Annotated in this window: 93 protein-coding genes, 3 tRNA genes and 4 pseudogenes (1 of these 100 running past the window's edge); 58 read left to right on the top strand and 42 right to left on the bottom strand. The window is 67.5% G+C overall.

All coding sequences use genetic code 11. From position 1 onward, the window contains the following. Positions 1 to 674: the start of an L-piperidine-6-carboxylate dehydrogenase gene (gene amaB, locus NM961_RS03950; RefSeq protein ID WP_255911496.1), read on the bottom strand. Its footprint begins 862 nt before the window's first position; the window shows 674 of its 1,536 coding nt (coding positions 1–674); its start codon is at positions 672 to 674; its stop codon lies beyond the left edge, outside the window. 366 nt (positions 675 to 1,040) lie between these two features. On the opposite strand from amaB, the gene NM961_RS03945 reads away from it, so the two are divergent. From NM961_RS03945 to gmtX, 3 genes are all read left to right on the top strand, one after another. Then, positions 1,041 to 1,117: transfer RNA gene (locus tag NM961_RS03945), tRNA-Arg, on the top strand. 165 nt (positions 1,118 to 1,282) lie between these two features. Beyond that, a complete protein-coding gene (locus NM961_RS03940; RefSeq protein WP_255911494.1) occupies positions 1,283 to 1,714 on the top strand; it encodes a hypothetical protein in 432 nt (143 codons plus the stop codon). A 642-nt stretch (positions 1,715 to 2,356) separates the two neighbouring features. Further along, positions 2,357 to 2,626: a gamma-mobile-trio protein GmtX gene (gene gmtX / locus NM961_RS03935; RefSeq protein WP_255911492.1), complete on the top strand. Its 270-nt coding sequence runs from the start codon at positions 2,357 to 2,359 to the stop codon at positions 2,624 to 2,626. Between the two features lie 153 nt (positions 2,627 to 2,779). Here gmtX and NM961_RS03930 read toward each other — a convergent pair whose 3' ends face one another. From NM961_RS03930 to NM961_RS03890, 9 genes are all read right to left on the bottom strand, one after another. Continuing rightward, positions 2,780 to 4,672, bottom strand: a complete 1,893-nt coding sequence (locus tag NM961_RS03930) for a hypothetical protein (RefSeq protein ID WP_255911490.1) — start codon at positions 4,670 to 4,672, stop codon at positions 2,780 to 2,782. Then, entirely contained in the window at positions 4,663 to 5,178 is a 516-nt protein-coding gene (locus tag NM961_RS03925; RefSeq protein WP_343231901.1) for an ABC-three component system middle component 2, read from the bottom strand. The genes NM961_RS03930 and NM961_RS03925 overlap by 10 nt, the downstream gene beginning before the upstream one ends. Continuing rightward, positions 5,166 to 6,206: an ABC-three component system protein gene (locus tag NM961_RS03920; protein WP_255911486.1), complete on the bottom strand. Its 1,041-nt coding sequence runs from the start codon at positions 6,204 to 6,206 to the stop codon at positions 5,166 to 5,168. The genes NM961_RS03925 and NM961_RS03920 overlap by 13 nt, the downstream gene beginning before the upstream one ends. Positions 6,207 to 6,394: 188 nt before the next feature. Beyond that, on the bottom strand, positions 6,395 to 8,491 hold the full coding sequence (locus NM961_RS03915; RefSeq protein ID WP_255911484.1) for a hypothetical protein: 2,097 nt from the start codon (positions 8,489 to 8,491) through the stop codon (positions 6,395 to 6,397). A 67-nt stretch (positions 8,492 to 8,558) separates the two neighbouring features. Next, the gene (locus NM961_RS03910; protein WP_255911482.1) at positions 8,559 to 8,933 is read right to left on the bottom strand and encodes a hypothetical protein; all 375 of its coding nucleotides are present in this window, start codon (positions 8,931 to 8,933) and stop codon (positions 8,559 to 8,561) included. Positions 8,934 to 8,998: 65 nt separating this feature from the next. Further along, positions 8,999 to 9,673 (bottom strand): His-Xaa-Ser repeat protein HxsA, encoded by a 675-nt coding sequence (gene hxsA / locus NM961_RS03905; RefSeq protein WP_255911480.1) that lies wholly within the window; start codon positions 9,671 to 9,673, stop codon positions 8,999 to 9,001. Then, positions 9,670 to 10,902, bottom strand: coding sequence for a His-Xaa-Ser system radical SAM maturase HxsC (gene hxsC / locus NM961_RS03900; protein ID WP_255911478.1), 1,233 nt, complete (start codon positions 10,900 to 10,902; stop codon positions 9,670 to 9,672). The genes hxsA and hxsC overlap by 4 nt, the downstream gene beginning before the upstream one ends. Continuing rightward, the gene (hxsB, locus tag NM961_RS03895) at positions 10,889 to 12,406 is read right to left on the bottom strand and encodes a His-Xaa-Ser system radical SAM maturase HxsB (protein ID WP_255911476.1); all 1,518 of its coding nucleotides are present in this window, start codon (positions 12,404 to 12,406) and stop codon (positions 10,889 to 10,891) included. The genes hxsC and hxsB overlap by 14 nt, the downstream gene beginning before the upstream one ends. Continuing rightward, positions 12,403 to 12,705: an HxsD-related protein gene (locus NM961_RS03890; protein ID WP_255911474.1), complete on the bottom strand. Its 303-nt coding sequence runs from the start codon at positions 12,703 to 12,705 to the stop codon at positions 12,403 to 12,405. The genes hxsB and NM961_RS03890 overlap by 4 nt, the downstream gene beginning before the upstream one ends. 659 nt (positions 12,706 to 13,364) lie before the next feature. On the opposite strand from NM961_RS03890, the gene NM961_RS03885 reads away from it, so the two are divergent. The 4 genes from NM961_RS03885 to NM961_RS03870 all read left to right on the top strand — a co-directional run bounded on the left by NM961_RS03885 (position 13,365) and on the right by NM961_RS03870 (position 17,007). Continuing rightward, the gene (locus NM961_RS03885; protein ID WP_255911472.1) at positions 13,365 to 15,116 is read left to right on the top strand and encodes a trypsin-like peptidase domain-containing protein; all 1,752 of its coding nucleotides are present in this window, start codon (positions 13,365 to 13,367) and stop codon (positions 15,114 to 15,116) included. A gap of 118 nt (positions 15,117 to 15,234) precedes the next feature. Continuing rightward, positions 15,235 to 15,750 carry a DUF1993 domain-containing protein gene (locus NM961_RS03880; RefSeq protein WP_255911470.1) on the top strand — a complete coding sequence of 172 codons (516 nt, stop codon included), beginning with the start codon at positions 15,235 to 15,237 and terminating at the stop codon, positions 15,748 to 15,750. Positions 15,751 to 15,992: 242 nt separating this feature from the next. Then, positions 15,993 to 16,310, top strand: a complete 318-nt coding sequence (sugE, locus tag NM961_RS03875; protein ID WP_255911468.1) for a quaternary ammonium compound efflux SMR transporter SugE — start codon at positions 15,993 to 15,995, stop codon at positions 16,308 to 16,310. A gap of 223 nt (positions 16,311 to 16,533) precedes the next feature. Beyond that, positions 16,534 to 17,007: an aminoacyl-tRNA deacylase gene (locus NM961_RS03870; protein ID WP_255911466.1), complete on the top strand. Its 474-nt coding sequence runs from the start codon at positions 16,534 to 16,536 to the stop codon at positions 17,005 to 17,007. A gap of 76 nt (positions 17,008 to 17,083) precedes the next feature. On the opposite strand, the gene NM961_RS03865 is transcribed toward NM961_RS03870, so the two are convergent. Genes NM961_RS03865 through NM961_RS03855 form a run of 3 tightly spaced genes read right to left on the bottom strand, consistent with a single transcriptional unit; the run spans position 17,084 to position 19,466 of the window. Next, the gene (locus NM961_RS03865; protein WP_255911465.1) at positions 17,084 to 17,842 is read right to left on the bottom strand and encodes a LytR/AlgR family response regulator transcription factor; all 759 of its coding nucleotides are present in this window, start codon (positions 17,840 to 17,842) and stop codon (positions 17,084 to 17,086) included. Continuing rightward, positions 17,842 to 18,945 (bottom strand): sensor histidine kinase, encoded by a 1,104-nt coding sequence (locus NM961_RS03860; RefSeq protein WP_255911464.1) that lies wholly within the window; start codon positions 18,943 to 18,945, stop codon positions 17,842 to 17,844. The genes NM961_RS03865 and NM961_RS03860 overlap by 1 nt, the downstream gene beginning before the upstream one ends. A 35-nt stretch (positions 18,946 to 18,980) precedes the next feature. Beyond that, positions 18,981 to 19,466 carry a nuclear transport factor 2 family protein gene (locus NM961_RS03855; protein WP_255911462.1) on the bottom strand — a complete coding sequence of 162 codons (486 nt, stop codon included), beginning with the start codon at positions 19,464 to 19,466 and terminating at the stop codon, positions 18,981 to 18,983. Positions 19,467 to 19,728: 262 nt separating this feature from the next. On the opposite strand from NM961_RS03855, the gene NM961_RS03850 reads away from it, so the two are divergent. The 3 genes from NM961_RS03850 to NM961_RS03840 all read left to right on the top strand — a co-directional run bounded on the left by NM961_RS03850 (position 19,729) and on the right by NM961_RS03840 (position 20,795). Continuing rightward, entirely contained in the window at positions 19,729 to 20,007 is a 279-nt protein-coding gene (locus tag NM961_RS03850) for a hypothetical protein (protein ID WP_255911460.1), read from the top strand. After that, positions 20,004 to 20,204: a hypothetical protein gene (locus NM961_RS03845; RefSeq protein ID WP_255911458.1), complete on the top strand. Its 201-nt coding sequence runs from the start codon at positions 20,004 to 20,006 to the stop codon at positions 20,202 to 20,204. The genes NM961_RS03850 and NM961_RS03845 overlap by 4 nt, the downstream gene beginning before the upstream one ends. Before the next feature lie 231 nt (positions 20,205 to 20,435). Next, entirely contained in the window at positions 20,436 to 20,795 is a 360-nt protein-coding gene (locus NM961_RS03840) for a hypothetical protein (RefSeq protein WP_255911456.1), read from the top strand. A gap of 56 nt (positions 20,796 to 20,851) precedes the next feature. On the opposite strand, the gene NM961_RS24360 is transcribed toward NM961_RS03840, so the two are convergent. Then, positions 20,852 to 22,219 (bottom strand): PhzF family phenazine biosynthesis isomerase, encoded by a 1,368-nt coding sequence (locus NM961_RS24360; RefSeq protein ID WP_439334191.1) that lies wholly within the window; start codon positions 22,217 to 22,219, stop codon positions 20,852 to 20,854. A gap of 96 nt (positions 22,220 to 22,315) precedes the next feature. On the opposite strand from NM961_RS24360, the gene NM961_RS03825 reads away from it, so the two are divergent. Continuing rightward, positions 22,316 to 23,809, top strand: a complete 1,494-nt coding sequence (locus NM961_RS03825; protein WP_255911454.1) for an aminotransferase-like domain-containing protein — start codon at positions 22,316 to 22,318, stop codon at positions 23,807 to 23,809. 200 nt (positions 23,810 to 24,009) lie between these two features. Here NM961_RS03825 and NM961_RS03820 read toward each other — a convergent pair whose 3' ends face one another. From NM961_RS03820 to NM961_RS03800, 5 genes are all read right to left on the bottom strand, one after another. Continuing rightward, positions 24,010 to 24,288 (bottom strand): HU family DNA-binding protein, encoded by a 279-nt coding sequence (locus NM961_RS03820; RefSeq protein ID WP_255911452.1) that lies wholly within the window; start codon positions 24,286 to 24,288, stop codon positions 24,010 to 24,012. Between the two features lie 518 nt (positions 24,289 to 24,806). Next, a complete protein-coding gene (locus NM961_RS03815; RefSeq protein WP_255911450.1) occupies positions 24,807 to 25,775 on the bottom strand; it encodes a polysaccharide deacetylase family protein in 969 nt (322 codons plus the stop codon). Between the two features lie 222 nt (positions 25,776 to 25,997). Continuing rightward, on the bottom strand, positions 25,998 to 26,510 hold the full coding sequence (locus NM961_RS03810) for a hypothetical protein (protein WP_255911448.1): 513 nt from the start codon (positions 26,508 to 26,510) through the stop codon (positions 25,998 to 26,000). Between the two features lie 265 nt (positions 26,511 to 26,775). Continuing rightward, positions 26,776 to 28,068 (bottom strand): hypothetical protein, encoded by a 1,293-nt coding sequence (locus tag NM961_RS03805; RefSeq protein WP_255911446.1) that lies wholly within the window; start codon positions 28,066 to 28,068, stop codon positions 26,776 to 26,778. Positions 28,069 to 28,273: 205 nt separating this feature from the next. After that, a complete protein-coding gene (locus NM961_RS03800) occupies positions 28,274 to 29,179 on the bottom strand; it encodes a LysR family transcriptional regulator (RefSeq protein ID WP_255911444.1) in 906 nt (301 codons plus the stop codon). Between the two features lie 122 nt (positions 29,180 to 29,301). Here NM961_RS03800 and NM961_RS03795 point away from each other — a divergent pair, with 122 nt between their 5' ends. After that, positions 29,302 to 30,219, top strand: coding sequence for a pirin family protein (locus tag NM961_RS03795; RefSeq protein ID WP_255911442.1), 918 nt, complete (start codon positions 29,302 to 29,304; stop codon positions 30,217 to 30,219). An 82-nt stretch (positions 30,220 to 30,301) separates the two neighbouring features. On the opposite strand, the gene NM961_RS03790 is transcribed toward NM961_RS03795, so the two are convergent. After that, positions 30,302 to 31,129: an alpha/beta fold hydrolase gene (locus NM961_RS03790; protein WP_255912187.1), complete on the bottom strand. Its 828-nt coding sequence runs from the start codon at positions 31,127 to 31,129 to the stop codon at positions 30,302 to 30,304. A 468-nt stretch (positions 31,130 to 31,597) separates the two neighbouring features. On the opposite strand from NM961_RS03790, the gene NM961_RS03785 reads away from it, so the two are divergent. Next, positions 31,598 to 32,230 (top strand): response regulator, encoded by a 633-nt coding sequence (locus NM961_RS03785; RefSeq protein WP_255911440.1) that lies wholly within the window; start codon positions 31,598 to 31,600, stop codon positions 32,228 to 32,230. A 2-nt stretch (positions 32,231 to 32,232) separates the two neighbouring features. Continuing rightward, entirely contained in the window at positions 32,233 to 35,226 is a 2,994-nt protein-coding gene (locus tag NM961_RS03780; protein ID WP_255911438.1) for a sensor histidine kinase, read from the top strand. A 54-nt stretch (positions 35,227 to 35,280) separates the two neighbouring features. Here NM961_RS03780 and NM961_RS24100 read toward each other — a convergent pair whose 3' ends face one another. Beyond that, a complete protein-coding gene (locus tag NM961_RS24100; protein ID WP_255911436.1) occupies positions 35,281 to 38,283 on the bottom strand; it encodes a sensor histidine kinase in 3,003 nt (1,000 codons plus the stop codon). A 133-nt stretch (positions 38,284 to 38,416) separates the two neighbouring features. Between NM961_RS24100 and NM961_RS03770 the strand changes: the two genes are divergently transcribed. The 7 genes from NM961_RS03770 (at position 38,417) to NM961_RS03740 (ending at position 45,510) form a co-directional block, all read left to right on the top strand. Further along, the gene (locus tag NM961_RS03770; protein ID WP_255912185.1) at positions 38,417 to 39,049 is read left to right on the top strand and encodes a response regulator transcription factor; all 633 of its coding nucleotides are present in this window, start codon (positions 38,417 to 38,419) and stop codon (positions 39,047 to 39,049) included. 126 nt (positions 39,050 to 39,175) lie between these two features. Next, the gene (locus NM961_RS03765) at positions 39,176 to 39,829 is read left to right on the top strand and encodes a hydrolase (RefSeq protein WP_255911434.1); all 654 of its coding nucleotides are present in this window, start codon (positions 39,176 to 39,178) and stop codon (positions 39,827 to 39,829) included. Between the two features lie 30 nt (positions 39,830 to 39,859). Continuing rightward, positions 39,860 to 40,135 (top strand): DUF1427 family protein, encoded by a 276-nt coding sequence (locus NM961_RS03760; RefSeq protein WP_255911432.1) that lies wholly within the window; start codon positions 39,860 to 39,862, stop codon positions 40,133 to 40,135. After that, positions 40,132 to 41,997, top strand: coding sequence for an amidohydrolase (locus NM961_RS03755; RefSeq protein WP_255911430.1), 1,866 nt, complete (start codon positions 40,132 to 40,134; stop codon positions 41,995 to 41,997). The genes NM961_RS03760 and NM961_RS03755 overlap by 4 nt, the downstream gene beginning before the upstream one ends. A 49-nt stretch (positions 41,998 to 42,046) precedes the next feature. Further along, positions 42,047 to 42,424 (top strand): DoxX family protein, encoded by a 378-nt coding sequence (locus NM961_RS03750; protein WP_255911428.1) that lies wholly within the window; start codon positions 42,047 to 42,049, stop codon positions 42,422 to 42,424. Next, a complete protein-coding gene (locus NM961_RS03745; protein WP_255911426.1) occupies positions 42,421 to 44,016 on the top strand; it encodes an MFS transporter in 1,596 nt (531 codons plus the stop codon). The genes NM961_RS03750 and NM961_RS03745 overlap by 4 nt, the downstream gene beginning before the upstream one ends. A 57-nt stretch (positions 44,017 to 44,073) precedes the next feature. After that, on the top strand, positions 44,074 to 45,510 hold the full coding sequence (locus NM961_RS03740) for an alginate export family protein (RefSeq protein ID WP_255911425.1): 1,437 nt from the start codon (positions 44,074 to 44,076) through the stop codon (positions 45,508 to 45,510). Positions 45,511 to 45,679: 169 nt separating this feature from the next. Here the strand turns inward: NM961_RS03740 and NM961_RS03735 are convergent, their stop codons facing one another. Then, complete coding sequence (locus NM961_RS03735; protein WP_255911423.1) at positions 45,680 to 46,378, bottom strand: pirin family protein; 699 nt, start codon at positions 46,376 to 46,378, stop codon at positions 45,680 to 45,682. Positions 46,379 to 46,547: 169 nt separating this feature from the next. Between NM961_RS03735 and NM961_RS03730 the strand changes: the two genes are divergently transcribed. Continuing rightward, positions 46,548 to 47,462 (top strand): LysR substrate-binding domain-containing protein, encoded by a 915-nt coding sequence (locus NM961_RS03730; RefSeq protein ID WP_255912175.1) that lies wholly within the window; start codon positions 46,548 to 46,550, stop codon positions 47,460 to 47,462. 342 nt (positions 47,463 to 47,804) lie between these two features. Here NM961_RS03730 and NM961_RS03725 read toward each other — a convergent pair whose 3' ends face one another. Further along, positions 47,805 to 49,940, bottom strand: coding sequence for a prolyl oligopeptidase family serine peptidase (locus tag NM961_RS03725; RefSeq protein WP_255911421.1), 2,136 nt, complete (start codon positions 49,938 to 49,940; stop codon positions 47,805 to 47,807). 338 nt (positions 49,941 to 50,278) lie between these two features. Further along, complete coding sequence (locus NM961_RS03720; RefSeq protein WP_255911419.1) at positions 50,279 to 51,640, bottom strand: alpha/beta hydrolase family protein; 1,362 nt, start codon at positions 51,638 to 51,640, stop codon at positions 50,279 to 50,281. A gap of 175 nt (positions 51,641 to 51,815) precedes the next feature. On the opposite strand from NM961_RS03720, the gene NM961_RS03715 reads away from it, so the two are divergent. The 3 genes from NM961_RS03715 to NM961_RS03705 all read left to right on the top strand — a co-directional run bounded on the left by NM961_RS03715 (position 51,816) and on the right by NM961_RS03705 (position 53,691). Beyond that, entirely contained in the window at positions 51,816 to 52,607 is a 792-nt protein-coding gene (locus NM961_RS03715) for a DUF3011 domain-containing protein (protein ID WP_255911417.1), read from the top strand. A gap of 71 nt (positions 52,608 to 52,678) precedes the next feature. Further along, positions 52,679 to 53,101: an EF-hand domain-containing protein gene (locus NM961_RS03710; protein WP_255911415.1), complete on the top strand. Its 423-nt coding sequence runs from the start codon at positions 52,679 to 52,681 to the stop codon at positions 53,099 to 53,101. Next, entirely contained in the window at positions 53,098 to 53,691 is a 594-nt protein-coding gene (locus tag NM961_RS03705; RefSeq protein WP_255911413.1) for a DUF3011 domain-containing protein, read from the top strand. The genes NM961_RS03710 and NM961_RS03705 overlap by 4 nt, the downstream gene beginning before the upstream one ends. An 83-nt stretch (positions 53,692 to 53,774) precedes the next feature. Here NM961_RS03705 and NM961_RS03700 read toward each other — a convergent pair whose 3' ends face one another. The 7 genes and pseudogenes from NM961_RS03700 to NM961_RS03670 form a co-directional block, all read right to left on the bottom strand. After that, on the bottom strand, positions 53,775 to 54,350 hold the full coding sequence (locus tag NM961_RS03700; protein ID WP_255911411.1) for a hypothetical protein: 576 nt from the start codon (positions 54,348 to 54,350) through the stop codon (positions 53,775 to 53,777). A gap of 423 nt (positions 54,351 to 54,773) precedes the next feature. After that, on the bottom strand, positions 54,774 to 55,481 hold the full coding sequence (gene phoU, locus NM961_RS03695) for a phosphate signaling complex protein PhoU (RefSeq protein WP_255911409.1): 708 nt from the start codon (positions 55,479 to 55,481) through the stop codon (positions 54,774 to 54,776). A 28-nt stretch (positions 55,482 to 55,509) separates the two neighbouring features. Next, entirely contained in the window at positions 55,510 to 56,334 is an 825-nt protein-coding gene (pstB, locus tag NM961_RS03690) for a phosphate ABC transporter ATP-binding protein PstB (RefSeq protein WP_255911407.1), read from the bottom strand. Continuing rightward, the gene (gene pstA / locus NM961_RS03685; RefSeq protein ID WP_255911405.1) at positions 56,327 to 57,187 is read right to left on the bottom strand and encodes a phosphate ABC transporter permease PstA; all 861 of its coding nucleotides are present in this window, start codon (positions 57,185 to 57,187) and stop codon (positions 56,327 to 56,329) included. Before pstA ends, pstB begins: the two co-directional genes overlap by 8 nt. Beyond that, complete coding sequence (pstC, locus tag NM961_RS03680) at positions 57,184 to 58,182, bottom strand: phosphate ABC transporter permease subunit PstC (RefSeq protein ID WP_255911403.1); 999 nt, start codon at positions 58,180 to 58,182, stop codon at positions 57,184 to 57,186. Before pstC ends, pstA begins: the two co-directional genes overlap by 4 nt. A gap of 79 nt (positions 58,183 to 58,261) precedes the next feature. Next, positions 58,262 to 59,254, bottom strand: a pseudogene (gene pstS, locus NM961_RS03675) (phosphate ABC transporter substrate-binding protein PstS); the annotation flags it as partial. A gap of 752 nt (positions 59,255 to 60,006) precedes the next feature. Then, positions 60,007 to 60,789, bottom strand: a complete 783-nt coding sequence (locus NM961_RS03670; protein ID WP_255911401.1) for an enoyl-CoA hydratase/isomerase family protein — start codon at positions 60,787 to 60,789, stop codon at positions 60,007 to 60,009. Positions 60,790 to 61,012: 223 nt separating this feature from the next. Between NM961_RS03670 and bamJ the strand changes: the two genes are divergently transcribed. After that, positions 61,013 to 61,693 (top strand): BamJ family beta-barrel-assembly machinery protein, encoded by a 681-nt coding sequence (gene bamJ, locus NM961_RS03665; protein ID WP_255911399.1) that lies wholly within the window; start codon positions 61,013 to 61,015, stop codon positions 61,691 to 61,693. A 71-nt stretch (positions 61,694 to 61,764) separates the two neighbouring features. Here bamJ and NM961_RS03660 read toward each other — a convergent pair whose 3' ends face one another. Next, entirely contained in the window at positions 61,765 to 62,139 is a 375-nt protein-coding gene (locus NM961_RS03660) for a hypothetical protein (protein ID WP_255911397.1), read from the bottom strand. A 64-nt stretch (positions 62,140 to 62,203) separates the two neighbouring features. On the opposite strand from NM961_RS03660, the pseudogene NM961_RS03650 reads away from it, so the two are divergent. The 3 genes and pseudogenes from NM961_RS03650 (at position 62,204) to NM961_RS03640 (ending at position 64,963) form a co-directional block, all read left to right on the top strand. Further along, positions 62,204 to 63,006: pseudogene (locus NM961_RS03650) on the top strand (CoA pyrophosphatase). Then, entirely contained in the window at positions 63,003 to 63,854 is an 852-nt protein-coding gene (locus tag NM961_RS03645) for a sulfurtransferase (RefSeq protein WP_255911391.1), read from the top strand. The pseudogene NM961_RS03650 and the gene NM961_RS03645 overlap by 4 nt, the downstream one beginning before the upstream one ends. Continuing rightward, a complete protein-coding gene (locus NM961_RS03640; RefSeq protein WP_255911389.1) occupies positions 63,851 to 64,963 on the top strand; it encodes an acyltransferase family protein in 1,113 nt (370 codons plus the stop codon). Before NM961_RS03645 ends, NM961_RS03640 begins: the two co-directional genes overlap by 4 nt. Before the next feature lie 133 nt (positions 64,964 to 65,096). Here NM961_RS03640 and NM961_RS03635 read toward each other — a convergent pair whose 3' ends face one another. Beyond that, on the bottom strand, positions 65,097 to 65,852 hold the full coding sequence (locus NM961_RS03635; protein WP_255911387.1) for an enoyl-CoA hydratase/isomerase family protein: 756 nt from the start codon (positions 65,850 to 65,852) through the stop codon (positions 65,097 to 65,099). 55 nt (positions 65,853 to 65,907) lie between these two features. On the opposite strand from NM961_RS03635, the gene NM961_RS03630 reads away from it, so the two are divergent. The 3 genes from NM961_RS03630 (at position 65,908) to NM961_RS03620 (ending at position 67,519) form a co-directional block, all read left to right on the top strand. Continuing rightward, positions 65,908 to 66,435, top strand: coding sequence for a copper chaperone PCu(A)C (locus NM961_RS03630; RefSeq protein WP_255911385.1), 528 nt, complete (start codon positions 65,908 to 65,910; stop codon positions 66,433 to 66,435). A 9-nt stretch (positions 66,436 to 66,444) separates the two neighbouring features. Beyond that, positions 66,445 to 66,993: a GNAT family N-acetyltransferase gene (locus tag NM961_RS03625; protein ID WP_255911383.1), complete on the top strand. Its 549-nt coding sequence runs from the start codon at positions 66,445 to 66,447 to the stop codon at positions 66,991 to 66,993. A gap of 127 nt (positions 66,994 to 67,120) precedes the next feature. After that, the gene (locus tag NM961_RS03620; RefSeq protein ID WP_255911381.1) at positions 67,121 to 67,519 is read left to right on the top strand and encodes a hypothetical protein; all 399 of its coding nucleotides are present in this window, start codon (positions 67,121 to 67,123) and stop codon (positions 67,517 to 67,519) included. A 51-nt stretch (positions 67,520 to 67,570) separates the two neighbouring features. Here the strand turns inward: NM961_RS03620 and uvrA are convergent, their stop codons facing one another. Then, a complete protein-coding gene (uvrA, locus tag NM961_RS03615) occupies positions 67,571 to 70,432 on the bottom strand; it encodes an excinuclease ABC subunit UvrA (protein WP_255911379.1) in 2,862 nt (953 codons plus the stop codon). A 532-nt stretch (positions 70,433 to 70,964) separates the two neighbouring features. Here uvrA and NM961_RS03610 point away from each other — a divergent pair. The 4 genes from NM961_RS03610 to cgtA all read left to right on the top strand — a co-directional run bounded on the left by NM961_RS03610 (position 70,965) and on the right by cgtA (position 73,458). After that, complete coding sequence (locus tag NM961_RS03610; RefSeq protein WP_255911377.1) at positions 70,965 to 71,534, top strand: hypothetical protein; 570 nt, start codon at positions 70,965 to 70,967, stop codon at positions 71,532 to 71,534. Between the two features lie 143 nt (positions 71,535 to 71,677). Beyond that, positions 71,678 to 71,992 carry a 50S ribosomal protein L21 gene (gene rplU, locus NM961_RS03605; RefSeq protein WP_255911375.1) on the top strand — a complete coding sequence of 105 codons (315 nt, stop codon included), beginning with the start codon at positions 71,678 to 71,680 and terminating at the stop codon, positions 71,990 to 71,992. 18 nt (positions 71,993 to 72,010) lie between these two features. After that, positions 72,011 to 72,268 (top strand): 50S ribosomal protein L27, encoded by a 258-nt coding sequence (rpmA, locus tag NM961_RS03600; RefSeq protein ID WP_255911373.1) that lies wholly within the window; start codon positions 72,011 to 72,013, stop codon positions 72,266 to 72,268. 149 nt (positions 72,269 to 72,417) lie between these two features. Further along, positions 72,418 to 73,458 (top strand): Obg family GTPase CgtA, encoded by a 1,041-nt coding sequence (cgtA, locus tag NM961_RS03595; protein ID WP_255911371.1) that lies wholly within the window; start codon positions 72,418 to 72,420, stop codon positions 73,456 to 73,458. Between the two features lie 236 nt (positions 73,459 to 73,694). On the opposite strand, the gene rpsT is transcribed toward cgtA, so the two are convergent. Further along, positions 73,695 to 73,958 carry a 30S ribosomal protein S20 gene (gene rpsT / locus NM961_RS03590; RefSeq protein ID WP_255911369.1) on the bottom strand — a complete coding sequence of 88 codons (264 nt, stop codon included), beginning with the start codon at positions 73,956 to 73,958 and terminating at the stop codon, positions 73,695 to 73,697. A gap of 239 nt (positions 73,959 to 74,197) precedes the next feature. Between rpsT and murJ the strand changes: the two genes are divergently transcribed. The 15 genes from murJ (at position 74,198) to NM961_RS03510 (ending at position 91,288) form a co-directional block, all read left to right on the top strand. Continuing rightward, entirely contained in the window at positions 74,198 to 75,805 is a 1,608-nt protein-coding gene (murJ, locus tag NM961_RS03585; protein WP_255911367.1) for a murein biosynthesis integral membrane protein MurJ, read from the top strand. Positions 75,806 to 75,855: 50 nt separating this feature from the next. Next, the gene (locus tag NM961_RS03580; protein ID WP_255911365.1) at positions 75,856 to 76,812 is read left to right on the top strand and encodes a bifunctional riboflavin kinase/FAD synthetase; all 957 of its coding nucleotides are present in this window, start codon (positions 75,856 to 75,858) and stop codon (positions 76,810 to 76,812) included. 2 nt (positions 76,813 to 76,814) lie between these two features. Then, entirely contained in the window at positions 76,815 to 79,787 is a 2,973-nt protein-coding gene (gene ileS, locus NM961_RS03575) for an isoleucine--tRNA ligase (RefSeq protein ID WP_255911363.1), read from the top strand. 11 nt (positions 79,788 to 79,798) lie between these two features. Continuing rightward, on the top strand, positions 79,799 to 80,302 hold the full coding sequence (lspA, locus tag NM961_RS03570) for a signal peptidase II (protein ID WP_439334195.1): 504 nt from the start codon (positions 79,799 to 79,801) through the stop codon (positions 80,300 to 80,302). Between the two features lie 31 nt (positions 80,303 to 80,333). Further along, positions 80,334 to 81,287, top strand: a complete 954-nt coding sequence (gene ispH, locus NM961_RS03565; protein WP_255911359.1) for a 4-hydroxy-3-methylbut-2-enyl diphosphate reductase — start codon at positions 80,334 to 80,336, stop codon at positions 81,285 to 81,287. 136 nt (positions 81,288 to 81,423) lie between these two features. After that, on the top strand, positions 81,424 to 81,993 hold the full coding sequence (locus NM961_RS03560) for a GspH/FimT family pseudopilin (protein WP_255911357.1): 570 nt from the start codon (positions 81,424 to 81,426) through the stop codon (positions 81,991 to 81,993). 18 nt (positions 81,994 to 82,011) lie between these two features. Continuing rightward, positions 82,012 to 82,506, top strand: a complete 495-nt coding sequence (gene pilV / locus NM961_RS03555; RefSeq protein ID WP_255911355.1) for a type IV pilus modification protein PilV — start codon at positions 82,012 to 82,014, stop codon at positions 82,504 to 82,506. A 17-nt stretch (positions 82,507 to 82,523) separates the two neighbouring features. Then, on the top strand, positions 82,524 to 83,909 hold the full coding sequence (locus NM961_RS03550) for a PilW family protein (RefSeq protein WP_255911353.1): 1,386 nt from the start codon (positions 82,524 to 82,526) through the stop codon (positions 83,907 to 83,909). Positions 83,910 to 83,926: 17 nt separating this feature from the next. After that, the gene (locus NM961_RS03545) at positions 83,927 to 84,604 is read left to right on the top strand and encodes a pilus assembly PilX family protein (protein WP_255911351.1); all 678 of its coding nucleotides are present in this window, start codon (positions 83,927 to 83,929) and stop codon (positions 84,602 to 84,604) included. Positions 84,605 to 84,618: 14 nt separating this feature from the next. Continuing rightward, positions 84,619 to 88,236, top strand: a complete 3,618-nt coding sequence (locus NM961_RS03540; protein ID WP_255911349.1) for a pilus assembly protein — start codon at positions 84,619 to 84,621, stop codon at positions 88,234 to 88,236. 97 nt (positions 88,237 to 88,333) lie between these two features. Beyond that, positions 88,334 to 88,765, top strand: a complete 432-nt coding sequence (locus tag NM961_RS03530) for a type IV pilin protein (protein WP_343231900.1) — start codon at positions 88,334 to 88,336, stop codon at positions 88,763 to 88,765. 60 nt (positions 88,766 to 88,825) lie between these two features. Then, a tRNA-Thr gene (locus NM961_RS03525) sits at positions 88,826 to 88,901 on the top strand. A gap of 43 nt (positions 88,902 to 88,944) precedes the next feature. After that, positions 88,945 to 89,019 (top strand) — tRNA-Val (locus NM961_RS03520). 1,116 nt (positions 89,020 to 90,135) lie between these two features. Further along, positions 90,136 to 90,477, top strand: a complete 342-nt coding sequence (locus NM961_RS03515; RefSeq protein WP_255911347.1) for a hypothetical protein — start codon at positions 90,136 to 90,138, stop codon at positions 90,475 to 90,477. Positions 90,478 to 91,024: 547 nt separating this feature from the next. Beyond that, positions 91,025 to 91,288: a hypothetical protein gene (locus NM961_RS03510; protein WP_255911345.1), complete on the top strand. Its 264-nt coding sequence runs from the start codon at positions 91,025 to 91,027 to the stop codon at positions 91,286 to 91,288. Between the two features lie 238 nt (positions 91,289 to 91,526). Here NM961_RS03510 and NM961_RS03505 read toward each other — a convergent pair whose 3' ends face one another. The 7 genes and pseudogenes from NM961_RS03505 to NM961_RS24350 form a co-directional block, all read right to left on the bottom strand. Next, positions 91,527 to 92,039, bottom strand: coding sequence for a spore coat protein U domain-containing protein (locus NM961_RS03505; RefSeq protein ID WP_255911343.1), 513 nt, complete (start codon positions 92,037 to 92,039; stop codon positions 91,527 to 91,529). Beyond that, positions 92,036 to 94,246, bottom strand: a complete 2,211-nt coding sequence (locus NM961_RS03500) for a fimbria/pilus outer membrane usher protein (RefSeq protein WP_255911341.1) — start codon at positions 94,244 to 94,246, stop codon at positions 92,036 to 92,038. Before NM961_RS03500 ends, NM961_RS03505 begins: the two co-directional genes overlap by 4 nt. Further along, the gene (locus tag NM961_RS03495) at positions 94,236 to 95,021 is read right to left on the bottom strand and encodes a fimbrial biogenesis chaperone (RefSeq protein WP_255911339.1); all 786 of its coding nucleotides are present in this window, start codon (positions 95,019 to 95,021) and stop codon (positions 94,236 to 94,238) included. The genes NM961_RS03500 and NM961_RS03495 overlap by 11 nt, the downstream gene beginning before the upstream one ends. Positions 95,022 to 95,027: 6 nt before the next feature. Then, positions 95,028 to 95,513, bottom strand: coding sequence for a Csu type fimbrial protein (locus NM961_RS03490; RefSeq protein WP_255911337.1), 486 nt, complete (start codon positions 95,511 to 95,513; stop codon positions 95,028 to 95,030). Positions 95,514 to 95,932: 419 nt separating this feature from the next. Then, a complete protein-coding gene (gene cysK / locus NM961_RS03485; RefSeq protein ID WP_255911335.1) occupies positions 95,933 to 96,886 on the bottom strand; it encodes a cysteine synthase A in 954 nt (317 codons plus the stop codon). 196 nt (positions 96,887 to 97,082) lie between these two features. Then, positions 97,083 to 99,188, bottom strand: a complete 2,106-nt coding sequence (locus NM961_RS24355) for a glycosyltransferase (protein ID WP_439334194.1) — start codon at positions 99,186 to 99,188, stop codon at positions 97,083 to 97,085. Between the two features lie 507 nt (positions 99,189 to 99,695). Then, a pseudogene (locus NM961_RS24350) lies at positions 99,696 to 101,501 on the bottom strand (glycosyltransferase); the annotation flags it as partial. A gap of 230 nt (positions 101,502 to 101,731) precedes the next feature. Between NM961_RS24350 and mrcB the strand changes: the two are divergent. The 7 genes and pseudogenes from mrcB to NM961_RS24095 all read left to right on the top strand — a co-directional run. Continuing rightward, complete coding sequence (mrcB, locus tag NM961_RS03475; RefSeq protein WP_255911331.1) at positions 101,732 to 104,026, top strand: penicillin-binding protein 1B; 2,295 nt, start codon at positions 101,732 to 101,734, stop codon at positions 104,024 to 104,026. A 38-nt stretch (positions 104,027 to 104,064) separates the two neighbouring features. Further along, positions 104,065 to 104,595 carry a tetratricopeptide repeat protein gene (locus tag NM961_RS03470; protein WP_255911329.1) on the top strand — a complete coding sequence of 177 codons (531 nt, stop codon included), beginning with the start codon at positions 104,065 to 104,067 and terminating at the stop codon, positions 104,593 to 104,595. 5 nt (positions 104,596 to 104,600) lie between these two features. Next, entirely contained in the window at positions 104,601 to 106,505 is a 1,905-nt protein-coding gene (gene yoaA, locus NM961_RS03465; protein ID WP_255911327.1) for a DNA repair helicase YoaA, read from the top strand. A 583-nt stretch (positions 106,506 to 107,088) separates the two neighbouring features. Then, positions 107,089 to 113,700 (top strand): SpvB/TcaC N-terminal domain-containing protein, encoded by a 6,612-nt coding sequence (locus tag NM961_RS03460; RefSeq protein WP_255911325.1) that lies wholly within the window; start codon positions 107,089 to 107,091, stop codon positions 113,698 to 113,700. A 169-nt stretch (positions 113,701 to 113,869) separates the two neighbouring features. Beyond that, positions 113,870 to 114,238 (top strand): DUF5615 family PIN-like protein, encoded by a 369-nt coding sequence (locus tag NM961_RS03455; protein WP_255912162.1) that lies wholly within the window; start codon positions 113,870 to 113,872, stop codon positions 114,236 to 114,238. Then, positions 114,235 to 114,528 (top strand): DUF3027 domain-containing protein, encoded by a 294-nt coding sequence (locus NM961_RS24245; RefSeq protein ID WP_369334887.1) that lies wholly within the window; start codon positions 114,235 to 114,237, stop codon positions 114,526 to 114,528. Before NM961_RS03455 ends, NM961_RS24245 begins: the two co-directional genes overlap by 4 nt. A 707-nt stretch (positions 114,529 to 115,235) precedes the next feature. Beyond that, positions 115,236 to 115,343: pseudogene (locus NM961_RS24095) on the top strand (DUF1153 domain-containing protein); the annotation flags it as partial.

Genomic DNA, 115,343 nt, shown 5'->3' with positions numbered 1-115,343 from the left:
AGCTCGGTGCGCGCGTCGTTGAACAGGAAGAAGATATCCGGGAAGCCGCCGGCCTTGAGCGCGGCGTTGCAGATCTGCATGGAGGCAATCGCCGACAGCGGGGTCTTGGGCGAGGGCTTCCAGATCGTGATGTTGCCGCAGATGGCCGACAGGAACGAATTCCATGCCCACACCGCGACCGGGAAATTGAACGCCGAGATCACGCCGACGATGCCCAGCGGATGCCACTGCTCGTACATGCGGTGGCCCGGGCGCTCCGAATGCATGGTGTAGCCGTACAGCATGCGCGACTGGCCCACGGCGAAATCGGCAATGTCGATCATTTCCTGCACTTCGCCGTCGCCTTCCGGCTTGATCTTGCCCATTTCCAGCGCGACCAGCGAACCCAGCGCATCCTTGTGCTCGCGCAGCGCCTCGCCGCAGAGGCGGATGGCTTCGCCGCGCTTGGGCGCCGGCGTGGTGCGCCAGATCGCGAAGGCTTCGCGCGCACGCTTGAGAATGGTCTCGTAATCCGCATCCGAGCTGGCGTGCACGCGCGCGATGACTTCGTTGTTGCTCGGATTGATCGATTCCAGCACCCCGGCGTCGCTGGTCGAGGACCACTCGCCATTGCCAAGGTAGGTGCCCGAATTCATCTCGGCCAGGTTCAGGGCCTTGAGGATCTGCTGCGACATGGGAACTCCGGAAGATCGAGGAACGGGAGGCGCGGACAGCGGCGCGAGGGCGCCATGGGTCCGGCGTAAAGGGCGGGGATTATAGCAACCGGTTCTTAGGGCGGTCCCGGTGCGGCCGGCATTGGGGGCGATGGTTCCGGCTGGTCGGTGGGAATTGGCTCCTGCGGCGGGGATTGGCCCCGGTACCCAGGCCCGCGCACCCCAGGCGCACAGCCCTGGCCCACCGCTCGCGGCAGGCCGGCCTTCCATGCGAAAATCCCGCCGCGCTGCAGCACCGGCCTTCCGGATGCCCGCAGCACGCTCCCGCCGCGCTCAGTCAGGCCGCTCCGGCCGACCGGCCCGCTCACGGGAGCCCGCACATCTCAAGGCCCCGTAGCTCAGCTGGATAGAGCGTCCCCCTCCTAAGGGGAAGGTCGTACGTTCGAATCGTATCGGGGCCGCCATTCGAAAATGCTGAAATTCCTGCGGTTTTAGGGCATTTTTGCTCTCGCTGGTGTGCTGCGGACCAGCAGGCGAAAACAGGCCAAAACAGCCAAAAATGAGGCGGAATTTTCCCCAGATTTTCCCCGCGCTGCCGGGTAGGCTGGCCCTCGACTGCGAGGAAAACCATGGGTGCGACGCTCGACCTCCTGCGCGAGATGTTTCCCGGCAAGGCCATGCTGACGGCGGACGACGTCGCCAAGGTGTTGGGGCGGGACGGCAACCGCGCCGGGCGTGAAGCCGTCACAGCAGGGTTGCGGCGGGGCGACCTCTTGCCCGGTCTGCGGAAGGTCATGGGGCGCTGGCTGGTTCCGATCACGGCGCTGGCCGACTGGATCGACGGCTTAGCTGAACCGGCGCAGGTTTCGGCGCCACCAGTTGGCCCGGCTCCGCGAAGCGTCGCCTCGCAGCCGCGGCACGCAATGGACGCGCCGCGGCGAGGTCGACTGCCCAACAAGGTGCGGGAGGCCCAGCGCCGGGCGCGGGCGAATCACTTCATGGGCGAAGTGCTGGCTTTGCTGGAAGCCAAGAGCTTGAGGGCAACGCTCCAGTCCGTTTGACGTCATGGCTCGTCTGGGATTCGCAGCGTCACGGTCCAGCGGGCGGCTCACTGCGGTCGCCGCGGATCGACCGTCGTGGTTCCGGGCGGGAATCGGTCCATTCCGATCATCATCGGCGGTCCAGTCATCGAACAGGCATCACTTTCGTGCCGAAGGCGTTCTTGCTTCGCCGTCCCAGTGGGCTCTACGCCCGTTTCCTTCTTCCCGCTGACATCCGTGTCAAGACAGGCACGCGGTATCTGGTACGCCCCCTGCGCTCGACGGGCGACGCCGCGCGCCTGTTGGCCGCTCGCATGGGCTATGCTTTGGCGCAGGCCTACAAAGTATCCGATGCGTCGGAGGGGGCTTGGATACAAAAGTCAGCTTGAGGGCGCGGTTCGGTCGATGGCCTTCTCCGCCTGCGCCGGCCACGAAATCTAGGTGCCGGAGGTGTTTACGATCAAGCCCTCGGTCCTGTGGGTTGCGCCCGAGTGACAGAGTTCGGGGTCGATACCGGGGGCCTTCCAGGTCTGTGGTTACGTGGGCAGCATGACTTGGTCGCCTCTTTCTTACTGGAAAAATCGACCCGTCGCTAGTCGATCAAAGGGCCGGGAGGCCCCAAGCGTCCCGCCGGTGCGACGAGCCATCAACGGAGAGCGACGAATGCCCGAGGCGACGTTCGGGCGCCATGCATCGATCGACCTGCTGCCTCTCGAACGGGAGGCACTGCGGGAAGCGTTGAACGAGGACAGGCTGGCCCGTCTGGGGCTGAGGGTCGACAGCCGCGGTCGCGTGCTGTTAGCTGGAGGGAAGGAACTGTTCCCGGTGGGTTTTGCCACTGCTCTGCGGAAGATCGCCGCGGAGTTCGGCGCGCCGTCCGCTAACCACTTCGGTGACACCCACTTCAGTGACGTCACCAACATAAGTCTCTGAGTTACCGACTCATGTGACAGATCTACTATCTAATATTCCAGTTTTCCCTAGTACTTCGGAGTAACCGAAAAAACCGTTGCATTGCAATAGTGTTCAAGAGCTTGGCCGCAACTAAACGAGTGGTGTGTCAATCACGATCGTCAGATCGCGTTGCTAATCTAGCAACTCATCGGTCCCGTCTGTATCAGATGCCTGCGCAGGTAGAGCAGGCGGCTGCAGAGTGAGAAGGCTGGGCCGAGGCGGATAGAACCCCTGTCGGCCGTGGGTATGACTGTCCGTGAACTCGATGGCTTTCAGCATTCTTGCGATAACCGGGTCTACGACTTCGTTTTCCAGCACGATGATCTGACCAGGGCCGTCCCAGCGTGAAAGCCAGCGGTAGAAACTTTCGTTGACCGTTGCCGTGGGAATGTCCCTGTCCGTGTCGTCTGGCGACTCCTTCTGAGCATAGGCCTTCAGGGGCGAATCCAGCACAACCGCTCCAAGGTGAGGATGTCCTTGTGTCAACGCATACCGCATCAGCGCGATAGTTAGGGCCGTCCGGAACAGGCCGCGCTTGCCAGCACCGTAACTAAGCCTCCGCCGCCCGTCGACAACTAGATCGCAGACGGCTGCATCGACGTAGACCGATCCGATTGTCGTGAAGCCCCAGTCGACCAGCATCTCCCGGGCGAGCTTGCCGACTTCGGTGTCGTGCGTACCACTATTACGGACGAGGGCTGTTCTTTTCTGCTTCTTCTCCTGCTCCAGCCGGGCGATTTCCTGCTTCAATCGCGTGGCTTCATCGAAGGCTCCGAGCAGTGAAGATAGCCGCGTGTGCTCTTCAGCCAACTGGCGCGGATCCGCATCGAACTCCACCGCTGCCGTTCGCAGGATTTGCGTCTCGTGTTCTTCTAAGTTCTTCAGCGACCACGTCAACTGTCGCACCTCTGCCGTAGCTCCTTCGATCCGGACTTGTTCGTGGGCCAAGGACTGCTGCAAACCACGCCGAAGTTCGCGAATTTTCTCGGCTTCGGCGGCGACTGCATCGCGATACTTCATAGGCGCCCTGGGCTTCAAGTCGCCTGGATCGATCTGTTGCTCAATGGGCGTGCCGCACAGTGGGCAGGGTGTCTCCGACAGCGCCTCAAAGAACGCGATCCCCTCGTCCGTGGCACCTAACCTAGCGAGATCATTGGAATACTTCTGGTCGAGCAGCGTGAAACGCTCGTGGATAGACTTTGCACTGGCCAACCGTGTTGCGGCGCCGCCGAGTGCCTCGCCTTCCACCGAGATTTGTAGGCGAAGATCCCTCAGCAGCGACGAACGGACCTGAAGCTGGGTAGTAAGCATTCCGAGGGATTCATCGACCCGCTCAAGTGCTACTACGGTCGATTCGCGATCAACGTCAGCCGGGATGCCTGCTTGAGTGCGGGCGAGTTCCGCCTCTGCGAGAGCCAGCTTGCCCGCAGCCTGATCCTTTTCGGAGTTGGTTTTGTAGAGCTCAATGGCGGAATCGTCGAGACCAGTCAGAAAAAGCGAAAAAGAAGAGACTCGCTTTGGCGCCGCGGGTCCCGTGCCACTGGTAGCTTCCTTCGCGATCATGTCCGGCTGGGATAGCAGCGCCCAGTGCCTCAGGTCGTCGCCAGTAACTGGGCCTCTCTCACTTCGCGAACGAAGCATTTGTTTGCCGCCGGCTCCGGAAAGCTTCACCAGGAGCTCACCTAGGTCCTGGTCGACTGGTTCCAGGCGGTTCGGCGCCCCGTCTGCAGCATGCACGGGGTCCAAGCGCACAAAGATTGCAGCTGCTCCCCCTGCGATCGCCTTACGGACGAGGTACTCGTACTCACCGTGAGTGAAGACCAGCTCCATCGAGTCGTAGCCGGCTGACTCCGGAAGATGCTCCGGTGCAGCGCTTCCACCTAACAGATACCAAATGCAGTCAAAAATGTGGGACTTGCCTGTGTCGCTCGGGCCGCGCACAAGGTTACGGAGGCGGTCGAAGCCTACTTCCGCGGCAACAACACCTGGGCCGCGAACGGTCAGCCTCTTGAGCGCTATTGCCATGGTTGGCCCCTATGTTGGGCACCTTCGAATTCTGCGCCCCAGAGGTGACCTTGCTGGGTGAACACTACCGTCATCTCTTTCGAGTTTAAAGGCGAAAACTTTTCTGCGGCCCACCGGCATCGCCCTTCCAGCTCGCGCAGATAGGGCGACGTCAGCGCGCCAACCATGGCCCTCGCCACGGCGCCGGCGTAGTAGGTGATGCCGGTCGTGTCCATAGTGACTGCGACGAGGCCGCGGGTGCTCATCAGGTACAAACCTTGCTCGATCAGGCCGCGGCGGCTCAGATACTCGCTGCCGCGGTAGGGTACGGGTGTGTGAAGGCTAGGAGGACCACCGAGGTCATCCGAGTAAACCACCGCGTAGTCGAGCAATACGAGCTTCTGCAGGTCGGCGCCAGCCGGTTGCAACGCGCTTAGCAGATAAACCATCCGAACACCCAGTTCGAACGGCGAGTTGAATGCGGCAACTTGTATGGGTTTGGATTTGGACCTTCCTATTTCACCCACTTGAGCCGCCCTCCATTGACAAGATGATGACAAGTGCCGGGAAGGTCGCCACCACGCAGCTGTGGCGACAGCCGACTTTCTTGGACCTGCAAGGACGACGCCTTGTCTATGGCGGCATCGCACCTGTCCATGCCGGTTTTGTGCTTGAGCTGCGCCACTGTCGGCCTGATGCCAGCATGGACCATATCCAGCAGTCGCTCGAACTCCGGTTCGTTGGGGTAAATGTCCCTGCTGAATCGCTGTAGTCCCTCAGCGCAATAGAAAACTTGCCGTTGGGCGGCGAAATGTTCTTCGTAGGCGCTGCCGACCACATCGCCGCGCGTGACGGACGAAGTTTTGTGTTCTGAGTAGACGCGAAGGAGTTCGTCGATATAAACGTCCTCGTTGCCGGCGGGTTGAGCCGGCATCGGAGCGTCGTCGCCGCGCTCGGCAACAATGCCGAACAGCTCGTAATGGGCCGATTTGTTGCGCGAGTGCCACGCCAGCAGGTCGTGTACCGGGCATTCAACGAAGCGGTCGAAATCGAAGTCATCGATGGCAGCTTGGACCTCCAGGGTCAGCTCGGCGGCCCTTCTCTTCATCCCGGTATTCTCGGCCTTCCACGCGTTCAGAAACGCCGTCTTAAATGCGCTGGCCCCAGCAGCCATTAAGTTGTGAAGGTCATTGCCGACTGCCCTAGGGCAGCAGATGTAGTAGGTCTTCGGTCGAGGGTAGGTCTTCAGCGCAAGCTGCTTAAAGAATTTCGCCATTTCGGGAAATGCATCGCCGGGTGTCAGCCCATGCGCATAGTGCTTAGCTTGATATAGATCCCAACCGTCTTCTACCAGTGCCTGGTCAAAGCGGGCCTCGATATCTCGGCCGCCATCGCCGGCGCCGCCCATGCGCTTCGCAACCGCGTAATGGTTGCCGTCAGCGAGCACTCGCCCTCGTGTCGCGACCAGGATGAACTCTTCCCATTGCTCGGGATTCAGGAGAAGAATCTGCGCCGAGGGCTGAATGACACCGCCCTTGGCAACCAACTGGCTCATTTTTCTATTGCGGGTTGCGCCCGATTTTTGCTGCATAGGTTCCAAACCGTTGCCCGGTCCTCGATTTCTACCTACATAAACGTAACGGTGTAATGTGCAGCAATCCAACTTCCGCACCGTAGCGTGCAAAGTCACATGGTACCCCGCCGAATCTAATCTTGCAGCGCGTGCTCCCGGACGCTCTAGCTTTATTGGCAGATTGAAGCAAGGTACACGTCAGATGCCGGGGTCCATCTTTGCTTCTGCAAGGCTTGGTAGTCCATGCTCATCTGGGCAGCGAGCCGATCGGCATTTAGTTCATAGAACTTTCCCGATTCAACGTGCTTTAGAATGCCATCGTCGAGAAGGCGTTGGACAACCAACGGGCCATATTGGTCTTTTTTCATCATTCTCGCATGGTCGATTTTAGCGGCTAGTCGTCGCAACGATCCCTTGCTATGTGATCTAAACGCAGTAAGCACTCGACGTGTCCGGCGACGCAAGATCTCGATAGCGTCACTGGGTGCATGTGGCGGGGTGGTCGCGTATTGCGACCATGGATACGCCTGAACGCCCGGAAGCGCTACGCTGAAATCTGCGCCATGCACTGAAATGGATGCCACCTTCGCCAAATCAGACTCCACTGCGGAAAGCGCAATGGTGTACGTGCCGTCCTCAGGCTTTCGGTGAGATTTGTAGGCATAGATTTCGCGGGCATTGAACTCTATGCGCGTGGCATCGACAGTGACTGGATCCGTCAAAGTCGCTGAATTGCCGTCGCCAATGATGACCGTGACTGGTGCAATGACGCTGATTCCCGAAAGTGCTGTACTGAACGAGAGTGGGCTGTCCGGATCGCTCGCGTAAGGACCGTACGACCGGCCTTGTGCTGGCACTTCGTCTGAGTCCTGTACAGTTGAGAGATTAAATTCCACTTCAATTTCTGGGTCATCGTCGCCGATGACTTCCAACTCCGGGCGCTCGCGTTGCGATGCCTGCATGCCGAGGAAGGTATAGAGTAATCCGACGTGGGACAAGGGTAGACGGGCAGGGTTGATCGCAGAAGGATCTTCGAGTGCATTGACATATAAATCGAAAACTAGGCCGGAGCCGATGTTCGGGCGAGCGGTAAGTATCTGGCGGGCCTCGTCAGAAATCTTCGCGTTTCGCAAGGCCCACACAAAAACGTACGCGGCGAAAGCCGCGTTGGAGGGACGATTTGCGCCGTCAAGAAACGGATGTTGTGGCGCGAACTCCATGACCATTTTCTCGTAAATCTCACGCACATCTGGATCAGAAATCACAACAGATTCCGACACTGGTGTATGCAAAATCGCTGACGAAAGACGACTTAACTGCTCAGACGGACTGTAGACCGTTGCAATGTCGAGTTGGGTGGGGAGGGGCGCCGTTTCTCTGAGCTGGGCGAGAAGCTTCTCTTGTTCGCGAACAAGGATGGCTTGTGAGATTTTCTCTATAAGCTCTGCTGGCCCTTTTGACGAAAGATCATTCGTGCGTGTCGCCGGATTGAGATTTTCTTCGTCAAGCGTGAAGGAGCAGATGGCATCCAGAACCGGCGCATACCCGGCGAACCTTTTGTCACTTCCCCCAGGCGACTTCATCAGCTTAGTTCGAGTCTCGACCGCGAAATCTTCGAACGACTTAGAGTGTCTAAGATAGGCAGATCGCATCTTTTCGCTTCGCGACGCTATCGCATTCAGCTTTTTGCTTATGAATCTTTTTGCTTGATCCTCATCAAAGAAGTCGATCTGAAGTAGGCAGGTTTTTACCCCGCTGTTGTCCAGGATTAGCCAAGCGTCCTCGGCTGCTGACGCCCTGCCAAAGATGGCGGCGGGAAGTGCGCCGTTGGTGCTGACGATGTTTGCGAGATCCAGCAGTCCTGCCGTAAACCCTTCGGGGCCGGACCGAAGTTGTGCTTCATCAAGGGCATCAACGACCAGGCCAAGTCGGCCAGACATGACCTCAGCGAGAGCGTCGAAACCGAATGCATTTGCGATGCCGCCGACGAAGAAATTGCCACCCAATGGCTCGGTCTTGGCCAAATCGACGATCACTGTTGATGTTTCGGCCGCCAGGATCCTCGCGTAAGTACTTTTGCCGACAGCGCCAGGTGCTGCAACGACCAACACTTGCGCGGTAGTCGGATCGCCTTCGATGACCGTAAGTTGCGGCTCAACAAAAGTAGAGTCGCTGGGGTGGTCAGCTATCCAGCCAGATTTGTTGCTGTTGGCCTTGCCGTGCGCGCCCTTGAAGCGGGTTTTCCAGTTTTCTTCAATTGTAAACATGAGCAGCCTTTTTTTCGTGACCATTAGTGATATAAATTATTTATCACAATATTCAAATTTTACTCGCTCAGTCGCAGTAATTGCTGCGATCCGAGAGCGAACAAAAGCGGTTGCTCGGAGGTTCCAATTGCAGCAGTTGAACATCCTTGCCGCAGATGGCCCGCCCCTCGTCCCATCCGATTACCTTCTTGTTTCGATCGAAATCGACAACAACCGGCGCGCAGGGCGGGTTCTTCCAGATCAGCACCAGCGAAACCGATGGGTCAGGAGTTTTGAAGTCGCCCTTGTCGGTGGGCAGAACCGCCCAAGTTGGACGACCGAGGCGGCCGATGACTTCGGAACGCGTCAGTCCGTTGGCGAGCTGGCCGGCCTTCGTGGACAGGGGCGTGATTTCCTGTGCGCCCTGCAGTGCCACGGAAAGAAGTACTAGCGACGCGATCATGAAGTGGTCCTGTGGGAGAGGGCGGCGAAAAATGTTTGCTCGGACAACAGGGCGCAGCGTCTGCGTCAGAAGCTCGCCCTCAACGCCAGCGCATCCAGTGTCTGCGCGTTGATCGTCCCGGTGACCTTCAGCCCCCGGTCCGCCTGATACTTCTTCAGTGCTGCAATCGTTGCCGCGCTCATGGTCCCGTCCACCTCTCCGGGGTCGTAGTTCTTCAGCAATAGCGCGGCCTGAACCCTCATGACCAAGATGCGCAGCGCGTCGCGCGTACGTGTGCCCTGAGTCGCGGCGCTAGCCGGTGGTTCGACCTCGACGCCGGGCATCGTGTACAGCGGTGCGGGCGTAGATTGGGACGGAGCTACTGAAGGCGATGCGGTGGACTTCCGCGTCGGCGCTACGCTGGTTGCCGGCGCTCGCGAAGGAGCCGTGGCGGGCGCGGGCGGCGGCGAATACACCGGCGCCCGTGGGGCCACGTAGCCTGAGCCGCCGCTGCTCGAATAGTGCGACGAGTGGGACGAATGCGATCGATGGCTCGAATGGCTGCGGTGTCCACGGGCCAGCAGCTGGGAATCGGCGTTCAACGACTGGGTGTGCGTGTACCGGTCCAGATCGGCGTCCGTGTCGAGCGCGGTGGTGGGCGGCACCATCGCGGTAGCGTGCGACGCGCCAGCTGCGCCCAGCCCGACGACCAGCTGAACGAACTGCTGCAAGCGCAGTTTGAGCGGGATCTTGGTGCTCATGCTTCGACGACCTCGGTTTCGTTCAAGGGCCGGATGCCCCGCGGCAGCCAGCCCGGTTTGACCCATTCGAAAAATCCGGCGCACGCGCTCCGGGCGGCGCAGCCCGCGCAGGCGTCCAGGTACCGCTGCTTCCAATCGGAAATGCTTCGGCGCGCGAACGGGCGAAGTTCGGACGGGAGCACGCACAGCGGCAGGTTGTAGAGCGAGACGGTCATGCCGCGGTTGGCCAGGTGGTGCACGGCCTGCGTGAGCGGACCCTTCATGTCGTCCGGGTCGATCCATAGCGGGTCGCGGTTCGCCAGGGCGAAGCCGATGGGTTCGAGTCCCATGAAGGCGACGTGGACCGCGGACGGCACGTGGCGGTACAGGAATTCGGCCAAAGCCGGCAGGCGCGCGACCGTCGGTGCCGTCAGCACCACGCGGATTTCGATCGACAGGCCGTGGCTGGCCATCAGCAGCAATCCTCGCATGGTTTCCTCGAACGCCCCAGCGCTTTGGACCACGTAGTCGTGGACCGACGCCACGTCGGCGTACAGCGGAACGCCCCAGGTCAGGTGCGGGTGCTTCACGGCGCCGACCGCCGCGGCCAGCCCGGTCGTGCCGAACAGGCGCCCGTTGGACAGGACGTGGATCGGCGTGTCGGGTAATCGGTCGCGGCACGCCCGCAGCACCTCGACCAGGCCGTCGCCCAGCAGGGTCGGCTCGCCGCCGCTGATGCCCAGCTCCGGCGTGTGGCGGTCCAGCAGGGCGACCACCTTCAACATGTCCTGCACCCGCCAGTCGTCGTCCACTTGGCGCGGCGGCTGGGAGCACATCAGGCAATAGCTGTTGCACCGCTCCGTGGCGAACAGGGTGTTGGCGTTGGCGCCGCGGCGGTACCGGGTTCGGATCCGGCCCCGCTGGGGCAGCAACTCGATGACGTCGCCGGGTGCCGCTGCAGCGGCATGCGCCAGCCGAACGCGGAGCGAGGAACCGGTGTTCCTCCGGCGGGTACCGGGGACGTCGACGTCAGCCTCGCGGGCGCTGACGACGGCGTCAGCGGGGCCTCCAGGTCCGCTCAGCACGGCACCCCAAGGCAGGTCGGGGACGGCCGAATCCGGTTTCGACGCCAACCAGGCGCACCGCTCCGGCGGGGCGTCGCTGAGCGCGAAGCTCAGGCCGTCCACGACCTTGAGCAGGCGGTGCGTCGGCGCACCCTCGAAGCTGGCCGGGGCGTCATGCGGCTGCATGGAACACCTCCGGTCGCTCCGGCCTCATCTCGCTCGGGTTGCGGCGCTGCACCCAGCTTTGGAACACGCGCAAGACGTCGGGATCGCCCTCGCGCAGGTAGCCGAACAGCAGTTCGAACATCCCGGTCTGGCGCGCGCAGAACGCCGAGGTCGGCCGGTAGCCGTGGACGTCACCCTGGCGCGCGTACGCGTCGACCGGGTCGGCGCCGCAGTAGGGCTGGAACGCGCAGTCGCTGCAGCCGGGCAGCGCTTCCGTGAGGCCGGCGGCCAGGATCGCTTGCATCGGTTCGGACAGCATCAGGTCGCGGTAGGGCTCGTGGACCGATCCCAGGCAGAAGCGTTCGTCGCCCTCCGCGGCGAGCATACGGGCCTCGTCGCTGGGGTAGACCTTGCCGGTGTGGTCGTAAACCAGTACGCCCAGACCGGCGCCGGCGGGCGAGCGCAGGTCCATGTAGCCGTGCGAGAAGGGCGTCAGGATGCTCGTCAGCAGCACGGTCGCATAGGCCTCCGAGATCGCGTGCCCTTCGAGGTTGCGCCGGATCAGGTGCGCCAGCGCCCGACGGTAGAACGTCAGGAACTCCTCGGTCGAATAGCCCTGACGCGCCAGGCCGCGCTTGGCGAAGCCGTAGGGGCTCAGGGGACGCAGGAAGATCGACGTGAAACTCTGCTCGACGTAATGGTCGACGATGGCCTCGGGCTGGGTCAGGCTGGCGCGCGTCAGCGTGGTCAGCGCGTTGACGTGCTCGGCGCCCAAGGCTTCCCTCGCCGCGGCCACGCCGGCCATCGTTCGGGCGTAGCTGTCCCGCGTCGGGAGCGATCGGTTGAGATTGTGGAGCGTCTCGGGGCCGTCGAGCGATGTGGACAGCTCGAAGCGGTACTCGCGGAAGAACGCCAGTTGTTCGGCCGTAACGCCGTGGAGCGTCGACGCGAGCACGAAGGTGATGGTCCGCCGCGCCGTCCGATTCCGTTCGCCCACGTCCTCCACGATCCCGCGGATGCGATCGAAGGCGAGCAGCGGTTCGCCGCCCTGGAATTCCACGGTCAACTGCCGGGCCGGCGATTCAAAGAGCCGATCGACTGCCGCGCGGGCCGTGGCCTCGTCCATGTCGAAGCCGGCGCCGCCCTCGGGCTGCCGGCTGACTTGGCAGTATTGACAGCTGTGGTGGCAACGCAGCGAAACGACGAAGAGGTGGAGCGAGGGGCCTTCGAACACAAAGGCCTTGCGCGTGCGCCAAGCGACCGCGTGCCGGTCGAGCGGGATGGGGCCGTCGCCGCGGTGGAGCAGGTCCAGACCTTCGAGGTCGAGTGCGAGGTGCGAATGGGGGGCGAGCTGGTGGCGGGCGAACGCCAGGAAGTCCGCCTCGCTGAGAAAGGCAAACCGACCGCTGTCTCCGGTGACCAGCACCTCGTCCGGGCGGGAGGACAGGCGGCCAAAGCGGAACGGCAGGAGGCGGTAGCCGGCGGCGGCGGGCGGCTTAAAGGCTTCCGGTGGGCGGAACTTCACGCGCCGGCGCCCGGCTCGCGCAGCGCCGAGCGCAGGGCGGCCTCGACGATCAGTTGGCGGAGCGGTGCGGTCTCCGCCTCGATGCGGGCGCGCAGCACGTCGTCTAGCAGGGCGGCGCGGAATTCGCGCTCCAGTCGCTCGGGGTCATCAATAACGCCTACCAATCGAACCACGGACCGGTCGTCCGCCGTCTCAACCGACAGCGAACACCGGCCGGCGAACCGGTGAGCCGTCCGCTGAACGACCGAATGGGCGGCTTCACAATGCTGAATTGTGAGAAAAAACGGTGTGTTGCTCACGTCAGCCCCCTGAGTAAGCACGGCCACGGTACCACGAGAGAAAAAGGTATCCAACCGTGCAAATGTGCCTCAGGCTCCCGTGCGCCTATTTCCCTTCAGAAGCATTGGGACAACCCAAAATAAAGCAGTACTGCCATTCGAGAATCTAACCTCTCAGGCTGAGATTGGGTTCGAAGGGGGCTATTCGATTACTGCCCACTCCAGAGCCAATTCCTCGACTGCTTCGGCCACATGCCAGTACTTCACGATGCTACGAGTTCGGCGGGTTGATCCTTTAGCAATAGGTATACTAATTTCGTCCTTAAGGAAATGCTCTGTCTCACGACAGCGATACTAAGGAGTGAATGGGGTGGGAAGTTCATCTGGTCCTGGTCTTTACGGAACAGGTGCAATGCTCCAGGCACTCCGATGTATCTGAACTTTGACTGTCACTTGTCTTGTTGCTCACGATGCTGTTTGCAGTTGCGTGCACTTCCGCCCGACTTCTGATGGTTGCTGCCATTGTGCTCGCCTGAGGCAAACCCCCACCGGATTGCGTAATCCAGGTTCACTCTTGCCGGATCTGTGCGGAATCATCCCACCCGCTCGTTCCCGCAAGGTAAGGGTATAGTTCCGCCGCGGGGCTACTCGCGGTCCCGGTGCCAATTTGGAGTTGAATCATGAAGATGCGACTTGCCGGCCTTGCGGCCGCGCTGCTGGTTTCCCCGCTGTTGCAGGCGGCGGCGCCGCTGGAGGCTTCCAGCGAGGCATTGCGTGTGGACAAGGCCGCCGCGGCGGTGCGTGAGCAGTGGAAGGCGGCCACGACGGCGGGGGCGGCGGTGCCGCAGCTGGGGCTGCCGGCGCTGGCGCAGGAGCGGGTGGAGGCGATGCAGCGGCGCAATCGCGAGTCGCAGCAGCGCCGGCTGCAGATCGGCATTACGCGCAGCATCGCCAGCGAGGCGGTGGCCGATGTGCCGGGCGCCGAGCTGACGGCGGTGGCCGGTGGCAATGTGCTGCGGCTGGACGTGGTTTCGCCGGGTGCGGCCGGCCTGCGCACGGCGCTGCGCGTGGGCAGCTGGCCGGACGGCGTGCAGCTGCGCGTGGCGGGTGCGGTGTTCGGCGATCACATTTATGCAGTGGACGGCAAGGCCGCGCGCGCCCAGGCCGATGCCCAGGGCGTGTTCTGGACCGCGGCCACCGACGGCGAGCGCCAGCGCCTGGAGCTGTTCATTCCGGCCGAGGTCGACCCGGCCAAGGTGGTGCTGGCCGTGGGCGCGCTCAGTCACCTCGTCGTCGCGCCGCAGACCGGCGCCGGCCGCAGCAAGGCGCTGGGCGATTCCGACAGCTGCAACGTCGACGTGGTCTGCCGCGTCGGCACGCTGGGCGAGCCCTTCGTCAGCATCAAGAACTCGGTCGCGCGGATGATCTTCCAGTCCGACGGGGCCGCGTATACCTGTACCGGCACCCTGCTCAACGACCAGGACGCCGCCACCCAGATCCCGTATTTCTTCACCGCGCACCACTGCATCGGCAACCAGAGCGAAGCTTCGTCGCTGATTACGTTCTGGAACAACGAGACGCCCAGCTGCGGCGTGGACGCCAACGGCCCGAACACCCAGGTCGGCGGCGGTGCGCAGCTGCTGTATTCGCAGGGCAGCACCGACGGCGCGCTGCTGCGCCTGAACAACACGCCGCCGGGCGGCGCGGTGCTGGCGGGCTGGAATGCGAATGCGCTGACGCCGAATACGGCGGTGATCGGCGTGCATCATCCCTCCGGCGACATCAAGAAGGTCAGCCGCGGCAATCACAGCGGCACGCGCGCGAACGTCAATTTCGGCGGCCAGAACGTGGACAGCACCTGGAAGTCGTCCTGGTCGGAGGGCACGACCGAGCAGGGCAGCAGTGGCTCGGGCCTGTTCACGCTGAATGGCTCCGGCTACCAGCTGCGCGGCGGCCTGTTCGGCGGCGGCGCCTCCTGCGGCAATACCGGGCAGAGCGAGGCGGCGGGCAATGTGGATTTCTACTCGCGCCTGGACCAGATCTTCCCGTCCATCCAGCAATACCTGACCACCCAGGCCGCCGGCCCCACGCGCGACTACAGCGGCCAGTGGGACAGCCCGGGCGAGGGCGGCCGCGGCCTCAGCCTGTTCTCCTACGGCAACGTGCTGTTCGCGCTGTGGTTCGTCTACGACGGCCAGGGCCGCGCGCAGTGGAACCAGCTGGATCCGCAGTGGGTGGGCGCGGATGCGGCGCAGGGCAAGGTGCTGCGCTGGACCGGCCCGGCCTGGGGACCGAACTACGATCCGCGCCAGCTGGTGCGGCGTGACATCGGCACCTTCAGCCTGACCTTCACCTCGGCCACGGATGCGACCTTCACCTACAACGTCGAGGGCGTGAACCGCACCATTCCGATGAAGAAGCTGCCGTACTGATCCCTGCCCGGGCCGGCCCTGCCATGGGCCGGTCCGTCCGCCGGGCGCTGGCGGAATTGGCGCTGGCCAGGCGGCTGTCAACGGTGGGATGGTTGCGGCTTTCACGCCGGAGCCGCCCATGAGCCTCACCGTGTTCGATACCGTCAAGGTCACCGTCAACCGCAATCTCGGCGTGCTGGACACGCTGCTGGAAAAGGCCGCGGCTTCCGCCGCGGCGCGCAATTTCGATGTGTCCGTGCTGCTGAATGCGCGCCTGGCGCCGGACATGTTCGCGCTTACGCGCCAGGTGCAGCTGGCTTCGGATTTCGCCAAGGGCATGGCCGCGCGCCTCTGCGGCGTGGCGCCGCCGTCGTTCGAGGATGTGGAGACCACGCTGGACGAACTGCGCCAGCGCATCCGCCGCACGCTGGATTTCGTCAACAGCCTGGACGCGGCCGCGTTCGCCGGCGCGGAAACGCGCGAGATCCGCATACCTACCCGCAGCGAAGAGCTGCACTTCCAGGGCCAGGACTATCTGCTCGGCTTCGCCCTGCCGAATTTCTACTTCCATCTGAGCGCGGTCTACATGATCCTGCGCCACAACGGCGTGGAGCTGGGCAAGCGCGATTTCCTCGGCGTGCCGAATCCGCGCTGAGCGGGTTTTGTGCAAGGCCGCGTGGTCGAAAGACGGCGCGGTTCTTGTGCGAATGAACCGGCAGGTCCCGGCTCGAAGCTGCCGGGTCTGAGGCGTCCTGATCCGCGGACGCGCCGGCACGCCGCGCCTGTCCGCGGGTTACACGAGATTCAGCCGCCTCGGGCACAATGCGCCCCGCTGCGGGACGACCCGCGGCCTTGGCCGATTCTGGGGACGACCCCGCTTACACGACGGGGTTTGCCATGTATCACTGGATGCTGCTGATTCTTGCCGGTCTGTTCGAGATCGGCTGGGCCGTGGGCCTGCGCTTTAGCGATGGCTGGTCGCGCCTGGGGCCGTCCCTGCTCACGCTCGCCGCGATGGCCGTCAGCTTCGGCCTGCTTTCGCTGGCGCTGCGCGGGCTGCCGCTGGGCACGGCTTATGCGGTCTGGACCGGCATAGGCGCGGTCGGCACCGCGATCGTCGGCATGCTGTTCCTGGGCGAGAGCGTGAGCCTGCTGCGGCTGGCCTCGATCGGCGTGATCGTGCTGGGGCTGATCGGGCTCAAGCTCGCCACCTGAAAAATTTCTTGTACTGAACCGTATCGGCTGGCCAGTGCCTGTGTGGCAGGAGTAACCTGCCATGCAGGCCGGCCCGTCACTGCGCGCGCTGCTGCGCAATCGGCGGACGCCGGCCCGTGTCGCCGCAGCGACTCGCCGCTGCGGTGCCCAGCGCCGGCGGAGTCCGGCGTCCGCTCGCACAGGCCGGTCCGCGCGGAGGCGCCCCGGCTACGGAGGCCAGGCCATGTCCGAACCCCGCCTGCAGCAGTTCCTGTACGACCAGTGCATAGGCTTTGAAACCATCCACCATGCGCGCACCGCCACCGCGCACGACACCGCGCTCAGCGCACAGATCCCCGAACAGGCGATGGCCAAGACCGTCATGGTCAAGATCGATGGCCGCATGGCCATGGCCGTGCTCAGCGCCGCGCAGCGGCTGGACCTGGGTGCGCTGCGCCAGGCCACCGGCGCGGCCGTCGTGGAGCTGGCGCTGGAAAACGAATTCACGCCGCTGTTTCCCGATTGCGAGGCCGGCGCCATGCCGCCGTTCGGCAATCTGTACGGGCTGGATGTCTATGTCGACGACAGCCTTTCCGATGACGAGGAAATCGTCTTCAACGCCGGCTCGCATACGGAGCTGATCCGCATTCCGTTCGCCTTGTTCGAGCAACTGGTGCACCCGCGCCATCTGCGCCGCATACACCGCCTGACGCATTGAACGGTGGGCGCGCCCTGCGCCGGCCGGCGGACCGAAGACCGCGCCGGCCGCCGTGCCGCGCGGCCAGGCGGAGCGGCTACGGCTTTGCGCCGGCCGCGGCGTGGCCGCCGCCCAGCGCGCCCAGCAGGTCTTCGATATAGGTCCGGCTCGCCCGCACGGTGCTGCCGTCGCGCAGATGCAGCTGGGCGTCGCGGTTGGACAGCGGCTGCAGCGAGGCCACCGCCTCGATGCGCACGATGGCCGAGCGGTGTATGCGGACGAATTTCGCCGGATCCAGCCGCTGCGCCAGCTTGTGCAGCGCTTCGCGCAGCAGCCAGCTCTGCGTGCCGGCATGCAGCACGGCGTAGTCGCCGTCGGCTTCGATCCAGCTCAGCTGCTGCACCGGCACGATGAGATTGCGCCGCCCCAGGCGCACGCTCAGGCGCTGCACGTAGGCGTCGGCCGGCGCGGCGGGAGCGACAGCCGGTGCACGGCGCAGCGGCAGCAGCCGGCGCGCGCGCTGCAGGGCTTCGGCGAAGCGTTCCTCGTCCAGCGGCTTGAGCAGGTAGTCGATTGCGCCCAGCTCGAAGGCGCGCACGGCGAAGCTGTCGTAGGCGGTGAGCAGGATCACCAGCGGACGCTGCGCCGGCTCCAGCGCGGCCAGCATGTCGATACCGCTGAGCTGGGGCATCTGCACGTCAACCAGGGCCAGGTCCGGCGCCAGTCCGCGCAGGCCGGCCAGGCCGCTGACGCCGTCGCCGAATTCGCCGACCAGCTGCACATCGGCCTGTTCGCGCAGGCGCGCCGCGACGCCGGCGCGGGCCAGCGGTTCGTCGTCGATGACGACGGCGCGCATCAGCGCGCCTCCCGCGCCGGCCGGCCCGGCGCGGCTTCGCGCCAGGGCAGTTCCAGGCGCACTTCAAAGCGATCGGCGGCGACCAGCGCTGCCTGCAGGCTGGCGGCACCGCCGTAGAGTTGCTGCAGGCGTTCGACCACGTTGCGCAGGCCGATGCCGGGCTTGCCGTTTTCGCGCAGCTCCTGCGCGGCGGATTCTTCCATGTCGTTGCTCAGGCGCAGCTGCAGGCGCGCGCCTTCGCGCCGCACGGCGAGTTGCAGGCGGCCGGGCTGCAGCCGCGGCGCCAGGCCGTGGCGGATTGCGTTCTCCACCAGCGGCTGCAATAGCAGATGCGGCACCAGGGCGTGCAGCGTGTCCTCCTCCACCGCGCGCTCGATGCACAGCCGTTCGCCCAGGCGCGCCTGTTCGATGGCGAGGTAGCTGTCGGTCAGGGCCAGCTCGTCGGCCAGGGCAACTTCGTGCGTGCCGGCGGATTCCAGCGTCGCGCGCAGGAAATCGCCGAGGCGGGCGATCATCTGGCGGGCCTCGCGCTCGCGTCCGGTCGCGACCAGGGCGGAGATCGCGTTCAAGGTATTGAACAGGAAATGCGGCTGCAGCTGATAGCGCAGCGCGCGCAGTTCGGCATCGCGCAGCCGGGCCAGGGCATCGACGCGGCGGGCCTGTTCGTCCTTGAGCGCGGCGTAGTAGCTCACCACCGCGTGCACGGCGCAGAACGCGACCAGGGCCAGCCAGACGCCGTCGGCGCCGCGGCCGCGCAGCAGGGCCGCGGGGCCGAACGTGGCCGCCGTCTCCCAGCCGGCCAGCACGCCCAGCAGCAGGCTCAGGCCGTTGGTCGCCAGCGCCATGGCATAGGTGGCCGCGAGCAGCAGCGGCGCGGCCAGCCACCAGGCCAGGCGCGGCCACAGCGCGCGCTGCAGCGCGGTCAGCGGCAAAGTCCAGCCAAGGAAGGCCAGCAGATAAAGCAGGCGATAGGCCGCGGCGTGGCCGTTGCCCAGCACCGGCAGCGCCATCACGATCATGCATACGCCGATGGGCAGGCCGGCCAGCAGCGGCAGCCAGAACGGCGGCCGGGACTGTGCCTGGGCCTGTGGCGGGACGGACATCGCGTTGCGGGCTCCTGCGGCAGCCAAGGGTAGCCTCAGCCGGGCCGGTTGACGGAGTAGATCACCGAGCTGATCTTCCAGCCGGCGTCGGTCCTGACCAGGTGCCAGGCTTCCTCGCCGCGGTTGACCTCGCGGCCGTCCTCCAGGAACACGAAGTCGAAGTGCACCGAGGCGATCGTGCCGTCGGTGTGGATTTTTATATCGCTGAACGTTTCCTCGATGCGCTCCGGCTGCGCGATCACCCGGGCGATGAATTCGGCGTGGTTGCCGGGTTTCACGCGCTGCGCGGCCACCCCGCGGGCGCGCCAGGCGGCGAGCTGGCGTTCCGAGGCGACGCTGAGCCAGGCGTTGTCCTGGGCGAGGAACAAGGCATAAAGGGTGGCGCCATCCTTGGCTGCCAAAGCGTACTGGAAGCGATCGACGATGCGCCGGATCTCCGCCTCTGCCGGATGCGCGGCATCGGCCGGCGCCGCGGCGGACAGGCACAACAACAGCAGGGCGGTGCGGCGCAGTGCGGGCATGCGGGGCTTCCGTAAGGAGACGGCGCCATTGAAGCGCGATCCCGCGCCGCCGCCCAGTCTCGCGGCCCGGCAGTGCTGCGGGACGGTGGCAGCCTGCGCCAGGACGGTGAAGCGGCGGCGCGCGGCCGCTGCCGCAATCATCAAATTTGCAAATATCTCAAGAGATCCTCGTCGCTTTCTTGCCTTCCGGCCGCGGCTGACGGCTACCCGCGGCCACTCCTGAGGAAAACCCCCGGTTGTGCGGCGGCGGGCGCCGGGCATCATGAAATGGCCCGTCCAGCCGCCGGAGCGCGCCGTGATCGTCCGCAAATACCATGTCGTGTTCGATGCCCAGGCCGGGGACTGGCAGCTGCGGCAACTGGACGCCGGCGCCTCGGCCGCGCTGCTGGCCCATTTCCCGACGCGGGAAGCCGCCGTGGACGGTTGCAAGCAGCATTGCCGCGAATCGCGCCGGCTGGGCTGGGTGGCCGATGTGCTGGCCTTCGACCGCCAGGGCCGGCTGGCCTTCGAGCAGCTGTTCGAGCCCGGGCTGCCCGCATGAGCCAGCGCCGCCTGCTGCCCGAAACCGCGCCGCCGCCGCCGCGCAACCGGCGCCGTCCGCCGCCGCCGGCCGTCCGCAGCTGGCCGGCCCTGCGCAGCTGGCCGCTGCAGGTCCGCGCCGTGCAGGAATCCGTGGGGTTGGTGCTGGTGTCGCTGCTGCTTTCCGCCGGACTGTTCTGGCTGCTGGCGTTGCGCTGAGCCGCGCGAATCCGGATCAGGCCGGCATCGGCCGGGTCTGCTCCGGGTGGCCGGTCCATCGCTTGATGCCTGTTTCCGCCTGCCGGCGTCGCGCTGAAACGGGCGGCACTGACGCGGAATCCGCTGGCGAGCGGCCGTCCGCTTCCCAGGCCCGGCGCCATTTCTCTACCGCCTGGCCCGCTTCCTGCTCTAATGCCGTAGCAGGCATTGCGTGCATTGCGGGGAAGCGTCATGAAACGAATGCTGGCCGGGCTGATGGCCCTGTGTGCGGGCTGCGCGCCGGTGCACTACCGGCCCATCGTCGACAGCGGCATCAGCCGCGGCGACTACGAACTGGACCTGGCCGACTGCCAGAACCTGGCCGCGCAACGTCCCGCCGGCGCCCAGGCAGCCGGCGCGGCCACCGCCGGCGCGGCGATAGGCGCGCTGTTCGCCCTGGCCGTAGGGCTGCGCGGGCGCGACGTGGCCCATGTCGCTGGCTGGGGCGCGGCCAGCTACGGCATCGCCGGCGGCGTGGAAGGTTCGCTGCAGCAGCGCGAGATCGTCGCGCGCTGCATGGACGGACGGGGCTACAACGTGATCGCGGATTGAGTGCCCGCCGGGCGGCGGAAACGCTGCCCGGCGGCTTTCCTTGCGCGCCTCGGCGGTCAGGCCGGAAGGCCGCGCTGGTACAGCCCCGGCCGGTTGATCTCCATATAGCCCTGCGCGTTGGCCAGGCCCGCAAAACCGTAGCGGCGGTACAGCGAATGCGCATCGCGCGTGACCAGTACGCTGCGCCGCACGCGGCCGAACAGCGGATCGGCCATCACCTGCTGCATCAGTGCCTGGCCCAGGGCCAGGCCGCGGTGTTCTTCCAGTACGTACACGTCGCAGAGATAGGCGAAAGTGGCCTGGTCGGTGACGACGCGGGCAAAACCCACCTGCGCGCCGCGCGGGTCGTACAGGCCGAAGCACAGCGACTGCGCCACCGCCGCGGCGACCAGTTCGCGCGGGATGCCGGGCGACCAGTACGAGCGGCTGAGGTAAGCGTGGACGGCGTCGAGATCCAGGCGCGCGGGGTCGGTGGAAATGCGGTAAGTGCCGCGCAGCGTGGGGATCCCGGTATCGGTGCCGTTGTGTCCGGCGGCGGGAGCCGGCGCGGCTGAATCATCGGCAGCCCTGGTCTGCACGGCCTGGCGCGTACCGGCGTGCGCGGCCGGCACGTCGTCCGCGGCGGCCTCGTCCGGCAGCGGCATATCGACCATGCCTTCGAGATAGAACACGCAGCCGCCTTCCAGCTCCACCCGTCCGTCGCGCAGCCGGCAGCGGATCTCGCCGCCGCGGGCCGAGGCCTGCCAGGCGTGCAGTTCGGACTTGCCCAGCCGCGCGCCCCAGAACGGCGCCAATGCGCAGTGGGCGCTGCCGGTGACCGGATCTTCGTCTATGCCCTTGGCCGGCGCGAAATAGCGGCTGACGCAGTCGTAGCCGTCATCGCCGGCGGCGGTGACGATCACACCGCCGCGGTCCAGTGCGGCCAGCGCGCGCAGGTCGGGGCGCAGCGCGCGCACGCGCTGCGCATCGTCGAGCACGGCCAGATAGCTGTGCTCATTTACATGTACCTCGCGCGGCTGGCAGCCCAGCGCCTGCACCAGCGCCGCCGGCGGCGCGATGGCGTGCAGTGGCCGGGCAGGGAAGTCCATCACATAGCCGCCGGCGCTGCGTTGCACCGTCAGCAGGCCGCTGGCGGTCTCGAACACGACTTCGGTGCGGCCGGGCTGCAGGCGCTCCAGCACCACCGCGGCACTGGCCAGGGTCGCATGGCCGCACAGCGGCACTTCCTGCACCGGAGTGAACCAGCGCAGCCGGTAGTTCTCGCCGCTGCGTACCAGAAACGCGGTCTCGGCCAGATTGTTCTCGGCCGCCACGGCCTGCATCTGCGCGGCGGGTGGAAAGTGCGGCAGCACCAGCACCGCGGCGGGATTGCCGGCGAACAGCCGGGTGGCGAAGGCATCGAGCTGGAACAGCGGCAGGCGCATGAGGGTGGGACGGCGCGGCTGGGGAAGGGCCAGTCTCGGCAGCGGACCTTGCCGTGTTAATGTCCAATTCCGGATTGGCTATGTGGAGGCGGCGCGATGGCGCGGGCGGCTGCGACAAAAGAACCTGAGTTCAAGGCCGATCCGGATTCGGCCGAACCGCTGTATCTGCAATTGGCCGGCCATATTGAAAGGTCCATTCGCAGCGGTCGCATCCCGCTGGATACGCGCCTGCCGTCGGAGCGGCTGTACGCGCAGCAGCTGGGCCTGAGCCGCACCACGGTGACCGCGGCCTACCAGGAGCTGATGGCGCTGGGCCTGGTGCGCGGCCATGTGGGCCGCGGCACCGTCGTCATCGCCGACGAGGCCGACGCGGCCGCGGGCGGCGCCGTGGCCTGGCCGCAGCTGGCCTCGCGCCTGGCGCGGGCCGCGCCGGCGGCGAGCCAGGAACCGGCGCCCGGCGTGGTTTCCCTGGGCAACGGCTGGCTGCATCCCAGCCTGGTGCCCGCCGCGGCGCTGGCCGCCTGTGCTGCAAAAGTGCTGCAAAGTACAGAATGCGTGACTCGTGCGGCGCCGCTGCACGGCCTGCCCGCGCTGCGCGCGGCCCTGGCCGGCTGCCTGCGCGCCGACGGGGTGAAGGCGGCGGCGGAGGAATTGCTGATTACCGGCGGCGCGCAGCAGGGCCTCAACGTGGTCGCGCGCAGCCTGGTTTCGCCGGGCGATGCGGTGGTTTGCGAGAGTCCGACCTGGCACGGCGCCTTCGCCGCGTTCCGCGCCGCCGGCGCCGAGGTGGCCGGCGTGGCCATGGACCGCGAAGGCCCGCTGCCGGCGGCGCTGGAAGATGCACTGATCCGCCTGCGGCCCAAGTTCGTCTATCTGATTCCGAGCTTCCAGTGTCCCAGCGGCCGCCTGATGAGCCTGCCGCGGCGCCGCGCCATCCTGGACCTGTGTGCCCGCTTCCGCACCCCTATCCTGGAAAGCCATGTTTATGCCGAAGCGCATTTCGGCGCACCGCTGCCTTCGCTGAAAAGCCTGGACAGCGCCGGCATCGTGATTCTGCAGGGCAGCGCCTCCAAGCTGCTGGGACCGGCCCTGCGCCTGGGCTGGCTGTTGCCGCCGGCGCCGGCGCTGCCGCTGCTGGCCGCGACCAAGGCCGGGCTGGATCTGTCCACGCCGCTATTGAACCAGGCCATCCTGGCGCGCTTCCTGGCCGAGGGCGGCCAGACTCGCCACCTGCCGGCGTTCCGGCGCGCGCTGCAGGCGCGGCGCGATGCGCTGCTGGCGGCGCTGGCGCGGCATTGTCCCGAACTGCGCTGCCTGGCGCCGCAGGGCGGCATCTATGTCTGGGCGCAGCTGCCGCGGCCGCTGGCGGCGCAGGAACTGGAGGCTGCGGCCCTGCGCCATGGCGTCGCGGTCAAGGCCGGCGACGCTTTCCTGCCCGAGGGCGGCGCCTCGGGACATATCCGCCTGTGCTATGCCGCGCCGGAGGCCGGCGAGATCGAGACCGGCGCGCAGCGCCTGGGCCGGGCGCTGCGGGAACTGCTGCAACAGCAGCGCGCGGCGCCGGTGGCGGCGGATCTGGCGCCGGTCTGAGGCGCATGGCTTCGTTCCGGCCGCGCCCGGCACTTGGGCGTGCGCCGCGCACCGGCTCGATCTGTCCGCCAATGGGGCGAATCCTGGCGCCGACAGCCGCGCCGAGCGCGTGCCGGCATCCTGGTCGCGCAAAAGAAAACGCCCGCCCCGCGTAGCGGGACGGGCGTCCGGTCAAGCGATTTCGTGCTTTCGCAGCGGGCTCAGCCGCCGCTGACGCTCTTCTTCAGCACGGCGCCCGGCTTGAACGCCGGAACCTTGCTGGCAGCGATTTCGATGGTGGCGCCGGTCTGCGGGTTGCGGCCGGTGCGGGCGGCGCGCGAGCGGGTTTCAAAGGTGCCAAAACCCGGCAGGACCACCGATTCGCCAGCGCCGAGAGCCTTGCCGATCTGGCCGATCAGGCTGTTGACGAAGGCCTCGGTCTCGGTCTTCGGGCGGCCGAGTTCTTCGGCGATGCGGGCGATCAGGTCCGACTTGTTCATTGGCATTTTCCTAAAGGGTGGCCGGCTATTGTGGCATGGACCGCCGCCGGGGGCGTAGTGCGGCCTGTCTCAGGTTGTGAAATTGGTTGAATTTCAAGGCGATGGCCCGCGGCCCCCGGCTTGGGGCCGGCGCGGCAGCAGGCCGGTTCGGCCCGGCGCACGCGGCGGCGCAGCGGTTCCGGGCCGGATGTTTTCCGGCCGCTCCGCCGTTTCCCGGCCAGCGGCCATTTGCGGCAATTGTCCGTCGCGGAAGAAATCCCGAGGCGGGGTCTTCGTCCGTGGCGTCAAGCCGGGCCGGATCATGCACCGATGCGTTTCACGCGAGCGTGAAGCCGGTTGCGCGCAGTGTCCGGCGCTCTGGCGATTCCGCACAGCGCCGGTTGGACTGCGGATTCGCCGCCGCACGCGAGTGCCGCCTGCGTTGCCGCCGTGTTGAATTCCGCCGAAAAATTCCAACGCGAGGCCAGGGCGCCCCAGGCCTCCACCGCAAGCGTGCGCCTGTCGCGTCGACGGTATTTTCATTGGCAGAGCTTGCCCGCCAGTTGCGCGGTCAGTCCGCCGGGATCCGGCTGGCCGTAGACGGACAGCTTCACCCCCTTGCTCCGCGCCCAGCGCGCCAGCCAGGACGGCCCGAAGCGGCCGCTGGCCGCTGCCGGCAGGGCATAGGCCTCGTCGCGCAGCGCGTCTTCCAGCGGCACGAAGCGATAGCCGAGTCCGCGCAGCGCGGCCAGGGTGCGCGGCAGGGTCTCCGCATTCAGGCGGTTGGCATGGAGCAGCAGCACCTGCGGAATCTGCCGGCCGAACAGTTCGGACGACATGGTTTCGAACACCGCGACGGATTCGCGCAGATGGGCCAGGTATTCCTCGACCACGGTGTCGCGCTCGCGCCGCTGCGCGGTGTCCTGCAACTGCTCGTAGACGCAGGCGTACAGATAGTCGTCGTGCTCGATGGTGAACGGCGCGACGGTATAGCCGCGCGCCTGCAGGAATTCCTCGAAGGCGCGCCGCTCGTCCTCGTTGCGGCCGGTCTGGTTGTAGGGATGGCGGTAATAGCGCAGCGGCGCCTGATTGCGCGCGGCAAGCCAGCGCGTGATGGCCTCGCCCTTGACGACGGCGTCCTGCACCTGCGCCAGCGACGCTTGCCCCAGGCCCAGATGGCCGAAATTGTGATTGCCCAGCTCCATGCCCGCGTCCAGCCAGGCCTGCAGCACGGCCACGCCGGCGTCGATACCGCCAGGACGCAGCAGCTTGTCCTCGTTGACGAAGCCGATGGCCTTGGCCTTCTCGTCCTGCAGCGCGCGCAACAGCTGCTGGTTCAGGGCCTGGGTGGCGGCCATGTCCAGCGGTTTGCGCGAATCCAGCGGCAGATCGTCGATGCTGATTGCGATGCGCTTGCCGGCCGGCGGCGCGGCGGCCTGCGCCAGGATGGCGGCCGGAAGCGCGGCGAGGAGCAGCGCCGCGGCGAGTTTCCCAAGCTGTCTGTGCACAACGAATCCTGTCCGTATCGCGCCGCGCGTGCGGCGGCGACGGCCGTGCAACGGCCGCGGCGCAGTCTAGCCGCAGCGGCGGCGCCGGTTGTGCCTTTGGTTGCGGCAAGCAGGCCGCAGTCGTACCGGCAGCCGCAGCGGCAGTTGCAGAAGCGTGACGTCCAATGTGCACCGATCACCTGCGCCGTCGCTCTTGCGGCGACGAACAGATCCTGCCGCCGCTCAGTCGATGCGATACACCCGCGCTTTCGGATAGTCCTCATCCACCTGCAGGAACCAGCGCCCGGCCACGCCGGGTACGACCAGGATCTCCGGCGATTCCAGCGCCTTGCGCAGCTGGATCTCGCCCTTGAGCACCTTCCAGCGCTGGCCGTTCTCCAGCTGGAACTCGGTGCCTGGCGCCCAGCCGCTGACTGTGCCCTTGAGGCGGCTCCTGATGGTGCGGATTTCCAGTTCCATCAGCACGGCGCGCGGTGTTTCGCTGCCGGCGACGACCGCATCGGTTGCCGGCTGCGGCGTCGTTTTTGCGGCAGAGTCCACCGCCTGTTCGGCCTTTTCCCGCAGCAGGCGATTGAGCAGTTCGAGCTGTGCCGGCGTCAGCCCGTCCAGGCCGGTGTCGCGGCGCTGCTCCGGTGTGAGCTGCTGTTCCAGCGGCACATAGGCCGCAGCCGCGAAGACGACGGCCGGCGCCAGCGCGCAGGCCAGGGCCAAAGTGAGGCGTGCCAGTGCCGGCATGACGATTCTCCGCGCGGGGCAGCCGGCCGCGGCGGCCGGCTTTGTCCAGGCGGGGCAGGGTAGAGCGCACCGATGGCAGTTTTGTTACTGCGGCGGTGGTGCGAGTCTGTGCGCTGTCGCTGCGAAGGGCGGTGCGGCATGCCATCTGCGTGGCGGGTTTCCGTGCCCTGCCAGCGCAACGCAAGATGCCGCAACTGGCGCGTGCCCCGGTTTCCCGGTACCGCAATCGCGCGGACGCTGCCGCTGCCCGCGCGATTGCCGCCGCTCAGGGCCAGTAGTCCTTGCCCGCGCGGCCCTCGGCCACGACGACCACATAGTCGTAGCCGAACACCACTTTCTCGAACTCGGTCCCGCCGGCCTTGCGCGCCTTGCGCTGGCGCCGCAGCGGTTCCAGGTCGTACAGGGTCCAGCCTTGCCTGTGCGCGTTCTCCACGAAGCGCATCGCGCCGAAGTCTTCCATCTCCGCCTTGACGTCGTAGCGCTGGGTCCGCAGTCCCTTGTCGGCGACGAAGGGCAGCCAGCGGTTGACCGTGCCGCCGCCCGCCAGCACCAGGATATGCAGCGACTCGCGGCCGTTGCTCGCGGCGAATTCGCTGACGAAGTTGCCGATGTCGAACAGGTTGGTCGGCGTGATGCCGCGGATCATGTGATACGCGCCGAAGCGCAGCAGTGCGCGCGGCTGCTTTTCGCCGGCACTTTCCGCAGCGCGGTAGTACTCCATGAAATGCCGCTTCATCAGCTGGCCGCGCTGGTTGTTGGAACCATAGCCGTCGGTCTTCTGGCCGCGGTAGATCGCGTTGCTCACATCCAGCTCGTCGATCAGCCGCGAAGCCTCGCTGCCCGGCGCGGCGGCGACGCCGGCGCGCAGCTCGGCGAAATCGGCCGGCTGCATATTCAGCAACAGGGCGGCGCCGCCGTCGTGCTTGCCCATGACTTCCTTGTCCGCCGCGGTGCAGCGTCCGATGAAACGGTCCACCGTCTCGCGCGGCTTGCCCGGCGCCGCCAGCTCGCGCAGCCGCTCGAAGATCAGGCCGCAGCTGAAGATGAATTCCTGGTCCAGGCCCCAGATCACATCCTGCTTCTGCCCCTTCTGCCAGGCCACGGCCAGGGCGCCGTCCTCCTGCAGATTGAAGAATGGCAGCGCGCCGGGATAGGCCAGGGCGAATTCGCGCATCTTGTCGTCACGCGCCGCGGCCGCGGCGCGTGACGCTGAATAGGGGCCGACTTCGTAGACCAGATAGCGCGGCGCATCCGCGCCCAGCGACTTGCCCAGGGCGACGACGAACTCGGGCACGTCGGCGAAACCATGGTCTTCGCCGACCAGCACGAACTGGGCCGCGCGTGCGCGCTTGAGCAGCGGCTCCAGACCGGCGCCTTGCAGGCCCGCGGCGCCGACCTGCAACTCGCTGCGGTGTGCCTGCAACAGGCGGGTGAGCGCCTGTTCCGGTGTTTCCTCCGGCGCCTGCGCCGGGGCTTCGGCGGCCTGGACCGACCAGCCCAGGGCGAGTGCAGCGAGCAGGGCGACGGCGCGCCCGGCCCGGCGAAACGGTAATGACATGGTTGTTCCCCATTGAGAATGACGGTGCCGGCCGCGGCGCATACGGGCCGTGCGGCAGTCGGATGCGGTGGCGGCGGGGAATGGTTTAAACCGTCAGCGTGCGGCGGCGGCGGCCTGCGCCGGACCGGCGGGAACGCTCGCCGCAAAAATCATACAAAACTTTTTTCGGTCCACTTGCCCTTGCGAAGGCGGGGCGCACGCCGCCTCAGTCCTCATCCAGCTCCTGGAACCGCGCCGCCAGATAGTCGATCAGCGCGCGTACCGAAGGCACCAGCCCGCGCCGCGAGGCGAATACGGCATGGATGATCTCGTGCCGCGGCGCCCAGCCCGGCAGCAGGCGCACCAGTTCGCCGCGGGCGAGCTGGTCGCGGATCAGCATGTTCGGCAGCTGCACCACGCCGACGCCGGCGATGGCGGCGGCGCGCAGGGTGAGCATGCCGCGGGTGACCAGGCGCGGCTGGTGGCGGATCTGCGCCTGGGCGCCGTCGGGGCCGTGCAGGTTCCACACGTGTTCGCTCTGCGGCAGGCCCAGATCCAGCGAGGGCCAGCGCGGCAGGTCGGCCGGTACTTCGGGATGGCCCAGCTGCTCCAGCAGGCGCGGGCTGGCGACCAGGCATTGCTTGCGTTCGGCCAGGGTGCGCAGGACCAGGTCGGTGTCCTGCAGCGGCGGCGGACGCACGCGGATGGCGAGGTCCATGCCTTCGCCGATCACGTCGACGCGGCGGTTGGTCGCGTCCAGATGCAGTTCGATCTGCGGATACGCGGCGAGGAAGCCCGCGATCATGTCGCCCACGCGCATGTCCAGCAGCATGACCGGACAGGAAACCCGCACCACGCCGCGCGGCTGGGTGCGGCCGAGGTCGATGGCTTCCTCTGCGCTGTCGGCGGCCAGCAGCATGGCTTTGCAGTGGGCGTAGTAGGTCTGGCCGATCTCGGTGACGGAGAAATGCCGCGTCGAGCGCTGGATCAGGCGCACGCCCAGGCGATCCTCCAGCAGGGCGATGCGCCGGCTGAGCTTGGACTTGGGCATGCCCAGTGCGCGTCCGGCCGGTGCGAAGCCGCCGTGGTCGACGTCCTGGGCGAAGTAGTACAGATCGTTCAGATCGCGCATGGCCGGCCAGCGTTCTTCGGATAGGACGCTGAGGCTAAATCCTGCCGCCTACCGGCGCCAGCGCCGCGGCCCTATCTTGGCCGCAGCAGACGGGCAGCTCGCCCGGCGAACAGGAGAACCGCATGAAGAAGATCCTCGGCGTCTACAGCGCCCCGCGCCAGCATTGGGTGGGCGACGGATTCCCGGTCCGTTCGCTGTTCAGCCATGCCAGCCACGGCCAGCACCTCAGCCCCTTCCTGCTGGCGGATTATGCCGGCCCGATCCGCTTTGAACCGGCGCAGCAGCGCCGCGGCGTGGGCCAGCATCCGCACCGCGGCTTCGAGACCGTCACCATCGTCTACCAGGGCGAAGTGGATCACCGCGACTCCACCGGCGCCGGCGGCCATATCGGCCCCGGCGACGTGCAGTGGATGACGGCGGCGGGCGGCATCCTGCACGAGGAATTCCACTCCGATGCCTTCACCCGCGCCGGCGGCGTGCTGGAGATGGTGCAGCTGTGGGTGAATCTGCCCGCGGCGGACAAGCTGGCCGAACCCGGCTACCAGACCTTGCCCGATGCGGACATTCCCGCCGTCGCGCTGCCGGACGGTGCCGGCCAGGTGCGCGTGATCGCCGGCGAATTCCAGGGCCGCCGCGGCCCGGCACGCACCTTCACGCCCATGGACCTGTGGGACCTGCGCCTCAACGCCGGCCACAGCCTGCAATTCGGCGCGGCGCAGGGCCGCACCCTGGCGTTGGTGGTGCTGCGCGGCACCGTGCTGGTCAACGACAGCGAGATCGTGCGCGAAGCCCAACTGGTGCTGTTCGACCGCGAAGCCGGCGACGTGCAGCTGGAAGCCAACAGCGACGCGCTGCTGCTGGTGCTGGGCGGAGAGCCGATCAACGAGCCGGTCGTCGCCTACGGTCCGTTCGTGATGAACACGCCGGAGGAGATCGTGCAGGCAATGGCGGATTTCAATGCGGGGAAGTTTGGCGGGATAGCGGCGTCAGAAGGCGCAGTGCGTATGCCGCCTGAGAAAATCTTGCCAGGCGCCGCGTGAGAAAACTCCCTCTCCCCCAAGCGCGGACGCGCTTTGGGGGAGAGGGCTTTTGCGTCTTTGGCGCGGTGGCGCTGCACCCGTCTCACGCCTTCAGAAACGCCAGCAGATCCGCATTGAGCTTGTCCTTGTGCGTATCCGCCAGCCCGTGCGGCGCACCGGGATAGACGATCAGTTTGGCGTTCTTCACCAGCTTGGCCGCGGCGCGGCCGGCCGTGTCTATCGGCACGATCTGGTCGTCGTCGCCGTGGATGACGAGCGTGGGTATGTCGAATTTCTTCAGGTCTTCGGTGAAGTCGGTCTCGGAGAAGGCCTTGATGCAGTCGTAGGCGTTCTTGTGGCCGGCCTGCATACCCTGCAGCCAGAAGGTGTCGATGATGCCCTGGGACTTTTTCGCGCCGGCGCGGTTGTAGCCGTAGAACGGGCCGCTGGCGATGTCCCGGTACAACTGCGCGCGATCGGCGACGGAGGCGGCGCGCATGCCGTCGAATACGCTGATCGGCAGTCCGCCGGGGTTCTTCTCGGTCTTGAGCATCTGCGGCGGCACGGCCGAGATCAGGCCGGCCCGGGCCACGCGCTTGCTGCCGTGGCGGCCGATGTAGCGCGCGACCTCGCCGCCGCCGGTGGAAAAGCCGAACAGGCTGGCCTGCTGCAGATCGAGCTTTTCCATCAGCTGGGCCAGGTCGTCGGCATAAGTGTCCATGTCGTTGCCGTTCCAGGGCTGGCTGGAACGGCCGTGGCCGCGGCGGTCGTGGGCGATGCAGCGGTAGCCGTTGGACGCGAGGAAAAACATCTGCGATTCCCAGCTGTCCGCATTCAGCGGCCAGCCGTGGCTGAACACGACGGCGGGGCCGCTGCCCCAGTCCTTGTAATAGATCTGCGTGCCGTCGCGGGTGGTGAAGGTGCTGCTCATGCGGCGTGCTCCTGTGGGGTTGGACGAGGCGGTGGCTGCGCCTGCCGGTGCGGCGAGCAGGCCCGGTGGCGCCAGCGCGGCGGCGGTTGCGGCGGCCGTGCCGATCAGCAGGCGGCGGCGCTCCTGGTCCACGGCGGGCTTGGCGGGCTCTTGCGTCATGACGGCGCTCCTGGGCGGGTCTGTCCAGCTTGGCGCGAAGCGGCGGCGTTGGCACGCCCGGGCGCGGTAGGCCGGTCTACCTCGATCGGGTAGGCCATTCTTTTTCCACAGCGTTGCTGAATAGCAAGTTATACCCGGTCCGGCCGCGTCGCGATTGCATGCGCCGGACTGAGCGCCACGGCGTGCGCCCTGGCTGGCGCGGCCGTGAAATTCACTCTTTCGGGTAATCCGCCGGCGCCGCCGTTGCCGCATGCTAGGTAGCGCGCGGAACCGCCGCGGCCGCATGCCGCCGGGCCGGAGAACACAGGCATGAACCAGGCACAGGCACCGATACGGCTGCTCACGGTCGACGACCATCCGCTGCTGCGCGAAGGCATAGCCGCGCTGGTGCAGCATCAGGACGACATGGTCGTGGCCGGCGAAGCCTGCGACGGCGCGGAGGCGCTGGAACAGTTCCGCCGCCTGCGCCCCGACGTGGTGCTGATGGATCTGCAGATGCCCGGATGCGACGGCATCGCGGCAATTGCGGCGATCCGCGCCGAAGCCGCGCAGGCGCGCATCATCGTACTGACCACCTATCGCGGCGATGCGCAGGCGCTGCGCGCGCTCAAGGCCGGCGCCAGCGGCTATCTGCTCAAGACCAGCCTGCGCCGCGAGCTGCTGGACACCATCCGCTGCGTGCACGCGGGCCGCCGCCGCGTGCTGGGCGAGGTCGCCGCCGACATCGCCGAGCATGCCGCCGGCAGCGCGCTGTCCGTGCGCGAGACCGAGGTGCTGCGCTGCGCCGCCGACGGCGCGGCCAACAAGCAGATTGCGCTGCAGCTGGGCGTGACCGAGGAAACGGTCAAGGTGCACATGAAGAACATCCTGGAGAAGCTCGGCGCCAACGACCGCACGCACGCGGTGACGATCGCGGTGCGCCGCGGCATCTTCGCACTGTAGCCATGCCTGCCGTGCCGGTCTGGCAGCGGGCGCTGTGCGCCGTGCTGATGCTGCTGGTCAGCGCGCCGGTGCCGGCGCTGGATCCGGCCGTGCGCGTGGACGAGCTGCTGCATACCGGCTGGACCGTGCAGGACGGCGCGCCGGCCGACATCACCGCGCTGGCGCAGACCGGCGACGGCTTTCTCTGGCTGGGCACGCCCACCGGCCTGTACCGCTTCGACGGCATACAGTTCGAGCGCGTCGCCGCACCGGCCGGCAGCGAATTTCCGTCCCAGGCGGTTTCGGCGCTGTGGGCCAGCGGCAATGCATTGTGGATAGGCTTCCGCTACGGCGGCGCCAGCCTGCTGCGCGACGGCAGGCTGTACAACTACGGCGAAGCCGAGGGCTTTTCCACCGGCACGGTGTTCGGTTTCGCCCAGCAAGACGACGGCCGTGTGTGGGCTGCAACCTACCGCGGCCTGTTGCGACGGCACGGTGAAACCTGGACCTGGATCGGCGCGGCGCAGGGCTTCCCCGGACGCCAGGCCCGCGCCGTGCTGGTCGATAGCGCCGGCGCGGTCTGGGCGGCGTCGGAGGACGCGGTCTACCGCCAGGCGCCCGGCGCGGCGCAGTTCCGGGAAGTGGCGGCCGGTGACTACCCGGTGAGCCGGCTGGCCGAGGACAGGCAGGGCCGGATCTGGGCGGCCCAGCCCGGCGCCGGGCTGCGGCGGTTGAAGGCGCAGCCCGGCGAAGCAGCGCCGGCCGCCGCCCTGGCGCTGCCGGCGCAGGACCTGGCCGTGGACCGCGACGGCGGCTACTGGATCGCGACGCCGGGCGACGGCCTGCGCCGGCTGGTGCAGGGTTTCGCTGCGGAAAATCCAGCGGTGGAAACCTATACGGAAGCCGAGGGGCTGACCGCAAACTTCGTGCGCAGCGTGCTGGAGGATCGCGAAGGCTCGCTGTGGTTCGGCACTGCGGCCGGCCTGGACCGGCTGCGCCGGGTCAATCTGCTGCGCGCGCCGTTTCCCCAGGGCGCGCACGATTTCGCCCTGGCCGCCGACAGCGACGGGTCGCTCTGGGCCGGCACGCGCAACGAGCCGCTGCTGCGACTGCGCGGGCGGCAGGTGGAGCGCAGCGTGGACGAATCCTTCGGCTGCGCCTACCGCGATGCGCACGGCCAGATCTGGCTGGGCGGCCGTTCCGGCATCTGGCAGGTGCGCGACGGCAAGGCCCAGCGCGTGGCCGCGCTGCCGCCGCAGGCGGCCGCCACCGCCGTGCAGGCGCTGGCGCGCGATGCGGACGGCGTGCTGTGGGTATCGCTGAACGTGCCGGGCGTGTTCACGCTCGCCGACGGCTTATGGACGCACCGGCGCGACGCGCCCGAACTGCTGGCGCGGGCCTCGCCGCTGACCTTGCTGGTGGATCGCGCGGGCCGGCGCTGGCTGGGGTTCTCGCATAACCGCATCGTGCTGATCGGGCGCGATGGCGCGCGCGTGCTGGACGCGGGCGACGGACTGGACCTGGGCAATGTCAGCGCCCTGCACGAAGGCGCGCAGCGGCTCTGGGCCGGCGGCGCGCGCGGGCTGGCCTACGCCCAGGGCGAACGCTTCCGCACAGTGCAGGCGCGCGAGGACGGACTGTTCCATGGCATCTCCGGCATCGTCGAGACCGTGGACGGCGATCTCTGGCTGCATGCGGCGCGCGGCGCGCTGCGCATACCGGCGGCGGAACTGCGCCGCGCGCTGGATGAACCCGGCTATCGCGTCGCGGTGGAAATCCACGATGCGCTGGACGGTATGCCCGGCGCGCCGGCGCAGTTCCGGCCGCTGCCGACCCTGGTGCAGGACGGCGACGGCCGTCTCTGGTTCGCCACCACCGGCGGCGTGGCGATGCTGGATCCGCGCCGCCGCGTGCGCAATGTGCTGGCGCCGCCGGTGCTGATCCGCTCGCTCGATGCCGGCGGCGCGGTGCTTTCGCCGGGGCCGGACCTGCGCTTTCCGGCGCATACCACGGCGCTGCGCATACGCTACGTCGGCAACAGCCTGGCCGTGCCCGAGCGTGTGCGTTTCCGCAGCCTGCTGCAGGGGCTGGATGCGGACTGGCAGGACATGGGCGGCCGGCGCGAGGCGGCGTACACCAACCTGGGGCCGGGCCGCTACCGCTTCCAGGTGATCGCTGCCAACGACAGCGGTGTATGGAATACGCAGGGCGCCGGCGTGGATTTCGTGATCGAACCGGCCTGGTTCCAGACCGGCCTGTTCCGCGCCGCGCTGGGTGCCTTCCTGCTGCTGGCCGCCGTGCTGCTGTACCGCTGGCGCCTGCGCCAGATCGCGCGCCGCCTGCGCGCGCAGAACGAAGTGCGCCAGGAGGAGCGCGAACGCATCGCGCGCGAACTGCACGACACCTTGCTGCAGGGCGTGCAGGGGCTGCTGCTGCGGTTCCAGGCGGCGGCCGAACGGGTGCCCGATGCGGCGGCGCGGCGCGGGCTGGAACAGGCTCTCGATGTGGCCGAGCAGGTGCTGGCCGAAGGCCGCGACCGCGTCATGGAACTGCGCCCCGCCGCACCGCCGGGATTGCCGCTGGCCGAGGCGCTGCAGGCGGTGGCGCTGGAACAGACGCCGCTGCATGCCTGCGGCTTCGAACTCAGCGTGGCCGGCCGGCCGCGGGCCTTGCTGCCGGCTTTCGCCGGCGAGGTGTACTGCATCGCGCGCGAGGCCCTGGTTAATGCGTATCGCCATGCCGCGCCAGCGACGGTGCTGGTGCTGATCGACTACGGCGAGCGCGAATTCCGCCTGCGCATCTGCGACGACGGCCGCGGCCTGGACGACGCCGTGCTGCGCGCCGGCGGCCGCAGCGGGCATTTCGGCCTGGCCAGCATGCGCGAGCGCGCCGAGCGCCTGGGCGCGCGGCTGAGCCTGCGCAGCCGCGCCGGCGCCGGTACCGAAATCGAACTGCGCAGCGCCGCGGCACGCAGTTATGCGCTGGCGCCGCGGCGCGGATTGCGCTGGCGGCGGTAGGCCTGCGCGGTACGGCGCGCGTTGCGCCGGCCCGCACCGCACCGGAATTACCGGCTAGATGCCGGGCCGCCGCAGCCAGCTCCAGCGCCGCGGGCGATCGCCGAAGGCTACCTGGCGCGGCACGTCCAGGCGTACCTCGGTGCCCTGCGGCGTGATCCGCTGCAGCGACAGGCGCGCACCCAGGCGCTCGGCGCGTTCGCGCATGCCGACCAACCCCCAGTGGCCGTCGCGGCGGCCCTGGCGCAGCACGTTCTCGTCCAGGCCGCGGCCGTCATCGCGCAGGCGCAGGGCCAGGCTGCGCAGGCCGTAGCGCAGCTCCAGCGTGATCTGGCTGGCCTGGGCATGCAGGAAGGCGTTGCGCAGGGCTTCGCGGGCGATGTCGAGCACGTCCTCGCAGACCGGCGGGCACAGCGGCCGCTCGTGTCCCTGCACCTGCAGGCGGAAAGCCGTGCCGTGGGTGGCGGCAAGTTCTTCGCCGATCGCGCGCAGCGCCGCGGACAGCGGCAATTCCGCGCTGACCTCGCCGCGCAGCGCGACGATCTTGTCGCGGCCTTCCACGGCCATGGCGCGGGCCTGTTCGACGGCCTTGTCCAGCGCGGCGCGGCGCGGGTCGTCCTCGTCCATGGCGAAGGACAGGGCCTGCAGGCGCAGCAGCAGGCCCTGCACGCCCTGCAGCAAGGTGTCGTGCAGCTCGCGCGCGATGCGCTCGCGCTCGCCGGTGCGTTCCTCCAGGCGCAGCCGTATGCGTTCGGCCATCAGGCGCAGCCGCCACAGGTACAGCGCCGCGGCCAGCGCGGCCAGCAGCAGCGCGCCGAGCAGGTAGAACCAGGCGGTCTGGAAGAAGCGCGGCGCGATGGAGAATTGCAGGGTGGCGCCGTCCTCGTTCCAGCGGCCGTCGTCATTGGCCGCGATCACCTGGAAGCTGTAGTCGCCGGGGCCGAGATTGGTATACGTGGCCTCGCGCCGGCTGCCGGCCTCCTGCCACTGCGTATCGACGCCGCGCAGGCGGTGGCGGAACACGACCCGGTCGGGCACGGCCAGGCTGGTTGCGGTGTATTCCACACGTATATTCGTGGTGTCCTGCGGCAGGCGCAGGCCGGGCACGGGCGGATGGCGCCGGCCGGCCGCGTGCACCGCGTCGATCAGCAGCGCCGGCGCCACCGGATTGCGGCGCAGATCGGCCGGATCCAGCCAGGCCAGACCCTGGTTGGTGACCACCCAGACCTTGTGCGCGCCGTCGCTCACCGCGGTGGGCACGGTGGGCTCCTGCAGCGCGATGCCGTTGAGACCGTCGCGGTAGTCGTACAGGCGCAGCGCCGGCGCCCGGCCCGGTTCGCTCCAGGCGCGCTCCAGCTCCGCCGCGGCCAGATGCACTACGCCGCCGGCGCTGTTGAGCCAGATATCGCCGTCGGCAGCACGTACCAGGCCGGACACGCCGGTCAGCGCATGCGCATCGGCCGGCATCAGGGTCTCGAAGCGTTCGCCGCGAAGGCGCGCGAGGCCGCCGTCGCCGGCGACCAGCACCTCGCCGCCGCTGGGCGCGATGACGCCGATATTGCCGACGGCCAGCCCCTGCGCGTTGCCATAGCGCTGCACCACGCCCGCGCGCAGTCGCAGCAATTCGTCGCCGGCATAGCCCAGCCAGACCGTGCCGTCGGCCGCGGCGGCCAGCGCGCGCGGCGTGCGGCCGGCGTAGGCGGCGCCCAGCTCGACGCGCTGCCAGGCGCTGCCGTCGTGGCGCAGCAGGCCGGGGCCGGAATAGGCTGCCAGCAGCGCGCCGTCCGGCGCGGCCGCGAGCAGGCGCAGATCTTCCGGCGTGGCTGCATCGGGCAGTGCGAGTTCGATCGCACGTCCCTGTTCGAAGCGTGCGAGACGGCCGAAGCGGTCCAGCCAGACCTGGCCCTGCGCGCCGAGCACGATGGCGCGCACTTCGCCGAGGTCCTCGGCCAGCACCGTATCGCCGCGGCGCAAGGTGCCGGCGTGGGCGGTCCACAGCGCGCCGGCCGCATCGACGGCGGCGGCCGATTCGGGCAGGCGCGCGGCGCCGCTGCGCTGTAAAAAGTGCACATTGTTGCGGTGCAGGCTGTTCAGCCCGAGATTGGTGCCTATCCAGATCGTGCCTTCGCGGTCTTCCAGCAGCGGCACGGCCACATCGGCGCTGAGGCCGCCGGCGCGGTTGTAGGCCGTGATTTCGGCCTGGGTATCGTCGAGACGGACGCGGTAGGCGCCGCCGCGGCCGGCGTCGCTGCCCCAGAGATTGCCTTCGCGGTCGAACAGCAGGCGCAGCGAATGCGCGGCGTAGCGGCGTGCCGGCTGCGGCTGCTGCGGCGCGACGCCGGCCAGCGGCGGCAGCGTGCGTGTGCCGCCGGCGTCGGACAGCCAGATCGCGCCGTCGGGCGCCTGCGCCAGCGTGGCGTCCTTGCCCGCGGCCACGCCGCTGTCGACGAAGCGGCGCGCGCCGCGCGGCAGGTAGAAGACGTGCGCGGCATTGCTCACCCACACGGTGCCGGCGCGGTCGGCCATGACCCAGTCGGCACGCCGGCCCGGGTAGTTCCAGTGTTCGCCTATGCGTTCGGCGCGGCCCTGGTGCAGGCGCGCCAGGCCGCCGCGGCCGGCAATCCACAGCGCGCCTGCGCTGTCTTCGGCCAGCGCGATGACCATGCCTTCGGGCAGGCCCTGCGTAGTGTCGTAATGGGTGAGTTCGCCGCCGCGCAGCAGGCTGACGCTGCCCGCGTAGCTGCCCAGCCACAGGCCGCCGGCGGCGCTCTGATGCAGGGCGGTGATGTTGTTGCTGCGGAAGGCGCGGCCGGCCGGCGGATCGAAGCGTTCAAAGCGCACGCCGTCGAAGCGATAGAGGCCGTTACCCGTGCCCAGCCAGAGCAGGCCGTCGGCGGACTGGGCCAGGGCCCAGATATCGGCCGGCGCGCCCTGCTGCAGCGACCACGCGGTCAGGCGGTATTGCGGCGCCGCGGCGCTAGCCCGCGCCGTGACCGCGAACAGGCCGCAGGCGAGTGCGGGCAGCACGATCCGCGCCAGTGCAGCAAAGGCCGCATTCACCGGGAAAATCCTCCTGCGGGGGCTGCCGATTCACCCGATCGGGGCATTGAACGGGCCGCGATCGTAGCGGATATTGCCCGGGTGCAGTGGCCGCGGCGATCCGCGCGCCCGCGCCGCGAGCGAGGTCGAAGGCATGGACGGCGAGAACGAAACGATCCGGGTACTGGTCGCCGACGATCATCCGGTCATGCGTGACGGCCTGCGTGCGGCAATCGAGAGCGCCGCCGATCTGGCCGTCGTGGGCGAAGCCGTGGACGGCGCCGAGGCGCTGGCGCGTTTCCGCGAACTGTTGCCCGACGTCATCCTGCTCGACCTGCAGATGCCGCAGATGGACGGCCTGCAGGCCATCGCCGCGATACGCGGCGAATTCCCGGCCGCGCGCATCGTCGTCCTCACCACCTATCCCGGCGACGTGCGCGCCAAGCAGGCGCTGGCCCTGGGCGCGACGGCGTATCTGCTCAAGACCTCGACCCGCGCCGAAATCCTCGGCGCCCTGCGCGCGGCCGCCGCGGGCCGGCGCGTGATCGCCAGCGAAGTGGCCAGCGAAGTCGCTTCGCACGCGGCCTCGGAAATGCTGACGCCGCGCGAACTCAGTGTGCTGGGCCTGGTCGCCTCGGGCCATTCCAACAAGCGCATAGGCGAGCTGCTGTGCATTTCCGAGGACACGGTCAAGGCGCGGCTGAAGAATGTCCTCGCCAAGCTGGGCGCTTCCGACCGCACCCATGCGGTGACGATAGCGCTGAGGCGCGGTTTTCTTGCTTCGTAGCTTTGTGCGCAATACCTCGATCGGGTAGGGCAAGTTCACCCGATCAAGGATGCCCGGGGCGCGGCATGCGGCGCAGACTGCATCCCGCGCAACGCCGCCCTGATCCGCCACGCTGGAGGAACGACCATGTCCGTCAATGCCACGCCCACGCCCGCCCAGGGCCTGCTGTCGCCCGTCAATCACGCCCTCGTGATGATCGACTTCCAATCGCAGATGGCCTTCGCCACGCATTCCATCGACGCCGTCACCCTGCGCAACAACGCCGCCCTGGTCGCGCATGCGGCGGCCAGCTTCAAGGTGCCGGCGGTGCTGACCACGGTGGCGGAGAAGAGTTTTTCCGGCCCCATGTTCGAGGAGATCACGCGCGCTTTTCCTGGCCAGGGCCTGCTCGATCGCACCTCGATGAACACCTGGGAGGACGAGGGCGTGATCCGCACGATCAACCAGATCGGCAAGCGCCGCCTGGTACTGTGCGGCCTGTGGACTTCGGTCTGCATCGTAGGCCCGGCGCTGTCGGCGCTGGAGCAGGGGTTCGAGGTCTATGTGATCGCCGACGCCTGCGGCGATGTCTCGGCCGAGGCGCACCAGCGGGCGATGGAGCGCATGATCCAGGCCGGCGTGCGGCCCATGACCGCGCTGCAATACCTGCTGGAATTGCAGCGCGACTGGGCGCGCGCCGAGAGCTACGACAGCACCACCGGCATCGCCAAGATCTACGGCGGTGCCTATGGCCTGGGCATCATCTATGCCAAGACCATGTTTGGCGCGCACGAAGGCTGACCGACTATCGCCGCTGCTGGAGCTCGTAGGATGAAGCCATATCTGTTTGCGCTGGGCGCCGGTCTGCTCGTCGGCATCATCTACAGCCTGCTGCAGGTGCGTTCGCCGGCGCCGCCGGTGATCGCCCTGGTCGGCCTGCTCGGCATCCTGCTCGGCGAACAGCTGCCGCCGTTGCTGCGGCACTGGTTGCAGCCGCAGCCGCCGGCGACGAGCTGGCTGCACGACCAGGTGCGTCCGCACGTGTTCGGCGAGCTGCCGCAGTGCGCGCGCCGCACCGATTCCACCACGCCGGGAGACCAGGCATGAACGCGGCGGCGCCTCCGGACCTGATCCTGCACAGCGGCCTGTTCACCACGCTGGACAAGCGCAATCCCACCGCTTCCGCCGTCGCGATCAGCGGCGGCCGTTTCAGCCAGATCGGCCAGAGCGCGCAGATCCTGCCGCTGGCCGGGCCGCAGACGCAGGTGATCGACCTGCGCGGCCGGCGCGTGCTGCCGGGGCTGATCGACAATCACCTGCACATCATCCGCGGCGGGCTGAATTTCAACCTGGAACTGCGCTGGGACGGCGTACGCAGCCTGGCCGATGCCATGGCCATGCTGCGCCAGCAGGTGGCGCGCACGCCGGCGCCGCAGTGGGTGCGCGTGGTCGGCGGCTTCAGCGAACACCAGTTCGAGGAAAAGCGCCTGCCCACGCTGGAAGAACTCAATGCGGCCGCGCCGGACACGCCGGTGTTCATCCTGCACCTGTACGACCGCGCCCTGCTCAACGCCGCGGCGCTGCGCGCGGTCGGCTATACCCGCGACACGCCGGATCCGCCCGGCGGCGAGATCCTGCGCGATGCCCAGGGCAATCCGGACGGACTGCTGCTGGCCAAGCCCAACGCGGGCATCCTGTACGCGACCCTGGCCAAGGGCCCGCGCCTGCCGCCGGAATACCAGCTCAATTCCACCCGGCACTTCATGCGCGAACTCAACCGCCTGGGCGTGACCGGCGCCATCGACGCCGGCGGCGGCCTGCAGAACTATCCCGAAGACTATGCCGTGATCCAGCAGCTGGCCGACGCCGGCCAGCTGACCATACGCCTGGCCTACAACCTGTTCACGCAGAAGCCCAAGCAGGAGAAGGACGACTTCCTGCGCTGGGCGCAAAGCTCGCGCTACCAGCAGGGCGACGACTATTTCCGCCATAACGGCGCCGGCGAGATGCTGGTGTTCTCGGCGGCGGACTTCGAGGATTTCCGCCAGCCGCGGCCGGACATGCCGGCGCAGATGGAGGACGAACTCGAAGCCGTGGTGCGCATCCTGGTGCAGAACCGCTGGCCCTGGCGCATGCACGCCACCTATGACGAAACCATCAGCCGCGCGCTGGATGTGTTCGAGCGCGTGAACCAGGAGCTGCCGCTGGCCGGGCTGAACTGGTTCTTCGATCACGCCGAGACCATTTCCGAGGCGAGCATGGAGCGCATCGCCGCGCTCGGCGGCGGCGTCGCCATCCAGCATCGCATGGCCTACCAGGGCGAATATTTCGTCGAACGCTACGGTGCCGGCGCGGCCCAGGCCACGCCGCCGGTGGCGCGCCTGCTCGAATCGGGCGTCAAGCTTTCCGCCGGCACCGATGCGACCCGCGTGGCTTCGTACAACCCCTGGGTTTCGCTGGCCTGGCTCATCACCGGCCGCACCGTCGGCGGCCTGCAGCTGTATCCGCAGCGCAATTGTCTGGATCGCGAGACCGCGCTACGCCTGTGGACCGAGAACGTCACCTGGTTCTCCAACGAGGAAGGCAAGAAGGGCCGCATCGAGACCGGCCAGCTGGCCGACCTGCTGGTGCCGGACCGGGATTTCTTCGCCTGTGCCGAGGCCGAGATCGCCGACACCAGTTCGCTGCTCACCGTCGTCGGCGGACGCATCGTCTACGCCGCCGGCGAGTTCGCCGCCCACGACACACCGCCGCCGCCGGCCATGCCGGACTGGTCGCCGGTGCGCCGCTATGGCGGCTACGCCGCCTGGAATGCCCAGCCGCAGGCGCGCGAGGCCGTGACCTGTGGCTGTGCGCGTTCCTGCGCGGTGCACGGCCATGACGACGCCTGGGCGCGCACGCCGCCGGTCGCCGCGGCCGATCTCAAGAGTTTCTGGGGGGCGCTGGGCTGCGCCTGCTGGGCGGTCTGACGTGGCCGCGCCGATGCATTGGCTGCGTGGCCTGGCGGGAGACCGGCGCGTGCACTGGCTGGCCCTGCTGGCGCTGTGCGGCGCGTATCTGCAGGGCGGCCTGGTCAAGGCGCTGGATTTCCCGGGTGCACTGGCGGAAATGCGGCATTTTGGACTTGTACCAGAAGCGCCGTTCGCCGTCGCCGTGATCGTGCTGGAACTGGGCGCCGCGCTGCTGGTGCTCAGCGGCCGCGGCCGCTGGCTGGGCGCGTTGGTACTGGCCGGCTTCACCGTCGCAGCCAGCTTCGTCGCCAACCGCTTCTGGCAGGCGCCGCCGGAGCAGGCACTGATGCTGGCCAATGCCTTTTTCGAGCATATGGGCCTGGCCGGTGCTTTCGTGCTGGTGGCCTGCCGCGACCTGGCGGCCGTCGCGCCGGTGCCCGCATGAGCGCCGGCGGCGGCGGGCTGGCGCCGCTGCGCAACACCACGTTTGCCGTGCTGTGGGCGGCAACGGTGCTGGGCAATGTGGGCAGCTTCATGCGCGACGTGGCCAGCGCCTGGATGGCGACGGAGCTGTCGCCCAGCCCGACCGCGGTCGCGCTGATCCAGACCGCTGCCAGCCTGCCGGTATTCCTGCTGGCGATACCCGCCGGCGTGCTGTCGGATATCTGGGACCGGCGCCGTTTCCTGATCGCCGCGCAGCTGCTGCTGGCCATGGTCAGCAGCAGCCTGCTGCTGCTGTCCTGGCGCGGCGCGCTGACAGTGGAATACCTGATTGCGCTGACCTTCGTCGGCGGCGTCGGCATGGCCCTGGTCGCACCGACCTGGCAGGCGATAGTCCCGGAGCTGGTACCGCGCGAGCAGATCCGCGCCGCGGTGACGCTGAATTCTGTCGGTGTGAACATTGCGCGCGCGATCGGCCCGGCCCTGGGCGGCGTGCTGCTGGCGGCGCTGGGCGCGGCGGTGGCATATGCGGCCGACGTATTGACCTACGTGTTCGTGATCGGCGCGCTGCTGTGGTGGCGCCGGCCCGCGCCGGCCGGCGACGCGCTGCCGGAGGATTTCCTCGGCGCCTTCCGCGCCGGCCTGCGCTATGCCCGGCGCAGCCGCGAGCTGCACCGCGTACTGCTGCGCGCCGCGCTGTTTTTCGCCTGCGCCAGCGTGAGCTGGGCGCTGCTGCCGCTGGTCGCGCGCGGCCTGCTCGGCGGCGGCGCGGGTTTCTACGGCGTGCTGCTGGGCGCGGTCGGCGCCGGCGCCATCTTCGGCGCGCTGCTGCTGCCCGCGCTGCGCGTGCGGCTGTCGGCGGACCAGTTGCTGCTGGCGTCGGCCTGGATCACCGCCGGCGTGCTCGCTGCGCTGGTACTGCGGCCGCCGCAGTGGCTGGCGGTGCTGGCGCTGTTGCTGCTGGGCATCTCCTGGATCGCCGCGTTGACCACCTTCAACGGCGTGGCCCAGGCGGTGCTGCCCAATTGGGTGCGCGGACGCGGCCTGGCCATCTATCTCACCGTGTTCAACGGCGCCATGGCGCTGGGCAGCCTGGGCTGGGGCCTGGCGGCACAGCGCCTCGGCGTGGCTACCACCTTGCTCGCCGGCGCGGTCGGCCTGGCCGCGAGCAGCCTGCTGCTGTACCGGCTGCGTCTGCCCACGGGCGAAGCCGATCTGCAGCCGTCGAATCACTGGCCCGAGCCGCTGGCCAGCCCGGATCTGGAACATGACCGCGGCCCGGTGCTCATCCAGATCGAATATGAGATCGACGCGGCCGATCGCGCCGCCTTCCTCGCCGTGGTGCGGCGCCTGTCGCAGGCGCGCCTGCGCGACGGCGCCTATGCCTGGGGCGTGGCCGAGGATGCCGCGGCGCCGCGGCGCATCGTCGAATGGTTTCTGGTCGAATCCTGGGCCGAGCACCTGCGCCAGCACCGGCGCGTATCCAACGCCGACGCCGATCTGCAGCGCGAGGCCTTGCTGTTCCACCGCGGCGCGGAACCGCCGAAAGTGCAGCACTTCCTGAGCCTGCGCGCCGGCCGCGGCGACGGCGGTTGAGTCATGGCGCGGCGGCGATACGGGTTCCGGTGCTGGCCGGCGCTGGCGGTCTGCCTGGTGTCGGGGCTGATGCTGGGGCGGGCGGCTGGAGCACGGCAGGAAGCGCAGCGCAACGCGCAGTCCCAGGCACAATCCCAAGCGCAGTCCGAAGCACAGTCCCAAGCACAGTCCGAAACGCGGCGGCCGCTGCCGCAGTCCAATCGCTGGCAGGAGGATTGGTCCGCGTATGGAAGAAGTGGCAAATGCTGTGCGCCCGCGGACAGGCTGAAATACATCGCGCTGCCCGCCCTGAGCGAACAAGCCTTTCTTTCGCTGGGCCTGAACCTGCGCGAACGCTGGGAATCCGCCGATGCGGCCGGCTTCGGCGCCGCCGGCCAGAGCGCCGACAGCTGGCTGCTGCAGCGTCTGCAAGCCCATGCCGACCTGCGCTTCGACGCGCACTGGCGCGTCTTTGTGCAGATCGAGGACGTGCGCAGCCTCGGTAAGCGCGCGCCCGGTCCGGCCGACCGCAATCCGCTGGACCTGCGCTTGGCCTTTCTCGCTTATGTGCGGCCTCTGGCCGACGGCTGGCTCAAGCTGCGCGCGGGCCGGCAGGATTTTGCCTTCGACCTGCAGCGCTTCGCCTCGCTGCGCGACGGGCCGAATGTGCGCCAGTCCTTCGACGCGCTCTGGGCGGATGTGGAGCGCGGCCGCTGGCGCCTGATCGCGTTTGCCAGCCAGCCGGTGCAGTACCGGGCGCAGTCCGCTTTCGACGATCGTTCAGACCGCGGCCTGCGCTTCCATATGTTCCGCGCCGAGCGCCAGCTGGCCGGCGGCAACGAGTTGTCGGCCTTCCATGCCTGGTATGCCGAGGATGGCGCAGGCTGGGCCGGCGTGAGCGGCAACGAACGCCGCCGTGTGACGGACCTGCGCTTCGCCGGCAAGCGCGGCGACTGGGACTGGGATCTGGAAGCGATGGGTCAGCGCGGCCGCATCGCCGAGGGGCGCATCCGCGCCTGGGCCGTCGGTGCGCGTCTGGGTCTCACGTTCGCCGACAGCGCACTGCAGCCGCGTCTGGGCCTGCAGATGGATGCGGCTTCGGGTGACCGGCGCGCGGGCGATGCTCATGTGGAAACCTTCAATCCGCTGTTCCCCAACGGCGGCTACTACTTCACGCTGGCGGGCTATACCGGCTATGCAAATCTGCTGCATGTGCGCCCGTCGTTGAGCCTGCGGCCGCTGGCGCCACTGAAACTGTCACTGTCCTACGGCCTGCAGTGGCGGCAGAGCCGCGCCGATGCGGTGTATCTGCAGCCGGCAGTGCCGCTGGCCGCTACGGCGGGTGCAGCTTCGCGCTGGACGGGTGCGTATACACAGGTGCGCGGGGATTGGACGTTGTCGCCGTATCGGACTTTCGCGATCGAGGCGGTGCGTTTCGAGGCCGGCGCGGCGGTGCGGGCGGCGGGAGGGCGGGATGCGGGGTATCTGGGGGTGGAGTACAAGTGGGCGTGGTAGACGGCGGATGGCGGGCGCGAGAGCGTGCCTGAGAAAAGCCCTCCCCCCAAGCGCGTTTACGCGCTTGGGGGGAGGGAGTTTTTCGCTTTTTCTCAAAGGGGCCGGCAAATTTCACTTGCCAAAAAACGCATTCCGCTGCACGTCCAATGCGAATCCCGAATCCCGAACCTCAGGGCAGATCGAACACCAGCACTTCCGCCGCCTTGCCGTTGCCCAGCCGGATGCTGCTTTCGCCTTCGATGCTCAAGGCGTCGCCGGCCTTGAGCGTCTGGCCGTTGACTTCGATTTCGCCGCGGGCGACGTGGACGTAGCCGCGGCGGCCGCTGGCGAGCGGGTGTTCGGCGTTTTCCGTGCCGTCGAACAGGCCGGCAAGGAGAAAGGCCTGCTGGTTCATGCGCAGCGAACCGTCGCGGCCGTCGGGGGAGACCAGCAGGCGCAGGCGGCCGCGCTTTTCCGCATCGGTGAAATGCTTTTCCTCGTAACTGGGCGCGTGGCCGTTGCGGTCGGGGAAGATCCAGATTTGCAGGAAATGCACGGTTTCGTCCGGCGAGTGGTTGAACTCGCTGTGACGCACGCCGTGGCCGGCGCTCATGCGCTGAACATCGCCGGGGCGCAGCACCGAGCCGGTGCCCAGGCTGTCCTTGTGCTCCAGCGCGCCGGCCAGCACGTAGGAGATGATTTCCATGTCCTGATGGCCGTGGGTGCCGAAGCCCTGGCCGCCGGCGACGCGGTCCTCGTTGATCACGCGCAGCGGGCCGAAGCCCATATGGCGCGGGTCGCGGTATTCGGCGAAGGAGAAGGTGTGCCGGGAGCTGAGCCAGCCATGTTCGGCGCGGCCGCGTTCTTCACTCTTGCGAAGCTGCATCATGGGCGTTCTCCGGTAAGCTGTGCGAAAATTTCGATGCTTGATCGTTTTGCCGGATTCATCAGCTTTGCGGGAAATTCCCTGGGCCTGATCCGATGGCGCACAGTATGGGCGCGTGCAGCCGGTTCAGAAAGCGAATGTTTTTGCCTTCTATCATCGAAAAATTCGAATGTTGCGCATCAGCCTGGAAGCCCTGGAAATCCTCGATGCCATAGACCGGCGCGGCTCCTTCGCCGCGGCCGGCAAGGAACTGCACCGGGTGCCGTCGACGATTTCCTATACCGTCGCCAAGCTGGAGGAACAGCTGGGCGTGCAGGTGTTCGAGCGCCTGGGGCCCAAGGTCGCACTCACCGCGGCCGGGCTGGAGCTGCTCCGGCAGGGCCGCCACCTGCTGCGCGCGGCGCAGGATCTGGAGCTGCGCGTGCGCCGGGTCGCCTCGGGCTGGGAGACGGCGTTCGCCCTGGGCATGGATTCGTTGTTCGCCCCGGCGGCATTGGCGGATGACATTCAGGCTTTCTATGCCGTGGCCGATCGTACCCGGCTGCAGCTGCAGCAGGGCGCGCTCAGCGGTCCGTGGGAGGCGCTGCTGGACCGGCGCGTCGATCTGCTGATCGCTGCGGCCGGGGAAGGGCCGTCCGGCGGCGGCTACGTGGCCGAGGCGGTGGGCCGGCTGAGTTTCGTCTTCGTGGTCGCGCCGCAGCATCCGCTGGCGCGGCTGCGACGCCGCCTGGGCCGCGACGAGCTGCAGGAGCATCGCGCCGTCGTCGTCGCCGATTCGGCGCGCCAGCTGCCGCCGCGGACGATAGGCCTGCTCTACGGCCAGGACGCGCTGACCGTGCCGGACATGCGCAGCAAGTTCGCCCTGCAATGTGCCGGCCTCGGCTTTGGTTTCCTGCCCGAGCCATACGCCCGCGCCGCCATTGCCGCGGGCCGGCTGGTGGTCAAGAACGTGGAGGAACCCAAGCCGGACGAGACCTTCCATCTGGCCTGGCGCTCCGGCGAGACCGGCGCGGCGCTGGACTGGTGGCGCGAACGCGCCCGCGGCGGACTGTTCCAGCGGCTGCTGGAGCTGTCCTGCGATTTGTAAATTTTGCAGGGTTTTCAACGCGACGCAGGCGGATCGCTGCGCTATCCTGCCCCGGGCGCCGGCCGGTAAAAAACCCGCTTCATGTTGCTGGAACGCAGAAGCCCGCGCAGGGCGCGGGCTTCTGGCGGGGGATAACCGAAAAATCACAATCGCCGCGATGCGGTACGGTATTGTGGCTATCTGTACTATTTTCTTTGTCGCCGGCGTGACGGGACGCCGGCGACTCTTTTCCCGCAGCGCTCGGGCCGTCGGCCTTTACCGCTGAATCCGGCAGCCCGCCCCCGATCCGGTCAGCGCGGAACCGACTCCCGGCCCCGCGCTTCCAATCCCGAATCCCGACGCTTACGGCTTGGCCAGGCCAAACGCATTCAGGATGAAGGCGTACACATCGGCCGTCTCGGCGATCTGCTTGCCGGTGGGCTTGCCCTGGCCGTGGCCGGCGCGCACGTCGATGCGGATGAGGTGCGGCTTGCCCTTGGGGTTGGCGGCCTGCAGCGCGGCGGCGAACTTGAAGCTGTGCGCCGGGAACACGCGGTCGTCGTGGTCGCCGGTGGTGATCAGGGTGGCCGGATAGGCCACGCCGGGCTTGATGTTGTGCAGCGGCGAATAGGCGCGGATGGCGGTGAATTCATCCACGTTCAGCACCGAGCCGAAGTCCGATTCCCAGGCCTTGCCGATGGTGAATTCGCGGAAGCGCAGCATGTCCAGCACGCCGACCGCCGGCACTGCGGCGGCGAACAGCTCGGGGCGCTGCAGTTCGGTCGCGGCGACCAGCAGGCCGCCGTTGGAACCGCCGCGGATGGCCAGGCGCTGGCTGCTGGTGTACTTCTGCTCGATCAGGTATTCGGCCGCGGCGATGAAATCGTCGAACACGTTCTGCTTGGTCAGCTTGGTGCCCGCTTCATGCCATTCGCGGCCGTATTCGCCGCCGCCGCGCAGGTTGGCCACGGCGAACACGCCGCCCTGGTCTAGCCAGCCCGCGACCGAAGGCGAGAAGCCCGGCACCTGCGGAATCTTGAAGCCGCCGTAGCCGTAGAGGATGGTCGGGTTGTTGCCGTCCAGCACCAGGTCCTTCTTGCCGGTGATGAACATGGGCACGCGCGTGCCGTCCTTGCTGGTGTAGAACACCTGGCGCGTTTCGTACAGGCTGGAGTCGAAGGCCATGGTCGGAGCATGCAGCAGCGTGCTCTTGTTCTTGGCCGTGTCGTAGGCGTAGATCGAGGTCGGCGTGGTGTAGCTGGCGAAGCTGTAGTACGCCACCTTGTCGCCCGGGCGGCCTTCGAACGCGGCCACGGTGCCCAGGCCGGGCAGGGCGATGTCGCCCTTGGCCTTGCCGTTCATGTCGAAGCGGCGCAGGCGCGTGCTGGCGTCGTGCAGGTAGTTGACGACCAGCATGCCGCCGACCAGATCGGCCGACTGCAGCGAATCGTCGCCCTGGGCGACCACGGTCTTCCAGTTCTTGCGCGCCGGCTTGGCGACGTCGATGGCGATGATGCGGCCGCGCGGCGCGTCGTCGTCGGTGCGGAAGTACAGCTTGGTGCCGACATTGCCGAGGAAGTCGTATTCGGCGGTCCAGTCGCTGATCAGTTCCTTGAGCACAGTGCCCTTGGCCTTGAGGTCGCGGTACAGCACCAGGTTCTTGCGCTCGGTGCCGCGCGAGACGGACACGATCAGGTAACGGCCGTCCTCGCTGGCGTCGGCGCCGAAGGACCAGTCCGGCTGGTCCTTGCGTTCATACACCAGCGTGTCTTCGGACTGCGGCGTGCCCAGCTTGTGGTAGTACAGCTTCTGGAATTCGTTCTTGGCCTTGAGTGCGTTCTCGCCCTGGGGCTCGTCGTAGCGGCTGTACCAGAAGCCCTTGCCGTCGCGGCTCCAGTCCACGGCGGAGAACTTCACCCACTTGAGCACGTCCTCGGTGGGCTCGCCCTTGGCGACGTTGAGCACGCGCCACTCTTCCCAGTCCGAACCGCCGCTGGAAAGGCCATAGGCCATGTACTTGCCATCGGCGCTGAACGCGGTGTCCTTGAGCGCGATGGTGCCGTCGGTGGACAAGCTGTTGGGATCCAGCAGCACGCGGCCTTCGGCCTCGGGCTTGTCGCCGACGTAGAGCACGGACTGGTTCTGCAGGCCGTCGTTCTTGAACCAGAACCACTGCTTGCCCTCGCGCTGCGGCACGCCCCAGCGGTTGAAGTTCCAGATCTCGGTCAGGCGCGCGGCGATGCGGTCGCGGCCGGGGATCTTCTCCAGGAAAGCGTTGGTGACGTCGTTCTGCGCCTTGATCCAGGCGGTGGTGTCGGCCGAGTCGATGTCCTCCAGCCAGCGGTAGGGATCGGCGATCTCCTGGCCATGGTAGGTATCGACCTGGCCGACTTTCTTGGAGACGGGATAGACGAGGCGGTCGGCGGCGGCTTCCTTCTTGACTGGCTGGCAGGCGGCCACCAGCAGCAGGGCAGGAAGCAGGATCAAGGGCAGGCGCATTGGCGCTAACTCCGGCAGGGTATTAGAAAAAGACCGCGACAATAGGGCGCTTGTCCGTGCGCGTCCAGTAGCTGAACAGAATCTCATGACGGATTGCGCACAAGCCGTTGCGGAGCCCGGCGCGATAGGGGCTAACACGTAAAACGGAAGCGTGGCGGCGCGCGGCCGGGCCGGCCGTTCGTCGGTATCGCAACGCCGCCCGGGTGCGCTCGGCGGCGGTTGGAGCGCATCGCCGGCGATGCCGGCGGACCGCACTCTGCCCGGCAGCGGTCGGGGTGGCACCGGACTCTGCCGGCCGCGGCGGCGGCTGGCGCCGCGGCCGCCCTGGCCGCCCGCTTTCAGCCGGCCGTGGGCTGCGCCAACAGTCTGGCGCGGCCGTAGGGCCCTGCATCCAGATGACCGTTGCGGATCCAGTCCACCAGCAGACGGAAATAGCCGTCGGCCGCGCGCGTCATACGGCGCGTGCCGTCGGCGTCCTCTTCGAATTCGAGGATGCCGTGGTCGGTGTCGGGGAATTCCAGCAAGGTCACGCGGCCGCTGCGGCGCGCTACATCGAGCAGGCGTTCGCGGGTCTGCTCCGGCGGGGCTTCGCGGTCGGCGCCGGCCAGTATCCACAGCAGCGGCGGCTTGAGCGCCAGCAGCGGCGGCAGGGGATCGTGGTTCCAGCTGGTGCCTACGTCATGCCAGGGACCGGCGATGCGCAGCACCCAGCCCGGCCAGCGGATCATCGAGCCGGTGAATTCGCCGCGCAGATCCTTCCACCACGGTTCCTTGTCGTAGCGCGCGGCGACTTCGGCCAATTTTTCATAACCGTCCTTGAAGCCCGAGGCGACCACGGCGCCGGTGGCCGCAGTGACTTCGCGCGCCTTGGCCAGCACATCCTCGCCGTGGCCGGCGCGGCGCAGTTCCAGCAGCACCTGGTCGCGGTCCTCATCCAGCGGGCTGCCGGCCAGGCCGTAGGCGACGGCGGCGAATTCGGCATCGCTGCGTCCGGCCGCCAGCGGGATGATCCAGCCGGCCTGGCTGCCGCCCATGAAACCGACGCGGCCGGCGCGGGCACCGGCCAGGCGGCGCGCCTCTTTCAGCGCGGCTGCGGCGTCGGCGGCGAGCAGGTTGAAATCCTGCGTGTATTTTCCGCTGCTCGCGCCGGTGCCGCGCTTGTCGTAGACGAAGGCGCCGATGCCGTTGGCGGCGAACAGGTATTGCTGCCAGCCGTAGGTGATGGCGGAGTAGTCCTCCGAACCGTGCACCAGCACGGCGATTGGCACGGGCTGCGAGCCGGGCGGCAGCAGCAGGCGGCCGGCCAGTTCCACGCCGTCGCCGGCGAAGCGGGTGTCCTGGGTGGCGAGTTCCACGCGCTTGCCGGCGAGCTTGTCCACCTGCAGCGTGCCGTCGCCGCACGGGGCAGGCTGCACGCTGGTGCTGCGGTCCTCGTTGTTGGTCCAGCCGATCTTGCCGCTCCAGCTGCCGTCGTCGCCGCGGCTGATGCGGCTGCTGCGTCCGTCCGGCAGGCGCCAGCGCAGGCCGTTGCCGCTGGTGAGCAGGGTAAGGGTCAGTACGCGGCCGTCTTCCAGGGCGTAGGCGCCGGCCAGGCAGGCCAGCTGCGGATCGGGCCTGGGAAATTGGGGCTGGGCGTACCACACGGCGCCGGCGGCGGCGGCCGCCAGCAGGCCCAGGCCGAGAATCCGTTTCCAGCGCATGACCTGTCTCGCAGCATTCGGTGGTGCATGAGTATCGCACCGCCGGCGCGGCGGCGGCGACGGGATTTGTCCACAACGGCGCCGGTGCCGCCATTCATTCCGTTGACTTGCCTGGGCCCCGGGGGCAATGTGGCGCGGGCCAGATTTACGGGTGTCTTACAAGGGAGTGAGAACAGTGAATTCGAGTGTATTGCGCGTTGCATCCATCCTGTTTCTGCTGGGGCCGGCTGCGGCCCTGGCCGACGAGGTGACCTGCGAATCCAAGGACAGCCGCCAGGTCGAATGCGATCTGGATACCCGCGGTGAAGTGCGCCTGGTGCGCCAGCTGAGCAAGTCGCCCTGCGTCGAGGGCGAGAGCTGGGGACTGTTCAAGCATTCGATCTGGGTCAAGGACGGCTGCCGCGGCGTGTTCGCCTCTGACGACGGCAAGCGGTTCGACGACGGCGGCCGTGATGGCCGTGGCGACGATGGCCGCGGACGCGGCGACGGCTACGGTGCCGGCTATGACGGCCGTGGCCGCGATGACCGCGGCCGTGACGACAGCGACAGCCTGCCCGACCGCGTCACCTGCGAATCGCGCGACAACCGCCAGGTCGAGTGCGACATGAATACGCGCGGCAATGTGCGCGTAGCGCAGCAACTGAGCAAGACCGCCTGTGTCGAAGGCCGCACCTGGGGCCTGAACCGCCATTCCATCTGGGTCAAGGACGGCTGCCGCGCGGTGTTCGAGCGCGATACCTCCGGCCCGCGCGACCGCGATTACCGCCGGTCCGGCGACGGCCCCGACGCCGCGCCGGACGCGGCCGTGCGCGGCTGCGAGCGCGCCGGCAGGGGGCGCAGCGAAGTGCTGACCACTTCGGCGCTCAAGCCCGGCTACTGGGAAGTGATTCTGCGCTACGACGACGGCCGCTACGTCTGCAATGTGGACGATCGCGGCAACGTTTCCGAGTTCACCCGTATCCGCTGATCCGTCCGCCGCCGCGGCTTGCGCGCCGCGGCGGCGGTCTTCCGACGTCCGACAGCAGGAGGGCCATCACCATGAGTTACCGAAATACCGGGCTGGGGCTGGCGCTGGCGCTGGCCTTCGCCGGCAGCGCCGCGGCACAGAAGCCGGCGGCCGATGCCAAGCCCGCCGACCCCGCGGCGCGTCTGCTGCACCGCATGGACCGCAATGGCGACGGCAGGATCAGCTTCGAGGAATACCGCAACGCCATGCTGCGGCGCTTCGACGCCCGCGACAAGAATGGCGACGGCAAGCTCGATGGCGAGGAATTTCCCAAGTCGTGGCTGGCCGGCGCCGGCATCGAGGATTCCGGCCATTCGATCAGCCGCGACGAATTCAGCGACCAGCTGGAGCCGACCTTCAACCAATTCGACGCCGACCGGGACGGCCAGCTCGCCGGTGCCGAACTCGAATCCTTCGTCGCCGCGCGCAAGGCGCGCCGGGAGTCCCAGCCATGAAGCGCCTGACCGCGACCCTGCTGTTCTGCGCCGGCCTGCTGTTCGCCGGCTTCAGCGAAACCAGCCGCGCCGACACTGTGCGCTGCGAATCCACCGACGGCAATTACCGCTCCTGTTCCATCGACGGGCGCGGCGGCGTGCGCCTGAGCCGCCAGCTCAGCTCGCAGGGCTGCTGGGAAGGCGATACCTGGGGCTATGACCTCAACCGCGTCTGGGTCGACCGCGGCTGCCGCGCCGAATTCCAGGTCGGCGGCAGTTCCAGTTCCTCCAGCAAGGACAACGCCGTCGCCGCGGCCGTGGTGCTGGGCCTGGTCGGCGCCGCCATCATTGCGAACAAGAACGACCGCGACCGCCGCCGCGACGATTACTACGACGACCGCTGGGGCGACCGCTGGGGCGATCCGCGCCGCACCTTCCGCTGCGAGTCCAACAACAATCGCCTGAACTACTGCGGTATTCCCGGACGCGGACATGTGGAGGTGTACCGGCAGATCAGCTCCAGCCGCTGCGTATACGCGCGGACCTGGGGCGTGGACCGCAACCGGGTCTGGGTCAGCAACGGCTGCAGGGCGGATTTCGCCGTGTACTGATGAGCGGGGATTCGGGATTGGGGATTCGCAGCGACAGCGGCGTCGATTTCACGAATCCCCGATCCCGAATCCCGGACGGTCCGTTATTCCCGCCAGAGAAAATAGCCGTCGCTGACGCGCAGCGTGCCGCCGTCGCTCGCGTTCATCGTGCCGCTGAAACGCGCCTCGATCACGTCGGCGCCGGCCTGCAGCAGTTCGATTTCGATTTCATAGCCCAGCGGTCCGCCGACCAGATAGCGCTGCTCGCTGAGATTGGCGAGCTGGATCGCGCTGCTGGTGATGCCTTTCAGGCTCAGGGTATTGCCGCTGGCGACATAGCGGCCGGGGCCGCCGACGCCGGTCAGATTGAGGTTGAACACCTGCTCGTTCTTGTCCTTGGGGCCGAACGAGGCGGCCATCAGCACGGCGCGGTCCAGGCCGGGCGGATGATAGGCACCGAAGAATTCGCGGTCGGCCCGCCAGGGTTTGCCGTCCAGGGTGAGGCGCAACTGGCTGGAGCTTGCTGCCGTCTTTGCCGTACTAGCGGGCTGCGCCGCGGCGGGTGCGGCAGATGCCGCGGTATCCGGCGAGCTTGCTCCGCCGCCTGCGGTAGCGGGCGGCGCGGGCTGGCAGCCGGCCAGCACTACGGTACAGGCGAGCGCGGTGATGCGGCGGATCATGGCGTCTTCCCGGGGAGTGGTTATTCCCGTACCTACGCCGTTTCGGCGCGGAGCTGACAGGGCGGAATTTCCGCCGGTGCCTGTGTACTTCTCCGGCGCCGCTTCTTGCAGGCGTCGCCGGACGCGCCGGCGTGTGCAAGCCGGTGAGAAGCGGATCGCCGGCCGGTGCCGCTTCCGCCGCCGCCCGGCCGGCATCGGCATGAGCTTCAACCAGGCCGGCGAGACAGCGCGGCCCGCTGATGCCGGTTCAGAAGCAGATGCTGCCGTGCGTGTTGATGCTGCGCCCTACGTCATTGCTGACGGCGTTGCAGGGCGCGATGCGCGGCGGGGCCTACCGTCGGCGCCGGCTGCGGCTGCGTTGCGCGGGCTGCCGCGGCGCGCTGCCCGCGCCTGCTCCACATGGGCGGGCAGGCGCGGCGCGGCTCAGCTGACGACGGTGCTGGTGTGGTCGCCCTTGCGGCGTTCCTCGACCAGCGGCTTGGCGTGTACCAGGAAATACACGTTCTCGGCGATGTTGGTGGCGTGGTCGCCGATGCGTTCGATGTTCTTGGCCATGAACAGCAGGTGCGTGCACGGCGTGATGTTGCGCGGGTCTTCCATCATGTAGGTGAGGAGTTCGCGGAACATGGCCGTGTACAGCGTGTCCAGCTGCACATCGCGCTTCCACACTTCCACCGCGGCCTCGGCATCGCTGCGGCGGTAGGCGTCGAGCACGTCGCGCAGCATGTCGTTGGCGACCTGGGCCAGGTGCGGCAGGCTGGCGGCCGGGCGCATGGGTGCGTTCTGGTTCAGTGCGATGGCGCGCTTGGCCACGTTGGCGGCATAGTCGCCGATGCGTTCGATATCGGCGGCGATGCGCAACGCGGCCAGCACGTCGCGCAGGTCGCGCGCGATGGGCTGGCGCAGGGCGAGCAGGCGCAGTACGTCGTGGCTGACGTCGTGTTCCAGCGCGTCGATGCTGTTGTCGCCCTCGACCACGCGCGCGGCGAGGTCGCTGTTGCGCTCTTCCACGGCCTCGGCGGCCATGGCCAGCTGCTCGCGCGCGAGCTGGCCCATGCGCGTGATTTCGTCGAGCAGGCGGGCCAGCTCGGCGTCATAGCTCTTGATGATGTGTTCGTGGGTTTCGCTCATGGTGCGTTTCGTCCGTATGCGTGGAGGCTCAGCCGAAACGGCCCGTGATGTAGTCTTCGGTCTGCTGCTTGCCCGGGCGCGTGAACATGGTCTCGGTCTCGCCGAATTCGATCAGCTCGCCCAGGTACATGAAGGCGGTGTAGTCCGAGCAGCGCGCGGCCTGCTGCATGTTGTGGGTGACGATGGCGATGGTGAAGTCCTTCTTCAGTTCCTCGACCAGCTGCTCGATCTTGCCGGTGGCGATGGGGTCCAGCGCCGAGGTCGGCTCGTCGAACAGGATCACCTCGGGCCTGAGCGCAATCGCGCGGGCGATGCACAAGCGCTGCTGCTGGCCGCCGGAAAGGCCCAGCGCACTGCCCTTGAGCTTGTCCTTGGCCTCGTCCCAGATCGCCGCCTGGCGCAGTGCCTGCTCCACGCGGATGTCCATGTCGGCGCGGTTGAGCTTCTCGTAGTGCTTGATGCCGTAGGCGATGTTGTCGTAGATCGACATGGGGAACGGCACCGGCTTCTGGAACACCATGCCCACCTTGGAACGCAGCCGGTTGAGCGGGTAGCGCGGATCGAGGATGTTCTCGCCGTCGAGCATCACCTCGCCGCGCGCTTCCAGCTTGGGATAGATGGAATAGATGCGGTTGAAGATGCGCAGCAGGGTGGACTTGCCGCAGCCCGAGGGCCCGATGATCGCGGTCACGCGCTTCTCCGGAATATCCATCTGGATATTTTTCAGCGCGTGGAAGCCGTCGTAGTAGAAGTTCAGGTTGCGCGCCGTGATCTTCGCGGTCGACGTGCCCTGGACGGCGGCGGGCGCGGCAACGTTGAGCGAGGTTGCAACGGCCAGGTTGAGATTAGTCATTGGCTACCTTCCGGCGGGCGATGATGGCGCGGGCGATGAGGCTGATGCAGAGCACGAATACGGTGACCATGAAGGCGCCGGCCCAGGCCAGCACATGCCAGGTGTCGTAGGGGCTCATGGCGTACTGGAAGACCACGACCGGCACGCTGGCGAGCGGGCCGGCGATGTCGTGGCTCCAGAACTGGTTGTTGAGTGCGGTGAACAGCAGCGGCGCGGTCTCGCCGCTGATGCGCGCAAGCGCCAGCAGCACGCCGGTGACGATGCCGGGCAGGGCGGAGCGGTATAGCACCTGCACCGTCACCTTCCACTGCGGAATGCCCAGCGACAGCGCCGCTTCGCGCATCTGGCTGGGCACCAGCTTGAGCATTTCGTCGGTGGTGCGCACGACCACCGGCAGCACGATCAGGGCCAGCGTGATGGCGCCGGCCAGGCCGGAGAAATGGCCCATCTGGCGCACTACCAGGGTGTAGACGAACAGGCCCAGCACGATCGACGGCGCCGACAGCAGGATGTCGTTGACGAAGCGGATCGCCTCGCCCAGCACGCTGCGGCGCGCGTATTCGGCCAGGAAGGTGCCGGCCAGGATGCCTACCGGCGTGCCCATCAGGATGGCCAGCAGACTCATCAGGATGCTGCCGAAGAAGGCATTGGCCAGGCCGCCGTCTTCGCCCGGCGGCGGCGTCATCTGGTAGAACAGTTCCGGCTTGAGTGCGCCTATGCCGTTGACCAGCGTCGTCCACAGGATCCACACCAGCCAGAACAGGCCGAACAGCGTGGCCGCGCTGGCCAGTGCCAGCGCCAGATTGTTCTTCAGGCGGCGGCGGCGATACAGTTTTTCCGAGATGGCGCTCATCGGTTGCCCTCATTGCGGTTCAGGCGCATCAGCATCAGCTTGGCTATGGCCAGCACGACGAAGGTCACGATGAACAGCAGGAAGCCCAGCGCGATCAGCGAGGACTGGTAGATCTGGCTGTCCGCCTCGGAGAATTCGTTGGCGATGGTCGCGGCGATGGAGTTGCCCGGCATCAGCAGCGACGCCGTCAGGTGATGCGCGTTGCCGAGCACGAAGGTCACCGCCATGGTCTCGCCCAGGGCGCGGCCCAGGCCGAGGAAGATGCCGCCGATCACTGCCGAGCGCGTATACGGCAGCACGACGTTCCAGGCCACTTCCCAGGTGGTGGAACCCAGCGCGTAGGCCGATTCCTTCAGCCGGGTCGGCACGGTCAGGAACACTTCGCGCATGACCGAGGAGATGAAGGGAATGACCATGATCGCCAGCACGATGCCGGCGGTGAGCATGCCTATGCCCAGCGGCGGACCCTGGAAGAGCGGGCCGAGCAGGGGCAGGCCGCCCAGATACTTGTTGAGGAATGGAATCACCGTGCTGGACATCACCGGCACGAATACGAACAGGCCCCACATGCCGTAGATGATCGACGGAATGCCAGCCAGCAGTTCTATGGCCGAGGCCACCGGCGTGCGCAGCCAGGGCGGCGCGACCTCGGTCAGGAACAGCGCAATGCCGAAGCTGACCGGCACGGCGATCAGCATGGCGATGATGGCGGTCACGAGCGTGCCGTAGATCGGCACCAGGGCGCCGAACTTGTGCCCGACGGCGTCCCAGTCGGTGCTGGTGAGAAAGCTGAATCCAAAGGTGGAGAAAGCCAGTTTGCCGCCCCATAGCATGGACAGGGCGGCGCCGGCCAGGGCCAGCAGCACGAAGATGCCGGCGCCGGTGACGAGGTAGCGGAAGGCGCGGTCGGCGCGGCGGTCGGTTTCGGCGCGGCGGGCGGTAATGTCTTGCGGCGCCGGTGCGGCGCTTGCGGCTAGGACTTGGTCGGTGCTCATGCGTCAGTCGCGGGGCTGGCGGTGAGAAACACAGAAGGGGCGAAGCGCTTGCGCGCCCCGCCCCGGTGCATGAGCGCTATCAGGCCTTGATCTCGGCGGCCCAGTAGGCTTCGATCTGCTTGACCAGTTCGTCCGGCAGCGGCACGAAGTCCAGCGCTTCGGCCTGGCTCTTGCCGTTCTCCAGCGCCCACTTGAAGAAGGCCAGCGCGTTCTTGCTGCGCGCGGCGTCCTTGGGCTGCTTGTACATCAGGATGAAGTTGGTCGCGGCAATCGGCCAGGATTCGTCGCCCGGCGCGTTGGTGATGATGAGGAAGAAATCCTTGGCGTTCTTCCAGTCGGCGCTGGCGGCGGCGGCCTGGAAGCTTTCGCGGCTGGGCTGCACGAACTTGCCGGCGGCGTTCTGCACCGCGCCGTAGGTCATCTTGTTCTGCAGCGAGTAGGCCAGCTCGACATAGCCGATGGAGCCCGGGATCTGCTTCACGTAGGCGGCGACGCCTTCGTTGCCCTTGCCGCCCACGCCGACCGGCCACTGCACCGAGGTGCCTTCACCGATCTTTTCCTTCCACTCCGGCGACACCTTGGACAGGTAGTTGACCCAGTTGAACGTGGTGCCCGAACCGTCGGAGCGGTGCACGACGGTAATCAGGGAATCCGGCAGGGTGACGCCGGCATTGACGGCGACGATCTTGGGATCGTTCCACTTGGTGATCTTGCCGAGGAAGATCTCCGCCAGCAGCGGGCCGGTGAACTGGATCTTGCCCGGGGCGACGCCCTGGATATTGACCACCGGCACCACGCCGCCGATTACCGACGGGAACTGGCCGAGGCCGGCTTCCTGCAGTTCCTTGCTTTCCAGCGGCTTGTCGGAGGAGCCGAAATCCACCGTGCCGGCCTTGATCTGGGCGATGCCGCCGCCGGAGCCGATGGACTGGTAGTTGATCTTGTTGCCCGTGGCCTTGCTGTAGTCGGCCGACCATTTGGACATGACCGGATAGACGAAGGTGGCGCCGGCGCCGGTGATGTCGGCGGCCTGGGCGGAGACGCCGGCAGCGGCGATCAGGCCGGCAAGCGCGATGCGCGAGAAAGTCTTGAACACAGTGAACTCCTTGAGAGCGGCTGGCTGCAGGTATCGCCGCGCTTTGTACGCGCGCTGTGTTGCAGTCGCGTGGGAGTTTTGTTTCAGCTGTGTGACAGGCCCTGGGGCGTTGCCGGCGGTCGCCCGCCTGGGGCTTGGATTCCAGGCAGGTCAAGGGGTTGGGGTGTCATCGGGGTGAAATGTTCAGGAGCGGGCGGGTGTCGGGAGGAGGGGACGGTTTCCGGATTGCCGGCTTTGAGGGCGAGTGCGCGAGTTGCCGGGATCCGAAAGTGGGTGTCCCGATTCGGGCTGGGTGTCCCCATTCGGGCTGAAAGTGGGTGTCCTAATTCGGACTCAATTCGGACTGGGTGGGTGTCCCGGTTCGGCAGCGGCAGCGATCGGGCTGGCGGACTCAGGCGGGGACCTGAGCCGACCGTAAGGGCGGATGTCCCCGGACGAGATTGGTTTCGCGAACCGATGAGTTGGGCGTGGGGCGCCTGCCCGGGCCTCGGAAAAGTGGGTGTCCCGAATGAGCCCAGGAAGATAGGTGTCCTGAACTAGCCTGCGAACTGGCCTGACAGGCGTCTCACTCTGAGCAGATTTCGGAAAGTGGATGTCCTGAATATCGCTGAATCTCGCTAAGTTGTTGAGACGAAGAGAAATCTGCTCCATGCCCGTCCGGCCGCAACAGCCGCCGCTCCCGGGCGCCCATGCGCCCGGAAACCCGGATGAAACCAGGATCCAGGCGATCAGCTCCCGCTGAACACCGCCTTCCGCTTCTGCAGGAAGGCCTGCGTTCCTTCCTTCATGTCCGCGCTGGAGCAGCACAAGGCGAAGGCCTGGGTTTCAAATTCCAGGGCCGGGTCCAGGGCGCAGTCGGCGCCGAGGGTGACGGCGTCGAGGATGCCGGCCACGGCGATGGGGGCGGAGGCGGCGAGCTGGTCGGCTACCGCGGTGACTTCCGCGTCCAGGGTCTCGGGCGCGACAACCCGGGTCAGCACGCCCAGGGCCAGGGCGCGGACGGCGTCGATGGGCTGGCCGAGCAGGCACAGCTCCAGTGCGGCACTGCGGCCGGCCAGACGGGTCAGGCGCTGGGTGCCGCCGAAGCCGGGGATCACGCCGAGATTGATCTCGGGCTGGCCCAGTCGCGCCTTCTCGCTGGCGATGCGCAGGTGACAGCTCATGGCCAGTTCCATGCCGCCGCCCAGGGCGAAGCCCTGGATGCGTGCGATCACCGGCTTGGTCTGGCGTTCCATCGCGCGCATCAGGTTCTGACCGGCACGGGAGAAGGCCTGGGCCTGGATCGGGCTGAGCGCGGCAAGCTCGGCGATATCCGCGCCGGCGACAAAGGCTTTCTCCCCGGCGCCGGCCAGCACCACCACCCGCACGCCGGCGTCCTCGCGCGCGGCGCGGAAGGCGGCGTCCAGTTCCTGCAGGGTGGCGAGGTTCAGCGCGTTGAGCTTGTCCGGGCGGTTGATGGTGATGGTGCGGACGGCGCCGCGGTCGCTGACGAGGAGGTTCTGGTAGTCCATGGCGGCTCCGGGCACGAAAAACGCGGATGGTAGCAGGCGTGTGCGGGCTGCGTTCAGGCTGAACGCGGCAGTCTGCGGCGGGTTTTCGCGGCTCCGGGGGCGCCGCGGCCGCCGGCGGGACGCGGTAGCAGCGTGCCTGCGGCTCGGCTATCATGCCCAGCTGTTTTTTTGCGGCCGCCCCGCACAGGCCGGTCGTTTCCGCAGGTTTTCATTGGAGGTAAGCATGAATTTGCGTTGGTCTGTTGCCGCAGTGACCCTGCTCGCGGCCGGTGCCGTTGTCGCCCAGGACACGACGAGTGAAAAAGGCAAGCTGAGCTACTCCATCGGCTATCAGATCGGCAACGATTTCGTCGAGCGCAAGATGGACGTGGACATCAACACCATCATCCGCGCGATGCAGGATGGCTACAGCAAGAAGAACCCGGCCATCTCGCAGGAAACCATGCGCGACGTGCTGGGCAAGATGCAGCAGAAGATGATGACCGAGGCCAAGGCCGAGTTCGACAAGATCTCGTCCGAGAACAAGTCCAAGAGCCAGAAGTTCATGGCCGAGAACAAGGCCAAGAAGAACGTGGTGACGACCCAGTCGGGCCTGCAGTACCGCGTCATCGAGGAAGGCACCGGCGCGCGCGCCACGCTCAACAGCGACGTGACCGTGCACTACCGCGGTTCGCTTGCCTCGGGCCTGGAGTTCGACAGTTCCTTCGCCCGTGGCGAGCCGGTGCAGTTCAAGGTCAAGGACGTGATCAAGGGCTGGCAGGAAGCGCTGCCGCTGATGCGCGTCGGCGACCACTGGCAGCTGTTCGTGCCGCCGGATCTGGCCTACGGCGAACGCGGCCAGCCGCCGCGCATCGGCCCGAACGAGGCGCTGGTGTTCGAGATCAAGCTGATCGAAGTGAAGTGATGAAGAAAAACGCCGCGCTCTGCGCGGCGTTTTTCTTTGTGCGGGAAGAGACGCGCAAGACCGGCGGCGGCTCAGCCCAGCGCGGTGTCGCCGGCCAGTTCCTCCAGCGCCAGTTCCATCTCGGCCTTGATGCGGTTGATCAGGCGCATGGCCGGCTCCGCATGGGCCGGGTCCTCGCCCTGGCCGCTGGCGCAGGCGGCGCCGCGGGCGATGATGTCGGCTTCGCCGTCATCGACAAATTGCGCAAGGTATACATAGCCGCGGGCCAGGCCTTCGCGCAGTTCGGGATAGTCCGGCGCGACGTTCTGCAGCAGGAAGCGCAGCGCGGTGCGGATGCGGTCTTTGGGATAGGGCAGCAGGGATTGCGGCAGCCCGTACACGCCAGGGGAGACGTGGGCGAGTACCTTGCCGTAATCGCTGACGACCCGGGTGGCAAGTGCGAGCATGCTCAACCGTTCCGCAGTCAGGGTTGTTGTAATCTAGCAACGTAATCGCCACATTCCCACGACGATGTTCTCAGTACAACCCCCTGGCGTGATCCTCACTCCCTGCATAGGCGTGTGCAGCCTCGACGCGCACGGCTATTGCGAGGGCTGCCACCGCACCGGCGCAGAGATCGCCGCTTGGCGCGGGCTCAGCGATGCCGAGCGGCAGCGTTTCATGCTGGAAGTGCTGCCGCAGCGCGAGCGCGAGCGTTCATGAGCCGCCTTGCCGACGCGGGCCGGCTGCTGTCTTCGCTGCGCGCGCTGGACGATCCGCCCACGCTGCCGGGCTGGAATCACGCCGAACTGGCCGACCTGCTCGGCGACGCACAGCGCACGCCCGCCGCCGTACTGCTGCCGCTGGTGCGGCGCGCCGACGGCGACTCCCTGTTGTTCACCGTACGCAACGAAGGCCTGCGCACGCATGCGGGCCAGGTGAGTTTTCCCGGCGGCCGCATCGAGGCCGCCGATGCCGACGCCGTCGCCGCCGCGCTGCGCGAGACCGAGGAAGAAGTCGGCATACGCCGCGAGCTGATGCAGCCGCGCGGCTTCCTCGACTGCTTCGAGACCATCAGCGGCTTCGGCGTCACGCCGGTGGTGGCGGAAATTGCGCCGGACTATGTGCTCGCGCCGGATCCGCGCGAAGTCGCCGATGTGTTTGAAGTGCCGCTGCCTTTTCTGCTCGACGCGGCCAACCTGCGCCGCAGCGAGATCGACTGGCGCGGCCGGCGCCGCGAAATCTACGAATACGCTTACGCGGGCCGGCGCATCTGGGGCGCCACCGCGGCCATGCTCGTGAATCTGTTGCGCCGGATGGAGGCCATGCCATGACGTTCACCACGCTGATTTCGCCGCAGGAGCTGGCGGAGATCTGCGGTTCGCCGGACCTGATCGTGATAGACAGCCGCTTCGAGCTGTCGGACACGGGCAAGGGCGAGCGCGCCTGGCTGGACTCGCATCTGCCCGGCGCGCATTACGCGCATCTGGACCGGGATCTGTCGGATCTGCGCAAGAGCGGCCTGGGGCGCCATCCGCTGCCCGACATGGCGGATTTCAGCCGCGCCCTGGTGCGCTGGGGCTGGCGGCCGGATGCGCAGGTGGTGGTCTACGACGATGCCAATGGCTCGGTCGCCGCGCGCCTGTGGTGGATGCTGCGTCTGATCGGCCACCGCCGTGCGGCGGTGCTCGATGGCGGCTACGCGGCCTGGAGCGCGGCCTGTCTGCCGCTGACCAGGCTGGCGCCGCAGATGGCCGGCGGCAGCATCGACATCGGCTTCGATCCGGATGAAGTGGTGTATTACGAGGAACTGCAGCGCGGACTCGGACAGGGCAGCCTGCTGCTGCTCGATGCCCGCGGTGCGGCGCGCTTCCGCGGCGAGGTCGAACCCATAGATCCGGTCGCCGGCCACATTCCCGGCGCGCGCAACCGGCCTTTCAGCGACAACCTCGAATCTTCCGGCCAGTTCAAGCACGCCGACGAACTGCGCGACGAATTCGAGGCCGTGCTCGGCGACTACGCGCCGGAGCAGGTCGTGCATTCCTGCGGTTCCGGCGTTACCGCCTGCCACAACCTGCTGGCGATGGAGCATGCGGGCCTGAGCGGTTCGCGCATCTTTGCGCCGTCCTGGAGCGGCTGGATTTCCGATCCCGCCCGAGCCGTCGCCCGCGGCGACGCATGAGTGCGGAGTCTGCGCTGCCGCAACGCGGCCGCCGCTTCGGCGCCGACCTGCTGCGCGCCAGCGCCGTGCTGCTGGTGCTGGTCTCGCACGTCGGCCTGATCCTGCTGCCGCTGAGCGGCTTTCCCAAGGCGCTGGCCATGCTCGGCCATTTCGGCGTCGAGCTGTTCTTCGTGCTCAGCGGTTTCCTGGTCGGCGGCCTGCTGCTGGACGGCGAAGCCGACGGTCCCGGCGGCTGGCGCCGTTTCTGGGCGCGGCGCTGGTGGCGCACCTTGCCTTTGTATTATGTGTTCCTGCTGGTCAATTTCCTGCTTGCGCGCAGTCACGGCGAGGCGACCACCGACGCCGGCCTGTTCACCGTCTTCGCGCAGAACCTGGCCTGGCCCAATCCGATCTGGTTCATCGAGGCCTGGAGCCTGTCGGTAGAGGAATGGTTCTATCTCGGCGCGCCGCTGTTGATCGCCCTGGCCGGCGGCAGCCGCCAGCCGCGCCGGCTGCTGTGGGCATTGCTCGGGTTCATCGCCGCGGCGACCGTGGTGCGGCATGTCTACCTGGCCTGGGCGGCGCCGCCGTCCTGGGATGAGGGCGTGCGCAAGGTGGTGCTGGCGCGGCTGGATGCGATCGCCTGGGGCGTACTTGGCGCCTGGTGGGTGCGTCATGCCATGCCGGCGGCTGGCGCGCGGCGCGCATTGCTGCTGGCCGGGCTTGCCGGCATGGCGGCCATGCTGGCCTGTTATCTGAGCCTGGACCTGGACCGCGGCGGCTTTGCCTATTGGCTGCTGCCGCTGTTCGGCGTCTCCCTGCTGGCGACCTTGCCCTGGCTGCAGGCACTGCCGCGGCCCGGCGGCCGATGGACCGCCGCGATCGAGGCGGTCGCGCTGTGGTCGTATCCGCTGTACCTGATCCAGCTCGCCGTGCTGCGCCTGCTGCGCTGGACGTTCGACTGGCAGCCGGCCACGCCGGCTGGTTGCATTGTGCAAATCGTGGTTTATTTCACAATGGCGATAGGCGGCGCAGCCCTGCTGCATCATTGTCTGGAGCAGCCGCTGCTGCGCTGGCGCGACCGGCATTGGGCGCGCGGGCGGGAAGTCGGGCTGCACAAGCCGCGGTGAGCAGCACAGCGTAAAGCCCGGGGCGATTGCCGCCTGTTCTTCGCGCGGCGTGCGGTGCTCTGTCGCGGAGGTGGAGAAACGGGAAGCGCGGTGATCGTCACGGTCCGCGCCTCCCCGGCTTCTCCGCGCGCGGCTACTGCTTGGCTTTCAACTTCGCGACCAGGGCGCTCAGGATCCGCTGCGATTCCTCGCTGAACCAGCCGTCGACGAATTCGTCCACATTCATGGTGTCGACATCGCCGAAGCTGTCGGCCAGGTCGGCGCGGGCCAGCTGGCGCGTGCCGCTCATGGCGCGCGGGGGCAGGTTGAGCAATTCCTTGAGCCAGAGCTGGGCGCGGGCGACGACGTGGTCCACGTCGACCAGTTCGTCGACGAAGCCGGCAGCCAGGGCCTGTTCCGAATCCAGCATGGCGCCGGCGACCATCAGGCGCTCCGCCCGGTAGTTGCCGACCAGGCGGCGCAGGCCGCGCTGTATGGGCTCCGGCACGACCAGGCCGACCTGTACCTCGTTCAGGCCTATGCGGTAGGCGCCGCGCGCCATGACGCGGTAGTCGCAGAAGATCGACAGCACCGCGCCGCCGGCGGGGCTGTGGCCGGTGATCGCGGCCACGCTGGGGATCGGCGAGCGCGCGAGCGCGGCGCAGGTGCCGAACAGGTCGCGCCAGGTCTGGCCCATGCCGGCGCGGTCCAGCTGCAGCAGCGAGGGCACGTCCAGGCCGCCGGAAAACATGCCGGCGCGGCCGGAAAGAATGATGCCGCGGACGCCGGCGCCGGGCGCCGCTTCGATGTCTTCGCGCAGCGCGCGGATCAGGCCGGCATCCAGCGCATTGACCGGCGGGCGGGCCAGGCGCAGTTCGAGGATGTCGTCATGGCGGATCTGTTCGAGCATGGGTATCTCCACGGGCGGGCGCGGCCATTGTGCGCTGCGACCATAGGACGCAGGGATGGTCGCGGAGGCGGGGGCAAACAGCATTTATCATAGCGACAAACCTGTGTGCGCAAGGGAGACAGCGATGCGGTTTCTGCGTAAATGCCTGGCTGGCCTGTTGCTGGCGGGGCTTTCGTCGGCGCCGGTGCTGGCCGCCGGCCGGCTGGTGATAGAGAACCCCTGGATACGCGCCGCGCCGCCGGCGGCGCCGATGCGCGCGGGCTATGCCGTGCTGCGCAACGCCGGCGATGCGCCGCTGACGGTCACGGGCGCGAGCAGCGCTTTTTTCGCCGATGTCAGCATCCATGCCACGCTGGTCGAGGACGGCGTCGCGCGTATGCGCGAACTGCCGGAAATCCGCCTGGCGCCGGGCGAAAGCGTCGCGCTGGAACCAGGCGGCAAGCATCTGATGCTGATGCGGCCGGAACAGGAAATCGCAACCGGCCTCGTGGTCGAACTGCGTTTTGAAATGCAGGACGGAACTTCAACAGCCGCCGGATTCGTCGTGCGTGAAGCCGGCGGCGACGCGCACGCGCACCACTGAGCGGCGCGCATGCAGCCGGATCCGGTGTTCGAGCGCAGTGCAGACGGCATCCTGGTGCGGCCCTGGCGGCCGGACGACCTGGATGGTCTTTACCGTGCAGTCGATGCCTCGCGCGAACAGCTGGCGCGCTGGCTGCCCTGGTGTTCGGCGGATTATTCCCGCGACGACGCGTCGGCCTGGATCGCCTTCAGCCAGCGCGCCTGGGCCGAGCGCAGCTTGTTTCCGCTGGGCATCTTCGATGCGGCCGGCGGCGAAGTGCTCGGCGGCACCGGCATCAATCATCTGGACTGGCCCAACCGGCGCGGTGCGCTCGGCTACTGGGTGGCGACTCCGCATGCCGGTGCAGGCATAGCGCGGCGCGCGGCGCGGCTGGCGCTGGACCTGGCCTTCGAGGAATTCGGCCTGGAACGCATCGAGATCATCGTGCTGCTGGACAACATTGCCAGCCACCGCGTGGCGCGGGCCCTGGGCGCGCAGTGGGAATGCGATGCGCGCCGGCGCCTGGTGCAGCAGGGCAGGGCGCAGACAGCATCGGTGTATGCGCTGCTGCGCAACTGAGTGCCGTGCGGACGGCGCTTTTGCGTTTCGCTGTTTTCGGCCTTCGCCGCATCGCGTTGGGGGATGAGAGGCTGCCCGCCGTTTTTACGTCTGAATCGGGAATCCCCGGCAGACGAGGAGTGCGGCAGTGTCACCTATCCGGAATTCCGCGGCGGCGCTGGCCGCCGCATTGGCCTGCGCCCTGGGCGCGGAGGCGCAGGCGCAGTACCTGCAATCCGCTGAGTTGAACTATGTGGACGAGATTCCGCATGTGCGGATGCGCTGGATCTGGTCGTCTCTGGATGATTCCATCCAGGCTGTCGCGACCTTCGACGGCACCAAGGTGCGGATCAACGTAAGCAGCCCCGCGGAGAGCGGTTTTTCCGTGCTTATGCCGTGGGAGGCGAATGTCCCGCTGCCGCCGACAGGCGGCGGCCAGTTTCCAATCGAGATCCTTTTCCACGGTGAACCGGTGGGCGGCATACATCCGCTGGTGTTCGACTCGCGGCCGGCCGGAACGGTGTTCTCGAACGGTTTCCAACGCTGAGCGGGGTGTCCCGGCTGCCGCGCGGCGGCAGCCGGGACCTTGTCAGCGGGCTCAGGCGGCTTCTTTCTTCTTGCCGCCCGCGGCACCGTTGCCGGCGAGCAGGCGCGCAAGGAAACGCCCGGTGTGCGAACGCTTTTCCTTGGCGACCTGTTCCGGCGTACCGGTGACCAGGATCTCGCCGCCGCGGTGGCCGCCTTCGGGGCCGAGGTCGATCAGCCAGTCGGCGGTCTTGATCACGTCCAGGTTGTGTTCGATCACGACGACGGTGTTGCCATCCTCGGCCAGGCGCTGCAGCACTTGCAGCAGCTGTTCGATATCGTGGAAGTGCAGACCGGTGGTGGGTTCGTCCAGGATGTAGAGCGTGCGGCCGGTATCGCGCTTGGACAGCTCGCGCGACAGCTTCACGCGCTGGGCTTCGCCGCCGGACAGCGTGGTCGCGCTCTGGCCCAGCTTGATGTAGCTCAGGCCTACGTGCATCAGCGTTTCCAGCTTGCGCGCCAGCACCGGCACTGGCTCGAACAGCTTGAAGGCGTCCTCGACGGTCATGTCCAGCACATCGGAGATGCTGTGGCCCTTGTAGGTGATGTCCAGCGTCTCGCGGTTGTAGCGCTTGCCGTGGCAGAGATCGCAGGGTACGTACACGTCGGGCAGGAAGTGCATTTCCACCTTGATCATGCCGTCGCCTTCGCAGGCTTCACAGCGGCCACCCTTGACGTTGAAGCTGAAGCGGCCGGCGCCGTAGCCGCGCGCGCGCGCCTCGGGCACCTGGGCGAACAGCTCGCGCAGCGGCGTGAACAGGCCGGTGTACGTGGCGGGATTGGAGCGCGGCGTGCGGCCGATCGGCGACTGGTCGATGTCGACCACCTTGTCGAACAGGTCGAGGCCCTGCACTTTCTTGTACGGCGCGGGCTTCTCGCTGGCGCCGTTGAGTTCGGCCGCGGCCAGGCGGAACAAGGTGTCGTTGATCAGGGTGGACTTGCCTGAGCCGGAAACACCGGTGATACAGGTGAACAGGCCGGCCGGAATCTCCAGATCCACATTTTTCAGGTTGTTGCCGCTGGCGCCGATGATCTTCAGCATGCGCTTGGGATCGGCCTTGCGCCGCTGCTTCGGTATCGCGATGCGGCGCTTGCCGGAAAGATATTGCCCGGTCAGCGAGCGCGGGCTCTTGAGCAGTTCCTTGAGCGTACCCTGGGCGACGATTTCGCCGCCGTGCACGCCGGCGCCGGGACCTATGTCGAGCACATGATCGGCCAGGCGGATGGCGTCTTCGTCGTGCTCGACCACGATCACGGTATTGCCCAGGTCGCGCAGGCGGGTCAGGGTGCCGAGCAGGCGTTCGTTGTCGCGCTGGTGCAGGCCGATGGAGGGCTCGTCCAGCACGTACATCACGCCGACCAGGCCGGCGCCGATCTGGCTGGCCAGGCGAATGCGCTGTGCCTCGCCGCCGGACAGCGAATCGGCCTGACGGTCCAGGGTGAGGTAATCCAGGCCCACATCGACCAGGAAGCGCAGGCGCTCGCGGATTTCCTTGATGATCTTGGCGGCGATCTCGCCGCGCCAGCCGGCCAGGGTCAGCTGCTGGAAGAAATCCAGCGACTGGTCGATGGGCAGTGCGGTCAGCACCGGCAGATTGCTGTCGCCGACGAAGACATTGCGCGCGGAGCGGTTGAGGCGCTGGCCCTGGCAGTCCGGGCAGGGACGCGCGCTGATGAACTTGGACAGTTCCTCGCGCACCGCCGGCGACTCGGTTTCCTTGTAGCGCCGTTCCAGATTGTTGACGATGCCTTCGAAGCGATGCTTGCGGCTGAGGTTGGTGCCGCCTTCGGTGAGGTAGCGGAAGTTGATGACTTCCTCGCCCGAACCGTACAGCACAGCCTGCTGGTTGGCTTTGGACAGCTTTTCCCAGGGTGTGTCCACGTCGAAGCCGTAGTGCTTGGCCAGCGACAGCACCATCTGGAAATAGTAGGCATTGCGCCGGTCCCAGCCGCGCACCGCGCCGGCGGCCAGGCTGTGCTCCGGATGCACCACGATGCGCGCGGGATCGAAGAACTGGCTCACGCCCAGGCCGTCGCAGCTCTGGCAGGCGCCCAGCGGGGAATTGAACGAGAACAGGCGCGGTTCCAGCTCCGGCAGCGAGTAGTCGCAGATCGGGCAGGAATAGCGCGAGGAATACAGCAGCTCCGGCGCCTTGGGCGCATCCAGGTCGGCCACCAGTACCAGGCCATCGCCCAGGCGCAGCGCGGTCTCGAAGGATTCGGCCAGGCGCTGCTTGAGGTCGGGCTTGGGCCGGAAGCGGTCGACCACGACTTCGATGGTGTGCTTCTGGCGCAGCGCCAGCGCGGGCACCGCGTCCAGCTCATGAACCACACCGTTGACGCGGGCGCGCACGAAGCCCTGGGCGCGCAGCTGCTCGAACACTTGTACATGCTCGCCCTTGCGCTCGCGTACCACCGGCGCCAGCAGCATGTAGCGGTGCTCCGGATCCAGCGCCAGGGTGGCGTCGACCATCTGGCTGACGGTCTGCGCCTCCAGCGGCGTGGCATGGTCGGGGCAGCGCGGCGTGCCTACGCGGGCGAACAGCAGGCGCAGGTAGTCGTAGATCTCGGTGATGGTGCCGACGGTCGAGCGCGGGTTGTGCGAGGTCGACTTCTGCTCGATGGAGATGGCCGGCGACAGGCCTTCGATATGGTCCACATCGGGCTTTTCCATCACCGACAGGAACTGCCGCGCATAGGCCGACAGGGATTCCACATAGCGGCGCTGGCCTTCCGCGTAGATGGTGTCGAAGGCCAGCGAGGACTTGCCCGAGCCGGACAGGCCGGTAATCACGATCAGGCTGTCGCGCGGCAGGTCCAGGTCGATGTTCTTGAGATTGTGTGTACGCGCGCCGCGGATGCGGATCGTATCCATTGCTGGGAAGCCTCTGAACGAGTCGGAGTGTGGCGATAGCGGTTGCGGCCCCGCAGCGCGGGGCGGCCGATCGTCTGCGGAGCAGGCGGCCGGCGGGATCGAGGTAACGGACAGCGCGGCGTCGACGCCGCGCTGTCCGCGTCCGTCCGGGCCGCCTGCGCGGCCGGACGGCGCGGCAAGCGCGGAATTATGCATCGGCGTCGGGCGTCGGCGCGTGACAGGTGAGGGCGGCACGGCGAAATCCAATCAGGGCAGAACCGAACCTATAAGGTCGAATGCGGACAGATTCCGCCCTGTTTTGCGGGATCGCGGGTACGGGCGGCGTTCGGTGCTGGAGGCGGGTGAGGATCGGCCTGCGACCGGGTCCATGCAGCAAATCCACCTGCGGAGGTCGCATACATTCTTGACCGTCCGCCAAGCGGTCGGCCAAGCGCTTGTTTTTTTGAAGAAACTGTTGCATAGGGTGAAGTCCTCGCGGGACGGCGGTCGCATGGGGCGATATGAACGGGTGCCGGCGAGCAAAGGAGCAGTCATGTACGTGAAAGCAAACGCGGCGCTGGCGATGGCCCTGGCGCTGACCGCGGGCATCGCAGCCGCCAAGCAGGCCGACACGATCCACGCTGTGCCGAACGCGCCGGTGCCGAACGCCAGCGAGGACTATCCGGTCAGCTATCCGGGCGGCAATCCGCCGGCTGCGGTCAGCGGTGCGCTGGATGCCGACGACTCGACCTACAACCGCCTGACCGCCAACTGTGGTGGCGCGTCCGGGGTCGGCACGGCCGTGTTCTACGACACGATCACCGTGACCTATACCGGCACGGGCTCGGGCTCCATCACCCTGACGACCACCGGCGGCGACACGTTCCTGACCGCCTACAACGGAACGTTCAACCCGGCTTCGCCGACGACGAACTGCGTGGGGGCCAACGACGACACCACCGGCGTGTCCGGCAATGGCAGCCAGCTGGCCAACGTCACGTTCACGCCAGGGCAGACCGTGGTCTTCGTGGTCAGCTCCTTCGACAATGCGGCCGAGTTCAGCTGGAACGCCGATTTCACCGGTACCACGCCGGTCGCGCTGCAGTCGTTCCGGATCGACTGACCCCGGCGCTCCCGCCGTCGCGACAGCGGGTGGTTTGACTGGAAGACCTGTCCGGCGCTAATATCGCCGGCCCTTTTCCGGCCGGGGTCTCCGGCCGGGCCGCAACACCGGTTTCTTTCGAGAATAACTACAGAGGAATTCCCATGTACGCAGTCATCGTCACCGGCGGTAAGCAGTACCGCGTGATGAAGGGTGAGACCCTCCGCGTCGAGCTGCTCAAGGCCGACGTCGACTCCACCTTTACTTTCGACCAGGTCCTGCTGGTCGGCGAAGGCGATTCGATCAGTGTCGGCGCGCCGCTCGTCTCGGGCGCCAGCGTCACCGCCACCGTGAAGAAGCACGGCCGCGCGGACAAGATCCGCATCGTCAAGTTCCGCCGGCGCAAGCACTTCCGCAAGGAAACCGGTCACCGTCAGCATTTCACCGAAGTCGAGATCACCGGCATCAACGCCGGCTGAATCTGAGGAGTAGCAGTCATGGCATCAAAGAAGGGCGTAGGCTCAAGTCGTAACGGCCGCGATTCGAATCCGAAGTATCTCGGCGTCAAGGTCTATGGTGGCGAAGCCATCAATGCAGGCAACATCATCGTGCGCCAGCGCGGCACCCAGTTCCATCCGGGCACCGGCGTCGGCCTGGGCCGCGACCACACCATCTTCGCCCTGATCGACGGCAAGGTGGAATTCGCGGTCAAGGGTCCGAAGAACCGCCGCACGATCAGCGTCGTTCCGGCCTGATCAACGCCGCACCGCGTTACGCAAGAGCCCCGCTTCGGCGGGGCTTTTGTTTTGCAGCAATCCTTTGCGCGCTTGCCGCGGCTTTCATCGCCGCCGGCGCAGGCTCGCGCTAATTTATCGCCTCCGGTTCACGCTCACTGTCCGCCCCTATGAAATTCGTCGACGAAGCCGAAATCCATGTCCACGCCGGCAACGGCGGCAACGGCTGCGCCAGCTTCCGGCGCGAGAAATTCATCCCGTTCGGCGGCCCCGACGGCGGCGACGGCGGCGCGGGCGGCAGCGTGTTCCTGGTCGCCGACGAGAATCTGAACACCCTGATCGACTTCCGCCACCAGCGCGTCTACCGCGCCGGCCGCGGCGAGAATGGCATGAGCCGGCAGATGCACGGCAAGGCCGGCGAGGACCTGACCATCCGCGTGCCGGTGGGCACGGTGGTGGTGAACATCGACACCGACGAGATCATCGGCGACCTGACCGGGCACGGCCAGCGCCTGAAGGTGGCCCAGGGCGGTGACGGCGGCCTGGGCAATATCCACTTCAAGAGTTCGACCAACCGCGCGCCGCGCAAGGCCACCTCGGGTTTCCCGGGCGAATCGCGCGAACTGCGCCTGGAGCTGAAATTGCTGGCCGACGTCGGCCTGCTGGGCTTTCCCAACGCAGGCAAGTCGACCTTCATCCGCGCCGTGTCGGCGGCGACGCCGCGCGTGGCCGACTATCCCTTCACCACCTTGCACCCGAACCTGGGCGTGGTGCGCATCGACACCGACCAGAGCTTCGTCGTGGCCGATATTCCCGGCCTGATCGAGGGCGCGGCCGAGGGCGCCGGCCTGGGTATCCAGTTCCTCAAGCATGTCGCGCGCACCAGCCTGCTGCTGCACCTGGTCGACATGGCCCCGCTGGACGGCGAGACCGACCCGGTTGCCCAGGTCAAGGCAATCGAGGCCGAACTCAAGCAGTTCGACCCCGAGCTGCTAAAGCGTCCGCGCTGGCTGGTGCTGAACAAGGCCGACCTGCTGCCCGAGGACGAGCGCGAGAAAACCGCCAAGGCCATCGTCAAGCGCCTGAAATGGAAGGCGCCGTGGTTCCTGGTCTCGGCCATAGGCCGCGAAGGCACCTGGCCGATCTGCCTGGAGGCGCAGAAGTTCTTCGACGAGGCCCGGCGCGAGGAGCGGGAGGCGCGGGAGGGCTGATCGCGGGCTGCCCGCGGGGCGGGGTTGGGCATACGCGGCACCGCTGTGCCGCGTAGTCCGGACGGGTATTGCGCCGACGGGAAAAGCGCCGGTGATGCAGTGATTTCGCCCGGTTTGCCTGACAGAGGGGAGCGGATTTCCGCAGGTCGGGTCGCCGCAACGTCTCCGCCGCTATCCGGACATGAAAAAAGCCGGCTTTCGCCGGCTTTCTTCGTTCAACTGGAACTCACCGATACTCAGGCCAGGGCCTTGATATGGTTGGTCAGGCGGCTCTTGTGGCGGTTGGCCTTGTTCTTGTGGATCAGGCCGCGGCTGCCATAGCGGTCCATGATGGGTTCGGCGATCTTGTAGGCGGCTTCGGCGCCGGCCTTGTCCTTCGCTTCGATCGCCTTCACGACCTTCTTGATCGCCGTGCGCAGCATGGAGCGGGCACTGACGTTGCGCTGACGGCGCACTTCGGCCTGCTTCGCGCGCTTCTTTGCGGATTTGATGTTAGCCAAGTTGAAACTCCAGACGCACGGCGTGGAAAAAGACGCGCGAGTTTAATGAGAGGTCGCCGGCACGTCAACCGTTCGGCGGGTCGGGCGGCAGCAGGGAGGCGGCGGCGCGTGGCCGCCGCAGGCTTTAGACTACGCGGTTTATGTGCCCGTCCAAAGTGCCGGCATTGCCTTCCGGCCGGCCTGGGGACGCGCACTGCCGCTCACTGCCGCCTGGGCAGCTCAGAAACGGAACCGCGTGAGTGAAAGTCCCCAGCCTGTTGCGTTCCCTGGTTTCCTTCAGCGGCATGACTTTCATTTCGCGCCTGCTCGGCCTGGCGCGCGAGGTGGCCATGTCCGCGGCCTTCGGCGCCGGCATGGTCACGGATGCGTTCAACGTCGCCTTCCGCATTCCTAATTTCCTGCGCCGGCTGTTTGCCGAGGGTTCGTTCTCGCTGGCCTTCGTGCCGGTGCTGACCGAGGTCAAGGAAAAGGAGTCCGAGGAAGCCCTGCGCGAACTTGTCGCCCGCACCGCCGGCACCCTGGGCGCGATCCTGCTGGTCGTCACCGCCGTCGGCGTGATCGGCGCGGACTGGGTGGTGCGCCTGTTCGCTGCCGGCGCGGTGGACGAGCCGGAGAAGTTCGACCTCACCGTCAACCTGCTGCGGGTGACCTTTCCATTCCTGCTGTTCGTCTCGCTGACCGCGCTGGCCGGCGCGGTGCTCAACGCCTACCACCGCTTCGCCCTGCCGGCGCTGGCGCCGGTGATACTCAATCTGTGCTGGATCGCCGCGGCGCTGTGGTGGGCGCCGCATTTCGACGTGCCCATCATGGCGGTGGGCTGGGCCATCTTCGCCTCCGGCGTGCTGCAGCTGCTGTTCCTGCTGCCGGCGCTGCGCAGGCTCAATATGCTGGCCTGGCCCAAGTGGGGCTGGAGCCATCCCAAGGTCCGCCGCATACGCCAGGTCATGCTGCCGACCCTGTTCGGTTCCTCGGTGGCCCAGGTCAACCTGCTGCTGGATACCTTGATCGCCTCCTTCCTGATTACCGGCTCGCAGACCTGGCTGGGGCAGAGCGACCGCCTGCTGGAATTTCCGCTGGGCCTGTTCGGCGTGGCCCTGGGCACGGTGATCCTGCCCAGCCTGTCGCGCCACCACGTCACCACGGATGCGGCGGGCTTTTCCCGCGCGCTGGACTGGGGCCTGCGCACGGCCCTGCTGATCGCGCTGCCGGCCATGCTCGGCTTGGTGCTGCTGGCCGAGCCCCTGGTCGCCACCTTGTTCCTGCACGGCAAGTTCACCGCCCACGACGTGGCCATGGCCGGCATGAGCCTGGCCGCGCTGAGCTTCGGCCTGCCTGCCTTCGTGCTGATCAAGGTGGTCGCGCCGGCGTTCTACGCCCGCGGCGACACGCGCACGCCGGTGCGCGCCGGCGTGGTTGCCATGGCGGCCAATATGCTGCTGAACCTGATTTTCGTCGCGCTGCTGTTCGCCCTGTGGCACCGGCCCGAGGACTTGCAGGCCGGCTGGCTCGCCGCCCTGGCCAAGGTCCCCGGCCTGCACATGGCCCTGGCCCTGGCCAGCGCGCTGGCCGGCTATCTGAACCTGGCCCAGCTCTGGCACGCGCTGGCCAAGGCCGGCGTCTACCAGCGCCAGCCGGGCTGGGCGCGGCATCTGCTGCGGGTGGGATTGGCCTGCCTGGTGATGAGCGGCGTGGTGCTGGCGGGGCGCCATTTCGCGGCGGACTGGACTACCGTCCCGACCCTGCAGCGCGTGCTGCAGCTGGGCGCGGTCATCGGTACGGCCGGCCTGGCCTATCTGCTTGCCCTCTTTGCCCAGGGCTTCCGCCTGCGCGAGCTGCGGGCGAGCTGAGCGGTCCGGCCTGGCCCACAGCGCTGATGCCAGTCGCTATACTCGGAACAATGCATACGTTGTCCCGTGACGTCGCCGGCCCCGTGCTCGCGCCGCGCGGCAGCGTGGTCTGTATCGGCGCATTCGACGGCGTGCATCGCGGTCATCGCTACGTGCTCGACCACGTCCGCCGCCGCGCCGCCGAACTGGAGCTGGACCCGGCGGCCATCAGTTTTGAACCGATCCCGCGCGAATTCTTCGCCCGCGGCAGACTGGCGCGCCTGTCCTCGGCGCGCGACAAGATCGAGCAGCTGTTCGGCGCCGGCGTGCACCGGCTGCTGCTGCTGCGTTTCAACGCCGCTCTGGCCGCGATGCCGGCCGAGGCCTTCGTCGAACAGGTATTGGCCGCGCGCCTGAATGCCCGCGAGGTACTGGTCGGCCAGGGTTTCCGCTTCGGCCACGACCGCGCCGGCGATATGGCCTTGCTGCACCGGCTCGGGCCCCAATATGGTTTCCGCGCGGTGGAATTGGCGCCCTACGCACCCGCCGGCGAGCGGCTGTCCAGTTCCGCCATCCGCAGCCTGATCGCCGCCGGCGATTTCGAGGCGGCCGCGCTGGCCCTGGGCCGGCGTTTCGCGATCGGCGGCAAGGTGGTGCACGGCCAGCAGCTGGGGCGCCAGCTGGGCTATCCCACGGCGAATATCCGCCTGGGCCGGCGCCTGGCGCCGCTGCAGGGCATCTTTGCGGTGCGCGTGCACGGCATAGGCGGGGTGGTGCGCCCGGGCGTGGCCAGCCTGGGCGTGCGCCCGACCGTGACCGGGGTGGATCCGCAGCCGCTGCTGGAAGCGCACCTGTTCGATTTCGACGGCGACCTCTACGGTCGCCGTATCAGTGTGGAATTTGTAGAAAAATTGCGCGATGAGGAAAAGTTCCCGGACTTGGCCAGCATGGTCCGGCAGATAGACCACGACGCCGCGGCAGCGCGGCGCATCCTAGGCGTTGCCGCCGTTGCGGCCGCCGGAGCCTGAACGTGACCACCGACTACAAGAACACCATCAACCTGCCCGAAACCAGCTTTGCCATGAAGGCCGACCTGGCCAAGCGCGAACCCGCCATGCTGGCCGAGTGGGAGGCGCGCGGGCGCTATCGGCAGATCCAGCAGAAGACGGCGGACCGCGAGCGCATCTTCGTGCTGCACGACGGCCCGCCCTACGCCAACGGCGTGATTCATCTGGGCCATGCGCTGAACAAGATCCTCAAGGACATGGTGGTCAAGTCCAAGCTGATGGCCGGCTACCGCTCGCCCTACGTGCCGGGCTGGGATTGCCACGGCCTGCCCATCGAGATCGCGGTGGAGAAGAAGATCGGCAAGGTCGGGCAGAAGGTCGATGCGGTCACCTTCCGCCAGAAATGCCGCGAATACGCCAGCGAGCAGATCGACCTGCAGCGCGCCGATTTCAAGCGCCTGGGCGTGATCGGCGACTGGGAAAACCCGTATCGCACCATGGACGCCAAGTTCGAGGCCGACATGGTGCGCGCGCTCGCGACCATCTATGCCAACGGCCATGTGACGCGCGGCTTCAAGCCGGTGCACTGGTGCTTCGACTGCGGCTCGGCCCTGGCCGAGGCGGAGATCGAATACCACGACAAGACCTCTCCGGCGATCGACGTGGCCTACGACGCCATCGACAAGGAAGCCGTGCTCGCCGCATTCATCGGGCCGCGCAGCAGCGGCGATGCGCTGTGGCAGCAGTTCGACGATCTCATCGTCGCCGTGCCGATCTGGACCACCACGCCGTGGACGCTGCCGGCCAGCCTCGCGGTCACGCTGGGCCCGGAACTGGAATACCGCCTGATCGAAGCACCGGCGCGCGGCGGCCGGCGTGTGCTGGCGGTGGTCGCCGCTGCTCTGGCCGACCGCGTCGCCGTGCGTTACGGCAGCGCCGTCGACGGCGCCGCGCGCAGCTTCGGCCAGGCCGTGACCGGCAATGCGCTGGAGCATCAGCGGCTGCAGCATCCGTTCTATGACGAGCGCCAGGTACAGGTGCTGGTCGGCGATCACGTATCGGCCGAGGACGGCACCGGCGCGGTGCATACCGCTCCCGGCCATGGCGTGGAAGACTTCGCCGTCGGCCAGAAATATGGACTGGTGGAAAAGTACAGTCCGGCCGTACTCAATCCGGTCGGCGGCAACGGCGTCTACCTGCCGGGCACGCCGCTGGTCGAAGGCCAGTTCATCTGGAAGGCCAACGACTCCATCATCGAGCTGCTGCGCGAGCGCGGCCGCCTGCTGGTCGCCACCAGGATCGAACACAGCTATCCGCACTGCTGGCGCCACCGCACCCCGGTCGCGTTCCGCGCCACGCCGCAGTGGTTCATCAGCATGGAAAAGGCCGGCCTGCGCGCCGATGCGCTGGCCGCGATCAAGCGCGTGCGCTGGATCCCGGGCTGGGGCGAGGAACGCATCACCAGCATGATCGCCGGCCGGCCGGACTGGTGCATCTCGCGCCAGCGCACCTGGGGCGTGCCCATCACCCTGATCGTGGACAAGAACACCCAGTTGCCGCATCCGCGCAGCGTGGAGCTGTTCGAGCAGATCGCCCGGCGCATGGAGACCGGCGGCATCGACGCCTGGTTCGCGCTGGATATCGCCGAGCTGATCGGCGACGAAGCCGCGCAGTACGAGAAGGTCAGCGATGTGCTCGATGTCTGGTTCGACTCGGGCACCACCCACCGTGCCGTGCTGGCGGAGCGTCCGGAACTGGCCACGCCGGGGCCGGACGACAAGGTCATGTACCTGGAAGGCTCGGACCAGCACCGCGGCTGGTTCCATTCCTCGCTGCTCACGTCCACGGCGATGTACCGCCATGCGCCGTACAACGAGGTGCTCACCCACGGCTTCACCGTGGATGAGAAGGGCCGCAAGATGTCCAAGTCGCTGGGCAACGGCGTCGAGCCCCAGGACGTGATGCGCAACTATGGCGCCGACATCCTGCGCCTGTGGGTGGCCTCGACCGACTATCGCAACGAAATGTCGATGTCGAACGAGATCCTCAAGCGCGTCGCCGACGCCTATCGCCGCATCCGCAATACCGCGCGCTTCCTGCTGGGCAACCTGCACGGCTTCGACCCGGCCCGGCATCTGGTCCCGGTCGAGGAATCGCTGCTGCTGGACCAGTGGGCGGTGCAGCAGGCGCATGACGCGCAGCAGGCGATCGTTGCCGCGTACGAGCGCTACGACTATCCCGAGATCGTGCAGCGCCTGCAGAACTTCTGCACCAACGAGATGGGCGCGCTGTATCTGGACATCACCAAGGACCGCCTCTACACCATGCCGACGGCCAGCCACGGCCGGCGTTCGGCGCAGAGTGCGATGTACCGCATCCTGGAAGCCCTGGTGCGCTGGCTGGCGCCGGTGCTGAGCTTCACCGCCGAGGAAATCTGGGCGGCCATGCCCGGTGCGCGCGACGAGTCGGTGCTGTTCGAGACCTTCTACCAGGGGCTGGCCGCGACCCAGTCCTCGCCGCAGCAGCGCCAGTGGTGGAGCGATCTGCTCGCGATCCGCTCGGCCACGTCCCGCGTGCTGGAAGGCATGCGCGTGCTTGGCGTGATCGGCGCCTCGCTGGAGGCCGAAGTCACGATCTACGTCGATATCGACGAGCGCGAGCGTTTCGCCGAAGTCGCCGACGAACTGCGCTTCGGCTTCATCACCTCCGGCCTGACCCTGGCCGCGCTGCGCGACCGGCCGGTGTATGACGTGGTCGCCGCACGCCTGGGCTTCGAGGCCTTCGTCGACGACGAGGCCAACCCGCGCCAGCTCGCCGCCAGGGCCGACGTGGCCGAGCACGAGGTCTGGGTGGTGGCCAAGGCCAGCAGCGCGCTCAAGTGCATACGCTGCTGGCATTACCGCAGCGACGTGGGCAGCCATGCCGAGCATCCGGAGATCTGCGCGCGCTGCGTGGAGAACGTCGCCGGCGCCGGCGAACAGCGGCGTTATTTCTGATGGCGGCCTCGCTGTCTTCCGCGCCGCGCGCCAGTGCGCTGAGCTGGCTGGCGCTGTCGCTGGTGCTGATCGTGCTGGACCAGTGGACCAAGCACATCGTGCTCGGCGCGCTGCACGAAGGCGTGCCGGTGCCGGTGATCCCGGGTTTCCTGAACTGGCTGCTGGCCTACAACACCGGTGCGGCCTTCAGCTTCCTGGCCGACGCCGGCGGCTGGCAGCGCTGGGGCTTCAGCGTGCTGGCCGTGGTGATCAGCGCGGTACTTACCGGCTGGCTGGCGCGCACGCCGCGCGGCGACTGGCTCACCGCGCTGCCGCTGGCCCTGGTCATCGGCGGCGCCATCGGCAACCTCATCGACCGCCTGCGCTTCGGCCATGTGGTTGATTTCATCCAGGTCTATCACCAGGACTGGGCTTTCCCGGCGTTCAACGTCGCCGATTCCGCCATTTCCGTGGGCGCGGTACTGCTGGCCCTGGCCAGCCTGCGCAGTGGGAAAGGGGAGGGCGAGCGGCGATAATCCGGGCCTGTCCTGCGGATCCGTCCTGCCCATGGAAGTACTGCTTGCCAACCCGCGCGGTTTCTGCGCCGGCGTAGACCGCGCGATCGAGATTGTCGAACGCGCCCTGGAAGTGTTCGGCGCGCCGATCTACGTGCGCCACGAGGTGGTGCACAACCGCTTCGTGGTGGAGGGGCTGCGCGCCCGCGGCGCCATCTTCGTCGATGAACTGGACGAGGTTCCCGACGGCGCCACCGTGATCTTCAGCGCCCACGGCGTCTCCAAGGCCGTGCGCGCCGAGGCCGACCGGCGCGGCCTGCGCGTGTTCGACGCGACCTGTCCGCTGGTGACCAAGGTACATATCGAGGTCTCCAGTCACTGCAAGGCCGGCCGCGACGTGGTGCTGATCGGCCATGCCGGCCATCCCGAGGTCGAAGGCACCCTGGGCCAGTGGAACAGCGCCGGCGCCCAGGGCGAGATCTACCTGGTCGAGACCCCGGAAGACGTCGCCAGCCTGCGCCCGCGCAGCCCCGAGCACATCGCCTACGTGACCCAGACCACCCTGTCGGTGGACGATACCCGCGCCGTGATCGAGGCCCTGCGCACGCACTTCCCCAAGGTGCTGGGACCGCGCCACGACGACATCTGCTACGCCACCCAGAACCGCCAGGACGCCGTGCGCGTGCTGGGCCAGCAGTGCGACCTCGTGCTGGTGGTGGGCTCGGTCAACAGCTCCAACTCCAACCGCCTGCGCGAACTGGCCGAGAAGCAGGGCGTGCCGGCCTATCTGATCGACAGCGCCGACGACATCCGCCACGAATGGCTGGCCGGACGCGAGCGCATCGGCGTCACCGCCGGCGCCTCGGCACCGGAAAAGCTGGTCAACGACGTCATCGCCGACCTGCGCCGGCGCGGTGCCGGGCGGGTGTCGGAGCTCGAAGGCGTGGCCGAGCTGGTGCGCTTCGCCCTGCCCAAGGAACTGCGCATCGTGGTGCTGCCGGGCTGAGGGAAAACCCCGCAGGAACAGGGCATTGCCCTTTCCGTCTGTCCGACAATCCCTACCAATCGCTGCCACGCTCGTTGTCAGTCTCTTAACGTCTGGGTAGTTTGCCGAGATAGCCGGCAAGCTGACGAGGTGTGTCATGACGACTGAACAACACGGGCGCCGCCTCAAGCGCCCGCCGCCCCGCCGCAGCCGGGGCTTCACCCTGGTGGAGCTGATCATCACGATGGCCATTGTGGCCATCCTGGCCGCGGTGGCCATGCCCAGCTTCCGCGAGTTGCGCATCCGCACCAACATCACCCAGACCACCAACGACCTCATCATCGACCTGAACACGGCCCGGGCCGAGGCCGTCAAGCGCGGCTATCCGGTGGCCGTGATCGCCAAGCCCGGCGGCTGGGCGGCGGGCTGGCAGGTGCAGTCGGACAACGACATCAACGGCACCTTCGGTAACGCCGGCGATGAACTGCTGCGCGACCACGCCGCCGTGGCCGCCACCTACGACCTGCGCGGCGCGCCCAAGGTCGCGGGCGGTCCTGCCGATCGCGTGATCTTCAATTCCTCCGGCTTCTCCACAAGCGGCGATTTCGATTTCGTGGTCTGCCGCCCGGATACCAACAACGACCAGAACCGGGCCGTCCTGATCCAGACCGCCGGCATCGTCAGCAATCGGCGCAAACCGCTGGGCCTGGCCGTGGCCTGCAACTGAAGAGCACGGAGTAGCGCGATGACACGTAGCAAGAACCGCGGTTTCAGCCTGCTCGAAGTGCTGATCGCGCTGATGATCTTCAGCGTGGGCCTGCTTGGCCTGGCCGGCCTGATGGTGGTCTCGGTCAAGACCAACAACGGCGCCTACCAGCGCACCCAGGCCGCTTTCCTGGCCCAGTCCATGGTCGACCGCATGCGCGCCAATTCGATGGGCGTCTGGGGCGGCAACTACAACGCGACCGTGCCCGGCGGCAGCAACCCGACCTGCCCCTGCACCGTGGCCCAGCTGGCCCAGCGCGACCTGTACTGGTGGGGCCAGGAACTGACCAATTTCCTGCCCAATCCCGCCGCCACCGTACGCTGCGTCAACAACAACAACGTGGGCGTCAACGACCGGCGCCGGCCGCCGTACAACGGCACCTGCACCATGACGATCACCTGGACCGAGGGCTCGCTGGACCGTGCCGCCACCGGGCCCGGCTCGCAGACCTTCACCTGGGTATTCCAGCCGTGATCCGGAGGCCGACGCACATGAATGGACACGAATCCAAGCCCGCTTCCGGCCGCGGCCAGCGCGGCTACAGCCTGATCGAGCTGATGATCGCGATCACCCTGGGCATGCTGCTCAGCCTGGGCATCGCCACGCTGTTCACCAACACCAACAACACCTACCGTTCGCAGGATGCGATCGCGCGGCTGCAGGAAAACGGCCGCTTCGCGATCAGCCGCATGGTCGACGATATCCGCTCCGGCTTCGCCCAGCCGCTGGCTACGGCAGTGAATGCGAAAACCCAGCAGAGCACGCCCAACGGCATCGTGGTCCCGCCGATGGCGCCGGATGTGTACGTCGCCGATCTGGAAACCTACCTTCCGCGCTGGGCGCCCATTCCCACCGGCACGGTCGTGCGTCCGACCGGCTGGCCGGTAGGCACGATCTATCCCTTCAGTCCGCGCTGGCTGCTGCAGGGTTTCGAATGCTCGGTAACCGGTTCGTCCTGCAATCCCACGGTCCCGAGCTGGGCTCCGCCGGTCGGCACCACCGCGGGCAGCCGCGTGCAGGGCGGTGACGTGCTGACCCTTCGCTTCATTTCCGCCCAGGGCTGGTCCATGGTCCGCGCCGGCGGCTCGTATGCGGCCTGCAACAGCGGCAGGACGACCACCACCGCCATCCACGTCCTTCCGTCGACGGATGAGCCGCCCAACAATTTCGTGCCTGGCGATATCGCCCTGGTGTGGAAGAACGACCGTGGCTTCATCTTCAAGACCGGCGGCACTTCGGGCGTGCTGCTGCCGGTCGACATGGTCCAGCCATCGGTGACCTTGCCCTGCCTCGCGTCGGCGCAGAACGAGTCCATCGTTCTCTACAACCTGTCGCGCGACTTGCGCACCATCACCTATTTCCTGCAGTTGGTCGCCGACCCGAACCCGGACGCCACTCCCGGCCGCGTGGTGCCTACGCTGATGCGGGTGGAAGGCAACAATCCGCCGGAAGCCGTGGCCTCGGGCGTGGAGCGGCTGGATTTCCTCTACGGCGTCGAGGGCCGCGACGGCCGGCTGCGCTTCCTGTCCGCGGACCAGGTGCATTCCGATGAAGGCGCCAACGGCGTGAACTGCAACAACCCGCCGGAGCAGTACGGCGATCTGCCCAAGCCGGCCCCGCCGCTCTCCGCCATGGAGCCGGGTTGCCTGTGGCGTTCGGTCAGGACGATAGAAGTACACCTGCTGCTGAACACCATCAACGACAACCAGGCGCTGCTGACGGCCGACCGTGCCTACCGCTACAGCGTCAACGGCGGCACCGTGACCTATGCCGCGCCGGTGGTGCCGGGCGCCAGCATGCCCAACGGCCTGGTGCCGGGCTACATGATGCGGCGTGAATTCACTGCGCAGGTCACCCTGCGCAACAACATACCTTGACGATTCGAGAGGCTCGCATGAATCGCATATCAAGCACTGGCGGCATTTCGCGGAAAGCACAGCGCGGCGCCGTGCTGTTCGTCGCGCTGATCTTCCTTATCCTGCTGACGCTGCTGGCGGTGGTGGGGATGAACACCTCGCTGCTGCAGGAGCGCATGACCGGCGGCATGCGCAACGCGCATCTGGCCCAGATGGGGGCGGATTCCACCGTGCGCGCCGTCGAATTCCGCCTGTGGAATGCGCCGGCGAACAATGAAAACATCGAGTGCACCTTCAATTCCGACACGGCCTACGGCGTACCGTGCTACTCGCGCGGAGATACCCAGTACTCCGGCTCGAATCCGGTGGGCGCCCTGGTCAACCCGAAGATCCTGCGTTTCCGTGCCGCCCGCACCTACATTTCCCCGTCGATAGACGGCGCGCATGATGCGCCTGCCGACTACTCATCCACTTCCACGCCCGAATCGGCGCGGCTTGCCCAGCGTCCGCGCTATCTCATCGAGGAACTGGGCGAACTGCAGGCGGACATGCCGCACAGCGGTTTCAAGCCGCTGCAGAGCGGCCCCAGCGGCGGCGTGCAACCGTTCAAGGCCTTCCGTATTACCGCCCGTTCCACCGGCGGCACCCAGTCCGTGGTGCGCATGGCCGAAAGTGTCTTCATCACGCAGGTGCAGCCGGCGATCGTCACGCCGTAAGCGGGAGAGAACCAATGCTCAAGCATTTCCTCGACAACAAATCCCTGCCCGCGCTGGCCGCGGCGCTGGCCACCGTACTGGCCGGCCTGAGCGCGCCCACGGCGTTTGCGACGACCGTGGACCTGGGCAGTTCGCCGCCCGACATCAGCAGCGCGGTCAATCCCAACGTGGTGGTCACCTTCGACGACTCGGGCTCCATGGGCGCCACCGCGCTGCCCGATTCCATGTCGGACGACTACAACAAGAAGTACTACTACGATCCGCGTCAGAACCTGATCTATTTTGACCCGTTGAAGGACTATCCGCCGCCGCTGCGGCCGGATGGCACGGCCTTCCCGGATGCGACCTACACCGCCGCCTGGCGCGACGGTATCTGCGCCAACTGGTCCGGCAGCTACTGCTACGGCGCGGCCAACACCAGGAACCTCAGCACCCAGTTCCACCAGAATTTCGCCAACGAGACGTCGACTACCAATCGCCCCAACAGCACGACCACGACCCTGGCGGCCATCCCTACCGGCGTGCGCGGCAGCATCACCGCCGGCTTCTGGTTCGAATGTCCGACCAGCCTCAGTGAAACCGGCTGCGTGATGAAGGTCATAGGTACCGCGGCGGATCCCAAGCCGGCGCCTGCGCCGCCGGCCGTGGCGGTGCCGATTACCACACGCTTCGCCAATTGGTACGCCTATTACCGCACACGCAATCTGATGACGCGCACGGCGCTGTCGCGCGTGTTCGGCGGCACCTCGCTGGACAACAAGGTGCGTGTGATCTGGCAGACCATCAATGCCGACTACGGCAGCACGCCGGCGATCAGGTCCCGCGAGGTGCAGGACCTGACCGGCACCTGGAAGCAGAACTTCTTCAACTGGATGTTCGACGTCACCAATAACGGCGGCACGCCCAACCGCCGCGCCACGATCGAAGCCGGCAAGGTGTTCGAGCGTACCCTGACTTCGAACTACATGAATCCGTACTGGTATCCGCCGCTGGTCGCCGGAGGTACGGGGCGCAGCCTGGAGTGCCGTCAGAACTTCCATATGCTGGTGACCGACGGTTACTGGAACGAAGGCGATCCCGGCCTGCCTACCCCCTACCTCAAGGTGTCCGACAGCTTTACCTTGCCCGACGGCAAGGCCTACGCGCCGGGCACTGCCGACACCAAGGTCTATTCCAACGTAGGCAACTACGACTCGTCGATAGCCAACATCGGCTTCAACTACTGGGCGCGCGACCTGCAGCCCAGCCTGGATAACAAGGTGCCGGCGTTCTACACGGACCGCACTGCGCCCAGCGGCGTGGTGGTGCCGCCGACGGATCCCGGTTCGGTCGCCGCAGTGTACTGGAATCCGGCCAACGATCCGGCCACCTGGCAGCACGTGGTGCAGTACATGGTGACCCTGGGCATCGCCGGCAATCTCAGCTTCCCCGGCGACTACGCCGCGCTGCGCGCGGGCACCAAGGCCTGGCCGACGCCGTCGAACAACTCGCCGCCGGCGGTGGACGATACCTGGCACGCGGCGGTCAATTCGCGCGGCGAATATTTCAGCGCGAAGAATCCGACCGAGCTGGTCGACCAGATGACGACCATCCTCACCAGCATCCTTACCCGCCGCGGCGGCTCCACCAGCCCGGCGGTCAGTACCGGCGTGCTCACGTCCAATACCTTGGCTTTCTCGGCCGGCTACGATTCGGCCGACTGGTCCGGCTTCCTGCTGGGTCAGGAAATCCTGTCCGACGGTACGCTGCTGTCGCCGCCGAAATGGGATGCAAGCTGCCGCCTGACCGGCGGGCCGTGCGCGTCCACCGGCAACAGTACCAACGCCGCGCCGAATCCGACGCCGGCGAACCGCGTCATCCTCACTTCCGATTCCACGGTGGGCAGCGGCAAGCCTTTCCGGTGGAGTGCGCTGAGCGCAGTACAGCAGGCCGCGCTGCAGCTGATCTCCCTGCCCAGCACCCTGGATACGCGCGGGGCCGAGCGTGTCGACTACCTGCGCGGCGTGCGCACTTCCGAATCGCTGGCAGGCGCGCAGGCGCTGCGCAAGCGCGGTTCCGTGCTTGGCGCGGTGGTCAACGCGCAACCGCGCTTCTACGGCCCGGTCGAGGGGACCTTCACCGACGATTTCCCGGTCGGCTCGCCGGAATACAACGCCGCCACCAGTGGCACCGGCGGCAAGTTCTCCGATTTCCGCCGCGCCCAGCTTTCGCGCAAGCCCCGCGTCTACATGGCCGCCAACGACGGCATGCTGCACGCATTCGATGCCAGCGACGGTCCTGACGGCGGCCTGGAGAAGTGGGCCTTCGTGCCGAACACGCTGATCATGAACGGCAAGATGAAGAAGTTGACCGAGCCGGCCATTGGCCTGCTGCCGACGGTCGACGACCGTCCGGTCATCGGCGAGGTGTTCCGCAACGGCTCCTGGCGCTCGCTGCTGGTCGGTTCGCTGCGTTTCGGCGGCCGCGGCATCTATGCGCTGGATATCACCAGCCCCGATGCTACGGAAGCCAACGCGGCCAGCAAGGTGCTGTGGGAATTCAACAATCTGTCCCCGGGCGGTGCCAACCTGGGCTATACCTACGACAGCGCCAATGTTGCGCGCCTGCGCAACGGCAAGTGGGTGGTGCTGGTGTCCAGCGGCTATTTCCCGGCGGTCGGCCCCGATTCAACGGCGCCGGCGGCCCTGCTGGACCGCACTTCGCTGTTCGTCATCGACCTAGAAACCGGCCTGCTGCTGCGTGAAATCCAGACTCCCGCCGGCGTGCGCAGCTACGGCCTGTCCGGCCCCGAAGTGGTCGGCTACGGCAATGGCGAGTTCCGCAACGTGGATGACTTTGCCGTTGCCGGCGATCTCGCCGGCAACCTCTGGCGCTTCGATCTGACCGACGCCAGCCCGGCCAACTGGTCCGTCGACCTGATGTTCTCGACCTACGACAACGTCGCGGCCGATGTCGGCAAGCAACCGATCACGGTCACTCCGATTGCGTTCGGCGACAAGCGCAGCACGGTAGGCAAAGGCGCGATCCTGGTGTTCGGCACCGGCAAGTATCTCGGCGACAGCGACCGCCTGGCAGCCGGCACGCCGACCCAGTCTTATTACGGCATCAAGGACATGGGCAAGGGCATGACGCGCATCACCAAGGCCGAGCTGGTGGAGCAGACCATGGTCCGGCTGCCCTCGGGCACGCGCACGCTGACTAACCTTCCGGTGCCGGGATCTTCCAAGGGCTGGCGCTTCAATTTCCCGGTGCTCGGCGAGCGCAACGTGGTCACGCTGACGCCGGTGTTCGCCAACGGCACGGCGATTTTCTCCACCGTCATTCCTGCCGGCGACAACCCCTGCGATCCGGCGCGTACCGGCGCGATCATTGTCGTCGACGCGCAGAACGGCACTGGTCCCGGCACCTTGCTCAACGAGGCCTTTGGTGGTGCCAGTGCAACTGCAAACGCGGCGGGCAAGGATGTCGCGAATCCGCCGGCTGCCGGCGCGCTCGGTGCAGTGACGGCGATCGGTGGCGGCGCCTATACAGCCCTCGGCCTGACCGATGCCGCGGGCAACCCGATCAGCCTGAACGTGATTCCGGTCTGGCGCCGCGGTTCCTGGCGCGAAGCGCTGGATTTCAACAACTAGCGCCAGCTTCAATGCGCCGGGATGGGAACGCAAACCGCTTGCGTTCCCGTCCCTCCGGCGTGATAAAACGCTCAATCAAGTTGCAAGGGGACAGCTCGTGAAACGGAAAGCCATCGCAGGATTCACGCTGATCGAAGTGCTGGTCGTCGTGGCGATCATCGCCATCCTGGCGGCGATCGCCGTGCCGAACTACACGCGCTACACCCAGCGCGCGCGGCGCGCCGAAGCGCGCGATCTGCTGATGCGCGTCGCCGCGGCGCAGGAGCGCTACTACACCAACTTCAACAATTACGCCGCCAGCGTGACTGGCGCCCCGCCGGCTGGGCTGGGCTTCAGCAATGCCTTGTCCGAGCAGGGCTTCTATCGGGCCGCCATTGTCCTCGGCCCGGGCAACCAGACCTATACGCTGAGCGCGGCTCCCGTCGCCGGTACGCCGCAGGCGGTGGACAAGTGCGCCACCCTGACGCTGACCGGCGCCGGCGTGAAAGGAACCATCGGCGGCAACGAGAGCAACGGCAAGTGCTGGTAACCGCAAGCGGCTGGCCAGCTTGCCCGGCGGCCGCCTAGTCACTATACTGCGCGGCCTTCCGCCGACGTAGCTCAGTTGGTAGAGCAACTGATTCGTAATCAGTAGGTCGGAAGTTCGATTCTTCTCGTCGGCACCAGGTTGACCGGGGCGCGCGGACTCCGTAAAGTCCGCGTCCCTTCGGGCGGTTAGCTCAGCGGTAGAGCACTGCTTTCACACGGCAGGGGTCACAGGTTCAAATCCTGTACCGCCCACCAGATTCAGTGTGCAGACAAAGGCCCTGGAAACCGGGCCTTTGTCGTTTTGCGCCTGCTTGAACCAGCGGCGCGGTCCGGTGGCGTCCAGACGGGCAAGCAGCCGCGGGCCATTCTTGTCCGCTTGCGTGCCGAGCTTTCCGGCCGCGTTGGCGTGCCCAGCTACGCAAATCCGTCAGAGCGGCGCCGGGGTATTTCCAGGTTGGTCGAGCCCTCGCGGGGAAGGGTCGCGCGTGCTATGTCGCGGCGACTTGGACACTGCGGGGTTCGCACGGGCACGAATCGGGAATCTGTTCCGGGCCTTCGCGTGCGCGTGCTGCATCATTTGTCCATGTTTCCATTTGATGCATTTGTCGGCAGCTGTAAGCATCGTGCTGAACCGGGCCGCATCGGCCGGGTATTCGTCATATGGAAAGCGCGGCAGACCGGAGGGAGCTGCGCGATCTGGCGGTTGCCGCGCGACAGGATGAAACCCTGACGGCCCTCATCCGCGGGCATGTCAAACGCGGCCGCAGACCGAAGATCGTTCCGCTTGCGCGGCGATGCGGCGCCCCGGGCAGCCCGCGCCGCTTGTGCGTCGATTCCAGATGCAATGTCAGCGCTCGCGCGGCGGTCGGCCGCGACAGCTATGTCGACGTTTGCCGCCGGAGAAGAAGCCGCGGCTTCGGCCTCGGCATGCCGAGGCAGACCATACTGCAGGAACAGACGAATGCTCGTTCCGATAGCGGGCGGATTGGCCGATACGCCTCGGAAATACGGTGACGTGCCTGCGCAGTTGCCGCACCGGATTGCGCCGCGCTCTCTACATCGTGGCTGTCTGCGAAAACAGAACACACCGAGTGGTGCAATCGCAGATCCGCGTGCCGCAACCGGTTCTTCGTGTTATCGCTGCGTGAACGTTGCACCTTCGTTGCACGGCACTTGCCCGCTGCACGTGATCGGTGCCGCGCAACCTAAAAATTTCTTCACGCGCGATCGGAAACTCCCCTGACTGTCGTCACATGCGCGCGGCTGTGGTTTTGAGCGAAAAGATTGCTGTTCGCCGTTACGGCAGAAAGGGAGCAGGACGTGCTGCGATGGCATGGAAGGACAGGCCGGTCCGCGGGGGCGGATCGTGCCGTGTCCGTCCAGCAATACAGCGTGGTGCTGGAGGGCACTCCGCTGGATGGTGATGATGTCGCGGCGGTGCATGTGCGCCTGTCGCAGGATGGTTGGGCGCTGGAACTGGTCAACTCTGTCATCGTCCACGGCATCTGGCCCGGACGCGGCCAGTTGTGGCCGCCGGATCCGCAGGCGTGCATCAGTCTGCAGGCGGGCGAGCCCGATGGCGCGGGGCGGATACGGCAGCGCCGTCTGCTGGTGCACAGCAGCCTGTCGCGTGAAGAAGTCCGCTATCGCCTGCTGGTGGCCTTGTCCGAGGATCGCCTGATCGCCGTGGAACTGCCGCAAGAGCACGGCTGAACAATCGCGCGGTCCGGCCGGGGAAGAAACCTGCTGACTGGCGAAGCGCTGAACTGCTGACGGCGACGGTTTCCGCCGTTGGCAGACCCGCTTTGGATAGTCCGCTATGGAACGCGGTCGCTGCAGATGGTGCCGGGCCGTCTCCTCATCACCTTGCACCGCCCCAGTCGCACCGCAATCGCGTTGGTATGCACCATCCGGAGCCGGCCCGGCCAGGGCGCTGCGCCGGTTCCGCCATCCCGCTTGGCGTCCTGCCGCCAGCATGATCCTGTTTGCCCCGCAGTGACGATTGAAGCTATGTGGCATCGCTGCTTCAGCGCAGCGGCGCGGCGGCTCTGTCGCGTCTGCTTCGGCCGGCATTGACCGCAGCCGGCCGGCGACGGCGCGCCGCCCGGCACGCACCATGCAAGCAGCGCAAAGCAATTGCAGTGCGGCAGATTCCGCTGCGACGGAAAGTTTTTCTCTGTGTACTTGAATGCCTGAATGAACAAGTACACAGCGGGAAAAGCCCGTACAATCGGCGGCTTGATCCAGGGGGTTAGGTCCGATGTACTTCGAGATCCAGCGGGTGGCCGCCGTAGTGCGGCGGGCAGCGGAGGCACAGTCCCGGGGCGGTGCGGCGGCCAATGAATCGGCGGCGTGGCGGGCTGAGCTGGGGCTGGTTCTTTCGGAATTCCAGCCGGAAGCCATTCCGCCCGGCCTGCGCTCTCCGCTGGCGGCGGGCACGGTGCTGGGGCCGGATGCGGCTTACTGGGCGCGCGAAGTGCTGGACTGGCTGGCCAGCGAATGCCGGCGGGATACCTTGCTGTAGGGATTCGGGATTGGAGATTCGGCAGGCGCATGGGGCTCCGTTTCCCGGTGCTGCGTTGCTCTGTGCCGATTTCGTAAAGTCTTGCCGTTTTCTGGAATCCCGCGCCGGGCGGTATCCGATTCTGGTTTCTCTTGGCCGCCAATCCCGGCCACAGACTCTCGCGGCGCGGAACGGGTCGAATATCGACGCCTGCATACCGGCCTCCGGTTGCGTCCATCCCGGATCACCAGTCCCGCCCTCAAAACTCCACACTGAGCTGGACGAGATCCCGATACTCCCCAGGCTGCACCCATTGTCCCGGCGGCAGCAGCGCATGGACCGGCGCACGCACGCCACTGTTGCGCCCGTCGCCGGGCTTGGGCGCCAGTTCCAGCGGCGCGCCGTCCCACCAGGGACGCTGTAGATCCGCATCCTGGAAAAGTGAATAACGCATCGCCATACCGCCGCCTTGCAGCTGGCGCTGTGCCGGGCCGGACAGCCGCAGCCGCACTTGTGGCGCCAATGTGCTGTCGTCGCCCTGGCTGCAGGAAATCGCGATCTCGCCGCGGGTCAGGCTGGGCCGGGCGCGGGCCGGATCGTAGGCGCCGAAATTCACCGGGACCACATCGACGCGGCAGCTCTGGCCCAGCGCGGCCGGTGTCCACAACAGCAGTGCGAGCCAGGCTGCTCTCCCGGCGGCTGCGCACAGCGTGGCGTAGTTGGCGGCGGGCGTCAGGTGGCACTGGCCGGAGCCGCGCTGCACCGTTTTCATGGCAACTCCGCGCAGCGCCATGTCGTTGACGCGACCGGCACCAGACGGCACTGGCCGAAGGTGCCGCGCAGCTCCCAACGCGCCGAGGCCGTGGCCGCTTCCACATGTACCAGGCCGCCGTAGCCCACGCTCTGGCGGGCTTCGCCGTCGATCAGCAGCAGGCTGCCGGGCGGCGCCGGACGGCCGTCGGGCAGCTGCAGCACCCAGTCCTGCGCGGTATCGCGGCGCACACCGAAGCTGGCCAGGACGCCGCCACCGCGATAGGGCCGCAGCAGCAGCCGGTCCTGCGCCGGTTGCACGTCCGGCGGCAGCTCGCGCGGCTCCAGTGCGATGCGATTGGTTTCGAAGGCGCGCAGCTGCGGCACCAGCAGGCGGCCGCGCCCGTCACTGCGGCCCAGCCATTGATTTTCGCGGTAGATGGACACGTCCACGGCCGGGCCGGCGTCGACCACGGCGAAGGCTTCGCCGAGCTGGCGCGAGGCGTAGACAGCGCCGCCCATCCAGGCCAGCGCGCCTTCGATGCGGGCGCGCCGGGCGTTGCTGCCGGCGGTGTGTTCGGCTTCGACGCTGAGATCCGCCCAGCTCCGCCGCCAGTGCAGGCCGGCGCGCTGCTCGCTGCGCTGCAGCGCGGTTTCGAGGTAGTAGCCGAAGCCTGGTCCGGCCGGCGGCGGCCGCTGCAGGCTGGCGTAGCCGCGCTCGCGTGCGCCGCCGGCATTGCCGTTCAGTGCGAACGCGGTGGCGCCGTCGCCCAGCGGAACCAGCAGGCTGAACAGGATGGCGTCGTCGTCCGGCCGCCCGCTTTCGCGCACGCGCTGCAGGCCCAGCGACAGCCAGGCCTGGCGATGCAGGCGGCGTGACCAGGAAAGGGCGTCCAGGTGCAGCTCGCCTTCCGCATCGTCGCGTTCGATGCGGCTTAGGTTGAACTGGCCGATACGGCTGTCCAGACCCAGTTGCAACTGGGCCTGGCGCTGCGGCAGCGGCTGGCCCTGGCGCACGGCCAGGTCGCAGTAGTCCGCGTCGTTCCACTGGTGGCTGCTGCGCAGGCTGATCAGGCCGCGCTGCCACTCGGTGGAGAAATTCCATTGTGTTCCTTTGCAGCCGCCGCCGTCGCTGCGGCCGGCGGCCAGCTGCACGCTGCCGAGCTGGCCCACGCGCCGCACCAGGCCGGCGCCGGCGATGCGCAGGCCGGCGGCGGCCTGCAGCTGCGCTTCCACGGTCAGTTCATCGCTGACGCCGTAGCGCCCGGCGAACGCGGCGAAGCCGTCGCCGTAATCATCGGAATAGCCGCGGCGCAGCTTGCCGGCGTCGAGGGCGTAGTCGGCCAGGCCGGCGCGCAGCAGCCGCGTGCTGACGAAGAACGGCAGGCGATGCACCTGTTCCCGGCCCAGCGCGTCGGCGACTACCACCAGGGCCTCGCCGCCGCCGGTGAACACCGGCAGGCGCGGTATGGCGAACGGGCCGTCCGGCGTTTCGCTGTGCTGGGTGCGCAGGCCGTTGACGATGACATCGACGGTGGACGGCGCCGCCGCCTGGCCGGCGAAGGCGGGCAAGGGGTAGGTGATGAGGTCCGGCCGCAGGCTGTAGTCGCTGCCCCAGTGCACGCCGCCGAAGTACAGCGCCCGGCTCCAGGCCGGGCCTTGCGTCAGCGCGTCGCCGATGCGCAACTGGGCGGGCCGCTGCGGGAAATCGCTCTGCCACCAGGTTCCGATGCGGCGCCAGCGGCGTGCCTCCGCGCTGTTGTACAGCGCGTCGTGGCTGAAGCTGCCGTAGGGGCCGAACAGGCGCGGTGCCAGGCGCGCGGCGAGATCGGTGTCGCCGCCGTCGCCGCGCAGCAGGTTGATTGCGTAATCCAGGCTGGCGCCGGGTGCCAGCCGCTGCGGCGGCGGCAATTCGTCCGGCGCAGCGTGCAGCATGGTCAGCGGCCGTAGCGCGGCGGCCAGGCGCAGCGACAGCTGTTGGTGCGCTTCGTCCACGCTGGCGCTGAGGCCGTCGATGCTGTCCAGGCGCACCCATTCGCCGGCTGTGGCCGGTGCGGCCAAGCCCAGTTCCTGCAGCAGCCGGCGCGGCGCGTACAGCGCGCCGCCGCTGTGGCGGAACTCTTCCACTTTGCCGGTGGCCTCGCCTTGCAGCAGCACGTCGTAGACCAGGCGTTCGCCGGCGTCCGCTCCGGCCGCGGCGCGCGCGACCAGGCCGAACTCAAGGAGCATCCAGCAGGTCCACGCGCGCATCGATGGGCCCTGCGTCGCTGTCGCCATGGATGCGCAGCGCGCGCACGCGCTGGTCCAGCCAGTCCGGCCGCGGCAGTTGCAGGCTGCGGCGCGTGCCGGGCAGGAGATAGATCAGCCGCGGCACGGGCGGCGTCTGCGCTGTATCGGCCTGGGCCGGCGCCAGGCCCAGGCTGGAAATGCGCACATGGCGATTGCCCTGATTGGCCAGCTCCAGCTGCACGCCGTCGCCGCTGCGCCGCGCCTGCCAGCGCAGATCGGTGCTGGCGGGCTGGGCGCCGGCGACAAACAGCGGAATCATCAGGCGTATCGGCAACTGCACGCCGCCCGCGACCGGCGCGCCGGCGGCGGGCAACTGGTCCACGGCGATGCGGTAGCTCAGTTCAGCGGCCGGCGCTGGATCGCGCCGGTAGATGCGCACGGTCTGGCTGGCGCCGGGCGCGAGGCTGAAGCGCGGCGGGCTGACGATGATCGCGTCGGTGGGCTGGTAGCTGTCCTCGCCGTCGCGTTGGCTCCAGGCCAGCGCGCGCACCTGCACGTCGCCGCGCTGGGCGCCGGGGTTGGTCAGGGTCAGCACTTCGGCCTTGGCCGTAGCGGCGATATCCAGCCGTACCGGCGCGGCGACCAGGCTCATTGCGCCGGCGGCGGTCGGTGCCGGCTGGCCCGGTGCGTTCTGGGTCAGCGCGTTCTGGGCCAGCGCGAGCAACAGCGCGGCGGCTGCGGCGACGCCGGAATTCCTTCCCCTGGGGCGTTCCACGGGAACTCAGTAGAAGACGGTCACGCCGACCGTGTCGAGATAGGCGCCCGGCGCGGAGAACTGGCCCGCTGGAATGCGGCCATAGACAGTGTGGGTGTTCGGCAGCACCGCGCCGGTGCCGGCGACGGTGTCCGTGCCGTCGGTGATGCCCCAGTTCTGGGTATGGGCTGCGTCGCGCCAGAGCGTGTAGTCCAGCGTGTTGACGCCGAAGGACAGCTTGCGCGTGGTCACGGTGGCACCGGTGCCCGCACCGGCGTCCAGCCGCACGTTGTAGGTCGTGCCCAGGGTGCAGGTGACGGTCAGCGTTGCCTGGGCGTCGAGCTGGGCGCCGGAGTAATTGCCGAAGATCAGCGGTGTGGCGACGACGATGCAGGTCGCCAGCACGGTCGCGCTGACCGGCAGGGTCGTGGTGGCGGTGGCGGCCTGGGCGGCGGGCGCGACGCCGGCGGCGGCGAAGGCGAGGGTGAACAAGCCGGTACGGAAGACGTTCATGGAGCCTCCTGCGGCGACAGGTGACGCCGACGACATGCGGCGCCGTAGGTGTTGCATGTGTTTATCTAGCACCGCTTCGTTTACTTGTAAACAAATTTAATCATCCGTTTGCGCGCTTTGTGGTGCGGCATGGATGAGCCTGCTGCGGGCGGAGGAAGTTTTTTTGCGGTAACGGCGGTCGGCCGGGCCGCTGTTGGTCGTTTTGCGACAAGCGAAAGTGAAAAGGAGCGCGTTGAGCGCTCCTTTTTGCGATGTTCACGTAGTCCCCGGTCGCCGGAGCCGCAGCGGTTGCGGCTGGCACCGGCTTTTCCCGCGAACCGATAGGACGCCGTCATTGTCAACCGCCGCCGCAGCGCAGACGGCTGCGCAGCTTGCCCGAGCCGGGCCGGCCTGGTGCGGCTGGCTGGACCCGCCTGCGCCTACAGCCCCGCCAGCCACTCATCGTCCGAGCCTTCGTTGACGCCCTCGAACAGGAAGGTGGACAGGTAGCGCTCGCCGGTGTCCGGCAGCATGGCCAGGATCACCGCGCCGGGCTCGGCCGTGCGCGCGACTTCCAGCGCCGCGGCAAACGTGGCGCCGGCGGAAATGCCGCAGAAGATGCCTTCCTGGGCGGCGAGCCGGCGCGCCGTGTCGCGGGCCAGTACGTCGTCCACCGGCAGCAGGCGCTGGGCCAGCTCGCGCTTGAGCACGGCGGGGACGAAGTCCGGCGTCCAGCCCTGGATCTTGTGCGGCTTCCACTCGTTGCCGGCGAGCATGGCCGCACCCGCGGGCTCGGCCACGACGATCTCCACCTCGGGCCGGGCCAGGCGGATCATCTCGCCGGCACCGGTCAGGGTGCCGCCGGTGCCCCAGCCGGTGACGAAGGCGTCGAGGCGGCGGCCGGCGAAATCCTGCAGGATTTCCGGGCCCGTGGTGCTGCGGTGATAGGCCGGGTTGGCCTCGTTCTCGAACTGGCGTGCGAGGAAGGCGCCGTGTTTCGCGGCGAATTCCTCGGCCCGCCTGACCATGCCGCTGCCGCGCTCGGCGGCCGGAGTAAGGATCACCTTGGCGCCCAGCGCGCGCATGATCTTGCGCCGCTCGATGGAGAAGGTTTCCACCATGAAGGAAACGAACTGGTAGCCCTTGGCCGCGCAGACCATGGCCAGGGCGATGCCGGTATTGCCCGAGGTCGCCTCCACGATCATCTGCCCCGGCTTGAGCAGGCCGCGCGCCTCGGCGTCGAGCACGATGGCCAGGGCCAGGCGGTCCTTGACCGAGGACATGGGATTGAAGGCTTCCAGCTTGACGTACATCTCCACGCCGGGCGGCGCCAGGCGGTTGATGCGCACGATCGGCGTACGGCCTACGGTTTCGAGAATGGACGAATGGATCATGGCGGCGCGCTCGCAGGGTGGACATTGGCCACCCTAAGGCAGGTTGGTGCGCGAGCCAAGGGGCCGGGGTTGGCGATTCGGGATTTGCGGGGCAGGCGTCGCCGCAAGCGTCCAATCGGGCGGCGCCCGAAATCCCCGGCCGCGACGGCACCTGCGCCCGCTTTTTCTTTTAATCCCGAATCCCGAGCCCTGCCCCTCAGGCCAGAATACGCGCCAGCGCCTGCTTGGCCGCCTCGAACGAGAAATGTTTCTGCACGTTGGCCAGGCCGCCGGCCGACAGCGTGTTCCACAGCGCCTCGTCGTGGTACAGGCGGATCACCGCCTCGGCATAGGCCTGCGCATCGGCCGCGACCAGCACATCGCTGCCGGCCTGTACGTGCATGCCTTCGACCGCGGCCGGCGTGGCGACCACGGGCAGGCCGTAGCTCATGGCCATGTTGACCTTGCCCTTGACGCCGGCGCCGTAGCGCAGCGGCGCGACGGAGATGCGGCAGCCGTCCATGTAGGGCTCCAGGTCGGCCACAAAGCCGTGCAGGATCAGCTGTTCGTTCGCGAATTCGCGCAGCGATTCCGGCACCGGCTGGCCGATCACGTGCAGGCGCACCGCGGGCAGGGCGGCGCGCACCTGCGGGAAGATGTCGCGGGCGAACCACAGCATGGCGTCCTCGTTGGGCGGATGCTGGAAGCTGCCGACGAAGACCAGGTCGCGGCGCTCGGCGAAGGGCCGCCGGCAGCCGAACACTTCGTGCACATTGGAAAGAATGTCGACCCGCGCGCGCGGCAGCTCGCGTGCAAGCAGGTCCTTTTCCACCGGGCTGACCACCAGGGTCGCATCGCATTCGCGGATCAGCTTCAGTTCCTGCGCGCGCGTGCGCTCGGCGCGGCGGCGCAGGTCTTCGCTGCCTTCCAGCTCTGCCGCGCGCTGTTCGCGCAGGTAGTGCAGGTCCACCGTGTCGAAGATCAGCCTGGCCTTGGGCGCATACAGCCGCGCCAGGCCCAGGTAATTGATCGCGATGTAGTGGCGCGACAGCAGGATGGCGTCGAACTCGGCGCCGCGCTGGCGGAACAGGCGGATGGGGTCGTTCATGTAGGGCGCGTACAGCGCCTCCACGCCCAGCGCCTGCAGCGCCTCGGTATAGCCCTTCTCGTACAGGCGGTTGTCGGCGAAGAAGGTCACCTGCCAGCCCAGCGCGCGCAGCAGGCGCATCAGGTTCACCATGCGCAGCGAGCCCGAATCCTGGTCCGGCGTCGGCGTGCAGGCGTCGATGATGAGCAGGCGCCTGTTCGCGCGGAAGGTGGCCGCGCGCGGCGCCAGCGCCGCGTCGTCGATGGGCGCGGGCTGCAGCGCCAGTGCATCCTTCCACTTTTCCAGGAATTTCTCGCGGTTGACCACCTGGTAGCGCTTGGTGCCGCTGCCCACGTCGGTGCCGGCGGTGATGCCCTCGAAATGGATCACGGTGGAGCGCGGTTCGTAATACACCTTGAGCCCGGCCGCGCGCACGGCGAAGGCCAGGTCGGTGTCCTCGTAATAGGCCGGCGCGTAGCGCTGGTCGAAGCCGCCCAGGCGCTCGAATAGCGCGCGGCGCAGCAGGATCGCGGCGCCGGAGCAGTAATCGGCCTCGCGGCGGAAGTTGTAGCGCGGGTCGGCCGGATCCTCGAAGCGGCCGAAATTCCAGCCCGAGCCATCGCGGAACACGATGCCGCCGGCTTCCTGCAGGCGGCCGTCCGGATAGACCAGCTTGGATCCGACCAGGCCGGCGTCGGGCTGTTCGGCGAAGCAGCGCAGCAGCGCTTCCAGCCAGTCCGGCGTGACCACCGTGTCGTTGTTGAGGAACAGCACGAACTCGCCCTGCGCCGCCGCGGCGCCGGCATTGCAGGAGCCGACGAAGCCCAGGTTCTGCGCATTGCGGATCACGCGCAGGTTTTCCACCTCGGCCAGACGTTCCTGGGTGTCGTCGCTGGAGCAGTCGTCGACGACGATGACCTCGAAGCTGGCGCTGGCCGCGTGCTGCGCCAGCGACTGCAGGCAGGCCAGGGTGTAGGCGATCTTGTTGTAGACCGGGATGACGATGGACACCTGCGGCTGCGGCCAGCTTGGCAGGCTGATGTCGACCACGTCCTGCTGCGGCTGGCCGGCCACCGGCGCGATCGGCAACGGGCCGCGGCGGAATTCGCGCAGGGCGCGCTGCAGCGTGGCCTTGAGGCCGCGCCGCGCCAGGCTGCCGCGCAGGCGCCGCCACAGGCCCAGGCTGCGCGTGGCCATGAAGCCGGCGCGGGTGCGCAGGTCGCGCAGCTTGCGCATGACGAAGCGCAGCGGCTTGGTCAGGCGCCAGGACCAGCTGGCGTAGGCGCGGTCCAGTTCGCCGCGCATATCCAGCGCCCAGCGTGTGCGTTCCTGGAATTCGCCTTCCAGCGCGGTGAAATCGTCCTGGGTGCGCTTGAGCCATTCGGTGCGCTGTTCGACTTCGCCGTGTACGCGCTCGATCTCGTCCTTGGCCGCGTCCAGCTCGCGCTGGTTGTGGCGCAGGTCGCGCTGGGCGCGGCGCAGGTCGCGGTCCAGGCCGGCGGCCCAGTCGGCGCGCGCATCCAGTTCGCGCTGCTGCTGGGCGAGCTGATTTTTCTGCTGGCCGAGCTGTTGCTGCAGGCGGCCGAGTTCGCCGGCCAGGGTCAGCGCTTCCACTTGCGAAGCCGCAGCGGCATGCGGCGCGGCGACGGCGCCGCGGTGTTGTGCCGGCAGTTGCGCCTGGTAGTCGCGCGCCATGTCCTGCAGGGTGCGCGGCGGCAGCCGGCGCAGCGCGTCGCGCACGCGATCGAGCTGCTCCGGCGCGGCGGCAACGGCGGCGATGCGCGCAATCACGGCCTCCGGCGTGGGATCGGCGAGAAAGCCGTCGACGCCATCCTCGATGCGCTCGGCCAGCGCGCCCACGCGCGTGGCGATCACCGGCAGGCCCAGGCTGCGGCATTCGGACAAGGTATAGCTGAAGGTCTCGGCCACCGTGGGCAGGATCAGCGCCGCATCGGCCTGCACCGTGGCCAGCAGCCGGGGCAGTTCGTCGCGCTGGTAGTCCAGCAGCACGTGCACGTCGCTGGCGCCGAAGAAATCATGGCCTTCGCCGCCGGCGCCGAGCAGCACCAGTTCGGCATGTTCGCGCAGCTGCGGCAGGATCGCCTGCAGCAGTTCGGCGCCCTTGCCGCGGCGCACGCGGCCGGGCACGACCAGGCGCAGACGCCGGCGCGGCGTTTTTGCAATGGCGGCCGGCGCGGCATCCGGCCAGCCGGCGGTGCCGTGGGCAATCACCCGGGCCGGCAGCGCGGCCAGCTCCGGCCCCAGGCGCAGCACATTGGCCAGCGCCGCGTTGCTGGGCGCGAACAGGTGAGCACCGGCGGCGAGCGCCGCCTGGACGTAGCCGTCGCGCAACCGTTCCCAGTGCGCCGGATCGCGGCTGGCGAATTCGTAGTCGGCATCGGCGGCGGCCAGGTCCGCGCTGCGCTGGGCAGCGTCGAAGCGCAAGGCCGGCGCACCGAAATCGCGATGCAGCAGCGGCCACAGCGGATAGCAGTCGTGCGCGACGATGGCAGTCGGCAGGCCGCTGCGCAGCGCGTCCAGGCTGTGGCCGATCAGCGAGGAAAGCAGCAGGGCGCCGACGGCGTAGTCGGCCGCGGCCTGGCGCAGGAACTGGCGCCAGTCATAGTGACCGAGCGCGGTGTCGGCGATGGGCTGGGGCAGTACCAGGCGGCGCAGCGGCGGACCGCGCAGGCTGCCGTCGCAGAGTTCCAGCACCTCGCCGAACCGCCGGCGCGGGAAACTGCCGCGGGCGATCAGCACCAGGTGCGTGCGCGTGGTGTCGGCGGCGGCCAAGTCGCGCACGAAGCGCTCGGCACCGCCGCCCCAGCCGTGCAGCACGTGCAGCAGCACCGGGCGGCCGTCCAGGCCGAACCAGGCGGGCTGGAAGTCATCCAGCGCCAGCGCCTGTTCCAGCTGCCGGCGCAGTTCGCCCAGGGCGGCAGCCGCAGCCGGGTGCTGGTGCGGCGCGGCGGCCGAAGCGATGTACAGATGATCCAGCCGCAGGCAGCGCCCGGGCAGGGCGGCCGGCTCGCTTGTGGCGAGCGCCAGCTGAGCGGGTTCCAGCGCGGCGAGGCGCGCGCCGTGCCAGGCGCTGGCCAGCGCGGAAACCTCGCCGCTGGCCAGGCCCAGGCGGCGGCCGTAGGCGTGGCAGAGCGCGTCCACGCGCTGCGGGTCGGCGTCGCCGGTTCCGCTCAGCGGATGCCAGGCCGAGACGTCGTCCAGCGGACTGACGGCCAGCACTTCATCCAGCGCCAGCGCGGCGAGCAGGCGCTCGCACCAGTACGGCGGCAGGCGGCAGCCGGCGCGCAGCAGCAGCAGGTGGCTGCCGGGCCAGCGTTCGCGCCCCAGTTGCAGCAGGGCGGCAGTGTCGGCGGTGTCGCCGGCCAGTCTCTCCACCGCCGCGAGGCCTGCAGGCGCGGCGCCGGCGGCCGCCTCCAGGCCGGCGGGCAGGCCGTGCAGCAGCTGCTGCCACCAGTCGGCGGAGGCCTGGCCATGGACCAGCAGGCGGGGCGCGGGGGCGGTGGATTCGGTCGGGGACACGGTCGGCATAGATCCTTGTTGCGCAAACGAAATCCGCGCACGCCAAAAGGGCGGATTATCGCGGATAGGCGCGGACGGGGAAACCGCCGCGCGCGCCAGGACGGGCGAGGCCGCCGCGGCGACGCATCGGGTACACTGCGCGCGCCGCGCCGGTCCCTGCCGCCGCGGCAGCAGTCTTGGTGCCGCAGGCAGCGCAGGCCGCCGGCGGTTGGCCCCATCGGTCCCTGGCGTTCTTTCCTTTGTCCTTCATCGCTCGCTGCGCCGAGCTGGCGCGTCTGGTCTGGCGCTGGCTGCGCGCTCCGTTCTGGTTCGCCCTCGGTTTCTGCATCGCCTTCCTGGTGCCGTATACGCTGTACCTGGATGCCCAGGTGCGCCAGCGTTTCGACGACCTTTCCTGGGAGACGCCGACGCGCATTTACGCCCGCGCGCTGGAGATCGCTCCCGGCCTGCCGCTGGATGTGCCCACCCTGCGCGCCGAGCTGGAAGCCGCGCGCTACGACGAAGTCACCGGCGCGCGCGCGCCCGGCAGCTTCATGCGCGACGGCGACCGTTTCATCATCTCGCGCCGCGCCTTCGCCTCGCTCGACGGCATGGAGCAGGCGCGCCGCATCGAAGTCGTGCTGCAGCGCTCGCGCGTGTTCAGCATCAAGGACATCGAAAGCGGCAAGCCGCTGCAGCGCCTGCGCCTGGATCCGGCGCGCATAGCCACCCTGTACGGCGCCGAGCAGGAAGAGCGCCGCGTGGCCAAGCTGGGCCAGATGCCGCCGCTGCTGGTCTCCGGCCTGCAGGCGGTGGAAGACCGCAACTTCAAGCATCACCGCGGCGTGGACGCCATCGCCATCCTGCGCGCGACCTGGGCCAACCTCAGCGCCGGCCACGTGGTGCAGGGCGGTTCCACCCTGACCCAGCAGCTGGTCAAGAACCTGTTCCTGGACCGCGGCCAGAATTTCCTGCGCAAGGGCAATGAAGCGCTGCTGGCGCTGCTAATCGAGGCGCGCTACGACAAGCAGCGCATCCTTGAGGCTTACGTCAACGAGATCTTCCTGGGCCAGCAGGGCGGCCAGGCCGTGCATGGCTTCGCCGCGGCCAGCGAGTTCTATTTCGGCCGCGAACTGAACACCTTGCGTGCACCGGACGTGGCTTTGCTGGTCGGCCTGGTGCAGGGCGCCAGCTACTACGATCCGCGCCGCAATCCCGAGCGCGCGCTGGGCCGCCGCAACCTGGTGCTGCAGCAGTTCTTCGACACGGGCCTGATCGACGAGGACGAGCTGGCCCGCGGCAAGGCCAGCCCGCTGGGCATTGCCGAGACGCCCGGCCTGCCGCGCAACCGCTTTCCGGCATTCCTTGACCTGGTGCGTGCGCAGCTCAAGCGCGACTACGACGACGACGCGCTGCGCGGCGCCGGCCTGAGCGTGCTCACCACGCTGGCGCCGTCCACCCAGCTCGCCGCCGAGCAGGCGCTGCAGGACAGTCTCAAGGCTATGGGCAAGAAACAGGAGGACACCCAGGCCGCCCTGGTCGTCACCGGTGCCCGCGACGGCGAAGTGCAGGCGGTGATCGGCGACCGCGCGCCCGACCAGCCCGGCTTCAACCGCGCGCTGCAGGCGCGCCGGCCCATCGGTTCCCTGGTCAAGCCGTTCGTGTTCCTGGTCGCCCTGGCCCAGCCGCAGCGCTACTCGCTGGCCAGCATTGTCGAGGATGCGCCGGTCAGCCTGCCCCAGCCCAACGGCAAGAACTGGATGCCGCAGAACGCGGACAAGACCGCCCATGGCCGCGTCGCCCTGGTCGATGTGCTGGTGAATTCCTGGAACCTGTCCACGGTGCGCCTGGGCATGCTGGTCGGCGTGGATCGGGTGCGCGCCCTGGTGGAATCCTTCGGCTTCGGCCGCGAGATCAATCCGAATCCGTCGCTGCTGCTGGGCGCGCTGGACCTGTCGCCGCTGGAAGTGGCCCAGCTCTACCAGTATTTCGCCGCCGACGGCCACGCGCTGCCGGTGATCGCCGTGCGCGGCGTGCTCGACCGCGACGGCCGCCCGTTGCGCCGCTACACCACCAAGCCCGGCGCCGGCGATTATGTCGAGGCCTCGCGCCTGGTCACCTACGCCATGCAGCAGGTCAACCTGCGCGGCACCGCGCGCGCGGTCGGCGCCAGTCCGCTGGCGGGGCTGAATTCCGCCGGCAAGACCGGCACCAGCGACGATTCGCGCGACAGCTGGTATGCCGGCTTCACCGGCGATCACCTGGCCGTGGTCTGGGTTGGCCGCGACGACAACAAGCCCACCGGCCTGGTCGGCGCCACCGGCGCCCTGCGCATCTGGATGGGATTGTTCGACAATCTGCCGACGCGGCCGCTGGACCTGGATCTGTCGCACGGGCTGGAGCTGGCCTGGATCAATCCGGAATCCGGCCAGCGCAGTCCGGCCGACTGCCCGGGCGCGCGGCAGCTGCCCTTCGTCGCCGGCTATCTGCCGCAGGACGAGCAAGGTTGCACAATGGAACGGTTGCGGGAATGGTTCGGCGGCGAACAGCAATAATGCTGGCGCAGGGAAAGAAATTCGGCGAGAGAGGGAATATGAAGCGCACGACCACGGCAGTGAATTGGATGGGCTTGGCGGCGGCACTGGTGCTGCTGGGCGCCTGCGGCGGCTCCAGCAGCGGCGGCACCGTGGGCAAGGCCACGCGCGCCGACCGCAGCCTGGTGGAAACCATCCGCGCCGCCGGCCGCAGCGCCGGTTCCGCGGTGGAAGTGGCGCCGCTGCGCGATCCGGCGGTGGACGGCTTCCTCAAGCAGGCCGGCGAGCTGGAAAACGCGGACAAGTTCGAGGACGCCGTGGCCGCGGTCGACCGCGCCCTCAAGCTGGCGCCGGATGCGCCGGACCTGCTCCAGCTCAAGGCCGAACTGCTGGTCGGCCTGCGCCGCTTCGGCGAGGCCGAGACCCTGGCGCGCAAATCATTTGAACTCGGTCCCAAGCTCGGCGGCCTGTGTGCACGCAACTGGCAGACCGTGGTCGAGGCGCGCACCGTGGCCAAGGACGAAGCCAGCGCTGCCAGCGCGCGCACCCAGCTGGCCGCCTGCAAGGTGCCGCCGCGCCAGAGGCTGTAATCCGGGTGGCCCACGATGTAGCCGAACTGCTGGGCGCCGACGGCGTATTTGCGCGCGAGGTGCCGGGTTTCGCCCCGCGCGCGGCGCAGCAGCAGATGGCCGCGGCCGTGGCCGAGGCCATGGACGAGCGGCATATCCTGATCGCCGAGGCCGGCACCGGCACCGGCAAGACCTTCGCCTACCTGGTGCCGGCAGTGCTGTCGGGCAAGCGCGTCATCGTCTCCACCGGCACCAAGACCCTGCAGGACCAGCTGTTCCACCGCGACCTGCCGCGCGTGCGCCAGGTTACCGGCGCGCGGCTCAAGGCGGCCCTGCTCAAGGGCCGCGCCAACTACGTCTGCCTGTACCGGCTGGACCAGACCCACCGCGATGGCCGCCTGGCCTCGCGCGAGCAGGTGGCCCAGCTGCAGGAACTGCGCGCCTGGTCCCAGCGCAGCAGCAGCGGCGACCGCAACGAGATTGCCGCCGTGCCCGAGGATTCGCCGCTGTGGCCGCGGGTGACCTCGACGACGGAGAACTGTCTGGGCGCGGACTGCCCCATGTTCAACGACTGCTTTGTGGTCAAGGCGCGCCGGGCGGCGCAGGAGGCCGACCTCGTCGTAGTCAACCATCACCTGCTGTTCGCCGATCTGTCGATCAAGCAGGAGGGCTTCGGCGAGATCCTGCCCGGCGCCCACGCCTTCATCCTCGACGAGGCGCACCAGATTCCCGAGCTGGCCGGCCAGTTCTTCTCGGTCAGCTTCTCCACCCGCCAGCTGCAGGAACTGGGCAGCGATGCCGAAGCCGAATGCGGCTCGGTCACCGGTTCCTTCGCCCTGCTGCGCGAGCCGATCGCGGCGACGGCGTCGGCCATACGCCGCACCCGTCTCGCGCTGGACAAGCTGCCCGCGCGCGGCGCCTTCACCGCCATCGAGGAAGATCGTTTCGCCCTGGCCGAATTGCGTGAACTGCAACAGGCGCTGCAGGCGCTGGAAGCGGTGCTGGCCAGCCAGGCGGAGCGCTCGCGCGGCCTGGGCGCGCTGCACGAGCGCGCCCAGGGCTTGGTCGAGCGCCTGGACCAGGTACTCGACGGCGGTGCGCGCGACTGGATCCACTGGTACGAACTGAGCAGCCAGGGCTTTTCGCTGCACGCCACGCCGCTGGATCTGGCGCCGCCGCTGCGCAGCCTGCGCCAGCAGAGCCGGGCGGCCTGGATCCTGACCTCGGCTACGTTGTCGGTCGCCGGCGATTTCAACCATTTCGCGCGCCAGCTCGGCCTGGACGATCCAGTCACGCTGAGCCTGCCCAGCCCCTTCGACTACGCCCGCCAGGCCCTGACCTACCTGCCGCGCGGATTGCCCGATCCGAATACTCAGGACTATACCGACCGCGTCGTCGATGCAGCCCTGCCGGTGCTGGCCGCTTCGCGCGGCCGCGCCTTTCTGCTGTTCACCTCGCACCGCGCGCTGCGCCGCGCCGCCGAACGCCTGGCCGCGCTGCCGTATCCGCTGTTCGTGCAGGGCACCGGCCCGCGCCACCAGCTGCTGAATGCGTTCCGCGCCTCCGGCAACGGCGTGCTGCTGGGCGCGGCCAGCTTCTGGGAAGGCGTGGACGTGGTCGGCGAGGCGCTGTCCTGCGTAATCATCGACAAGCTGCCCTTCGCCGCACCGGACGATCCGGTGCTGGAAGCGCGCCTGGCCGCTATGCGCGAAGCCGGCGGCAATCCCTTCGTGCAGTGGCAGATTCCCACCGCCGTGATCGCGCTCAAGCAGGGCGCCGGGCGCCTGATCCGCGACGTCAACGACCGCGGCGTGCTGGTGCTGTGCGATCCGCGCCTGACTTCGCGCCCCTACGGCAAGCTGTTCCTGAAAAGCCTGCCGCCCATGCCGCTGACGCGGGAACTGGGCGATGTGCAGGATTTCTTCGGCTAGGAACTGCTGCTGATTGCGGGAAAAGCCGCAGCGGTTCAACGCCGCTGCGGAAACCTGCACTAGGACAGGAACTGCCGCAACTCTGCCGGCAGCTCGCCGCGCCTGCCCGGCGCCCGCGGCGCGATCTCTCCGTCACTGCGCAGTGTTGAGGCAGGACGGGGCAGTCGTCAGATGACGGATCTCAACCCTTGCAACACCGCCAGGTCAGACTGGCCGTGTCCGCAGCCGCGGACAATTCGCCGCTGTTTTTCCCGTCACCGTAGTTCATTCGCTGAAATTTCCGGAGATTTTTCGCAACTCCCGCAACGGTTGCATGCCAGGAAAAAGCCTGTTGCTCATAGGCTGCAGTCACCACAGATTTTCGCCACAGATTCAACCTCACAGGGGCGCGCGCAGGTCACTGCGCGCAAGCATCGGCACCGCAGATTTGTGTGTATTCCACTGCGTGCCGTCCGCGGCTCCCGTTCCGCTTCCCATTCATCTGCGAAAGGAATCCCGCATGCGTACAACGCGGCTTGCTGTCGGCTGCGCCAGTTTCTTACTGACGCTCGGCACAGTTCTCTCCCCATTACCGGCGTCGGAATTGCCGGTCGATCCCGAAACCGGCCAGGAAAGCGCCGAAGTTCCCAACCTGCCCCAGGCCGACCCGGAACAGGTTGCGGCGGCCGATCTGCCGGCGCATGACGAACCGGCCGGCACCCTGGCTGGCGAAGCCGGCGTCGACGGCGGCGCCGCGATCTATTCGGTGCCGCTGGCGGTGCCGCCGGGACGCGCCGGCATGCAGCCGGCGCTGGGCCTGGCCTACAGCAGCCGCAACGGCAACAGCATCGCCGGTGTGGGCTGGACCCTGACCGGCACCAGCAGCCTGCACCGTTGCCCACGCACGCCGGAGCAGGACGGCGAAACCCGCGGCGTGAGCTATGACAACAACGACCGGCTCTGCCTGGACGGCCAGCGCCTCATCGCCGTCACCGCACCGGGCGGCAGCAACCCCGGCACCTACGGCGCCGCGGGCACGCATTACCGCACCGAGATCGACAGCTTCGTCCGTGTGATCCAGGTCGGCGGCAATCTGGCCGGCAACAGCGCCTGTTTCCGCGTCGAGGAAAAATCCGGCCGAATTCTGCACTACGGCGCCGTGGCCAGCGGCACCGATCCGGCAGCGCCGACGACCTGTACCAGTGCAACCTCGGCCCGCGTCCAGCCCAGCGGCGCAGCCGCCACGCTGAGCTGGCTGCTGGAGAAGGTCGAGGACCGCGTCGGCAACAATATGCGCTACGAGTACACCGTCTATGGTGCGGGCGAGAACCTGCTCAAGCAGGTGCTCTACACCGGCCTGGGCGCGCAGGCCGGCGATCGCAAGGTGGTGATCGACTACAGCGCCCGCATCGACATTGGCTCCAGCTATCTGGACGGCGGCCTGACCGAGCAGACGCAGAAACTGAGCAAGATCACGACCAAGATCGGCGACACCACCGTGCGCACGCTGACACCGGCTTATGTCAGCGGCACCTTCAGCGACCGCCTGCTGCTGAAGGAACTGACCGAGTGCGCGAACCGCAATACCACGGGCACGACGCTGAGCATGGTCTGCCATCCGAAGACGGTGTTCGGCTGGAATGACGGTACGCCCAACGTCGTCCTGTCTTCGCTGACAGCTGCCAACCTGCCGGGTGCCAGCACTGGTCTGCCGGCGGGCGGCGGCGTTGCGGGCTCGCGCCAGCTCCGCGTCGTCGGCGATCTCGACGGCGACGGGGCGCGCGAAACCGTCCTGGCCGTTCCCCAGGGCAGCGGCAGCACTGCGGACGTCTATCTGGTCCAGCTGGCCGCCGACCGCAGCGTGCGCGCCGCGGTCAATTTCACCGGCAAGCTGAGCGTACTGCCGGAGCGCTATGCCGACATGGACGGCGATGGCCGCGCCGAAGTGCTGAGCCTTCCCGCCATCGGCGCGCCGCAGGTCGTTTCCCTGGGCATCTGGACCCTGGGCCGCGGTGCCGCGGTCACGGCCAATGCTTTCCATTTCGTGCCGACGACGGTGGCTTCGCCGGCGTCCGTCACGGCCGGTTCGCTGTTTACCGCCGATGTCGGCGGCGACGGCAAGCTGGACCTGATCACCACCGCTCCGGCGGCCAGCTGCGGCAGCGATGTGCTGGGCACCAAGACCGGTGTTTTCATCCATACCAACGCGATGACGGGGCGGCTTTCCACCAGCTCCACCACGGCCAGCTTCACCAGCAGCGCCACGCCGCTGTTCTGCCTGAGCCGCAGTGCGACGACCTCCACCAACGTGACGCTGGACGAACGCATCGAGCGCATCGCCGATTTCAACGGCGACGGCTTGCCCGACTTCTTCATCAGCAACAATGGCACCGGCAACAACAAGACCTTCAGCCGCATCCTGCTGGGCCAAGGCGTTGGTACGCCGCAGAGCATCAGCTGCAGCAGTCTGGGTAGCCCGGCCCTGTCCACCGACGAATGCGACCGCGCCAAGGGCTATGTGGCCCAGTGGCAGGACATCAACGGCGACGGGCTGGACGATTTCGTGTTCGCCAAGCCCGGCGGCAACTGGCAGCTGCGCCTCAACAAGGGCGGCAGCCTGGGGGCGCTGATCACCACGGCATCCAACGCCGGACTCAAGATCCACACCACCGCTGCCGGCGCGCGTTTCCGCTACGCCGACCGCCTGCCCGCCATGGACGTCGACAACGACGGCAAGACCGACCTGCTCGCCGTCACCGGCGACTACCAGGGCTTTGCCATGAAGATGTGCGTGGCCGCCCTGGTCGGGCAGCTGCCGTCAGGCGAGTGCCCGGATTCCACGCGCGACGTCGAGGCTGGCCAGTGCCTGGCCTATGCCTGCCCGCAGGATCCCGGTTCCGGCACGCTGAACATGCCCGCCAACGGAGTGAACACACCGGGCTACCCGGCGGTCTGGAAGTTGCCGGGCGGCACCACGGTGCCCGTGTTCGCGATGTACGACAGTTCGACCCTGGACTTCAGCGGCAACGACCAGAGCGCCTACTACGTCGACCAGCTCAAGTTCGTACAGACCGGCCCGAGCAGCTTCACCGTCCAGAACCTGCCCACGGCCATGGTGACCAAGCTGCAACAGTCCGCGGCCGACGACGTGTTCGGCGATGGCCTGTCCGATCTGGTCACGGAGCTGGGCTGCCAGTTCAAGCAGATCACGCATAACGGTGCGAACCAGCCCGGCTGCCTCGTGATCGGTGAATCCGCGACCTACGGCAACAGCTACGGCCCCACTCACCTGCCCAACGGCCGCCCCGTCAGCGATTTCAACGCGATCCTGAGCGGCGGTTCGTACATCTCGGTGCTCGAAGCCGCGGTCAACGAAAATCGCGGCGTGTATCTGTCCAGCAACGGCGAAGGCCGCAACACTGATGTCCCGCTGGACCTGGGCCCCGAGGCACCGGTCGCCGCCGCCACCGCCGCCGCGTCGCCCGTGCTGCCCGACGTGCTGCGCAATGCGACCGACGGCATGGGCGATATCGCGGCCTGGAACCTTGTCGCCATGGCCTTTCCGGCCGTGCAGAACCAGATTCCGCTCTACAGCGTGCCGTCGGACCACGGCTACGCCGATTCGCGGCATTACTACTTCGCGAGCACTATGCCGGTCGTTACCGGCTTTGCGCAGCATTCCGGGCTGCGCGACAGCGGCGGCAAGCCGGATATGTCGGGCTGGCGCAGCGCGGTCTATGGTTATCGCGAAGCGATGTACAACCATTTCGGCCGCGGTTTCCAGGGCTTCCGCGCCATCGTCTCGGACAGTGCATTCAACCAGGCGACCAAGCAGGTCCGCACCACCACCACGTTCCAACAGAAGTTCCCGCTGACCGGCCGCGTCGAATCGGTCGTGGTTACGGTGCCCAATACCACCCAGCGCATCTCCGAGGAACTCAATACCTGGAAATGCGGCCGCAGCAACCGCGGCGACTGCCTGCTCGGCGACAGCCTGGCGACGCCCACCGGCCTGGTCGCCCCGTTCCTGGACCAGCAGCGCGTCAATGCGTACGAGCCCGACAGCGGCGTCCTCAGCCACCATACCCTGACCGTCAATGCCGGCAGCGTCGCCGGCGGCGTTTCCGGCTGGGACAACTACGGCAATCTGGTCGAGCAACTGGTGATCCAGGCCGACGACGGTGCCGACAGTTTCCTGACCGAGCACAGCACGCGCACGGTCAATGTCTACGATCTTGCGTCGGCCAACATCGCCCAGTGGTGGACCGACCGCCTGAACAGCAGCAGCGTCACGCGCCAGATCAGTTATGCCGGCACCCACAGCCTGCCCAGCGGCGCCAGTGCGCCGGCGCAGACTGTGATTGCGGATACGAGCTGGAATGCCGATCGCACTCTGCTGTCGCGCAGCATCCAGTCCGGTGTGGCAGGCCAGCAGTCAACCACCAGCTACAGCTATACCAGCGGCGGCCTGCCCAGCCAGGTCGTGGTCACCCTGCCGGACCTGCCGGCGGCCGACCCCAGCCGGGTGCGCACGGTCAACTACACCTATTCCAGGGATGGCGAGAACCCGGCAGCCGATGGCTACTTTGTGCTTGATACGTCGAACGCGCTGAGCCAGGTCAGCACCACCAAGACCTTGCCGCGCGACGGCCAGGTGCGGGAGGCGAAAGATCCCAACAACATCCGGACCACCACCACCTACGATGCCTTCGGCCGTGCCACCCGTGTCGACTACGTCGACAGCACCGGCGCTGTTTTTGCCTCGCCGATGCAGATGGCGCTGACCCGCTGTACCGCCGGCGTCTGCGGGGGCGGTGCCGCCGCCGAAGACTTCACGCCGGCCGTGGCCGTGCTGCGCCAGACCACTGTCCGCGCCGGATATCCGACGACCATCGACTGGACCGACGTGCTCGGCCGCAGCGTCAAGCAGGCCAGCGGCAGCTTCGCCGGCGATTTCAGCCTGACCCTCACCACCTACGACCTGCAGGGCAAGGTGGCCAGCCAGAGCACGCCGTTCTTCAAGACTCAGCCGGTCAACTACACCAGCCTGCAATACGACCGCGTTGGCCGCCTGACCCAGAAGACCGCGCCGGGCAGCAGCCTGGACGTGACCAACGGCAACGTGGTCAGCAGCTACACCTATACCGGCCGCAAGACCAAGGTCATGGTGCGCGGCAGCACTGTGATGCCGAGCGGCGGCAATTGCCCGGCCCAGCCCGCGCTGCCCGCCACGGCAAAGCTGTGCCTGCAGGTCGAACGCAGCAACGACGCGCGCGGCGCGCTGATGCAGACCAAGGATGCCGCTGGCTTGATTGTCGACTACTGGACCGATGCCCAGGGCCAGGTCGCTGCCATCAAAGACGACACCGGCCTGATCACGGCCACCTACAACGCGCTGGGTCATCGCCTGACCAGCAAGGATCCGGACCAGGGCTACTGGCAGTTCGAGAGCAACGCCCTGGGCGAGCTGCTCAAGCAGACCGACAGCCGTGGGGCGGTTACCCGGGTCACCGTGAGGGATGTGCTGGGCCGAGTGAAACAGCAGACCACGGTGCCGCCAACGGTGGTGCCTGCGGGCATGGACGCCAATGCGTTCCATGACGAATGGGAATACGATCCGGCCAATGCGCTGGGTGCGCTCTACCGCGTCACCCGCCGCCGCGGCGCCAATGTCGCTGCGCCGGAAACCAATACCCGGGTCTGGCGCGAAACCTATACCTACGACTCCGCCGCGCGGGTCATCGACACCGCCACGTCGATCAACGAAGGCAGCACGACGGCGTTCTCCCGCACACAGAGCTATGACCCGGTGACCGGGCGTCCGCTGACCCGTGTCTATGCCAGCGGTCTGGCAGTCAAGACCGAGTACACCGCCTACGGCCAGCCCAGCAAACTGAGCAACGCCGTCAACGGTTTCGTGTACTGGGCCGCGACCGCTCACAACGCCTGGGGCCAGGTCAGCGGCGAAAACCTCGCCAACGGCATCAGCGGCACCTACGCCACGGATCTGGCGACCGGCCAGCCCACGCAGCGGCGCTGGACCAAGGGTGGAGTGCCGCTGGATCAAGTCGACTATACCTACGACAGCTTCGCCAACCTCAAGAGCCAGCTGCGCGCCGGCAACGCCGAAACGTATGCCTACGATGTACGCCAGCGCCTGGTCCGCAGCAGCCGTACCAGCGGCGGCATCGTCGACTACCGCTACGCGCCCAACGGCAATCTGGAGCGCAAGACCGACTACAGCGCGGATGTGGCCAATGCCTACACCTATGGCCTTGGTGTAGACCTGGGCAATGGCAACTGCGGACCCCACGCCGCGACCAACGTCGCTTTGCCTGGCAGCGGCCTGGACACCTACACCTGCGACCGTAACGGCAATGTCGTCGGCGGCAACACACTGAGCCTGCGCTTCGCCGCTGACAATCGTCCGGTCTACAGCGCCCGTCCCAGCGCGAGCGGCACCACGCAGTGGGCCTACTCGACCGACGGCTTCCGCTACTACGCCCTCTCCAGCCGGGGTGTTACTTACTTCGACCGTGAAGGCTACGAAAGCACGGGTGCCGTGGTACGCCACGAACTCGGCCCGGTCATCGTTGAACGCCAGAACGGTATCGACACCGTCACTGCCGTTCTCACCGACCGCCTGGGCTCGACCATCGCCACCGTCGACACCACCACCCAGACCCGCGCCTACGACGCCTTCGGCCAGGTCCGCAACGGCGACCTCACCAACAAGCCCAACGGCACGCTCAATCTGCCGGGCAGCATCCGCGGCTTCACCCAGCACGAACACGCCGACGACGTGCGGCTGATTCATATGAAGGGGCGGTTGTATGACTACCAGGTTGGGGCGGTTTCTAAGTGTGGATCCGTTGGTGCAGTTTCCGACCAACAGCCAGAGTCTGAACCCGTACAGCTACATCATGAACGATCCGTTGGCGGGGACGGATCCGACGGGGTTTGCCATCAGCTCGGTTTCGTGCATGGGCAATCCCGTGTGCCAAAGCAATGCAAATCAGGAGTTCCTTGCTGGGCCAGTTGGGCGATTCAGGTCGTCTGTTTCGTTCGGCGGCGCACCGCAAGGAATGTGGAATGGATGGGAAGAAAAGCAAAAAGCACGGAAGAAGCAAATCAACTCCTCTGTAGAAATAGGCGCTATTACGTTAGATATATCAGATGGAACGCAAGTTGCACAAAATTCTCCAAAAGGAATTGATCCGGAAGTATGTGCAATAGTTCCTGAAGCTTGTAAGGAGCGGAGTGATCAGCAGGAAAAAATCAAGGAAGTACAGGTCAATATTGAAACCGGCACTAACGCTGTCGATGCGGTAGCGGTCACAACAGTAAAAGAGGCGAGCAATCCGATCAATTACGCAGCGGCCCCCTTGCGTGCCCTGAAGGGGGTATGGGAGCTCCGAGTTATTTTGGCTACTAAAGCAGCGCTGAAGTACAAGGCAGGATTTTTGGCGAAAGGTCGGCCGATAATACTTGACGAAAACCTCTCCGCTGCAGGTATGGCTGGAGCCCTTCGTGCCAGGGGCTACAACGTTCGTTCGGTAGAAGAGATATATGGAAGAGGTGGTCTCCAAGATCCAGAGATACTGGATCTTGCAAGATCAATTGACGCAAAAGTGCTTACCAGAGATAAGGGGCGTCAGATCGATGGCGGTTTTTTCGAGAAAGCGATAGTGGTCGATCATCGCATTAGAAGTCCCGAAGCAGTCGCTCGAATATTGGAGGAAGGGTTGAAATGATTTTCCTTTATGAAAGTAAGAATCATGTGAATCGATGCCATGTTCGCTGGATAGAGAAGACAAACCGCGATCTCCGCCGACCAGATAAACCTGATGAGTGGGTCTGGAATCAATGTGAGGGTTGCCGCTATTGGGTTCCAATAATTGGAAAGTTTTCTGGAGACTGGGGTGTTTGTTCTAACGAAAATTCCGCCTCAGACGGCATTGCGAGATTTGCACATGATGGCTGCGACCATTTTGAAACAACCGCAGAGGATTCTATTGATGGAACTATTGTCGACAGGCCCTAGGTTCATCGAGCTGCGGCGCGATCGATGCGGGTAAATTGGGGGGTAAATTGGGACACGGGGTAAATTGGGGCACTCACGAATATCAGTTCCAAGGGGGGTAAATTGGGACACCCACGAATATCAGTTCCAAGCAAGCTGCTTCCTCGTCTGTGACGAATGGCGGTTATGAACGACGGGCTGTCTTTCGGTCAGTGGGGTTTGGCGGAGAGATCGCAATTTCTACGCCGCCCCACGCCCCGGTCGTGTTGTGCTACCGCCGCCACGATTCTTGCAGGAGTCGTGGCGGCCTAATTCAGCAGCCAGGCCAGCCGAATACCTTGCAGCCAGCGCTGGCCGATGCGCGCGGCGAGGTGGATCAAATCCTGAGCACAACCTGCTGCGCGAGCCCAGCCGCCACTGTGGCCGCGAACACGCATAGCCCACCGTTCGGCATCCCTGTCGATCACAGACAGGACCGCGGGAGCTCCTTCGGTGATCCTGCCACGCTTGCCTGGCGTCAGCGCTCTACCAGTCCAGTCAGGGATTTGCAGATAGTCAGCTGTGCTGATAGATAGGAGACTGGCAGCGTTCCAGCAACGGGGCGCAGGGAGGCGGTTGGCGGCAATCCGTCGTGCGCATGATCAATGCGCTCGCTGGCACTGGTATGTACCGATGTACTGACCCAGTGAAAACCTGCTCAGGTGTAACCTTAACCAAGGAGACACCCCATGAGTGCAGTGATGGAAGAAGACATCAAGCGTTGGACGGCGCGGCGCAAGTCAGCGCTGGTGCTGGAGATCATCCAGGGAAAGACGACAGTGGCGGAGGCGAGCCGG

It is taken from the genome of Tahibacter harae (assembly GCF_024437735.1).
In the GTDB taxonomy this organism is placed as follows: Bacteria; Pseudomonadota; Gammaproteobacteria; order Xanthomonadales; family Rhodanobacteraceae; genus Tahibacter; species Tahibacter harae.
The sequence above is the reverse complement of the archived record's forward strand: the minus strand, read 5'-3'. Positions and strand labels throughout refer to the sequence as shown.

Bases quoted from the DNA above. Each gene is read 5' to 3' on its own strand.
- NM961_RS03625 (WP_255911383.1), top strand. From the start codon at position 66,445: ATGCAGCCGGATCCGGTGTTCGAGCGCAGTGCAGACGGCATCCTGGTG.
- NM961_RS03660 (WP_255911397.1), bottom strand. From the start codon at position 62,139: ATGCTCGCACTTGCCACCCGGGTCGTCAGCGATTACGGCAAGGTACTC.
- cgtA (WP_255911371.1), top strand. From the start codon at position 72,418: ATGAAATTCGTCGACGAAGCCGAAATCCATGTCCACGCCGGCAACGGC.
- NM961_RS03765 (WP_255911434.1), top strand. From the start codon at position 39,176: ATGTCCGTCAATGCCACGCCCACGCCCGCCCAGGGCCTGCTGTCGCCC.
- bamJ (WP_255911399.1), top strand. From the start codon at position 61,013: ATGAATTTGCGTTGGTCTGTTGCCGCAGTGACCCTGCTCGCGGCCGGT.
- NM961_RS03860 (WP_255911464.1), bottom strand. From the start codon at position 18,945: ATGTCCGTCCCGCCACAGGCCCAGGCACAGTCCCGGCCGCCGTTCTGG.
- NM961_RS03670 (WP_255911401.1), bottom strand. From the start codon at position 60,789: ATGGACTACCAGAACCTCCTCGTCAGCGACCGCGGCGCCGTCCGCACC.
- NM961_RS03840 (WP_255911456.1), top strand. From the start codon at position 20,436: ATGAAACGAATGCTGGCCGGGCTGATGGCCCTGTGTGCGGGCTGCGCG.
- phoU (WP_255911409.1), bottom strand. From the start codon at position 55,481: ATGAGCGAAACCCACGAACACATCATCAAGAGCTATGACGCCGAGCTG.
- NM961_RS03880 (WP_255911470.1), top strand. From the start codon at position 15,235: ATGAGCCTCACCGTGTTCGATACCGTCAAGGTCACCGTCAACCGCAAT.
- NM961_RS03785 (WP_255911440.1), top strand. From the start codon at position 31,598: ATGAACCAGGCACAGGCACCGATACGGCTGCTCACGGTCGACGACCAT.
- NM961_RS03735 (WP_255911423.1), bottom strand. From the start codon at position 46,378: ATGATGCAGCTTCGCAAGAGTGAAGAACGCGGCCGCGCCGAACATGGC.
- NM961_RS03805 (WP_255911446.1), bottom strand. From the start codon at position 28,068: ATGTCATTACCGTTTCGCCGGGCCGGGCGCGCCGTCGCCCTGCTCGCT.
- NM961_RS03930 (WP_255911490.1), bottom strand. From the start codon at position 4,672: ATGGCAATAGCGCTCAAGAGGCTGACCGTTCGCGGCCCAGGTGTTGTT.
- hxsA (WP_255911480.1), bottom strand. From the start codon at position 9,673: ATGAGCACCAAGATCCCGCTCAAACTGCGCTTGCAGCAGTTCGTTCAG.
- NM961_RS03540 (WP_255911349.1), top strand. From the start codon at position 84,619: ATGCTCAAGCATTTCCTCGACAACAAATCCCTGCCCGCGCTGGCCGCG.
- NM961_RS03610 (WP_255911377.1), top strand. From the start codon at position 70,965: ATGTACGTGAAAGCAAACGCGGCGCTGGCGATGGCCCTGGCGCTGACC.
- NM961_RS03850 (WP_255911460.1), top strand. From the start codon at position 19,729: ATGAAATGGCCCGTCCAGCCGCCGGAGCGCGCCGTGATCGTCCGCAAA.
- ispH (WP_255911359.1), top strand. From the start codon at position 80,334: ATGGAAGTACTGCTTGCCAACCCGCGCGGTTTCTGCGCCGGCGTAGAC.
- NM961_RS03630 (WP_255911385.1), top strand. From the start codon at position 65,908: ATGGTCGCGGAGGCGGGGGCAAACAGCATTTATCATAGCGACAAACCT.
- NM961_RS03870 (WP_255911466.1), top strand. From the start codon at position 16,534: ATGTCCGAACCCCGCCTGCAGCAGTTCCTGTACGACCAGTGCATAGGC.
- NM961_RS03720 (WP_255911419.1), bottom strand. From the start codon at position 51,640: ATGCGCTGGAAACGGATTCTCGGCCTGGGCCTGCTGGCGGCCGCCGCC.
- NM961_RS03700 (WP_255911411.1), bottom strand. From the start codon at position 54,350: ATGATCCGCCGCATCACCGCGCTCGCCTGTACCGTAGTGCTGGCCGGC.
- NM961_RS03910 (WP_255911482.1), bottom strand. From the start codon at position 8,933: ATGATCGCGTCGCTAGTACTTCTTTCCGTGGCACTGCAGGGCGCACAG.
- NM961_RS03550 (WP_255911353.1), top strand. From the start codon at position 82,524: ATGAATGGACACGAATCCAAGCCCGCTTCCGGCCGCGGCCAGCGCGGC.
- NM961_RS03825 (WP_255911454.1), top strand. From the start codon at position 22,316: ATGGCGCGGGCGGCTGCGACAAAAGAACCTGAGTTCAAGGCCGATCCG.
- NM961_RS03915 (WP_255911484.1), bottom strand. From the start codon at position 8,491: ATGTTTACAATTGAAGAAAACTGGAAAACCCGCTTCAAGGGCGCGCAC.
- pstC (WP_255911403.1), bottom strand. From the start codon at position 58,182: ATGAGCACCGACCAAGTCCTAGCCGCAAGCGCCGCACCGGCGCCGCAA.
- NM961_RS03780 (WP_255911438.1), top strand. From the start codon at position 32,233: ATGCCTGCCGTGCCGGTCTGGCAGCGGGCGCTGTGCGCCGTGCTGATG.
- NM961_RS03500 (WP_255911341.1), bottom strand. From the start codon at position 94,246: ATGCTCCTTGAGTTCGGCCTGGTCGCGCGCGCCGCGGCCGGAGCGGAC.
- NM961_RS24245 (WP_369334887.1), top strand. From the start codon at position 114,235: ATGATTTTCCTTTATGAAAGTAAGAATCATGTGAATCGATGCCATGTT.
- NM961_RS03580 (WP_255911365.1), top strand. From the start codon at position 75,856: ATGCATACGTTGTCCCGTGACGTCGCCGGCCCCGTGCTCGCGCCGCGC.
- NM961_RS03490 (WP_255911337.1), bottom strand. From the start codon at position 95,513: ATGAACGTCTTCCGTACCGGCTTGTTCACCCTCGCCTTCGCCGCCGCC.
- NM961_RS03760 (WP_255911432.1), top strand. From the start codon at position 39,860: ATGAAGCCATATCTGTTTGCGCTGGGCGCCGGTCTGCTCGTCGGCATC.
- uvrA (WP_255911379.1), bottom strand. From the start codon at position 70,432: ATGGATACGATCCGCATCCGCGGCGCGCGTACACACAATCTCAAGAAC.
- NM961_RS03920 (WP_255911486.1), bottom strand. From the start codon at position 6,206: ATGAGCCAGTTGGTTGCCAAGGGCGGTGTCATTCAGCCCTCGGCGCAG.
- NM961_RS03755 (WP_255911430.1), top strand. From the start codon at position 40,132: ATGAACGCGGCGGCGCCTCCGGACCTGATCCTGCACAGCGGCCTGTTC.
- NM961_RS24360 (WP_439334191.1), bottom strand. From the start codon at position 22,219: ATGCGCCTGCCGCTGTTCCAGCTCGATGCCTTCGCCACCCGGCTGTTC.
- NM961_RS03940 (WP_255911494.1), top strand. From the start codon at position 1,283: ATGGGTGCGACGCTCGACCTCCTGCGCGAGATGTTTCCCGGCAAGGCC.
- NM961_RS03640 (WP_255911389.1), top strand. From the start codon at position 63,851: ATGAGTGCGGAGTCTGCGCTGCCGCAACGCGGCCGCCGCTTCGGCGCC.
- NM961_RS03645 (WP_255911391.1), top strand. From the start codon at position 63,003: ATGACGTTCACCACGCTGATTTCGCCGCAGGAGCTGGCGGAGATCTGC.
- NM961_RS03725 (WP_255911421.1), bottom strand. From the start codon at position 49,940: ATGCGCCTGCCCTTGATCCTGCTTCCTGCCCTGCTGCTGGTGGCCGCC.
- NM961_RS03705 (WP_255911413.1), top strand. From the start codon at position 53,098: ATGAAGCGCCTGACCGCGACCCTGCTGTTCTGCGCCGGCCTGCTGTTC.
- NM961_RS03855 (WP_255911462.1), bottom strand. From the start codon at position 19,466: ATGCCCGCACTGCGCCGCACCGCCCTGCTGTTGTTGTGCCTGTCCGCC.
- NM961_RS03790 (WP_255912187.1), bottom strand. From the start codon at position 31,129: ATGAGCAGCACCTTCACCACCCGCGACGGCACGCAGATCTATTACAAG.
- NM961_RS03545 (WP_255911351.1), top strand. From the start codon at position 83,927: ATGAATCGCATATCAAGCACTGGCGGCATTTCGCGGAAAGCACAGCGC.
- pilV (WP_255911355.1), top strand. From the start codon at position 82,012: ATGACACGTAGCAAGAACCGCGGTTTCAGCCTGCTCGAAGTGCTGATC.
- NM961_RS03885 (WP_255911472.1), top strand. From the start codon at position 13,365: ATGAAGATGCGACTTGCCGGCCTTGCGGCCGCGCTGCTGGTTTCCCCG.
- cysK (WP_255911335.1), bottom strand. From the start codon at position 96,886: ATGATCCATTCGTCCATTCTCGAAACCGTAGGCCGTACGCCGATCGTG.
- gmtX (WP_255911492.1), top strand. From the start codon at position 2,357: ATGCCCGAGGCGACGTTCGGGCGCCATGCATCGATCGACCTGCTGCCT.
- pstA (WP_255911405.1), bottom strand. From the start codon at position 57,187: ATGAGCGCCATCTCGGAAAAACTGTATCGCCGCCGCCGCCTGAAGAAC.
- NM961_RS03505 (WP_255911343.1), bottom strand. From the start codon at position 92,039: ATGAAAACGGTGCAGCGCGGCTCCGGCCAGTGCCACCTGACGCCCGCC.
- NM961_RS03865 (WP_255911465.1), bottom strand. From the start codon at position 17,842: ATGCGCGCCGTCGTCATCGACGACGAACCGCTGGCCCGCGCCGGCGTC.
- NM961_RS03800 (WP_255911444.1), bottom strand. From the start codon at position 29,179: ATGCGCGATCTGAACGATCTGTACTACTTCGCCCAGGACGTCGACCAC.
- NM961_RS03795 (WP_255911442.1), top strand. From the start codon at position 29,302: ATGAAGAAGATCCTCGGCGTCTACAGCGCCCCGCGCCAGCATTGGGTG.
- NM961_RS03845 (WP_255911458.1), top strand. From the start codon at position 20,004: ATGAGCCAGCGCCGCCTGCTGCCCGAAACCGCGCCGCCGCCGCCGCGC.
- pstB (WP_255911407.1), bottom strand. From the start codon at position 56,334: ATGACTAATCTCAACCTGGCCGTTGCAACCTCGCTCAACGTTGCCGCG.
- NM961_RS03710 (WP_255911415.1), top strand. From the start codon at position 52,679: ATGAGTTACCGAAATACCGGGCTGGGGCTGGCGCTGGCGCTGGCCTTC.
- NM961_RS03470 (WP_255911329.1), top strand. From the start codon at position 104,065: ATGAAGCGCACGACCACGGCAGTGAATTGGATGGGCTTGGCGGCGGCA.
- NM961_RS03635 (WP_255911387.1), bottom strand. From the start codon at position 65,852: ATGCTCGAACAGATCCGCCATGACGACATCCTCGAACTGCGCCTGGCC.
- hxsC (WP_255911478.1), bottom strand. From the start codon at position 10,902: ATGCAGCCGCATGACGCCCCGGCCAGCTTCGAGGGTGCGCCGACGCAC.
- rpmA (WP_255911373.1), top strand. From the start codon at position 72,011: ATGGCATCAAAGAAGGGCGTAGGCTCAAGTCGTAACGGCCGCGATTCG.
- NM961_RS03770 (WP_255912185.1), top strand. From the start codon at position 38,417: ATGGACGGCGAGAACGAAACGATCCGGGTACTGGTCGCCGACGATCAT.
- NM961_RS03510 (WP_255911345.1), top strand. From the start codon at position 91,025: ATGTACTTCGAGATCCAGCGGGTGGCCGCCGTAGTGCGGCGGGCAGCG.
- sugE (WP_255911468.1), top strand. From the start codon at position 15,993: ATGTATCACTGGATGCTGCTGATTCTTGCCGGTCTGTTCGAGATCGGC.
- NM961_RS03820 (WP_255911452.1), bottom strand. From the start codon at position 24,288: ATGAACAAGTCGGACCTGATCGCCCGCATCGCCGAAGAACTCGGCCGC.
- NM961_RS03745 (WP_255911426.1), top strand. From the start codon at position 42,421: ATGAGCGCCGGCGGCGGCGGGCTGGCGCCGCTGCGCAACACCACGTTT.
- rplU (WP_255911375.1), top strand. From the start codon at position 71,678: ATGTACGCAGTCATCGTCACCGGCGGTAAGCAGTACCGCGTGATGAAG.
- NM961_RS03810 (WP_255911448.1), bottom strand. From the start codon at position 26,510: ATGCCGGCACTGGCACGCCTCACTTTGGCCCTGGCCTGCGCGCTGGCG.
- NM961_RS03560 (WP_255911357.1), top strand. From the start codon at position 81,424: ATGACGACTGAACAACACGGGCGCCGCCTCAAGCGCCCGCCGCCCCGC.
- NM961_RS24355 (WP_439334194.1), bottom strand. From the start codon at position 99,188: ATGCGCAAGCTGCGCGACCTGCGCACCCGCGCCGGCTTCATGGCCACG.